The 115,343-nt window shown below is 64.1% G+C and carries 64 protein-coding genes (2 of these 64 running past the window's edge); 24 read left to right on the top strand and 40 right to left on the bottom strand.

Annotation, left to right across the window (positions count from 1 at the left end; all coding sequences use genetic code 11):
* Together gmd and NLM15_RS31915 are read left to right on the top strand one after the other, a co-directional pair.
* Window positions 1–309, top strand: the final stretch of a protein-coding gene (gene gmd, locus NLM15_RS31910) for a GDP-mannose 4,6-dehydratase (RefSeq protein WP_254121732.1). The gene continues 762 nt to the left of window position 1, outside the view; only the last 309 of its 1,071 coding nucleotides appear in the window; its start codon lies beyond the left edge, outside the window; the stop codon is at window positions 307–309.
* Window positions 290–1,276 (top strand): GDP-L-fucose synthase, encoded by a 987-nt coding sequence (locus NLM15_RS31915; protein WP_309144948.1) that lies wholly within the window; start codon window positions 290–292, stop codon window positions 1,274–1,276. Before gmd ends, NLM15_RS31915 begins: the two co-directional genes overlap by 20 nt.
* Window positions 1,277–1,311: 35 nt before the next feature.
* On the opposite strand, the gene NLM15_RS31920 is transcribed toward NLM15_RS31915, so the two are convergent.
* The 9 genes from NLM15_RS31920 to NLM15_RS31960 all read right to left on the bottom strand — a co-directional run bounded on the left by NLM15_RS31920 (window position 1,312) and on the right by NLM15_RS31960 (window position 11,923).
* A complete protein-coding gene (locus tag NLM15_RS31920; RefSeq protein WP_254121733.1) occupies window positions 1,312–1,674 on the bottom strand; it encodes a helix-turn-helix domain-containing protein in 363 nt (120 codons plus the stop codon).
* 262 nt (window positions 1,675–1,936) lie between these two features.
* The gene (locus tag NLM15_RS31925; protein ID WP_254121734.1) at window positions 1,937–3,397 is read right to left on the bottom strand and encodes an undecaprenyl-phosphate glucose phosphotransferase; all 1,461 of its coding nucleotides are present in this window, start codon (window positions 3,395–3,397) and stop codon (window positions 1,937–1,939) included.
* A 128-nt stretch (window positions 3,398–3,525) separates the two neighbouring features.
* Window positions 3,526–4,566 (bottom strand): peptidylprolyl isomerase, encoded by a 1,041-nt coding sequence (locus NLM15_RS31930; RefSeq protein WP_254121735.1) that lies wholly within the window; start codon window positions 4,564–4,566, stop codon window positions 3,526–3,528.
* On the bottom strand, window positions 4,563–5,156 hold the full coding sequence (locus NLM15_RS31935; RefSeq protein WP_254121736.1) for a hypothetical protein: 594 nt from the start codon (window positions 5,154–5,156) through the stop codon (window positions 4,563–4,565). The genes NLM15_RS31930 and NLM15_RS31935 overlap by 4 nt, the downstream gene beginning before the upstream one ends.
* A 2-nt stretch (window positions 5,157–5,158) precedes the next feature.
* The gene (locus tag NLM15_RS31940) at window positions 5,159–6,964 is read right to left on the bottom strand and encodes a putative porin (protein WP_254121737.1); all 1,806 of its coding nucleotides are present in this window, start codon (window positions 6,962–6,964) and stop codon (window positions 5,159–5,161) included.
* Between the two features lie 71 nt (window positions 6,965–7,035).
* Window positions 7,036–7,755, bottom strand: a complete 720-nt coding sequence (locus NLM15_RS31945; protein ID WP_254121738.1) for an energy transducer TonB — start codon at window positions 7,753–7,755, stop codon at window positions 7,036–7,038.
* Window positions 7,756–7,764: 9 nt separating this feature from the next.
* Complete coding sequence (locus tag NLM15_RS31950; RefSeq protein ID WP_027534659.1) at window positions 7,765–8,169, bottom strand: biopolymer transporter ExbD; 405 nt, start codon at window positions 8,167–8,169, stop codon at window positions 7,765–7,767.
* 4 nt (window positions 8,170–8,173) lie between these two features.
* Window positions 8,174–10,120: a DUF2341 domain-containing protein gene (locus NLM15_RS31955; RefSeq protein ID WP_254121739.1), complete on the bottom strand. Its 1,947-nt coding sequence runs from the start codon at window positions 10,118–10,120 to the stop codon at window positions 8,174–8,176.
* Window positions 10,121–11,923, bottom strand: coding sequence for a ShlB/FhaC/HecB family hemolysin secretion/activation protein (locus tag NLM15_RS31960; protein ID WP_254121740.1), 1,803 nt, complete (start codon window positions 11,921–11,923; stop codon window positions 10,121–10,123).
* Window positions 11,924–12,102: 179 nt separating this feature from the next.
* Between NLM15_RS31960 and NLM15_RS31965 the strand changes: the two genes are divergently transcribed.
* Window positions 12,103–12,891, top strand: coding sequence for an RNA polymerase sigma factor (locus NLM15_RS31965; protein ID WP_254121741.1), 789 nt, complete (start codon window positions 12,103–12,105; stop codon window positions 12,889–12,891).
* On the top strand, window positions 12,788–13,105 hold the full coding sequence (locus NLM15_RS44095) for a FecR/PupR family sigma factor regulator (protein ID WP_375166890.1): 318 nt from the start codon (window positions 12,788–12,790) through the stop codon (window positions 13,103–13,105). The genes NLM15_RS31965 and NLM15_RS44095 overlap by 104 nt, the downstream gene beginning before the upstream one ends.
* Window positions 13,106–13,150: 45 nt before the next feature.
* Here the strand turns inward: NLM15_RS44095 and NLM15_RS31970 are convergent, their stop codons facing one another.
* The 8 genes from NLM15_RS31970 to NLM15_RS32005 form a co-directional block, all read right to left on the bottom strand.
* A complete protein-coding gene (locus NLM15_RS31970; protein WP_254121742.1) occupies window positions 13,151–13,921 on the bottom strand; it encodes a transglycosylase SLT domain-containing protein in 771 nt (256 codons plus the stop codon).
* A gap of 77 nt (window positions 13,922–13,998) precedes the next feature.
* Window positions 13,999–14,412 carry a hypothetical protein gene (locus NLM15_RS31975; protein WP_254121743.1) on the bottom strand — a complete coding sequence of 138 codons (414 nt, stop codon included), beginning with the start codon at window positions 14,410–14,412 and terminating at the stop codon, window positions 13,999–14,001.
* 161 nt (window positions 14,413–14,573) lie between these two features.
* On the bottom strand, window positions 14,574–15,695 hold the full coding sequence (locus NLM15_RS31980) for a polysaccharide biosynthesis/export family protein (RefSeq protein WP_254121744.1): 1,122 nt from the start codon (window positions 15,693–15,695) through the stop codon (window positions 14,574–14,576).
* A 395-nt stretch (window positions 15,696–16,090) separates the two neighbouring features.
* On the bottom strand, window positions 16,091–16,303 hold the full coding sequence (locus NLM15_RS31985; protein WP_254121745.1) for a hypothetical protein: 213 nt from the start codon (window positions 16,301–16,303) through the stop codon (window positions 16,091–16,093).
* 365 nt (window positions 16,304–16,668) lie between these two features.
* Window positions 16,669–26,718 (bottom strand): filamentous haemagglutinin family protein, encoded by a 10,050-nt coding sequence (locus NLM15_RS31990; protein WP_254121746.1) that lies wholly within the window; start codon window positions 26,716–26,718, stop codon window positions 16,669–16,671.
* Window positions 26,685–30,320 (bottom strand): filamentous hemagglutinin N-terminal domain-containing protein, encoded by a 3,636-nt coding sequence (locus NLM15_RS31995; protein ID WP_254121747.1) that lies wholly within the window; start codon window positions 30,318–30,320, stop codon window positions 26,685–26,687. Before NLM15_RS31995 ends, NLM15_RS31990 begins: the two co-directional genes overlap by 34 nt.
* A gap of 272 nt (window positions 30,321–30,592) precedes the next feature.
* Window positions 30,593–31,534, bottom strand: coding sequence for a hypothetical protein (locus NLM15_RS32000; protein ID WP_254121748.1), 942 nt, complete (start codon window positions 31,532–31,534; stop codon window positions 30,593–30,595).
* 89 nt (window positions 31,535–31,623) lie between these two features.
* Window positions 31,624–33,126, bottom strand: a complete 1,503-nt coding sequence (locus tag NLM15_RS32005; RefSeq protein ID WP_254121749.1) for a substrate-binding domain-containing protein — start codon at window positions 33,124–33,126, stop codon at window positions 31,624–31,626.
* Between the two features lie 614 nt (window positions 33,127–33,740).
* Here NLM15_RS32005 and NLM15_RS32010 point away from each other — a divergent pair.
* The 4 genes from NLM15_RS32010 to NLM15_RS32025 all read left to right on the top strand — a co-directional run bounded on the left by NLM15_RS32010 (window position 33,741) and on the right by NLM15_RS32025 (window position 39,802).
* The gene (locus NLM15_RS32010) at window positions 33,741–34,670 is read left to right on the top strand and encodes a peptidylprolyl isomerase (RefSeq protein WP_254121750.1); all 930 of its coding nucleotides are present in this window, start codon (window positions 33,741–33,743) and stop codon (window positions 34,668–34,670) included.
* A 49-nt stretch (window positions 34,671–34,719) separates the two neighbouring features.
* Window positions 34,720–35,634, top strand: a complete 915-nt coding sequence (locus tag NLM15_RS32015) for a glycosyltransferase family 2 protein (protein ID WP_254121751.1) — start codon at window positions 34,720–34,722, stop codon at window positions 35,632–35,634.
* A 45-nt stretch (window positions 35,635–35,679) separates the two neighbouring features.
* Window positions 35,680–37,875 (top strand): glycoside hydrolase family 55 protein, encoded by a 2,196-nt coding sequence (locus tag NLM15_RS32020; RefSeq protein ID WP_254121752.1) that lies wholly within the window; start codon window positions 35,680–35,682, stop codon window positions 37,873–37,875.
* A gap of 157 nt (window positions 37,876–38,032) precedes the next feature.
* Entirely contained in the window at window positions 38,033–39,802 is a 1,770-nt protein-coding gene (locus NLM15_RS32025) for a carbamoyltransferase C-terminal domain-containing protein (protein WP_254121753.1), read from the top strand.
* Window positions 39,803–39,900: 98 nt separating this feature from the next.
* Here the strand turns inward: NLM15_RS32025 and NLM15_RS32030 are convergent, their stop codons facing one another.
* A complete protein-coding gene (locus NLM15_RS32030; RefSeq protein WP_254121754.1) occupies window positions 39,901–41,334 on the bottom strand; it encodes an MBOAT family protein in 1,434 nt (477 codons plus the stop codon).
* The gene (locus NLM15_RS32035; RefSeq protein ID WP_254121755.1) at window positions 41,334–42,311 is read right to left on the bottom strand and encodes a hypothetical protein; all 978 of its coding nucleotides are present in this window, start codon (window positions 42,309–42,311) and stop codon (window positions 41,334–41,336) included. Before NLM15_RS32035 ends, NLM15_RS32030 begins: the two co-directional genes overlap by 1 nt.
* 437 nt (window positions 42,312–42,748) lie before the next feature.
* On the opposite strand from NLM15_RS32035, the gene asnB reads away from it, so the two are divergent.
* The 4 genes from asnB (at window position 42,749) to NLM15_RS32055 (ending at window position 49,082) form a co-directional block, all read left to right on the top strand.
* The gene (gene asnB, locus NLM15_RS32040) at window positions 42,749–44,533 is read left to right on the top strand and encodes an asparagine synthase (glutamine-hydrolyzing) (protein ID WP_254121756.1); all 1,785 of its coding nucleotides are present in this window, start codon (window positions 42,749–42,751) and stop codon (window positions 44,531–44,533) included.
* A 10-nt stretch (window positions 44,534–44,543) separates the two neighbouring features.
* The gene (locus NLM15_RS32045) at window positions 44,544–45,710 is read left to right on the top strand and encodes a glycosyltransferase (protein WP_254121757.1); all 1,167 of its coding nucleotides are present in this window, start codon (window positions 44,544–44,546) and stop codon (window positions 45,708–45,710) included.
* Between the two features lie 517 nt (window positions 45,711–46,227).
* The gene (locus NLM15_RS32050) at window positions 46,228–47,616 is read left to right on the top strand and encodes a glycosyltransferase WbuB (RefSeq protein WP_254121758.1); all 1,389 of its coding nucleotides are present in this window, start codon (window positions 46,228–46,230) and stop codon (window positions 47,614–47,616) included.
* A 269-nt stretch (window positions 47,617–47,885) separates the two neighbouring features.
* Complete coding sequence (locus NLM15_RS32055) at window positions 47,886–49,082, top strand: acyltransferase (protein ID WP_254121759.1); 1,197 nt, start codon at window positions 47,886–47,888, stop codon at window positions 49,080–49,082.
* A gap of 129 nt (window positions 49,083–49,211) precedes the next feature.
* Here the strand turns inward: NLM15_RS32055 and NLM15_RS32060 are convergent, their stop codons facing one another.
* Window positions 49,212–50,558, bottom strand: a complete 1,347-nt coding sequence (locus tag NLM15_RS32060; RefSeq protein WP_254121760.1) for a hypothetical protein — start codon at window positions 50,556–50,558, stop codon at window positions 49,212–49,214.
* A gap of 251 nt (window positions 50,559–50,809) precedes the next feature.
* Here NLM15_RS32060 and NLM15_RS32065 point away from each other — a divergent pair, with 251 nt between their 5' ends.
* The gene (locus NLM15_RS32065; protein ID WP_254121761.1) at window positions 50,810–53,311 is read left to right on the top strand and encodes a tetratricopeptide repeat protein; all 2,502 of its coding nucleotides are present in this window, start codon (window positions 50,810–50,812) and stop codon (window positions 53,309–53,311) included.
* A 186-nt stretch (window positions 53,312–53,497) separates the two neighbouring features.
* Window positions 53,498–54,601, top strand: a complete 1,104-nt coding sequence (locus tag NLM15_RS32070; protein ID WP_254121762.1) for an O-antigen ligase — start codon at window positions 53,498–53,500, stop codon at window positions 54,599–54,601.
* Window positions 54,602–54,748: 147 nt separating this feature from the next.
* On the opposite strand, the gene gspM is transcribed toward NLM15_RS32070, so the two are convergent.
* From gspM to NLM15_RS32115, 9 genes are read right to left on the bottom strand one after another with little or no spacing between them, the layout of a single operon-like run.
* The gene (gspM, locus tag NLM15_RS32075) at window positions 54,749–55,213 is read right to left on the bottom strand and encodes a type II secretion system protein GspM (protein ID WP_254121763.1); all 465 of its coding nucleotides are present in this window, start codon (window positions 55,211–55,213) and stop codon (window positions 54,749–54,751) included.
* Window positions 55,210–56,283 (bottom strand): PilN domain-containing protein, encoded by a 1,074-nt coding sequence (locus tag NLM15_RS32080; RefSeq protein WP_254121764.1) that lies wholly within the window; start codon window positions 56,281–56,283, stop codon window positions 55,210–55,212. The genes gspM and NLM15_RS32080 overlap by 4 nt, the downstream gene beginning before the upstream one ends.
* A complete protein-coding gene (locus NLM15_RS32085) occupies window positions 56,280–57,227 on the bottom strand; it encodes a general secretion pathway protein GspK (protein ID WP_254121765.1) in 948 nt (315 codons plus the stop codon). Before NLM15_RS32085 ends, NLM15_RS32080 begins: the two co-directional genes overlap by 4 nt.
* Complete coding sequence (locus NLM15_RS32090; protein ID WP_254121766.1) at window positions 57,224–57,916, bottom strand: type II secretion system protein J; 693 nt, start codon at window positions 57,914–57,916, stop codon at window positions 57,224–57,226. Before NLM15_RS32090 ends, NLM15_RS32085 begins: the two co-directional genes overlap by 4 nt.
* Window positions 57,916–58,320 (bottom strand): prepilin-type N-terminal cleavage/methylation domain-containing protein, encoded by a 405-nt coding sequence (locus NLM15_RS32095; protein WP_256565521.1) that lies wholly within the window; start codon window positions 58,318–58,320, stop codon window positions 57,916–57,918. The genes NLM15_RS32090 and NLM15_RS32095 overlap by 1 nt, the downstream gene beginning before the upstream one ends.
* The gene (locus NLM15_RS32100; RefSeq protein WP_375166891.1) at window positions 58,298–58,825 is read right to left on the bottom strand and encodes a Tfp pilus assembly protein FimT/FimU; all 528 of its coding nucleotides are present in this window, start codon (window positions 58,823–58,825) and stop codon (window positions 58,298–58,300) included. The genes NLM15_RS32095 and NLM15_RS32100 overlap by 23 nt, the downstream gene beginning before the upstream one ends.
* Window positions 58,746–59,213, bottom strand: coding sequence for a type II secretion system major pseudopilin GspG (gspG, locus tag NLM15_RS32105; RefSeq protein ID WP_254121769.1), 468 nt, complete (start codon window positions 59,211–59,213; stop codon window positions 58,746–58,748). Before gspG ends, NLM15_RS32100 begins: the two co-directional genes overlap by 80 nt.
* Window positions 59,214–59,230: 17 nt before the next feature.
* The gene (locus NLM15_RS32110; RefSeq protein ID WP_254121770.1) at window positions 59,231–60,454 is read right to left on the bottom strand and encodes a type II secretion system F family protein; all 1,224 of its coding nucleotides are present in this window, start codon (window positions 60,452–60,454) and stop codon (window positions 59,231–59,233) included.
* A gap of 4 nt (window positions 60,455–60,458) precedes the next feature.
* The gene (locus NLM15_RS32115; protein WP_254121771.1) at window positions 60,459–62,132 is read right to left on the bottom strand and encodes a GspE/PulE family protein; all 1,674 of its coding nucleotides are present in this window, start codon (window positions 62,130–62,132) and stop codon (window positions 60,459–60,461) included.
* Between the two features lie 408 nt (window positions 62,133–62,540).
* On the opposite strand from NLM15_RS32115, the gene gspD reads away from it, so the two are divergent.
* Together gspD and NLM15_RS32125 are read left to right on the top strand one after the other, a co-directional pair.
* Window positions 62,541–64,820 carry a type II secretion system secretin GspD gene (gspD, locus tag NLM15_RS32120; protein ID WP_309144949.1) on the top strand — a complete coding sequence of 760 codons (2,280 nt, stop codon included), beginning with the start codon at window positions 62,541–62,543 and terminating at the stop codon, window positions 64,818–64,820.
* A 37-nt stretch (window positions 64,821–64,857) separates the two neighbouring features.
* Window positions 64,858–65,355 carry a tetratricopeptide repeat protein gene (locus tag NLM15_RS32125; protein WP_254121773.1) on the top strand — a complete coding sequence of 166 codons (498 nt, stop codon included), beginning with the start codon at window positions 64,858–64,860 and terminating at the stop codon, window positions 65,353–65,355.
* Between the two features lie 22 nt (window positions 65,356–65,377).
* Here NLM15_RS32125 and NLM15_RS32130 read toward each other — a convergent pair whose 3' ends face one another.
* Window positions 65,378–65,995, bottom strand: coding sequence for an A24 family peptidase (locus NLM15_RS32130; RefSeq protein WP_254124530.1), 618 nt, complete (start codon window positions 65,993–65,995; stop codon window positions 65,378–65,380).
* Between the two features lie 311 nt (window positions 65,996–66,306).
* On the opposite strand from NLM15_RS32130, the gene NLM15_RS32135 reads away from it, so the two are divergent.
* From NLM15_RS32135 to NLM15_RS32155, 5 genes are all read left to right on the top strand, one after another.
* Complete coding sequence (locus tag NLM15_RS32135; protein ID WP_254121774.1) at window positions 66,307–66,954, top strand: transglutaminase-like cysteine peptidase; 648 nt, start codon at window positions 66,307–66,309, stop codon at window positions 66,952–66,954.
* Between the two features lie 254 nt (window positions 66,955–67,208).
* Window positions 67,209–68,582, top strand: a complete 1,374-nt coding sequence (locus NLM15_RS32140) for a hypothetical protein (RefSeq protein WP_254121775.1) — start codon at window positions 67,209–67,211, stop codon at window positions 68,580–68,582.
* A gap of 438 nt (window positions 68,583–69,020) precedes the next feature.
* Complete coding sequence (locus tag NLM15_RS32145; protein WP_254121776.1) at window positions 69,021–72,182, top strand: AIDA repeat-containing protein; 3,162 nt, start codon at window positions 69,021–69,023, stop codon at window positions 72,180–72,182.
* 236 nt (window positions 72,183–72,418) lie between these two features.
* Window positions 72,419–74,605: a type I secretion system permease/ATPase gene (locus NLM15_RS32150; RefSeq protein ID WP_375166892.1), complete on the top strand. Its 2,187-nt coding sequence runs from the start codon at window positions 72,419–72,421 to the stop codon at window positions 74,603–74,605.
* Window positions 74,592–76,013: an HlyD family type I secretion periplasmic adaptor subunit gene (locus tag NLM15_RS32155; protein ID WP_254121778.1), complete on the top strand. Its 1,422-nt coding sequence runs from the start codon at window positions 74,592–74,594 to the stop codon at window positions 76,011–76,013. Before NLM15_RS32150 ends, NLM15_RS32155 begins: the two co-directional genes overlap by 14 nt.
* 71 nt (window positions 76,014–76,084) lie before the next feature.
* Here the strand turns inward: NLM15_RS32155 and NLM15_RS32160 are convergent, their stop codons facing one another.
* Window positions 76,085–76,462, bottom strand: a complete 378-nt coding sequence (locus NLM15_RS32160) for a hypothetical protein (protein ID WP_254121779.1) — start codon at window positions 76,460–76,462, stop codon at window positions 76,085–76,087.
* A 184-nt stretch (window positions 76,463–76,646) separates the two neighbouring features.
* Between NLM15_RS32160 and NLM15_RS32165 the strand changes: the two genes are divergently transcribed.
* Window positions 76,647–77,456, top strand: a complete 810-nt coding sequence (locus tag NLM15_RS32165; RefSeq protein WP_254121780.1) for a 4'-phosphopantetheinyl transferase superfamily protein — start codon at window positions 76,647–76,649, stop codon at window positions 77,454–77,456.
* Here NLM15_RS32165 and NLM15_RS32170 read toward each other — a convergent pair.
* The 3 genes from NLM15_RS32170 to NLM15_RS32180 all read right to left on the bottom strand — a co-directional run bounded on the left by NLM15_RS32170 (window position 77,453) and on the right by NLM15_RS32180 (window position 81,715).
* Window positions 77,453–78,751 (bottom strand): lysine N(6)-hydroxylase/L-ornithine N(5)-oxygenase family protein, encoded by a 1,299-nt coding sequence (locus NLM15_RS32170; protein WP_254121781.1) that lies wholly within the window; start codon window positions 78,749–78,751, stop codon window positions 77,453–77,455. The genes NLM15_RS32165 and NLM15_RS32170 overlap by 4 nt on opposite strands.
* A gap of 22 nt (window positions 78,752–78,773) precedes the next feature.
* Complete coding sequence (locus NLM15_RS32175; RefSeq protein ID WP_309144950.1) at window positions 78,774–79,538, bottom strand: GNAT family N-acetyltransferase; 765 nt, start codon at window positions 79,536–79,538, stop codon at window positions 78,774–78,776.
* A 476-nt stretch (window positions 79,539–80,014) separates the two neighbouring features.
* Window positions 80,015–81,715, bottom strand: a complete 1,701-nt coding sequence (locus tag NLM15_RS32180; protein ID WP_254124531.1) for a cyclic peptide export ABC transporter — start codon at window positions 81,713–81,715, stop codon at window positions 80,015–80,017.
* 363 nt (window positions 81,716–82,078) lie between these two features.
* On the opposite strand from NLM15_RS32180, the gene NLM15_RS32185 reads away from it, so the two are divergent.
* Together NLM15_RS32185 and NLM15_RS32190 are read left to right on the top strand one after the other, a co-directional pair.
* A complete protein-coding gene (locus NLM15_RS32185) occupies window positions 82,079–83,077 on the top strand; it encodes a siderophore-interacting protein (protein WP_254121783.1) in 999 nt (332 codons plus the stop codon).
* Window positions 83,074–83,928 carry an ATP-binding cassette domain-containing protein gene (locus NLM15_RS32190; protein WP_254121784.1) on the top strand — a complete coding sequence of 285 codons (855 nt, stop codon included), beginning with the start codon at window positions 83,074–83,076 and terminating at the stop codon, window positions 83,926–83,928. Before NLM15_RS32185 ends, NLM15_RS32190 begins: the two co-directional genes overlap by 4 nt.
* A 6-nt stretch (window positions 83,929–83,934) precedes the next feature.
* On the opposite strand, the gene fhuB is transcribed toward NLM15_RS32190, so the two are convergent.
* The 6 genes from fhuB to NLM15_RS32220 form a co-directional block, all read right to left on the bottom strand.
* Window positions 83,935–85,941: a Fe(3+)-hydroxamate ABC transporter permease FhuB gene (gene fhuB, locus NLM15_RS32195; protein WP_254121785.1), complete on the bottom strand. Its 2,007-nt coding sequence runs from the start codon at window positions 85,939–85,941 to the stop codon at window positions 83,935–83,937.
* Complete coding sequence (locus NLM15_RS32200; RefSeq protein WP_254121786.1) at window positions 85,928–86,764, bottom strand: ABC transporter substrate-binding protein; 837 nt, start codon at window positions 86,762–86,764, stop codon at window positions 85,928–85,930. Before NLM15_RS32200 ends, fhuB begins: the two co-directional genes overlap by 14 nt.
* A gap of 179 nt (window positions 86,765–86,943) precedes the next feature.
* Window positions 86,944–87,924 carry an alpha/beta hydrolase gene (locus NLM15_RS32205; protein ID WP_254121787.1) on the bottom strand — a complete coding sequence of 327 codons (981 nt, stop codon included), beginning with the start codon at window positions 87,922–87,924 and terminating at the stop codon, window positions 86,944–86,946.
* A gap of 4 nt (window positions 87,925–87,928) precedes the next feature.
* Entirely contained in the window at window positions 87,929–104,371 is a 16,443-nt protein-coding gene (locus NLM15_RS32210) for a non-ribosomal peptide synthase/polyketide synthase (protein WP_254121788.1), read from the bottom strand.
* Complete coding sequence (locus NLM15_RS32215) at window positions 104,364–110,939, bottom strand: amino acid adenylation domain-containing protein (protein ID WP_375166893.1); 6,576 nt, start codon at window positions 110,937–110,939, stop codon at window positions 104,364–104,366. The genes NLM15_RS32210 and NLM15_RS32215 overlap by 8 nt, the downstream gene beginning before the upstream one ends.
* Window positions 110,936–115,343 carry the final stretch of a non-ribosomal peptide synthetase gene (locus NLM15_RS32220; protein WP_254121790.1) on the bottom strand. It continues 5,330 nt past the right edge of the window, so only the last 4,408 of its 9,738 coding nucleotides appear in the window; the start codon falls outside the window, past its right edge; its stop codon occupies window positions 110,936–110,938. The genes NLM15_RS32215 and NLM15_RS32220 overlap by 4 nt, the downstream gene beginning before the upstream one ends.

The following is a 115,343-nucleotide window of genomic DNA, read 5'->3' on the forward strand; positions in this document are numbered from 1 at the left end:
GGCGAGACGCGCTCGGTGCGCGAGATGGTCGAGCTGTCCTTTGCGCATGTCGGCCGCCGCATCGAATGGCGCGGGACGGGCGTCGAGGAGACCGGCGTCGATGCGAAGAGCGGCAAGACGGTGGTGAGGATCGATCCGACCTATTTCCGTCCGACCGAGGTCGATCTCCTCGTCGGCGATGCCAGCAAGGCGCGGGACAAGCTCGGCTGGAAGCCGAAGCGCAGCTTTGCCGAGCTCGTCGCGGAGATGATGGCCAGCGATCTGGCGGAGGCAAAACGGGACGCCGGCCGTGGCAAGCGCACCGTTTGAGCTGAGGGGCAAGACCGTCTACGTCGCGGGCCATCGCGGCATGGTCGGCAGCGCGATTGCGCGCCGGCTGGCGCGGGAGGACGTGCAACTCGTCACGGTCGACCGGCGCGAGCTCGATCTGTGCAACCAGGCCGCCGTGTTCGACTGGTTCGCGAAGGTGCGGCCGCAGGTGATCTTCCTCGCCGCGGCGAAGGTCGGCGGTATCGTCGCCAACGACACGCTGCGCGCCGAGTTCATCTACGACAACATCGCGATCGCGGCGAACGTGATCCAGGCGGCGCATCAGACCGGCGCCGAGAAGCTGATGTTCCTGGGCTCGTCCTGCATCTATCCAAAACTGGCGGCGCAGCCGCTGCACGAGGATTCGGTGCTATCAGGCCCGCTGGAGCCGACCAACGAACCCTATGCCATTGCCAAGATCGCCGGCATCAAGATGGCGGAGGCCTATCGCAGCCAGTATGGCAGCGACTTCATCAGCGTGATGCCGACCAATCTCTATGGCCCCGGCGACAATTATCATCCGGAACTGAGCCACGTCGTTGCCGCGCTGATCCGCCGCTTCCACGAGGCGAAGGTCGCGGGCGCGCAGCGCGTCGCGGTGTGGGGCACCGGCACGCCGCGGCGCGAGTTCCTCTATGTCGACGACATGGCGGACGCCTGCGTGCACCTGATGAAGACCTATTCCGGCGCCGGCCTCGTCAACATCGGCACCGGCGAGGACATCACCATCGCCGAGTTCGCGCGTGTCGTGGCTGACATCGTCGGCTACCGCGGCGAGATCGGCTTCGACACCTCGCGCCCCGACGGCACGCCGCGCAAGCTGCTCGACGTCAGCCGTCTCACAAAGCTCGGCTGGCGCGCCACGACCTCGCTCGAGGATGGATTGCGGCGCGCCTACGAAGCGTACCTGTCGGACCATCCAGCCGCAGCACGTCCAACCGTCTCGAGTTTTACGCTAGACCCGTGAAAACGATAAGACAGGCCGGAAGGTCGGTTCTGGCACTAGCCGTTGTCGGGGCGCCGCAATCGCGTGCCCTGGCGCGCCCTAAGCTCCTCTTCGTATTTCAGCTTTTCCAGCAGCATGTCGGTCACGAGACGTCGCAATTGCGCATTCTCAAGCTCTAACCGCTTGATCGTGTCCACAGTGCTGGCGTCGCTCGGTCCGGATGGCCGGTCATCGATCTCGCCGCGCCGACCATCAAGCGGTGCTGAAGAACCAGGCATCTTCTTCCAGCGGTGGTAGGTCATTATGCTGACGCCTAGCGCCTTCGATATCTCTCGCTGGGTCTTCCCCTTGGCCGCAAGTTCGTTGGCCTGCGCCAGCTTGGCCGAAATCTCCTCCGAGGCATGCCTCTTGCCAACCATAGTAGTCCTCTCCGGCCAGAATCTCGCCAGTCCGGACTTAGTAAGCGCGAATCGTGAACGTTTTCAATAGGCCGGCGACAAATCCTGGACCGGCTATCGACCGGCTGCCCCATTAGCGCATGCGACCACCGATGCGACCAGGCATCATAAGGCGGCGGTCCCCTGCTCCAACCGGGCGCGCCAATGAACCATTCCCGGATCTACCAATGTTAGCTTTTCCGACGACACCTCTTCGAGGCCGATTGCAGCCGGACAGATTTCGTCAATACGCGTTGGGCGACCGGACCAGTTCGAGTGCCGTCTTCAGAATGATATGGATATCCAATATCAGACTCCAATTATCAATATACCATAAATCGAGTGCAACTCTCCGCTCCATGAGTTCGAGCCGCGGTGTGCCTCCGCGATAGCCTTGAACCTGCGCCCAGCCGGTAATTCCCGGCTTGACGTGATGGCGAAAGGCGTAGTTCGCGATCATGCTGCCGTATTCGTAGTCGTGCACCAGCGCGTGCGGGCGCGGCCCGACGATCGACATGTGGCCCTGGATCACGTTGAGCAGCTGCGGCAGCTCGTCGATGCTGGTCTGGCGGATCAGACGTCCCACGCGGGTCACGCGCGGATCCTGCTTGGTCGCCTGCACCACCGTGCCGCCGTCCTCCTGGACGCTCATACTGCGCAGCTTGTAGATCACAAAGGGCTTGCCGTTGAAGCCGTGGCGACGCTGCCGGAAGATCACCGGCCCCCTCGACTCCAGCTTGATTGCGACCGCGACGACGATCAGCGCAGGCGACAGCACGACCAGCGACGTCGCCGCCACGATGACGTCGAGCAGCCGCTTGGTCAGGCGGTCGAGCACCGACAGCGGCGCCGGCTGCACCTCCACCATGTAGTGCCGTTGAGGAATCGAGGCTTGGTGGCGCAGCACGGTCGACACCGCGCGATCGGGCAACAGACGCACCGGAAGCGGAATGACGCGCAACTGGTCGAGCAAGGCCTCGATGTGCTGCGGACCAGACCAGGACAGCGCCAGCACGATCTCCTCTGCCGCGGCGTCCCGTATTCGCTTCATCAGCGCATCATCGTGCCGGATCGCTCCAGGGACGGAGCGTCTTGGCGCTTCGTGGCTCGGCAAGATGATGCGCTCGACCTCGTGCAGGCCAAATCTGGCGAGCAGGTCGCCCCTTCCGAACTGGGCCAGCTCGCCTTGCGTTCCGATCACCACCGCACGTCGGCCGCGGATCGTGCCGGCGACAAGCGCCAAGCGAAGGCGTCGTTTTCCCAGCCAGCGCGCGACGAGAAGGCCGACGCCGCCAATCGCGAAGAAGCAGACGACCGCACCACGCGATGCGTCGCCGCCGGATTTGAACAGGAACAGCACGACCGCAAGGACGAGAGTAGCCAGACACCAGCCGGCCCAGACCCGCCCGCCACCGAGTTCGTCTTCCAGAAGCTGGTTCAACCGGTAAAGACCGAGGAAGTGGGCGACCAGGACGTAGGCGAGACTGGCCACCAGGCCAAGCCCGGCATAGAAGGAGGCATCCTCGGCGGTGCCACCAAGCGCGCGCTGATAGGCGATGCCGCCGATGGCGCCCGCTGCAACGATGATCGAGCAGTCCACGGCCGCGAACAAGGGCTCGATGAGGCTGAACGGGATGGCAAGACGGACCCGCGATCGGCCTTCGAACGCCGATGTCGTTTCACCCGTATTGGTCAGATCGGTCACAATTCGCCCCCGGGATCGGTTCGCGATCCCGATATCATGAGCATTGTACCATAATTATGATACTTTTGCTGACGATTAACCAATGTGTCGTCCGCCGATGACGGCGCCCGGGATCGCCATCCGATGCGCTAGCGCGACGGCGCAGCCTCCGGCTTCGCATCGGGTTTAGGCTCGAGCAGCCTGGACAGCGCGATCTCGTTGACGACGGGCGGGGTCTGCTTCAGGAGCTCCGCCACGTAGGCACGGCGATTGGCCTCGATGCGCTCGGCCCGCATGCGCTGCACGAGGGCATCTCGCACGTCCACGAGCGGCCGCGTATGCGACGCCTCGGTGTCGAGAAGTTTCAGGACGTGCCAGCCATCCTCGAGCCGGATCGGATCGGTGACGCCCGACTTCGGCAGGCCGGTGACCTGTCCGCGGATTTCGGTGCGCATATCGGGCTCGGCGACCCAGCCGATCTCCCCTTCCCGCCCCGCGGTCGCCGCATCGTCGGACGATGCCTTCGCGATCGAGCCGAACTCCGCACCGGGCTGCTTGATCTTCCGCACGATGTCGTCGAGCTTTTTCCGCGCGGCGTCCTCGGCCGCCTTGTCGGCGTCCTTGGCGAGGTTGACCACGATTTGGGCCAGTCGGAAGCGGCGGGGAACGAGGAACGCGCTGGCGTTCGCCTCGTAGACGCTTTTGATGTCGGCCTCGTTCGGATAGCTGTCGCCAAGCGCCGTGACCGATTGCAGGTAGCTCTCGACGATCAAGGCGTCGCGCGCGCGCGAAAGCTGCGTCACCACCGCCGGCTGCTGGTCCCACTTCTTGGTTGCGGCTTCCTTGAGCACCAGGCGGTTGGCGAGGATCGCACGCACCGTCTGGCTCAGCAGCGCGGGATCGCGCGCCATCGCCGCCTGCTGGCGAGTATCGAGAAGCTGGATGGTGGCGCGCACTTCCTCCGCCGTGACGTCGCTGTCGCCGACCCGGGCGATGATCTCGCCACCTCTCACGGCTGAATTGTCCTGCGCCGCGGGGGCCTGCTGCACTGCCGCCGGAGCGGCCGGCGCCGGCGTCGCGCGCGGGGCTACGGGCTGGGACGGATTGCGCGTCTGCGTCAGCGCCGGCGATGACGCCGCAATGCACAGCGCACCGGATAGCAGCGCGAGCTTGAAAACGGTCCCGGTCATGGCTTGGCCTTCTGTTCGATGATCTTGTCGCGAAAATCCTGGGCGGCGTTCTGATGTTCGACCCGCTTCAGCCCGAACACGGGATCATGGCTGATCACCTTCTCCATCGGATCCATCGCCTCATATTGCTTGACGACATCGTCGGCGATCTTGACCAGGCGGACGTTCTTGGACTCGCAGGCCTTGGCACTCGCCTTCCAGTTCGTTGCCTCGCCTTCGAATTTGGAGCGCTCCGCATCCTTGGTGCGCGCCACGCTCGCCGCCTCGCCGTAGGCGGCCTTCCACTTCTCCAGTGAATCGTCCCGCTCGGCGATGCGCTCGTTGAAGTCTTTCACCGCCTGGCGATAAGCCTGCTCGGCTTCCTTGACCTGGGCGCGATAACCCTCGTTCTGCTTGCGCAGGCGGTCGCGCTCCTGCTCGGCCGCAGTCAGCTTGGCCTGGACCGCGGCACGTTGATCCTCGGCAGCGCGCGCCTGCGCCGTGGCGCTGCGCAACGCCTCACGCAGGCGATCGCTTTCCTGATCCGCATGCGCGGCCGGCGAGACGAGCAGCGCCACTACGGCAATGGACGACAGACCCAACAGCCGCATGATCAGAACCTCGCGTTGAGATCGAGCTGGACGATGTCGACCTTATACGGCAGGCCGGCGATATTGTTCGCGCTCATCCAGCGCACCGCCCCCCAGATGTTCTCGCCGAGACCGACATTGCCGCCGATGAAGTAGCCCTTGAGGTTGGTGCCGCCGAGACCGAAGTCGGAATCGGCGAACGCATCCACCGTCGCGTCGGACTCCAGGTATTTGTAGCCGACATGCGCGTTCCAATCCCAGAGATGCTTGATCTCCTTGTTGCCGACGGTCATGCGCGCAAGCCAACCCTGGTTGCCGCCGTTGTACGGGCCCGGGCCGCCGTCCGGCGTCCCCGCAAAGTTTGTCGGGCGCACGGCGACAGCCGCAACGGCGGATCGATTGAACGCGGTATTCCAGATGTACTCGGCATCCAGAATGACGTGGATCGGATTGAACTGGGCGAGGTCGAGCTGCGCGCTCGCGACGACGGGCCGGAATTCGCTGGCCAGACCGTAGTACTGATAATCGAACGTCGGAGCCGGAACCAGCGTGTCCGGAATGTTACGCAGCCGCATGTAGGTGTTGCCCTTCTGGGCAAAGGACGGGCGAGACAGATCTGTATCGCACGTGTCGCTCGCCAGATAGACAAGACAGGAGCTCGACAGACGCCCTCTGACGTTGGTGAAATCGTAGTAGGCGACTGCCATCGTCAGATTGGTTTCGGCATCGAACCTCGCGGCGAACCCCGTCTGAGCACCGAACAGCCATTTGTCACGGCTTGGCAGCTTGACCGGTACGACGTTGTTCTGTTGCAGATCCGCGATGTTCAGGCCGGCGTTCAAATCTGTGTTGAACACCGGAAAGGCGCCGCCAACGAAGAACGGCGTGAAGCCCTCCTCCACCTCATGCCTGGCCTGCACGGCGAAGCCGTCGAAGCCGAGGTCCTTGTACCACACCAGATCGGTCGGCGACCAGAACGGGTTGTCGAACCGGCCGACCGAAGCCACGACATCCTGCACGGGCTGGTACTTGATGAACGCACGATCCAGCCACACCGCATATTTCGAGAAATTGCCGCCATTGCCGCCGAAGGTCTGATTGGTCGAGACCGGCGAGCTGTTCTCGCCCGTCGCGATCCTCAAACCCGCAGTGAATCCATCGAACAGATCGACGTCGGCGCCAAGCCTGGCGCGAAAGCGAAAGCGATTGCGATCCTGCGAGACATTGTAGGACGGCGGAAAATATGGGTTGGGGGGCGCCGAGTTGTTCTCTTCTTGGAATGGAGAGCCCGTGTTGATGGCGTTAAAATTCGTGAGCGGCGCGTTACCCGCCGGAAAATGGTCTCCTTCATATCGCGTGCGGATGTCGCCGTAGAACTTGATCCGCTGCGCCCATTCCGGATACATGCCGGGCGAGGCCCAGTTCTCCTTGTGGGCGCGGTCCATCACCTCGGCCCTGATCTCTTCGCGCAGCTGCTTCTTGACGATCTCGGGCACGTAGGTGACGCGCTTGGTGCCGGGCGGCGACGTCGCATCGGCGGCGCTGGTCGCCTTCTTCTCCGCGCCCTCCGCCTTGGCCGCCGCATCGCGCGTGGCCTGGCGGGCGACATAGGCTTCGTCGTCGGCCTGCTTGACCAACGTGGCCGCCTGCTCCTCGCTGAGCGTTCCCTGCTTCACGAGCAGATTGATCAGATTGACCGTCGCATTCGACGATGGCGGCGCGTCGCGCGAAACGGTCGGACGCTTGCCCTGCGGCATCCCGTCGTCCTGTGCCGCGGCGGGGGCTGCGAGCGAGACCAGCATCAAGGCCGTCGCTGCCAGCTCTCGCATCTTCATTTCACGCCACATGACGTCACCTCTTCCTGCTCTCAACTCACTCATAGTCACTCGTCTCACCACACTCAGGTCGGACTTCGACCGGTGAGCCGCGTTTCGATCGGCATCGGCATGTCTCTCGGCGGGGGTTCGCGCACGCGCATGCCGCTCACGACCTGGTCGCGAATGGCCGCATCAAGCGCGCTGTCTCCCGTCGACGGTGACAACGTCACGCGCGTGACCCGCCCAGAGTTGTCGAGCCACACTTTGATGACGGTCTGCGCCGTTGCGTCGCGAGTTTTTTCATTGGTCTGAAGCGCTGCCGCGATCTGCGTCTGAAGGATGCTCGCATACCAGCCGAAACGGCCGTTGCCCCCGCCCCCTCCGCCGCCACGACCTTTCCCCTGCGCAAAGCCGCCGCTGCCCGGCCCGGTGCCGAGACCAAGATCCGGCGGCCCCGGCGTCGCATCCGGTCCGGCATCGGGTGGCGCGTCCTTGGGGATGTCGACCGGCTTCTCCTCGACGACATCCGTGACCGGCGTCTGCTCTATCACCTTCTGCTCGGGCTGCTGTTCCGGTTGCTGCTCGGGCAGAGGCGGCGGTGGAGGTGGGGGCGGCGGCGGCGGAAGGACCATCGTGACCTGAAGCTCGTTCACCTTGCGCGGTGGATCCTTGTCGCCGCTCATCACCATGACGACGACGCCGACCACCAGAGCGACCACGACAAGTGCCGAGCCGCCGAGTAGCAGATAGCGCCGCCATGCCGGCGGGCCGTCGTCGTCGTTGCTGTCGTCGCCCCAAGCCATCGTCGCGTCTCATCGCGCCGACGGCTTGGTCGCCATGCCGACCTGGGTGAAGTTGAGGCGGCCGAGCAGATCGAGCACGTCGACGACGTTCTGGTACTGGGTCTGGCTGTCGCCGCGCACGACGATCGGAAACTCCGGCGTCAGCGCGCGCTGCTGCACGAGCCGCTGCTCGAGCTCGGGCAGCGTCACGGGGATGGTGTCGAGGAACAGCTTGCCGTCATTGGCAACCGTGATCGCTTTGGTGGTCTGCTGCGCGAGCGACGGCGCCGCACTCGCCTTCGGCAGGTTCACTTTCATGCCCTGCACGGTCGCCGTGGTCATGATGATAAAGATCACCAGCAGCACGTAGGCGAGATCGAGCATCGGCGTGATGTTGATGTCGTCGTACGGCTTGCTCTCGGACTGGACTTGCATGGGTTCACTCCGCCGCCTGCTTGACCGGCTCTTCCGGCAGTTCGTAGGACTCCGCGATTCTCGTGATGAACTCGTCGACGAAAACCTGCATCTCGCTGCTGACGTCCTTGATACGGATCGTCAGGTAGTTGTAGGCAAACAGCGAGGGGATCGCGACGCCGAGGCCCGCGACGGTGGCGACGAGCGCGGCAGCGATGCCGGGAGCGATCGCGTTGACGTTGACGTCACCGCTGGCCGCGATCGCCGCGAAGGTGATCATCACGCCGACGACGGTGCCGAGGAGGCCGAGGAACGGACCGCCGGAGATCGCAATGGTCAACATCACCATCAGACGATTGAGGCGCTGGTTCTCCCGCACGAAACCGCTGTCGAGCACGGCGCGGATCGACTGGATCGCCTGCGGCGAGAGCCGGCGGTAGCCGCCGCCCGCAAAGCGGCGCCGGATCTCCTGCGCGCCCGCGGCGAACAGGTGGTAGAGCGGCGCGGCATGGACGGTCTTGCGTTGCTTGGCGCCGAGCTCGCCGCCGAAGCTCGGATCGTTCTCCTGGCTGTCGAGCTGAAGCAGGCCGCCAATGTCGGTCGAGGTTTCGCGAAAATGCTTGAGGAAGATCGTGTTGCCGGTCGAAACCCGATTCAAATACGAGATCCGGTCGACCATGACGTACCAGCTGATCAACGCCATGATCCCCAGCAGGCCGATCACGACCCAGCCGTCGAGCGTCACCGATCGCAGGATCACGCCGAAATAGCCGCCGCTGAACCAGCCCGAATTCTCCTCGTCGACGCTGAAGGAGATCAGCTTGGCCTGGTCGGGGCCCTGCCCGATCGCCGACAGCTTGATGAAGCCGGCCGGACGCGCGACTTTCGCGATCTGGAATTCATCGACGTCGCCGGCAAAACCTGCGGCGGATCCAGCCGGCGCGGCCGCGGGTGACGTTGCCTGCGCAGCATCAGCGGCGGGCGCGGCCGCAGCCGCTGCATCTGCCGCTGACGCTGCGGACATTGCACGACCAAGCTGCGCCACGCCCGTCATGGTGGGTAGACCCGCGGCGAGCGTAGCGGCCTGGTTGCCGTCGACGTAAAGCGTGATCTGGCTGCCCTTGGCCGTGAACGCGATCTGGTGCCAGGTCCCGGCTGCGATCGCCGTCCCGCCGGCGCTACGCTGCGTGTTGCCGCCGTTTGCGACCTCCACGAACGCAACACCATTGTCCAAACCGACGGTGAGCCCGTTCGCACCTTCGGTGCGCGCGAACAGCACGGCGCCGGGCTGCAGCGCGGTCATCTTGACCCACAGCGACCAGCTGAGCTCGCCACCTTCGGCCACGACCAGCGAGGGCGAGCCGGGAAGCATGAGCGCGGTCTGTCCGTCGAAACGCGCGCCCTGACCGATGATCGCACCGTCCGCACCCGGCACCGCGTTCTGCGCGGTATTGGCCCAGGCCGTGATGTCTTGCGCCGGCGTCGCGCGGTCGTTGAAATGATAGACCAGCAGCGTGTCGGGATCGTAGGTCCCCTTCGCGTCCACCGCGGTCGGCGCCTTCTGGTTGCCATAGTAGAGCCAGATGTCGTTCTTGGTGCCCGGCTTCAGGTCGGCAACACCGACCCAGACCAGCGCCTCGCCGAGTAGCGAGTCGTATTTCTCGACATGGTGCTTGAGCGGCGTCTTGTCGTCGGCGGCGACGAAGCGAAGGTCACCGCCGTCCTCCTTCGCCGCACCGAAGCGGAAATTCCCGACGTGAAGACGGACCAGGATCGGCGTCATGCCGATCGCATCGCTGATGCCGGCGCCGGACGCTCCGGTGTCGATCGTGATCTTCTTGCGGAGCGTCCACTGATCGTTCCACCACGCCGATGCCTGGCTTGGCCACAGCGCGGCGAGCAGGACGAGCGCGAGCATCACCGGCGCGCTCAGGCGAAATCCGGGACGTGATCCAATGCGAAGGAGCGACATCTAGAATTCTCCCCAGACCCGGAAGCTGAACCGTGGATGATTGGCGACCGTGACCTGCTGGCTGGTCAGCGGCATGCCGACGAAAACGATGCTGTTGAGATAACGCAGGCTCTTCATGCGCATCCCGACGCCGTAGCTCGCGAGGTCGAAATGCGACTGCTGATCGACCAGCGGCTCATGGATCCTGACGTTGCCGCCGTCGACGAACGTGAAGAAGCGCACCTCGTCGAAGGCGTTGTACTTGATGGATTCGCCGATCGGATTGGGCAGCTTCTGCTCGAGATATTGCGCGAGATTCGGCGTGCGCAGCTCCAGCGTGCCGGCGATGCCATAGTCGCCGAGCACCTCGGATTCGAGATAGCCGCGCACCGTGTCCTGCCCACCGAGGCTGAATTGCTCGCTCGACACCAGCGGCTGGTCCGCCGCCTGCCCCTGGAGCTTTGCGTAGAGCTGGAAGCCGCCAGCGAAATCCTGCGTATGCGAGATGTCGGCGTGCAGCGTGATGAAGCTCGCGGTCGCGTCGAAGCGCTTGGCGTCGAACTCGTCGCGGCTGGAGCCGATGCCGCGCAGACCGGCGGTGACCGTGGCGTTGAGTTGCATGAGCCGCCCCTCACCCTGCCATGTCGCACCGTAAGTGCCGACGAGCGGCACATAGGTCACGGGCGAGTCGAAGGCATCGGAGCCGAGCTTAAGCGACTGCTTGAAATCCTTGTAGTCGACGCCGAGAGACAGCGTATGGAACAATTCGCCCTTGGACGGCAGCGTCAGCACCGCACGTCCACCGACCACCTGACCGGGGCCGACAACAGTCGAGCCGCCGACGGTTGCGACCGAGCTGTCCGAACTCAGGCCATAGACGAGGACGCTAAGCCAGTCGATTTCGGTCCGCGCCAGGTACGAACCCGACACCACCATGGCATCCTTCGGGTTCATCGGTGAGACCTGGTACGTCCACGTCATGGAGTGACCGAGCTGCCATAGATTGTCGTAGCGCATCGATATGCTTGTGCGCAGCGGCGTGGTGCTCGGGCTCTGCTTGTTGTTCAGCTCGATGCTGCCGTGGAGCGGAAACGTGTCCTCGATGTTGAGATCGACGTCGATGGTGCCGGGCGCGACGCCCGCTCGCAGCGCCGGTGTGACGCGCCGGTCGGGCCAGCGGTTCAGCGCGACGATATCCTTGGTCACGTCCTGAAAATTGGGCAGTGTTCCTTCCTTCAAGGAAGGCGCGCTGCTCTTGACGTTGTCGAGGTCGAAATAGCGCGAGCCCTTGACGCGCAGGCGCCCGACCCGGTTCTCGGTGACCTTGAGCACGACGAAGCCACGCTGCGCATCCTGCTGCGGCACGGCCACGCTGACGGTTTGAAGACCCTTGTCGTGATAGGCCTTCTCCACTGCGACGCGGGCCTTCTCGACATCCTGCGAACTCTTGTCCGGACCGAGGAAGGGATAGACCGCAGCCTCGACCTCGATCTGCGGCAGATTGTCCGCACCTTCGATACGATACTCGTCGATATCGAAGCGGGCTTCCGGCGCCGCCGGCTTGGCCGCGTCCGCCCCACCCTTGGCCGCCTCTTTGGCCGGCTTCGCATTTGCGGGCGCAGCAGCAGGCTTCGCCGCAACCGGCCTGGCCGCGTCGGCCTCGGATTTCGCTGCAGCCGGCTTCGTGCAGATCGCGCAGATGATCAGGCTGCAGACGGCGAGGCGCGAGGCACACGCCGCGCCGGACCGGCCACTCCGCACGGCGCACAGCAGCAACGGCCCACGACGGCGCGCGCCCTTATGATACAGACCACGCGATTTCACCTCAGCCTCGATATCATGCTCGCATTACGGACGCCCTCCGGCGGCCGCAGCATCCTTCGGACAGCCCGAACTGACCGAAACGCGCCGATCTGCGGCGCCTTATCCGGTAGACGTTGCGCGCGCAGCCGCAGCGAAAACTTTTTTCACGACGCGCGCGACGCGGCTAGATCGCTCGTGTGATGATTTCGCGCAACATAACTCCACTATCACGCAACGCCTGTTACTCACTAACAGTTCGTCACATTACCGTTGTGCGGCCTAACTACCGTCCGGCCACAAATTGGGGACTGAGTGAAGTGGGGCGTAGCATGACCATCGACAGCATCAGCAGCTTGCGGACTCTTCTGCTGGCGGAGTATGTCGACTTCGATCGCAGGTTGACGCGCCGACTGGGCTCCTCGGATCTCGCTTCCGAAGCGCTCAACGAAACTTACCTCCGTCTCGAAGGCATGCGCGAGCTCGGGCCCGTGCGCAGCCCGAAGGCTTATCTGTTCCGCATCGCACTTAACATCGCCGCCGACCGCCGCCGCGCCGAGAGGCGCCGCCTCACCGTCGACGAGGTCGATGCCCTGCTTGAAATTCCTGACGACCGGCCCGACGCCGCACGCGTGATCGAGGACCGCTCCGAGGTCAATCTGCTCAGGCACGCGATCGCCGAGCTTCCCGAACGCCGCCGGCGCGTGCTAACGCTATCGCGCATCGACGGCATGCCGAACCGGGAAATCGCAGCACTTCTCGGCGTCACCGTCCGCACGGTCGAGACCGACCTCAAACAGGCGGTCGAGCATTGCGCCGGTCGCCTCAAACGTCCTGCGCGCGCCAAATTCGGTTTTCAGCGTCCCGCTTCGTCTTACGTACATAGATATGCCGATCGCGAGCATCCGCTCACGGCCGGCGTGTGCGGGAAAGCGCTGGATCGTGACGAAGCGAAGCCATCAGGTCGATCACTTAGATCCCTTAATCCGTGAAGCCCTTTCATGGATCACGCGCCTCAAGTCGGGCGAGGCGACGCTTGCGGATGCCGAACAGCTGATCGACTGGCGCGGGCGAAGCGCCGCGCACGAAATTGCTTTCCGGGATGCCGTAAAATGCTGGCGCGCCATCGGCCAAGCGCTTGCAACCGGCCGCCCCGCTCCGGCGAGCCGGCGGCGGCGCGCACCCAAGAGCAAGGCGCGCGCATGATGCGTCAGGCCCGGCTTGCGGGCCGCACGGTCCTTCTGCTGCCTGTCAACGCAGATCAGACGGCATCTTGCGGTCGGCCACGCTGCGCAGGCGCATGTTGAGATCGGCGAAATTGATCGCGCTGCCCGCCGTCAGGACGCGACCACGTGCTGGTCCGGCGCCCGCCGAAGTCCATCCGAAGGTCGGTTGTGGAACGCTGCCTGCGACGGCAACGCCATTGGCTACCAGGTGTGCGCGAACGCGCGTGCAGTACTCGACCGACAGATAGGAAAATCGCGTCTCGCCATGGCCGGCGCGATATTTCATCGTCGCTGTACAGAGATCGCCGTTGGCCCGGCGCCAGGCACCGGCGAGATAGCGTACGCCGTAATGCACGTTGACCTCAGGCGAAGCCAGCTCCGCCGGCGTTCCGGCAAAACCCATCATCCGTGCGGTCGGCAGCATCACCTGCATCAATCCGACTTCGCCGTCCATGCCGACCACGGCGGGATTGTATCGACTCTCGACCGCCATCACCGCATCAACAAGCGCGGGCGGCAGGCCGAAAGCCGACGATTCACGCTCCACCAGTTGCCGGTACTCGGCACGGCCGGCGCGCCAGTCGCGACCGAACACGGCGCTCGTGCGGTACGTGAAATTGGCGAGCAGCGGATTTGCGGGGGGAAAATCGGCGGCCGTGAGCGGACGCGGTGCAAACGGTTCCAGCGCCAGAGGCTTCACCGCGCCATCATGCACATCGTCCACAGAGGCAGTGCTGCCGGTTTCGGCCTTGCTGCTGTCTTCATGCTCCTGGGCACGTCCCTCGCCGCCCGCCACGATGAGCAGGCACAGCGCTGCGACCCTCCACGACCGCTGCTTGTTGCGACTGCCCTGCATGTCTGAGGATTCAAGCATCAGCGGTGCGGCACGACAGTGGGGGCGGATGGCCGAAAGGGGACCGCCGAACGACCGTAATTGGAGCCATATTGCTGACGAACGGCCGCCTCGTTGGCATTGCCGACACGCACGTCGGACGAGCGCGCATCGACCGGCGGCAGGTTAAGTGAAGGATTGACCTTGTTGACCTCGCGTTTGAGCTGCTGATTGATGCAACCGAACGCGCTCTCGTTTCCGATCTGCACATCGACACAGCGTTCATACGTGGGCTTTGTCGGCGGCCCGCCGATGATTGTGCCCTGCCGCTCACCCGGCGGTTTGCCCGGACCGGCGGATTGGGCCGCCGCACCCCCCTCCGTCGCGAGCACGACGAGACCGGCCGCGAGAGCGTGGCCGCCGATGCGCGCCGACCAATGCAAAACCCGACTCATGGCCCTGCTCCTCCACCAGCAGGCAGGTTCTTTGATCAAGCCGTGGGCGAACATTAACATAATTCGATGCCGACCGATCTGATCCCGTAAGATGAGTAACATTTGCGGACCCGCCGTCAAGACGCCTCCTCTGCCACGTCATCAAAACGCCCGGCGCGGCCTCACTGCACGACGGTGGTCGTCGAGGACGTCGGCCCCGGGAAGCGAATATTGTTGACGAGGCTCACTCCACTCTCCGCGGTCACGAGCGCCGTGTTGATGAAGGTCAGAACCTTCGTGACATCCACCTGCGCCGCGTTCGCGGCGTAGAGCACGTCGAATGGACGCATCGATAGCTTGGTTGCGATGAAGTACCCGGCCGGATCCTGGAAGTTGACGTTGAAGACGATCGGCACGGAATCGCCGTCGAACTTCGAGCAGTCGACGCCGAGCCGCTGCACCACCTCACGCGGCTCACGACGATAAAGGAAGACGGACGCCGGATCGGCCTGGAGGTCGAGCAGGCCGCGCGCCTTCGCGACCGCTTGCGTCAGATTGATCCGCCAGGCATCGAAATTGAACTCGCCCTGCTGGCCGGTGGCGCCGAAAGCGATGAATTTCATCGGCTCGCGGTAGAGATAGAGACGGTCTCCGGGCTGCACGAAGACGTTGCTCGCCGGGAAATAGACGAGATTGCCGAACGGCACCGTGGCACGCTTGCCGCTGCGCTCCAGGACGACCCACGTCTCCCAGCCGGCGCCGCTGATGCCGCCCGCGCGCGTGATTGCGTCGGTGATGCGATCCTGCGCGCCAGCCGACGGCATGGGGAATCGCACCGGCGTCCGGACCTCGCCGAACACACTGACGAGCGAGGAGCGCTGCTGGCTGGATGTCACCACGACCTGCGGATCAATCGCTCGTTTCTTGATTTGCGCAAGGATGTCCTCTTGGACCTGCACGTTGGTGCGGCCCGCGGCGCGGATCCGGCCGGCATAGGGCACCGTGATGTTGCCGTCGTTGTCGACGGCCTGATCGGGCAGGTTCACGAAATTACCCGGGCGTACGCCGGCTTCCAGCGGCACATAGAGCCCGCCTGCCGCGGCCTCGAAGATCGTGACGCTGATGACGTCGCCGATGCCGAACTTGATGCTCGAGGGCGGCCGCGTATCCGCAAGATTTCCGGACAGTCCGTTGGGCTCGAATTTCTCGAGCACCTGCAGCACCTCGGGATTGAGTTTGACGACAGCGAACGGCAGCGTCGCCGTGTTCTCGTTCCTGACGTCGAGACTTGCCGGCCCGGACATCGGAATGAACCCACAGCCGCCGAGGACAGCCGACGCGATCAGACAACATGCGATCGACAAGAACTTCCCAAATCGCATGACCGTTCGCTTCACACCAAGCTGACGCACATCTGGACCCGCTTGCGAGACGCCTCGCGGCGTAGCATGCCTCCCGCGCCACCGGCGCAGGTGATGTGCCGTTCCTGCTGAGTAGACGCTCGGCGCAGCGCGTCTGCGAAAACGAGAATTCCGGGTCGGAAATCTTGAGAACGCCGGGCGTGGCGCGCGGCCGATGAACCCGGCGGAATCGGTTAACCAGGCGCTGCAACGCCCCCGCAGCTTTCGCTCGGGTCCATCGATTGCTTACTCAGCGAAGAGGAAGCGCCCGGCCGCCGAAAGAAGGCCGCCGGATCACATCAGTTCGAGGACAACAGCTCGCGCAGGCGCGCGATCTCGATCTGGGTTTCGGTGACCATGCGCATCAACAATGCATTCTCGTGCTCGAGATCTCTGATACGGCGAAGCCGGCCGCCTTCGTCCTGCTTCAGCCCGAGATCGTAGACGTTGGCCTTCGATCTGGGCAGCGCGGACTCGGAGCAGACCGGTTCGGTCGGATTTGTCGCGCGCATTTCAACCCCCAAAACAAAAATACAAACAGACCGTCTTCAAATGGGACGAGCAGCAGCCCACTGCGCGTCTTCCAAAAGCCTGTTGCGGACCTTGTAGGTATGTTTCTTATCGTTGCTGTGACCGATCCTAAACAAAAAGTCAGATTTCTGGACGGAAAGCGTTCATTCGGTGACGAGTGTGCATTGCCCGTCCAAAATATGCATTGATTACAAACAACCCGCCGCGCCGTCCGCTTGTCGTGTACGGCATGCTCCGCGCATGGCCTGAGTGCAATGTCTCGACCACGGCACGAGCCGCACCAATATCACACGCGTAAATAGACACCGCTGCGAGCCGATCGTCCCGGGTCGCGACGGGTACGGCGTCATTGCTTACAGTCGCTGGATGACGGCGTGTCGCACTGCTTCTTGTCGTCCGACTGGTCGCCCTGGGTCTGACCATCGCCGCCGCCATAACCGATCACCTCGACGATCCAGATCGAGGCCGGTCTGCGGGCACCGGATGCGGTCGGCGTTTCCGCCGTCTTGGCGGCTGCGCCGGCCGTGTTCGAGCCTGAAGTGAGCGCGCCGATATTGGGAACGGATACGGTCGGGATTCCGGTCGTGCTTCCCTGCACCTGGAAATTGCTGGCATTGGCGATGACAGGTGCGACGAAGACCGCACTGCCCGACGCGCGTACGCCGGCGGTACCGAAATCGATCGTGCCGCGCGGTGCGAGAAGATAGAGCTGGGACGCGGCTGCTGCGGACGACGCCTGCAGCGTGCCGATGCCCGCGCCGGTCACGAAGCCACCAAGATCGATCGACTGATAATCGTCCTGATCATACAGCACTTGCAGCGCTGGTGCCGACAAGGTCGTCTTGGAGCCGCGGCCGGCGTCGAGATTGCCGTTGGAGCTCCACATCAGGATGTCGCCGCCCTGGGTCGTGAGCACGCGGCTCGAATTCACCAGCACACTCTCATCCGTGAAGGTGTTGATCGCTCCGCCACCCATCGTGAGGATGCCGATATCCCGCAGCTTCAGGGCCGAGTTGGGCTCGGCCCCGAGCGAACCGACGATGATGTTGCCACCCGGACCGAAGGCCGAGATATCGCCGCCGAGCTGTGTCTGGACCGTGGCATGCAGCAGGTTCATGTCGCCGGTCTTGACCAGCTGGCTGGCGCCGTTGTTCCCGCTTCCGAGCACGTTTGCCGTGTAGCCCAGGCGCGCCGGGAACATCGTCTCGATCATGCGGTAGCCACGCTGGGTGTCTGACGACGTGCCGCCCTGCTGACCGATGCCGACGGCCTTGAGCTCGGCGAAGAAGACCTGATCAACGAAGACATGCTGGAGGTCGGCGGGCAAGGCCTGGAAGGCCGCGAACACGCTGGCATCGGTGTCACCGTCGCTTGCCGGCTTGCCGATCCGGCTCAAGAACGAGCGCAGGTCGGACATATAGTTGTGATTGACGCCGCCGGCGTGTGCCGGATCGATATAGGAATTCACCACTGCCGCATAATCGACACCGAACTTGGTGCCGAACATCGTGATGATGTCGGCACCCTGCTTCGTGCCGGCAGCGTCCGTCAGCGTCGCATTGCGCCGCGGATTATTCGCCGGGCCGAGCAGCGACTGGTTGTAGAGGCCGACCGAACCGCCGCCTCCCGTGGTGCTCACGACATAGACGTTTCCGGCCGGCGTCGGGGTGGAATTGCCGACCGACACGATGCCTTCCTGCACGGGGGCCTCGGTCGCATTGTCATGCGCAGCGGGAAGGAACGGGCCGATGTCGCCGCCGGCCTGCACCAGAAGGAAGCCTGGTCCTGCCACCTGCAGACCGCCGCCATTGTTGAAACCAGTGTAGGCGATGTTCCGGCCAGCCTCGATCGAACTCACATCGCTGGTATGGATATTCTGGACGACGATGTTGAGATCGATGAGGTCGCGCCCCGCGTAAACCTTGGTCGGGCGATTGATTTCAATGTGTTGATAAACGCTCAGATTGTCTCCGGGCGTGCGGTTACCAAAGGCTCCCGTTCCCGTGATGTCGCCGGTGGCGGCGTAAATTCGGGCCGTCGTATCGAGACCGTCAGCCGCGTCGCTCTCGTGCGCGAGGATCGCGCGGCTGAAGCGCTCATCATTGCCGCTGTTGGGCCGGAATGGATCGAATGCCGCATCGATCAACGATGGTCCGGCCGAGATGAAAGGACGCGGCGAGTTCGTGAACACCGTTCCGTCCGTGGGGTAGCCGAAGGTCAGGTCGATGCTGCCCTGAGCCAACAGCCCGAACCTGCCGTGCAAGGACGGACTCAACACGATGCCCGGCATTTGCAGCGTCGATCCTGCGACCTTCATGATCTGGGCGATTCCGGTCGTGATCAGATCGCCCTGCAGCGCGATCACCTCGAAGCTCGCCGGATACGTCGCAGGCGACGCTTGCACGTAAGTCGTGCCGACCGTGGGGGCCGCGATGGTGATGGTGAGATCACCCGACTGCGCAACCGCGCGCACCAGGCTGTCCGGGCCGTAGGTGTCCATGTACAACGGCAAGGTCGGAGTGGTGGCCGTCTCCAAGGGGTTTGCCCTGCTAGGCTGCTGGGCATGGAGCGCAGACGGATTGACGACTCCGGCCATCGTGATCGATCCAGCCGCGGTCATCACGATCTGCCCGGTATCGACGGCGAGCAAGGGGACGTCCGGAAGCGTGAGTGCGCTCGACTTGTATCTGGAGACCGTGCCGTTCTGGCCAATGTCGCCGCCTGCCACGATGCTGGCGTAGCCGGATCCCTCGTAGAAGGAGCCGCCCAGGATGTCACCGCCGGCGCGCACGACCATGTTGCCGCTGCCATAGAGGTGCGTAACAGGCAGGTTGTCCGCCGACAGGCCACCGCTGACACGGCCAGTCGTCGGCACGGACACCGACACGTCGACAAGATCACGCCCGGCGAGAACGCTCACATTGCCGCCGGCGCTGAGGAAGCCTTGCTGGAAGCTGCCGTACTGGATCCACCACGCGGTTTGCGACGCAATCTGCGTAGACGACGGCGCGAAAACGCCAGCGCCCAGGGCCGAGAAGCTGGAGCCCGGCGTCACGCCCGTAACTGACAGCAGCCAGGGTTGATAATATTGCGGCACCTTGTTGCCGACCGTGGTGTTGCCCACGACATCCCGCTGCGCATCGATGACGACGTCGCCACCTTTTTCCGGAAATGCCGCCGCGGTCGGCGGTCCGTAGTAGAGTTCCGGTGCGTGATCGACTTCATTGTTGCCATACGCCAGGATTCTGGGCTCGAAGAAGCCCGCGGCATTCCCGGCGACAAGGCTCGGCACGCCATTGATGGTCTGCACGCTGTACGAAGGATCGGGAAGTTGCTCAGTATTGACGCCAGCCGCATAGATTACGCCCGGCGCTATCTTGTCCTGGAGGATCACGTCCCGCGCCGCGGCGATGTTGATGCTGCCGGTGCCGGTCCGCACCATGGTCGGAATGTTGACCGTGACGAAATCTCCTGAGAAACGGTCTTTCAGGAGCGTCTGCTTATAGCTGCCGTGCTTGTCGATGATGATGTCGCCGGTGCCCTGCCCAAGCGGGACCCGGGCGGTCGGATTTGCGCTCGAGACGTCGGCGCCGGCTGTCAGGGTATAAGACCACGAGGCGGGCGCCGTTATCGTCTTGATATTCGCAGCACTGCAATCGATCGTGCAGACGCGCAGCGCGTGCGGAAACAGGTCAGCCGAGATGAGATCTTCATTGGTCGGACTGATGCCGTTGGCCGCGGCCTTATATGGAGCGATCGGAGCAGCGGTGTTGTTGTTGAGGTAGTAGGCGTATAGACCGTCCCTGCTTATGTTACCCTTATCGATCCAGCGCGTGCCGGCGCCGTTCGGGTCGATGTACCCGCTGACGAGACCAACGTAGGTCGGATCGAGATAATTTCCGAACTGGAAGAAGCCGTCGGAAATCGAGGCGTTGACATTGATGTTTCCGGCGGCGCGCAGCGTCAGTGCGCCGGCATCGAGCCCGCCCCACGGCGTTGCCAGGCGGTAGGTGAAGCTCACATAGTCCGAAGCCGCGTTGAAGGTCGTGGGTGCGGCTTTGCCCGCATCGACCGTACCTGCGGCCAGATTCCAGTTGCTTGCAACGGTGATGTTGCCGGCGTTCTTCGTGCTGCTGGAATTGACCAGATCGATGCCAGGCTGAACATGCACGACATCGGCACCAAGCTGCTTCACCAGGCCATTCTGGAGCCTGTCGAACAGGCCGCTGAAGCCGTAGCTTCCGGTCAGGCCAACGCCCTGAATGCCGTTGCCCTGAACGAAATTGGCGAGCACGTCGGAATAGAGCAACTGATGCGGCTGATAGGCCCCGACGGCCGCGAGTGCAGCCGCATCGCCGGTCCCGCTGAAGACCTTGCTGTCAGCCAACGGAATGAAGAGTGAGCCAACGTTCGGAGCAAAGTTGCGCGCTTCATCTGTTGCTCCGACGAAGCCAGTCGTTTGCGCTCCAAAGGACACGCTAGCGCCGCCGCTCCCCCCAAAAGTGATCTTCGGAAGATCAGCGACGGTTTGATAGCCTTTGCTCACGCTCGTGACCGTCAATGCCGCGCCCATGGTCGCGGTCGCGATCGCGGAGGTCCCGGTCACCGGGTCGCTGGAGAAGGCAACGTTGACGCCGCCAGCGTAGCCGAGGCCGCCAGCGGTCACGGTTACTCCGGTCACCTTCAACGTGGTTGAAATGTGCCCGGGCTCGTACGTTGTTCCGCCAAAAAGCGAGGTGAAGACAAACACCGAGTTCGGTATCTTGCTGCTGTTGGTGGTAGCCGTCACTTGAACGACCGGCTGGCCGTTCACCAGCGCCAGAGTTCCGCTTCCAACGACCGTCGATGCTTTGGTGACAGGATCGATGAACAGCAGGTTGACTCTGTTTCCAACAAAATTGCTGATGTTCGGATATGCCTGCTGATCGGCGAGGTTCGTCAGAGCGCTGACATCGACATTGTTGAAAGCCAGCGTGGGCTTTGCGGTGGCCGCAACTCCCCAGCTTGGCAGCTTGGAGCCATCGGCGGCGGTCAGGGTTATGGTCGGCGCACTGGTGTAGCTGCCGCCGTCTGTCACCGTGATTGACGTGACCTGCAGGCTGGAACGGAACGTCGTGCCGGTGACCGGATCTGTCACCTGGTAGAATGTGGCACCGGTCTGCGGATCGACAAAGGTCGTTCCTGCTATGGTTTGCCCCGCGCTGCTGATCACCGATATGTTCGGGGGAGCGGTGTAGGTTCCGGGAGTCACCTGGAACGGCTCGCCGGTCACGTTGGTCCACGTCCCGAAGTCCGGGGCTACGCCATTCGACGTCACCGAGCCGGCCGGATCGACATAGCCATCCCAGACCGCCTTGGTGCCGTTCTTCGTCGTGAGCTGACTGCCGTCGATGCCGTTGACGTTGTTTGGGCTCTTGTCGGTGTTGATGGTCAGGAACGCCTGAACGTTCACCGCCCGCGCGCCGATGATAGTGGCGTCGAGGCCCTTGATCTTGACATCGTTGTTGCCGTCGAGCGGCGCGCGCAGCGTCACGGTGCCGCCCGACAGGCCGCCCTTGGTGCCACCGGAGACGTCGATCAACGAACCGGATTGCAGATCGATCTTGCCGGCCGCGGACCACGCCGTACCGATCATGACGTCGCCGCCGCGCTCGTCGGCATGCGCCGTTCGGGCGAGAAGCTGCGCAGTACTCTTCAGCACCACCGCGTTGCGGCCGAACAAACCGATCTGCCCGCCGGCCTGCCCGGTGCCGTCCGCGGTTTTTCCGGAATAGCCATCGGCGTCCAGCGTGCCTGCGATGATGACCTGGCCCAGCTGGGTCTGGGCGAAGATGGGAACCCAGGTTGGATCGTCGGCCGTCAGGCTGATGGCATTGGCCTTCAGCGTGTGCCCTGCCGCCAATTCGAGATTGCCGGTGCGGGTGTGGATGTCGATCGCGCCGGTTACGCCGCCCGCGAGCAGAATGTCCGCAAGCGCCGTCAGGTCGGCCGCCCCCTTGGTATCGAGCTTGAACCGGCCGCCGAGGCCGGGACCGCCGGCGCCGAGCAGCCGGCCGGCGAGCGCAACGTCACCGCGGAGCGCGTCCACTTCGATCGTTCCACCATAGCCATGGCCACCGCTCGTCGTCGCGACGTCAATGGTGCTGCTGGCATCGGTGATGACCTTGCCACCGCCGGTGGCGTTCGACCCGATGTCGGCATAAAGCACGACCTTGCCGCCTGACAGATAAGTATCGACGTCGACCAGCGTCTTCTTGTAGCCGCGCGCCGAGATATACGCGCCGGGGTCGAGGGTGACGTTCCCCGCGATCGCACCAAGCGTAATGGTGCCGGCTTGCGCTTGAATGGTGCTGCCGACGGTAATGTTTGACGCCGTGACCGTGAGAATGCCGCCGGTCTCGCTGCTGTCAACCGGAGCAGTCGCGACCGAATCGCGCGTCACTGGATCGACGATGGAGATATCGCCGGACGCCGTCAGGACAAACCCCTTGGGAGTCGCCGCGGATGCGCCGGCGACCAGAATGCGCGGCGTGCTGACGGCGAGGTCGGTCTTGTCGCCGTTCGCACCTAGCGTCATCGTGCCCGGGCCTTTGACGACCACGCTGTCGTCGGCCGACCATTTGACCTTGGAGAAGCCGCCGATGGTGAAGTTGCCGTTGACGACATTCCCATTCACCCGGCCGCTGCCCAGGTCGATTTCCTTTGCGGCCAGCTCGAGGCTGTTGCCGTTCGCTGCCGGAGCGCTGAAGGACGCGCTGGACCCGGTATTCTTGAGCGTGATGTTGTTGCTCGCCGAGATCAGACCGTCGCGTGTCAGGGTGACGCCGCTCGAACCCGCCACGGTCATCGTGCCGGCGGATGCGACGCTGACCTTGCTGTTGGGATCGAGCGTGATCTGGGTGTTGGCGGCGTAGGCCGTGACGACGCCCGCGGCGGACGTCACGGTGACGCCGACGCTGAACTGGACCGTCGCGGAAGTGGTAAGCGCCAGCACCGTACCCGCGCGCAGATTGAGGCTCGTGCCGGAATTGAGCACCTCGCTGCCGAGCGCGATGCCGCTGGCGTCCAACGACAGACTGCCCGCACCGGAATTGAAATCGCCGTAGACCGTAACCGGACCGGACAGCGCGCGCAGGGCCAACGTCTGCACGTCGGCGAACTGCGTGCTGTTGGTTGGCAGCACCAGGCTCTTGCCGGCAACCGCCGTGGCAGCTCCGACGCCGATGGTCGGCGCAATCAGGTTGACCAGGTTGGCGTGAAGGTCCGTTGTATTGAGAGCGATCGCGTTGTTGGACGCAGTGGCTTGCAGCGTCAGCGTATTCGTCGTGATCTTGGCGCCGTCCGCGATCACCACTTTCCCGCTGTCACTGGTATTGCCGCCCGCCAATGTCAGGCTTCCGGTCACCTGCCCTGCCGGCAGCGCGGCGGATGCGGTCCCGACATCCTTGAATTTGATCGTGAGCGCCGGCGCCGAAACTCCGGTGGCGGCCGGTCCCGTCAGTTGCAGCGTCGGGTCGTTGCTCGCCACGAACAAGGCGCCGCGCCCCGGCTGTTGCGCGCCCCCGTTGGCGTAATAACCGAGAGCCACCTGAGCGGCGTTCTTGGGACCGACGAGTTTTGAAAGATCCGCATCCACGATCTCCGTTCCGGAGAGCGTCCCGCCGAGGGCCGCGGCGAGGCTCTGGGCCGTGACGGGCGCCTGCCCGTCCGACGCAACGATGTAATGGCGCCCGAGCCCCGCATGAACGGTACCCGTGGTCTTGATGATGCTGCCGGAATTAACGGTAACCGCGCCGCTACCGGCCTCCGGGACATAGACCGGAAGATCGATCAGGACGGACTGCGAACCGACCGTCACCGTTTGCCTGACTTCCTGCCATTGTCCCGTCTGCTGGGAGACGAGCAGGATCTCCGGCGCGCTGAACGTTTCGCCGCGCGTATCCACGACGACATTGCTGGAAGTCGGCGTGATCAGCGTCCCCGTCGCGATATCGCTGCGGCTGCCGCCGATCAGAATGCTCTCGAAGCCGTTGAGCTGGGTGAGGTCGAGGCCGACATAGCCGGCCGGGATGTCGTTGTTGACGTATCCGGCATGACCGACCACGGCCAGCTTGGGAGCGCTGATGTCGAGCTCACCGCCGCGGCCGGTGTTGCCGCTGGCGTCCTGGCCCGGCTGCGTCAGCGCCATGCCGTTCAGCACGATCGACTGCAGCGCTGAGACCGAAAGCCGTCCCGCATCCATTGGCAGTCGCGGCGCCGTGACATTGTTCTTGGCCGCCAGCTGGGCGTAATAGGTGTTGGCGCCGTTGATGCTGTACTCACTGTATTGCTTCCAGACCGAGCTTGTCTGCACCGCGAACACCGTCTGGCCGGACGACTGCTTCCCGGGCACGGTCGACTGCGTGTAATGACCGGTCACCAGAACGGTGCCGTCAGGCAGTTTGGTGCCTGTGGCGACGTTCTTGCCGGTGTTGTCGCTGGAATAGACCACGACACGCATTGCGCCCGGCAGCGTCGCATAGTGCGCCGGATAGAGCGTGTAGGTCCCCGCCGGAATGCCGTTGCCGCCGTCGATCGTGATCTGCGTGCCGGCCAGCGGCACGGTGTCGCCCGCGGTGATGGTCTTGCCGACATCGGCACTGCGCGAGGTCGCAAAATGGATGTCGTATGCAGCGATCGGATCGATCTGCGACGGCAACAGCGCGTAGACGGTCTGGCCGGAAGGTGTCGTGGTCAGGGTATCGCGCGATCCGCCCTTGCCCGCAATCCACTCCATGGCCTGGATATCGCCACCGCCGCGCAGGTCGATCGTCGAACCGTCGGCGCGCGTCACGCTCGATCCGGCGAGGATCAACCCCTTCGACGGCGGCTGCGACAGCGGGCTGAGGCTGGCGTTGTAGTACCAGTTGGTGCCGTCGGACGTCGCGCCGTACGGAACGGTCGTGTCGGCCAGCGACACCGAGGTGAGGCTCCCCGGTGCCAGCACCACAGACTGCGTGATGATCGTGGACACCGCGCTGTCGGTATTGCCGAGCGAAATCTTGCCGAGCGGCGCGAACAGATTGCCCGCCTGATCGATGGTGTTTGCGATCACGGTGATGCCGCCGCCGGCCGACAGCGGAATCGCGGTGTAGCTGTTCGCGGGCGCGGCGAACTTGACGTTCCCCGGCGTCTGGATCGTGAAGTTGACGGAGGATACCGGATAGATCCGCTGGGCGGAGAGCAGGAGATCGCCGGACGAGACCAGCTTGGCGCTGAAACTGGATTGGTCAGCCGTCGGCGTGGTGTCCGTGCTGTTTTTCTTGAGACCGTCCACCACCTTGAGCGTGCCGAGGCGAAGGTCGCCGCTCGCGATCAGGTTGACCTGGCTGAAGCCGGAGAAGTCGAGACCCGGCAGGGCGTCGCCCGGTTTGAAATTGGACGGTCTTCCGCCCTCCAGGTCGATCGTCTGTGCATTCACCGTAAACGTGCTGGTGCCGGCAGCCGAACTGATGCCGGAGCCGGTGAGCGCGACATAGGGCGCCGCAACGTGTACATCAACCGAGCCGGAACCCGGCGCGCTGATGACACCTGCCGCAATGTGCAGACGGTTGGTCACGGTCCAGTTCAGCGAGCTGGAGATCGTGAGCACCCCCCATGACGGATCCTCGTAGCCATAGGTATTGCCGGACAGGTCGGTGAAGATGCGCGTGGCACCGCCCTGTGCCCCGGCTGCGTAAAGATAGACGTTGTCGAACGGGGCGAGCTGGTCGGCCGAGACGGTGAGCGTCGACGGCGCGCTGATGACGCTGGCGGCGCCCTGTTGAAGGAAGATGTTGCCACCGCCGAGCAGGATGGTCCCGCCATTGGCGCGCGAGTCGGCATGCACAGTGCCGTCGCCGGCAACATATCGGCCGCCGGCCGCGGCGAAACTACCGCCCCAGGAAAATCCGCTAACGTTTGCGCTCACCGTGCCGGCGTCGCTCCAGGACCATTGCGACGTTGTCGCGCCGCGCGGGCCTGCCACCTGGATATTGCCGGCCGCGCCGGAGACGTCGACCAGCGCTCCGGCATCGGCAACGAGGTAGTTGGCGCCGGCAGGCCTGGAATAGGCGTAGTATGTCTGGGGCTGGTTCGGGACTTGATTGATCGCCCCGGCTTCGACCGCGAACGTGCCGCCGGCGATGTAGGTGCCGCTGGTCGCGGGGCCCTTCGTCGTGCCGAATAGCGAGTTGGCGATGAACGTTCCGGACAGATCGACCTTCGCCTGCGACGAAAGATGGGTCTTCAGCGCATTGATGAAGACGCTGCCGCCGTGATCCACGATGGTGCCGAGCAGCTCGACGGACTGCGCCGGAACGTTCCAGGTCGGATCGCTTGGCTTCAATCCGGCACGCTGATCGATGACCGCGGCCATCGTGATGTTGGCCTTCGGTCGGTGACGATCGTCGAACCCGTGTCGAGCTTGATGTTGTCGGCCTTGAGCGTGAGGTTGACCGGCTTGCGCTGGTCGTCCGGAAGCATCGCAAGTTGCGGTGCAGCCTGCTGGCCGAGCTTTGTGCCGGTCGGCGTCGCCGTGTAGTCGGCCAGGCTTGCCAGGTTCTGTTGTTGAAGGGTCAGGCTGGTCCCGGCCGAAACGACGATTTGGGCGGACGCGCCGGACCAGTCGTCCCTCACCGCTTCGATGGTGTAGGAGCCGAAGCCGCCGTCCGTCAGCAGCGAGGTGGGCAGCGTGCTCGCCACACCGCCAATGCGGATGGAAGATGTCTCACCATGCTGAAGCGTGCCGCCGATCCGAATGGTATCGGCGCCAGCGAGCCTGAGGCTGCCGTTGCTCTCGAAGCCGTATCCGCGAAGGGTGCCGTCGAGTTGAAGGACGGCCGGCGTGGCCAGATTTGGTGTTGGACGATGCGGACCAGTGAGATCATCCCATAGTACACCTGCGTACAGGGACAGCGAGATTCTGCCTGCCTTGCCAGCCATGACGCCCGTGGCTGCGGTCTTGACCTTGCCCTGCGGCGATATGTAGCCGCCACTGGAAACATCAAGAAGGCTCCCGCTTGCCAACAATATGCTGCCGGTCGTGTCCAGATAGCCGCCGGTGACGGCCGCGCTATCCTTGTTCGTGACGAGAGAAATAGTGCCGCCATTGGCAAAAGCAGGACCAGCCGCGTCAACTCCAGCCCCCCGTCCGATATCGTTTACGAATCGACCGCTGACGTCGATCGTGCCCTCGACGAAAATGTTCGCGGCGATCACGCCACCCGATTTGTCCGTCGGGGCCTTGAACAGCGGGTTGAATTTGCTGCTGATCGAAACGCGGTCCGTCTCAAGCGTAACGCTTCCGCCCGCCGCCGAGACCGTTCCAGCGATATCGATAGCGCCGCCGGCGGTTACGCTGAGGTTGCCGCCGGCCGCCAGATTGAGCGTACTGCCGCCCGACAGCACGAAATCGTTGGCCGTCACCTTCAGCGAGCTCAGACCGTACTTCGACAGGATGTCGGCCGACAAATTGGTCGTATAGGTGCTTTGCGTCGTGAAATTGGCCGATGCCGTGGCGCCGATCTGCACGCTCGACGGCGTCGTCAGTTCGAGCGAGCCTTGCAACGGCAACTGTCCGCCGCTGATCTGGCGCTCGCCCGCGGTCGAACCAAAATAGATGGTGCCGAGCAACGATGGAATGACCGTCGCAACCGCAACGCCACCGGCATCATGCCCCTCGGTAAAGCCGGGCGAATAGATCTGCGTCGGTGTGGACCAGGTTTCCGTGACGCCCCAGCGCGCATGGTTGACGGTGAACTGACCGGCGATCCCGAGATAGGTCATGTTCGGATCGGCGTTGGTCATGCTGTAGATGCGCCCATCGCTGCCGACCAGGCGCGTGGTGTCGACCATGCCGGGCAGGAACTTCACGCTGCCGCCTGCGACATTCATGATCGAGCCGTCAGTCTTGACGGCACCAGCTCCGTTGCTGCCGGCGAGGTCCGTCGTCAGGGAGACGTGACCGCCGACAGTCATCAACTGATAGATGCTGCGCGGAACCTTGGCGACATAGCCGCTGGCGTCTGCGAGTGGCGTCCCTACCCATGTGGTACCATCGCTGCGGGTGCCGGTGTTGCGGATGTCGATGTAAATCGTCTGGCCGTACAGCGCACCGTTGCGCTGCAAGGGCATGTCGGCAAACTCGGCGCGCGGCTGGAACCGGATGATGTTGTAACTCGCCGGCAACTCGACGTTCTGGAGCCCGGCGACGTCGATCGTTGCACCCGGCGAAAGCAGGACGCTCTGCGCATCACTGGAATTGGAGCGGGCCTCGTTAACATTCCCCCCGGAATTGCCCACCGAACCTTGATTGAACAAGTGTTGGCCGTAGAGCTTCGTGGAGCCATCCAAGCCCGTTGGCAGATATAGCGTCGAGGCGTTTTGAGTGCTCGCAAAGTCGATTGCGCGGAGAACGATCTGTGCCGCGGGCGCCGAGATCAGACCGCTCGATCCGACCGTGACGTTGGTCTGGGCGCTCATCTCGATGTAGGCCGGCGCAAAGCTCTGCGTGCTCGTCAGTCCCGCAGCACCATCATCGACCGGCAGGCTGGAGATGACGCCATTCATGGTGACGCTGGTGGCCGCGCGGAGCAGCACGAAGCTGTTGCGATCGATGCTGGTATCGACCGAGATCACGCCCTGGATCAGCTTTCCAGCGCTGTCGGTCAGATCGTGACCGGACGCATCCTTGGGATTGCCGATCGCGACCGTATCGCCGTTCATCACCACGATGCCGCGTGAGGCGTCGATCAGGCCGTCGTGTTTGACCGCACCGGTGCCGGCCAAATAAGTGCTGGCAGAAGTAGTCGGGTAGCCAAAGGGTTTCGCCGCATCATCGGTTGCGGTATTGTACGACGACGCAAACTGCGACAGCCTGAATTCGGTGCCGCGGAACTTGATGGTGTTTCCCTTGTCGTCCTTGCCCAGCACGCTGTCCGGCAGCGCCGAATAGCCGTTCGGAATGACATCGATCGTTCGCGCCGCCACCATCGCGACCTCACCGGCCGACGCTGTGATCGAGCCGGAATTTTGGACGTTCGCGCCGAACAGATAGACCGATCCCGGCGAGCCCAGCGCGACCAGATCGGACGTGATGTTCGCGGTGATCGATGCCCCGCGCTCGACCTTGACGTCGCCGGCGATCAAATTGGTCGCCGCGCCGCCGTCCTTGTCGTAGATCGAGAACGAGTTGAGATCGGCGATGCCGGTATTGAGAAAGAACTGGTCGCGTGTCGCGAGGTCGCTGCCGAGCTTGCCGACATCGAGGCTGGACGCGATCAGCGTGTGAACGTTGACCTGCGAGCCGGCGCCAAAGACGATGCCGTTGCGGTTGATCAGGTAGACGCCGCCGATGGCATTGATCTGGCCAAGGATGCGGCTCGGCGAGGCGCCGGAATCCTGAATACGGTTCAGCGCGATCCAGTCGGACGCGGACTGCCTGAAATTGACGGTGGTGTTGGCGCCGACGTTGAACGTATCCCAGTAAAGAATGCTCTTCTTCTGGGTCTGCTGGATGTCGACCGAGACCTTCGAGCCGTTCGTCGTCTGCTTCGGCGAATTCGCGCCAAGCCATTTGGAGGCATCGGCCTTGATGCCCGCCAATGGATCGCCCGCGGTGCCGCCGTACGGCATCAATCCGCCCGGGGTCAATCCATTCGGGACGGACGCCCCTGCTGCGGCCTGGGCCGCTGCGGCGGCATCCGACTGGAGCTTGCGTGCGGCGGCAACGGCTGCTGCGGCGCGGGCAAGCGAGGTCTGGGCCTGGGTCGCTGCGCCGGCCGCCTGCTGCGCGGCCAGAATCGCGGCCTGCTGTGCGGCCATTGTCGGCACCACTGCGTTGGCGCCGGGCGTGAGGCTGCGCGCATGGCCGGGGCCACCCGCAACCGACAGTGCCAGCAGGCTGACACCACAGAGCAGACTCCGCTCAAACGCACGCCGCATCCCGAGGGGAGAAACAAGGATATCGTGATGGGGCACGCTGCGGCACTTTCCGATTGCAAATTCCAGTCGAGCACACCGCTGATACAGGCATACTCGCGCGCCGCATTTACTTATCGTTTACTAACATTCATATGTCAGATTTGTAGCATTGGCGCCTGCCCCACATGTGCGACACCCGGTTCCAGCCGCCGAAATCCGGCAGAACGGCGGCAATTGCCGGCAAGAGCACGCGTTAACGATGGTGTTAGCATTTGATATCAACGAGATATCGCATCGAAGCGCACTGTGGCGATCCGGACAAAATGCCGCTAGCGCGACCCCTGGTTCGCAAACGGGCTCATGAGCCCCGGCGGCAGCTTGAAATTCGCTGGCTGCGCAGGGTTCTTGTTGATCGTCAGGCTCTTGCTGGCGCCGGGATGAACTGAGGAAGGCGAGGCTGGCATGCCTTGCGGAGGCGGGACTGGCATGGCAACCGGGACCGGCGGCGGCCCTGCAAGCATCGGCCCGCCCGGCACCGCTCCTGCCTTCATGCCGGGCGACGGGATATCCAGCACGGTGATATCGAGCCCTCGTGCGAGCTCGACCTGACGCCGCTCGACCGCACGAAGGGTCCATCCCTTGTGGTTTTCACCCGCTTTCAGTCGGACCACTGACTTGCTGGCTGAATCGATGAACAGGCCGATCTTTTCGCGGCCGACGATGGTGCCGAGCAGAGAGAGTGTCGGCTTCTCGGGTTCGGCGGGCGGCGGCGCCGCGGCCTGTATCGGCGCCGGCATGGCAATGGGCGCGGGCGCAGGCGGCCGTCGCGTCGGCGCAAACAGCGGCCGCTCGCGGCTGGCCGTCAGACGCCCGAGCGGGATAGTCCAGAGCGGATTGTCGCTGAGCGCGCGTTGCGCCGGCGGAGACGCCGGCGGCCGTTCGACAGTCGCAGGCGCCGGCAGGACGGCGGGAGTCGGATCCGAACTGGCCGGCTTCGTCGCAAACAGATCGTCGCGCGACTCGGCAGGCGGGGAATCCATCGACCCCCGCGCCCCGACGGCGAGCGCCCGGTCGCTCCCCAAGGCAAGCACGCCAGCGAGCAAAGCAACGAATAGGCGCATCGACATGGTACCGGCCGTTCCTGATCGAACCGAGCGATAACGTTGATGGTTATCAATGATGTGACATTTGCGACCAGGGAGCCGGTGCGTCAAGCCGGTCCGTGAGATCTGCTGCCCCGCGTTGACGACGGCGGCACGCGGCTGGATCAAGCTGGGCGCTATTCAAAAAAATGCACCCGGCAAAATGCCGGGTGCACAGATCTTGTCGATCATTCGATCAGGCCGAGACCCGACAGCGATCAGTAAGCGCCGACCTTGCCGGAGCAGGTGCTGCCGTTCAGACCGTTGGTCGGGTCGTTGAGGAGCGTGTAGATTTCGCCCTGCCACACCGCCGGAACCTGAGCGAAGCCGTTGTCGTTCATGATGGCGTTCGATCCGCTGCCATAGACGTAGTCGAGGAAGGTCTTGAACCAGATGAACGCGTTGTTGCTGTTCGCGTGCGTCTGGTAGCACTGGTACATTTCGAACCAGGAGAAGCCGGAGATCGGATACGAACCGGCAACCACCGGGTTCGGATTGACACCCTGCAAGCTCCAGGTCAGCGGGTTCGCGCGGCTGACGCTGTCGAACTGCGGAATAGCGGTTGCCATCGCCTTCTGAGCACCCTGGAAGGTCGGCGGCTGGAACTTGCCGGTCGCGCCGGTGATGTCCCACTGCGACTGCAGGTTGGCAGTCTTCAGGCCACCGGCCTTGACGGGAAGCCAGAAGTCCTGCGAGGCGTAGCCGATCGCACCGTTCGTCGAGGTGACGAGGGTGACGAGGGCGCCGCTGCCCGAGGCGTTGGCGAAGGTGCCGGGGCTGGTCACGGCGTTGCCGCACTGGTCGGTCGAGAACTGATCCGGCCAGTTCAGCTGGTTCGCACCGCGCGCGACGAGCGGAGTGGTGCAAGCCTGCGAGTGATCGGTCCAGGGGAAGGCGTACGACACGACAGTCGCATCGCTCTCGCTGTTCGGTCCGAACTCGTAGCGGCACTGTTCGACCAGCGCGTTCGAGAGCAGGAAGGTGGTGCCGCTGCCGTCCTGACGGTGCACGAAGGTGATGTTGCCGGTGCCGAGCGTGCCACCGTTGAGCGTGGTCAGGATCGCGTTGTTCCACTTGGTGATGTGGCCCGACGCGATGCCGCAGAAAGCGTTACGCGACAGGTTGAGGCCGCTGCTGCCGCCGGCCGGGGTCGCCGGCAAAATGTTCAGGGCGGCGCCGGTGCCATCCTTGCCGTTCAGTCCAAACGCAACCGCGCCGATGACCGCGGGAATCTGGATGAGGTTGCCGAACTTCGACTGCGGGCTGGAGGCGCCGCCGGTGTTCCAGGCGGTCATGTCGGCGGCGTTGACGACGTCGTCGCTGCCGATGAACTGCACGCCGTCATAGTCGCTGATGTTGTTGATGCCGAAGTTGCTGCTGGTGTAGGCGGGAGCGGAAGACGAAGGCGTTCCGATCTGGGTCTTGTCGTTGGTGCGCAGCACGGTCTTGCCGTTGCCCGAACCGGTCGCGGCATAGAGGATCGCGCCGCCGATGCCGCTGGTGTTGAAGCCACCGCAGCTCGCAGCCTTGGCCATCGGACCCGGCTTGCCGGTGCTGCCCTGGGCCTGGGTGTAAATGCAGTCCATCAACTGGCGATAGACGACCTGGGGGAACGTCGCGCCGGCACCAAACGCAACCGACTGCGCCTGAGCAGACTCGGAAGCGACGCCCATCGCCGCGAACGCAACAGATCCCAAAAGTAAAGTCTTCAAGTTTCGCATAGTCTCAGTCTCCCTGTTTGGATACCCCAAGCCTGCTACGATCGGCAGCCGGGTCCCGGAGCGAGGCGGACGCTATCGGCGGTATGTGAGACTTTGATTGTTGTTTTGTGAATTATGATATTCACCTCACCTGCAATGTTATCAATCGTCACAGGGGCAAGGCGACAAGCTCAGGAATTCGCAAGCAGAAGTACGGAATTCTCGCCTGCACCGAATGTTGTCCACAGCGAGCAGCCATAAAACTGCTTCGTAAAATGAGCGGCCGCCAAGTGACGCGCCTCGCATGTATCCTGATGCCTGGAAGCGCGAACCTCCACAGCACGAACGACTCGCCATGATCGACGATCATCTCTTTCACGACGTGTCGTGAACGAACGTCGCGGTGATGCCAGCCACACTGCCGCGCCTCAGCTCGGTTCTTCTTGCGCGGGATGCAGCCGGCACGCGCTTTCACGGACCTGTCTTATCGACATCACATCACCGTCAATGTCGCATCGTTAAAAAGCACCCCGGCAAACCGACCGCGCCGCACATGATATCTCGCACTATATTCTTATCGTTCATCGACATGTGAGTACTGCGCGGATCGGAACAGCGAAAGAAGGATCCACGAAATGAACGCCCTGCCCGGTTTCCGCATGCCTTATCGCGTAACGACGGCGCGCGCCGGCGTAGCTATCGTCTGGCTGGCCGTCATGCTCGGCGCCGGAGCACCGGCATTTGGCCAATCGCCCTCGACCGATCCCGTCGTCGCCGTCGTCAACGGAAGTCCGATCCATGAGAGCGAGCTGGAGCTGGCAGACGAAGTCATCGGCCGAAACCTGCTGGTCCAGGATCCCGTCGAGAGGCGCGAAACCCTCCTGAAGATGGTGACCGACGCCGTGCTGCTCGCGAAGGTGGCGACGGATCGACGCATAGAAGACCAAGCCGATCTTCAGCGCCGCGCCGCTTTCGCGCGCAATCAGGGCCTCACCAACCATCTTCTGACCGTCGTAGGTCAGCAGGCGGTGACCGAGGACGCAATGCGCAAGGCGTATCAGGAGGTCGTTCTCAATGGGGTGACAACCGAGCCCGAACTGCATCTGCGCCACCTCATCTTCATGATCGCCCCGCCCGCGGACGATGCCGCGGTCAAGGCGGCCGAACAAAAAGCCAAGGCGGCGATGGACAGGATCAACAAGGGCGAAGACTTCACCGCAGTCGTCGCCGAACTGTCCGAGGACCCCGTCACCAAAGCGAGGGGCGGCGACTACGATTGGCGGCAGCGCGGCGAAATGGGCAAGGAATACGCCGACGTGGCGACCAAGCTGAAAAAGGGCGAGGTATCGCAGCCGTTCAAGACTGCGGTTGGCTGGCATATCCTCAAACTCGAGGATACGCGTCCTCGCAAACCGGCCGACTACGACAAGATCCGTGACCGCCTTGCCGCGATGGTCGCCTCCGCGGCGCAGATCGAGCTCGTGGATAAAGTGCGCGCCGAGGCGAAGATCGAGCGTCCGGACCAGGGTCACAAGGCAGACAAGGAGAGCGCCAACGTCAGGTAGCGCCTGCCCCGTCTGCCAAATCCCGCGACATCCGGGCAGCGAGTAGGTCATGGGCCTTGCCGTCATCATCCTGACGCACAACGAAGAGCGCCACATCTTGCGGGCTCTCGCCTCGGTTGCCACGATTGCAACCGAGGTCTTTGTTGTCGACAGCTTCTCGAGCGATCGAACGGTCGAGTTGGCGCGCGCCAAGGGTGCGACCGTGTTGCAGAACCGGTTCGTCAACTACGCGAAGCAGTTCCAGTGGGCGCTCGAGAATGCCCCCATCACCGCCTCCTGGATCATGCGTCTCGATGCCGACGAGGTTATCGAAGCCGATCTCGGCGCCAGAATTCGCGATGAACTGCCACGCCTCGGCAATGAGATCGTCGGGATAAACCTCAAGCGCAAGCACATCTTCCTTGGCCGCTGGATCCGCCACGGTGGTCGCTACCCGCTCCTGCTCTTGCGGATCTGGCGCCGCGGCCACGGCCGCATCGAAGACCGCTGGATGGATGAACACATGATCCTGTGGGGCGGCCAGACCGTTACATTCGACGGCGGGTTCGCCGATCACAATCTCAACGATCTGACGTTCTTCACCGACAAGCACAACAAATATGCCACGCGCGAGGCGATCGACGTGATCAACGAGCGCCATCGTCTGTTCGGGCGCGACGTCGATCTGATAACGGAAGAAGGCTCGCGCCAGGCAGCCATCAAGCGCTGGATCAAGGAACGGCTGTACAACCGTATGCCTTATCAAATCAGCGCACCGGCCTATTTCCTGTTTCGTCTGATTTTCCAGCTCGGATTTCTCGACGGCAAGGAAGGCCTTGTTTATCACGGCCTACAGGGTCTTTGGTATCGCTTCCTTGTCGGCGCAAAAGTGCAAGAGCTGGAAGCCGCCATCGCTCATCTTAAAGATCCGGCTGAAATGCGCGCGGAACTCCGACGCCTGACCGGTCTCGTCATCGACCTCTGATCGACATGCACCCGAACGCCGAAATGGTCTTGATGGGCAAGGGACATGACGCGTAATCGCGCGGTGATCGTTGCCCTGTTTCAGCTCCTTTGGATGGCGGAGGCAACCGCACAGTCCGCCATGTTCTGGTTCAACGATCCCGTCGGCCCGGACGAAACGGTACTCGTCACCGGCGCCGAGCTCGACAAGATTACCTCCGTGACCGTTGCACGGATTGGCGAAGGACCGGCCCGCGAGACCGGACAGGAAACATCCGTTCCGATCCTGCAGGCCAATCCCCTCTCCCTCAAATTCACGATCCCGGAGCAGTTCACGCCCGGCATCTACCGCTTCAAGCTGACCCATGCTCACGGCACCCTCAGCGGCCGCATCAACCTGCCGACAATCTACTGGACGCAGGGAAACCTCGGCGACGAGGTCTCGCCCGCGGGCTGGCTCCAGGTGTTCGGTCGCAACATCGTTCGTCAGGCAAGCCGTGCGCAATTGTTGCTGCTGCCCGAGGTCGGGAGTGCGCCGACAAAGGCCATTCTGACCAAAGGCGACCTGTGGCGCGGTTCGTTTCGCATCCCTGATCAGGTTTCGCCCGGCCGCTACAAGCTTCGGCTCCACAATGGAGACGGTGGCGACAGCGAATGGGTCGACCTGGGCAGCATCGTCGTGCGCTCCCCCGCACCGAACGCCGTGCAATCCTTCGACGTGCGGGCATATGGCGCAAACGGCGACGGCAGGTTTGATTGCACGCGCGCTGTCAAGGCGGCCATCGAAGCGGCGAGCCAGGCCGGTGGCGGAACCGTGTACTTCCCGCGCGGGCGCTATCTGATCTCGGACATGATCGTCATTCCGCCTCGCGTCAAATTGCAGGGGGAGCGCATCGATCTGGTCAATCTGGTCTGGCCGGATCTGGCAACACTTCCAATTGCACTGATACAGGGAAGGTCGCAGTTTTCGGTCGAAGACCTGACAATCTACGCATCGAACCACCCGCACATCATATCCGGCGGCTTTCAGTTCGGCGACGCTGCGGTTCCTGACGCTGCCGATATCGCCATCCGACACGTCCGCATCCGTGGTTCGGCCTTTCGAGGCCTCATGGAGGCCGAAGCCACCGTTCAGCGAGTGAATGACTTCCATCGGATCTATCCCGATGGATCCCCCGACACCATTCGATTGAGCGGAAACAGAATCGAGGTGTCCGATTGCGACATTCTCGGATCCGGGCATTCGCTTCGCCTCTTCAAGGCAACCAACGTGATCGTGGCCCGCAATATCCTGACCAACGGCCGCTATGGCTCCTATTCGATCGTGGGATCGCGTCAGGTCGTCTTCGAAGGCAATACCGTAACCGCGGCCGACCTCCAGGGGACCGGAGGAGGAATATCGACGCTGTCGAAATGGGTCAGCGCATCCGAGAACATCTTCGTCGGCGGCAACACGTTCAAGGCCATTTATGGCTGGGATCGGGAAGCCATGACGTCGGACGGACCGGGCGGATATTATTTCGGTCACGCCGAGAACTCAGGTCCGGATCGGTTGTCGTTGCCGGATGCCGCCAATCCGTATCCGTCCGGCACGGACTGGACCGGCGCGGCCGTCATGGTGGTCAACGGGCGCGGGGCCGGTCAATACGCCAGGGTCAAAGCATTCGAGAAAAAACCGTCCGCCTCGTCCGTGGTGCTCGATCGACCGCTCGAGGTGGCGCTGGACCGGGAGTCGGAGATCACGATTACCCAGGCGCAACAAAACTACCTGATTATCGATAACGACTTCGAAGACACGGGCGTCGCCGCGCAGACGTACGGAACGGCGTTAGGCCATGTTATCGCCGGCAATCGATCCAACAGGACCAGCGGCTTTGCCGTGTTCGGACTGTCCTACGCTAGTTTCCAGCCCGGCTGGCGGCTTCAGATTCTCGGCAATCACATACTCGAGGGCAACGTCTACCGGGCAGGACCGGAGCGGAGCATCTTCTCCAATGAGGCTTCAATTCTCGTCCAGGCGAACCAGACCGAAAAGGCTCCTGGGCGGCCGCCAATGGTGCAGGCGGTGATCGTTCGCGGCAATCGCCTCGATCAAGACGCTCACATCGCAATAAAAGGTTTTGCAGCCACCTCCCCCGGCGTCCGCGACGTGATCGTCGAGGGAAACACCATGGGGCCGTCACGCGTCGGTCTGACGATCGATCGCGGCGTCGCGTGGTGGCTCGGTCGAAAGAACGTCGAAGAACGGCGCATCCAGAAATAGCGCAGCGAACCGCTCGTCCCCGCTTCACGCTCCATCTCGATCAGTCACGGTAATGATAAGTTCCGTTGTTAGTTAACTTCCGCGCCAGCTGCCATCCCTCTGTGGCCGAACGGAATCCGTCTCCGGCAGCCGCTTCACAAACTGAAAGACCGTACCGATGACCGCAATTCTCGGCCTCAACCTCAACCACCCCGATGCCTCCGCCGCGCTCATCATCGATGGCAAAGTGGTCGCAGCTTCGGCTGAGGAGCGCTTCGGCAAACGCATCAAGCATGACCCGTCCTTCCCGCAGCAGGCGATCCAGTCGGTTCTTGCGATGGGCGGCATATCGTCGAAGGATCTGGACTTCATCTCGGTCGCGCGCGATCCGTCTCAGAACCGCGCGGCCCAGGTCTCCTATGTATTGCGTCATCCCCTTACGGGCGGCAAAGCGGCGCTTGAGCATATCCGGCGCGCGCAAGGCGAGCTGAGCATCAGTGAGCAGGTCGCCGAGGCCTCTGGGCAGGCTCCGGACACGGTCAAAGCCAAAGTCGTCAACGTGGAACATCATCTGTCCCACATCGCGAGCTCCTATTACTGCTCGCCGTTCGACGGCCTGACCGCCGGCTTCTCCTACGACGGCAGCGGAGATTTCACCAGTGCGATGGCGGCGCGTTGCGAGGGCACACGGATAGACGTGGTCGACCGCGTCAATCTGCCGAACAGCCTGGGCTTCTTCTACACGGCATGCTGTCAATTCATCGGCTTCGCCGAATATGGAGAAGAATACAAGGTCATGGGGCTCGCGCCATACGGCGTCGATAGCTTTGCGGACGTGATGCGGGAGCTCGTCCAAACGCGGCCCGATAGCTGGTTCAGGCTGGCCGAGGGCTTCTTTGGTATGCACCGCGGCGGCGAAAGCGGAAAGATGGACGAGCGAAACCACGTGGAAATGCTGCGCTTGTTCACCGACAAATGGATCGAGAAATTCGGCTCACCGCGCCAGCGCGGTCAGGAGCTGACGCAACGGGACAAGGACATCGCCCGCTCCTGTCAGGTTCGCTTCGAGGAAGTGGCGGTGCATTGCTTCAACAAGCTCCACGATCAGGTCCCGAGCAAGCAGGTCGTCTATGCCGGCGGCTGCGCGCTCAACGGGGTCATGAACGCGCGCCTACTGCGCGACACGCCTTTCCAGCAGGCATATATGCAGCCGGCTTCATCGGACGACGGCCTGTGTATCGGTGCCGGCATGTGGACATGGCACAATGTCGCCGGCGGACGAGAACGATTCCATATGACCCATGCCTATTGGGGCCCGGCCCACTCGGATGAGGCGATGCGGCGCGCCGCAGAATCGGCCCAGAACCCCATGCGGGAACTGGCGCCAGGCAACGTCGCGAAGGCGGTGGCTTCCCTGTTGCACGCCGGACTGGTGGTTGGCTGGTATCAGGGGCGATCCGAATGGGGCCCGCGCGCCCTCGGCAACCGTTCCATTCTTGCTGATCCGACCCGCGCGAACATGAAGGACGTGATCAACGCCAAGATCAAGCGAAGGGAGGGCTTCCGCCCCTTTGCTCCGACCATCCTGCAGCCGGCAGTATCGACCTATTTTGAACAGGATGTATTCAGTCCGTTCATGATGCATGTCGTCAAGCTTCGTCCGGAATGGCGGGAAAAACTTCCAGCCATCACCCATGTCGATGGCACCGGGCGGCTGCAAAGCATCGCACGGGACACCAATCGGCTCTACTACGAATTGATCGACTGCTTCGGCCAGCTGTCCGGAATACCGATCGTGCTCAATACCAGCTTCAATGAGAACGAACCGATCGTCGACACGCCCGAACAGGCCATGAGCTGCTTCCTTCGCACTGGACTCGACGCCATTTGCCTTGGCAGATACTTGGTGGTGAAAGGCGAGCACGCAAAGCTGTTGTCGGACGCGTAGGCCACTTGGGCCGTGAATTTGGGGCGATTGCGACCGCCCCTTTTCGCTTCAGGTCAGGATACTTGTGCCCAACGCTCGCGGCCGTGCGTCGGCCGCGGTCAGAACTGGAAGTAGATGAATTCGGCATGTCCAAAAATGCCGAACAACACGATGTAGTAAGCCAGCGCGACGCCGGCAGCCGTTGGCAGCCAGCGCACCTCCCACAGTTCACGAAATCGCCGCGGCCGAAACGACAGATGGAAGTCGATCACAAGCAGCAGCGCGAGCGAGACGGTGAGCATCACCAGTTCCCCGCTCGCCAGATCGAGCATCTTCAGGGTGAAATAGGAGATGGGACCGAAGTCGCTCAGGCTCCGTAAGCTGACGATTGCGTTGGCGACGCTCGTTGAGCGGAAGAAGACCCATCCGACGAGTACGACGGCTATCATCCATACCCAACCGAGCAGCCGATGAGCCGTCTCACCGAGCCACGCTTCCGGTTTCGCGTGTCTGACAAAGGCCCGCTCGACGACCAGGCAGACCCCATGCAGCGCGCCCCAGGCGACGAAGTTCCACGCTGCACCGTGCCAAATACCACTGACGGCGAACACGATGATGAGATTGCGCGCGGTCGAGCCTTCGCCGCCACGGCTTCCTCCAAGCGGAATGAACAGATAATCGCGGAACCAGGTAGACAAGGAGATATGCCAGCGGCGCCAGAACTCGTTCAGGCTGGTGGCGAAATATGGTTGCCCGAAATTGATCATGAGGTCGAAACCCATGATGCGCGCCACGCCACGCGCAATGTCCGAGTACCCCGAAAAATCGCAATAGATCTGGAGCGCGAAAAGCACCGCCGCCAGCAGTTGATAACTGCCGGAATACTGCGCCGGATTGGCATAGACGCCGTTCACCACCGGCGCCACCACGTCGGCGATGCACATCTTCTTGAAGAGGCCGTAGCCGACGAGCAACAGGCCGGCCGTGACGTTCTGGTAGGAAAGCCGATGCGTGATCCGAAACTGCGGCAACATATGTGCCGCACGCTCGATCGGACCGGCGATCAGTTGCGGAAAGAAGCTCACATACTGAGCGTAGGTGATGAAGTCGCGCTCCGCGGCGACCCGGCGATTGTACACGTCGAGCGTATAGCCGACCGACTGAAACGTGTAGAACGAAATGCCCAATGGAAGCACCAAGCCAAGGGCATAATCCGGCACCACATAGCCAAACAGCCCGACCACGCCGAGCACGTTCGAAATCAGGAAGTCCAGGTATTTGACCGTTCCGAGTACGCCCAGATTGATCGACAGCGCGATGATCAGCCCGGCCTTGCGTCCACCCTCGGTCCGGGCCCGCGCCATCATGAGTGCAGTCGTGTAATCCACGACCGTCGTCAATCCGAGCAAGAGCCCGAAAGAAGGGCGCCAGCTCATGTAGAATACATAGCTGGCGATGAGCAGCACCAGCGGCTGGGTTCGCCCCGGCAACGAGAAGAACACCACCAGGAACGTTATGAAGAAGGCGAGAAACTCGAACGAGTTGAAGAGCATCAGTCGAACGCCCCACTGGCCTTCAACAATTTGGCGAGATCGGCCGAGTAGGCGCGCGCCCCGGCTGGATTCATGTGCTGCGGATCGGCAAAAAGCGCCGGGGGATAGATGAAATAGTCCGGCCCCAGCATCCGAATGAGGGGCCGATCCGAGATCGTCGCCGACCTGGCATTGTCAGCGGCCGGCGGCGGAGCAGCCTCGCCGGCGCGGAAGAAGCCCGGAACAATGAGGACCTGGAAGCCGTGCTGTCTCGCCAGCCGTTCGAGGCGGTCACGGGACTGAGACTTTTCGGCTATCATCCGTGGCTCGATACGCGTGGGATGATCGGTCGGCAGGGCGTAGTTGTCGGGAAGACGATCGCCCTGGTAATGGCTCTGCGACTTGATGAAATACCAGCCGCGGTCGTGGAGCATCGCTGCGCGCTGGGTCTCCACATCGCGGCGCGCATCCGACAGTCGATTCAGATTTTGAAAAGCGAACAGCGCTGCTTCGCGGGGCAGATTGCGAAAAGGAAACATCGTGCTAGCCAACGCGCTATCGTTGCGCAGGATGTCAGCAAGCGCGTCGGATTCGCTTCTGCCGTCCCAAGGGATCGTCAACAGCACGTGCGTCGGGATGTTGCCGGCTTCCAACGCAGCTTCCAGAATAGGCAGAAAGTGAACCTCGCCGGGCAGGCCCAGATTGTACGATCGGAAACCGGATCCGACCGCGGCATCGAGATCAGGTGGCCGCAACGCGGAGAGAAGCTTGCTGTTGCCGAAGATCATCACGCGATTTCGGTCTTGCGGACCGAACATCTGGCCCTTCACGAGCGTATCAAATTTAGCGTAGGCAATGACGACCGAGCCCGGCCTGATGAAGGGCAGCATGACGTAGGCGGTGTACAGCGCTAGCCAGACCGCGCCAAACAACAGCCCGAAGACGACGACAGATCTGAGCCAGAGGGCGGCGACCGTGGCCGGCTCGTCTGCATTCACGGCCGATGCGCCCTCCGGAGACGGCAAGGGCGAGCCGACAGTGGCTGCAGTTCGGTCCGATATCTCGAGTGAAATCCGGTCAGAGAGTTGGCGCCGGCGAGACTTGTACATATCCGACGGAACTCACGGGACAGAGCATTGGGACGATCGGTTGCCAGCGATGGCGACACTCCAGCCGCTCTTCCCGAGATGCAAGCGCGCATGCGCTGGCGTGGCGCGATCCGGAGCGGAGAACATGCAGCCCTGTTAGCGTTTTGCTATAATTCGGGCGACATCTATCAAGCAAACATTACAGTTTGACGATATCAGTGACGCAGCAATCAATACCCTGCGATACATTGCAGAAGATAATAACATTGAGTAGATAACCCGGCCGCTGGTTTCACGGTCTGGACATTGGTGGCGCGTCATGTCCCTCGACGACTGAAAGCTGAGCCATGTGTGGAATTGCCGGTGCCTTCGCATACCGTGCCGAGGCGCCCCCCATCGACAAGGTCGAGCTGCTGCGCGTGCGTGACGCGATGGTCGCGCGTGGTCCGGATGCCGCCGGCCTGTGGCTGGCCGATGACGGGCGTGTCGGTTTCGGACATCGTCGCCTGGCCATCATCGACCTGAGCGAAGGCGGCGCGCAGCCCATGCTGGACCCCGAGACCGGCAACTGGATCTGCTTCAACGGAGAGATCTACAATCACCAGCAGTTGCGCGCCCGGTTGAACCGCGACGGCGTTGCGACGCGCACGCAATCGGACACCGAAGTGTTGCTCAAGCTCTACGCCCAGCGCGGCGAAGAGATGTTCTACGACCTTCGCGGCATGTATGCTTTCGCACTCTGGGACGCGCGGCGGTGCGAGTTGCTGCTGGCCCGGGACCCGTTCGGCATCAAGCCCTTGTACGTCGCGGACGATGGCGCCACCGTTCGCTTCGCGTCCCAGGTCAAGCCATTACTGCACGCCCCGGTGGACCGGAGGCCAGAACCGGCGGGCCACGCCGGCTTCCTGCTGTGGGGGTCGGTACCCGAGCCATACACCCTGTATCGCGGCATCCGCGCGCTGCCGGCCGGACATTGGCAGCGGTTCAGTGCCGGGCGCGCCGGGAGCCCGGTTCGCTTCGCAAGCATCGTCGATGCGTTGGGTCGCCTGCCCACGGCCGCCGGCGCCCGAACCGACGACGCGCTCGATCAAATCGCCGCAGCAGTCAAGGACAGCGTCACCGCGCACATGGTCGCCGACGTGCCTGTCGGCGTCTTCCTCTCCGCGGGGTTGGATTCAACCATGCTCGCGGCCTGTGCGGCGAGCGCCGGCGAGTTGCGCACGCTGACCCTCGGCTTCAACGAATATGCCGACGGCCCCAATGACGAGGCCGGACTGGCCGACGACGTCGCGACCCTGCTCCATGCAAAACATGCGCTGCATCGGATTTCGGCCGGCGACTTCGAGCGCGACCGGCAGCACCTGATCGACGCGATGGATCAGCCCTCGATTGACGGCATCAACGTCTGGTTCGTCTCCAAGGCTGCCGCCGCGCAAGGCTTGAAGGTCGCGATCTCGGGTCTCGGCGGCGACGAGCTGTTCGGTTCCTACCCGAGCTTCCGGCAAGTCCCGCGCCTGGTCAGGCTGATGCGGCGCGCACCGGTCGGCGAACGAGCCGGGCTGTTGCTGCGGCATCTGGCCCAGCCTTTCGCCTCCGCACTACCGTCGCCCAAATATGCGGGACTTGCCGAATACGGCCACAGCCTGTCGGGGGCGTATCTGTTGCGGCGAGCGCTCCACATGCCGTGGGAGCTCGCGCAGCTGATGGACCCGGCGATGGCCAGAGACGGCCTGGACGAGCTCGCGACCATGAACCGCCTCGATGCCAGCACTGACGGCCTGGAGAGCGACCGGCTGGCGATATCCGCTCTCGAGATGCAGTGGTACATGCGCAACCAATTGCTGCGCGATGCCGACTGGGCGGGCATGGCGCATTCGCTCGAGATCCGCGTGCCCCTGGTCGATCTGCAGCTGCTGCAAGACTTCGTGGAGCTTCCGGATTTCGACGCCAACAGCGAAAAGCGCACCATCGTCAGGCGCGTCGCGCCCGAACTGCCGGACGGCGTGCTGAACCGGCCCAAGACCGGCTTTGCGGTGCCGATCCATCAATGGCTCAATCCAGGTGCGAGCAGCGGCGTCACGCGGCATCGCGATTGGGCGATGACGCTGTATCGACATTTTGCCGCAGCATGAGGACACGCCGGTGAAGCTGCTGCATGTGATTTCCTCCGCCAATCCCAGCAATGGCGGCCCCATCGAGGGCGTGCGCCAGCGTGGATTGCGACTGCTGGAGATGGGACACCAGGTCGAAGTCGCCTGTCTGGACGATCCCAAGGCACCTCATCTGGAATCCTTTCCGTTGCCTGTGCATGCACTCGGACCGCCGCGCGGCAATTACCATTTCTCGACGTCGCTCCAGCCGTGGCTGCGTGCCCACGCCGGTGACTATGACGCAGTCATTGTGAATGGTATCTGGCAGTACCACAGCTTTGCCGTCTGGCAGGTGATGCGCGAATTGCGACAGCCCTACGTCGTGTTCACGCACGGCATGCTCGATCCGTGGTTCAGGTGGAACTATCCGCTCAAGCACCTGAAGAAGTGTCTCTACTGGCCCTGGGCCGAATACCGGGTTCTGCGCGACGCTGCGGCTGTGCTGTTCACGAGCGAGGATGAGCGGTTGCTCGCGCGCCGCTCGTTTTGGCCATACCGGGCGCGCGAGGTCGTGGTGTCCTACGGCACGCGATTGCCGCCGCAGGACGCGCCCTCGCTGCGAGAAGCCTTCCTAGCCGCCCATCCCGAATTGCGCGGCAAGCGCGTGCTGCTGTTTCTCGGGCGGCTGCACGCCAAGAAGGGGTGCGATCTGCTGGTCGAAGCATTCGCGCGCGTGGCGGCCGAGGAGCCTCGTCTGCATCTGCTGATGGCGGGCCCGGACCAGACCGGCTGGGTCGGCGAGCTCAAGGCGCGGGCTCAGGCCTTGGGCATGGCCGATCGCATCACATGGCCGGGCATGTTGCAGGGCGACGCCAAATGGGGCGCGTTCTACAACAGCGAGGCCTTCGTGCTGCCCTCCCATCAAGAGAATTTCGGCATCTCGGTCGCCGAGGCCCTGGGCTGTCGCCTGCCCGTTCTGATTTCCGACAAGGTCAATATATGGCGCGAGGTTCAAGCTGCCGGCGCCGGCCTCGTGGCCGAAGATTCGCTGGCCGGGACACTCGATAACCTGCGCGCATGGCTGTCCATGTCTCCGGAAGGCCGGGCGGCCATGGGCCAACGAACACACGATCTGTTCGCAGATCGGTTCAGCGTCGACCGGATGGCAACGGCGTTGATCGATGTCGTGCGCAGGGTGCAAGCCTCTCCCCGTTCGTGACCCCAGAACCTCGCGCCTGGCGCAGTCGAGGCGACCGGATCGACGCCTGAAGTCGCCGGTGGCCAGCCGCAGCATGCTTGGAAACACGTGATCCAGATCGCCGGCGCGCCGTAACCAACGGTGATCGTCCTGCCTCTCAACAACCTGCCACTCGCGGCTTTGCCGTCGCGATCCGCATCCTGGCCTGACCTCGGAATGCCGCACGCGCGGAGCCCGGCTTCCGATCTCCGTATGTTGCACCGATCGACCTAATTCCCGGGATCGCTCCGCCGCCCGCCCCTGTTACTTGTCGTACCGTTATTACGATAACGTCACACAAGAAATGATATCAGACATAACAATACGCAGGAGGGCGCGCGCTGAGGTCGATCCTACCCGGATCGTCCCGGACTCGGCTTCACCCCAAGACACGCTCCGGCCTGCAGGCGCCACGACCGATCCCATAACCGGCTCGGCGGGCCGGGATTTGTCGCGGCCGGTCGAAGCTTTTCGCTTCGACCGAAAAATGAGGACGGTCATGCGGGTGTTGGTGATAGGGATAAATTATGCTCCCGATCTGATTGGCGTGGCAAAATACAACACCGAATTCTGCGAGAGTCTCGCCAGCTGGGGCCATGAGGTTCGCGTGGTCACCGCCCCACCCTATTACCCCGACTGGAGCATCCCATCGGGGTATCGTACGGGATGGTATCGTCATCAACGTTTGAACGATGTGGACGTCATCCGGGCGCCGATCTACGTGCCGAGCCGGCCTTCGGGTCTCAAGCGGCTGCTTCACCACGCCTCCTTCCTGCTTTCGGCAGCCGTCCCGCTTCTGTCGAGCGCGTTCTGGTGGCGCCCCGATATCGTCTTCGTGGTGGCGCCATCCCTGCTTTCCGCGCCTATGGCGGCACTGGCCGCGAGGATGACCGGCGCATCCTCCTGGGTCCATGTTCAGGACCTCGAAGTGGACGCAGCCTTCGAAGTCGGCCTGCTCCGCAGCGGCGTCACGCGCAAGCTGATGCGTACGGTCGAACGGTGGATCCTGCGTTCATTCGACCGCGTTTCGACCATCTCGACACAAATGGTACGCCGCCTCGAGCACAAGGGCATCGTGCCCGCCAGGTTACGCGAGTTCCGGAACTGGATCGACACGAGCGTCGTCGTGCCGGGAAGCAATCAAACACAGCTCCGCTCGGAACTGCGGCTGGCGCCGACCGATATCGTGGCGCTCTACTCGGGAGCCATGTCGAACAAGCAGGGGCTGGAGCTGATCATTGAAGCCGCCACTGCCTTGAAGGACAGTCAGCCCTCGGTGAAATTCGTTCTGTGCGGAAACGGTCCAGTCAAACCGACATTGGTTCAAATGGCTGCCGGCTTGCACAACGTGCACTTCCTCGATCTCCAGCCGCTTGATCGAGTCTCGGAACTGCTCAGCACCGCCGACATTCAGCTCTTGCCGCAAAAGGCCGAGATATCCGACCTGGTTCTGCCGTCCAAGCTCGCCGGCATGCTCGCATCCGGCCGACCGCTCATCGCGATGACCGAGGCCGGTACCGGAATTGCCGCCGAGGTGGAAGGTGCAGGCCTGGTCATCGCTCCGGGCGACGCCGGCGCCCTTGCGGTGGCGATCACGACGCTGGCCGAAGACGAAGCGCTGCGCGGCCGCCTCGGCGCCGTCGCGCGCGCACGCGCCGAACAGAAATGGGATCGCATCTCGATCATCCGTTCGCTCGAACGCGAATTCGCGTCCCTTCCGCAACGGGCTGCCAAACCTGCGCCGCGCACGGCGTCATCGGCGACGCCGGTTCGCTCGATCGAGCATGTCACGACGGGCAGCCGCCGCCGGCCAGAGACGTCAGCGTGGCGGCCCTCAAGAGAACCCCTGCGCCCTCAGGTCAGGGGCGTTGGCTCTGATCAAAAGTAAACTGGACGGGCATTCGCAGGATGAACGGATCTGTGCAGCCGCGGGAGATGGGCAGCTGAACGAATATCAACCGCGCATCGCGGCCACTCGCCTCGGATTGAAGCTTGAACCCGAGGTGTCACATGACTTTAAACTCACATATCTAACATAACGTCGCGTGTGAGCCGGCAGGGAGCAAAGTGGGTGATACTCGATGTCATGAAGGCGCGCCGAAAGGGCCTGTACTGATGGCTTCCGCGCTACCAAGAGGGGAAAGCATCTCCGCCCGGATGGAGTTCGTCGAGGGTCATTCAACGGGCTTCAACTACCTCAGGATACTTCTCTCCACGGCCGTCCTCTTCATTCATAGCAAAACGTTTACGCTGGGCGCCGACGTCCAGACCTTCAAGTCGCTGGTTGACTCGACGGTCCGTGTCGGCGCGTTTTACGTGGCGCAACCGCCGATCTACCAACCGCTTATCTGGGCAGTGGTGCCGGCTTTCTTCGCTCTGAGTGGATTTCTCGTCGCGGGAAGTCTGCATCGCTCAAAGACGACGGTCGGCTTTCTGTTGCTGAGAGCGCTGCGTATTTTTCCGGCGCTTTGCGTCGAGTCGCTCCTCGCAATGCTCGTCCTCGGTCCGCTCGTGACCAGCTTTTCCCTGGCCGCGTATTTCAGCGACCCTCTGTTTCACGCATATCCTCTCAATATCATCGGCGATATCCAGTATTATCTGCCTGGTGTCTTTCTTAACAATCCCGTGCCGCGGGTCGTGAATCTGCAGCTCTGGACCATTCCGGCGGAGATGTACTGCTACGCGATCCTCGCGACCGTGCTCGTCGTGCAGCTGGCGCACCTGCACCTGACAGTTCCCCTCGTCACCGCGGCGACGTTTGTCGGCCTGCTGGGAATGCAGGCCTTGGGAATTCATGCGCCAGCAGACTGGTCCGCAGGTGATGGGAGGGTGCAGATCGAGACGCTCGTCCTCGCGTTCATGACCGGCGTGTCCATGTTCGAGCTCAAGGACAAGGTCCCGCTGCGAGCCGACCTGTTCGCTGTTTCGGTGGTGCTTTCCTATGTCTTGCTCTGGGGAGGAGCGTTTCAATATCTGGCGATGATCCCGATCGCCTACGCCACGATCTTCGTCGGACTGTCCAACTTCCGGGAGACGTTCGTCAACCGGACCGGCGACTACTCCTACGGAGTGTATCTGTATGGGCTGCCAGTGCAGCAGCTGCTCGTCTATCTCTTTCCGGGGAACAAGAACTGGTTGCTTAGCTTTGTCATGGCCTATGCCGTCAGCTTGCTGTTCGCGGCATTATCCTGGCATCTTATCGAATCGAAGGTGCTGGCGAAGAAGAGGCGCATCGTGGATGCGGCCGAAAATTTCTTGAGACCCATCTCGTTCCGATTGCCATGGGGGCCCGCAGCCAAGCCCGTCCCCACCGCGCCTATCGCAATGGTGCCGAAACCGGCGGACCTGGGCTAACAAACTGGTGCTCGAATTCCCAATACGCCGGGCTGGGCGATACGGTCGGCGTAGGTGGACTTTCCCCATGTCGCGAAACGCGTGATCTCCGGACGACAGGGTGAGTGCCCGCTCGTTCCGGTCTATCCTTTAGCGGTTCAGATGGCGATATCCGACATAAAGCCCAACCAGGTTCAGCACGACCTCTCCCGCCACGAAAGCATAGACACCAAGTAAAGTAACCAGCATATAGCTGGCCAGCATTCCCGCCGCCGAGCCGATCGCCAGGGCCCACGCGGCGAGGCCATAGGCTCCAGTCGCAGCCAGGGCTTGCATCATCATCAGCAGCAACGACATCGTGAATATCGTCGGCGCGAAGCCCGCGATGACCATCGCAGCCCGATGTAGAGCGAGATCCGGCATCTCCGCAGCGATGCCGGCGACAACGGTGGCGCCGACCGCAAACATCGCCGCGCAATAGAGCGCCATTCTCTGGGCGCCGAGCATGGTGCCGAGGTTCTGCTTTCCCGCCGCCGCCAGTTTCTCGACGAGGCTTGGGAACTCCACCCGTAGAACGAATCCTACGATCTGGGTAGATGCCGTGACGATCTGCTTGGCATATACGAACAGCGCGGTCGTCTCGGCCCCAAGATAGACCGTGCTCAACACCAACTGAACGCGCATGTTGACCTGTCCCGGCAGGATCTGGAACGACAGGGCGCAGCCGTCCGTCAGCGCCCGCATCAAACCGGCACGCGTCAGCTTGTGGAGCTGCGGGTACCAGCCCTTGCCTGCCAGCGTCGTCCATTGCGCGATCAACGTGACGAGATAGCCGATGGAAAAGGCGCCGCCGAGGATCGCGCCGGCTGCCGCGGACGACTTATGGGCTGCCAGCGCAAGGCCGACCGCGGTGACGACGTAGGCCGCCGATCCCGTGATCCCGCTGATGCCACTAAGTCTCAGACCGTCGAGCAGACCGACGCCGTTGACGGCCCACAGCAACAATCCGGGCAGCGCAAGGGCGACGTACCATCGCGAAAACCCTTCAGACGTGGCGTGCCAGACGTAGACGGCTGCGATGGCACCGATGATCGCGGCTACCGCGATCCTTATCGCGCTCGTCTCGCAGAATATCCGCCAGACCTCACCGCGTTCCTTCCGACCGCCCGGTAAGCCAGCGACAGCCCGGGCGAGTGTCGTGCTCGCGCCGGCATCAACCAGGATGATACCCAGAATGGCGAAAGAATAATGCGTGCCGAATGCGGCGAGAAGCTCGTACTGCCCTGCGGCCACGAGGACTGTCTGGACAACGAATATCGCCCCTTGACCGAGGCCCAGCCCGGCGACCAGCAATCCGACGTTTGCGATCTGCCTCCATTGGCCACGGACGGCCTTCAGCCAACCGACGACACGCGCTCGTGCAATCCCGTATCGAGACGTCGCACGGCCCCGCGTCCGATCCGGGGCGTTCGAGCTCGCGGCAGTCGTTTCAAGCATGGTGTTTTCCGGGAACGGGCGTCGTGACCTGACAGCCTCGATGCAGACCAATAGTACATGGATTGATACCGCATCATCGAGCGGCATGGTTCACTGGTCGAAACAAGCGTCCGCAGATTGTCATGCAACCTGTCATCATCGCCCGCAGTGTCACAGTCTTGTGCAATTCGGAACGTAAGGAGTGAGGTCGGGTCGAGCAGAGCGGGAGTAGGTCCCGACCGCCGGCCCCTGCGAAACAGCGTGCGGCGTGAATGATGCGTGACGAGCGACGGATATTGGATCAGGCGCTGTCCCTGCATAACAAAGGGGATATCACCGCTGCCGCCAAACTGTATCAACGCATCATCGACGCCAATCCCAATAATCTTCACGCCATGCATTTCCTGGGGGTCGCCGAGGCGGCGACGGGAAATATCGACCGCGCAAAATCGCTGATGACGCGGTCGTTGCAGACGAAGCCGGTCAACGTTGAGTTCATCGAGAACTACGCGGCCGTGCTGCATCGAGCAGGCGAGCATGACGAGTTGATCCGGCTGTGCCGGCACGGAATGCAATTCGCGCCGGCGAGCCTCGGACTTCTGCATGGAAGCGCGGCCGGCCTTCTGGCATTGGGCCGGTATTCCGAGGCCGTCGAACAACTGACACGCCTTTTGAAACACCACCCGCGGCACTTCCCGGCCCACGTCATGCTCGGTTCGGCGCTGGCGAAGTCGCGGCAATACGCGCCGGCACTCGCGTCGTATGACCAGGCATTGCAGCTGAATCCGCGGCTCGCCGAGGCTCATCTCGACAAGGGTACGATCCACTTCGCGACCTGCCGCTACGGCGACGCGCTCTCGGCCTACGACAATGCCCTCGCGTTGCGGCCCGATTTGGCGGCAGCGGCGCTCGGCCGCTGCTACGCTCTGATCCAGTTGAGCCGGCGCGACGAGGCTTTGGCCGCCGCCGACCATGCATTGACGCTGCAACCCAGTTTTCCCGAAGCATGGGTTGGACGAGGCAACGCGCTCCTCGATCTCGGCCGCCTTGAGGACGCTGCGGCAGCCTACGACCGTGCGCTCGCCATCGGGCCGCAGCTCGCATCGGCCTGGTCAGGGCATGGCAATATTCACGTTCGATCAGGACGTCAGCAGGATGCGGCGGTCGCGTTCGACCGCGCCATCGCCGCGGATGCCGCTTTCGCCGATGCGTGGCTCGGCCGCGGGAGCTTATTGCTGTCCCTCGGCCGTCATCAGGAAGCGTCGGCGGCTCTCGACCGCGCCATCGCCCTGAATCCCGGTCTGGCGAACGCCTGGCTGGCGAAGGGCCAGGTCGCCTATCTCGAAAAAAAATATGACGACGCGTTGGGCGCCTGGAACAGGGCTCTTGACCTCAATCCTGATCAATCTGCCGTGGTCGCCGCCTGTTTGCGCGTCAAGCTGCATCATTGCGATTGGACCGACTTCGAGACTGGTTGTGCGTTCGTAAGGTCATCGGTCCGAAGCGGGAAGCTGGTCGCACCGTTCATGTTCGTCGCGATTCCATCCACGGCGGCCGAGCAGCTTCAATGCGCGCGGTCATGGGTTACGAACAACTTTCGTCTCCAGAGCGCACCGGTCTGGCGCGGCGAGCGCTACGACCACGACCGTATCCGCATCGGCTATCTCTCGGCGGATTTTCACCAGCACGCGACCTCGCAGCTGATGGCGGGCGTCTTCGAGCATCACGACAGGGCGCGCTTCGAAGTCACCGCGATCTCGATCGGTCCAAACGACGGCTCGGACATGCGCCGGCGGATCGAAGCCGCGTTCGAGCGCTTTGTCGACGTCAAACCGCAAGGTGATGCCCAGATCGCAGCGCTTGTCAGGGCCCTGGAAATCGACATCCTCGTCGACTTGAAAGGATATACCCAGGACTCGCGCACCGGCATCTTCGCCATGCGTCCCGCCCCGATCCAGGTCAACTATCTCGGCTTTCCCGGCACCATCGGCGCCGGCTTCATCGACTACGTCATCGCGGACCGAAACGTCATTCCCGAGCACGATTTCGATTGCTTCGCGGAGAAAATCGTCTGGCTCCCCGAAAGCTATCAGGCAAACGATCGCAACCGTGCAATTGCGGATACGACGTCCCCTCGCGTCGAGCACGGGCTTCCGGACGACGCTTTCGTTTTCTGCTGCTTCAACGACAACTACAAGATCACGCCGGACGTTTTCTCATCCTGGATGCGGATCCTCGCTGCGGTGAAGAACAGCGTGTTGTGGCTGTTCGAGGACAATCAAGTGGCAGCGGACAATCTGCGCCGGGAGGCGCAGGCAAGAGGCGTCGCGTCGCATCGTCTGGTTTTCGCCCGTCGGCTCCCCAACCCCGAGCATCTCGCGCGGCATCGTTGCGCGAACCTTTTCCTCGATACACTTCCGTACGGCGCTCATACGACCGCGAGCGACGCGCTCTGGAGCGGACTTCCGGTCGTGACATGCCTCGGCGAAACATTCGCGGCTCGTGTCGGTGCGAGCTTGCTGAACACGATCCGCCTGCCCGAACTGATCACCACGACGCCGGCGGCCTACGAGCAATTGGCGATCGAACTGGCGAACGATCCTGCCAGACTGGCGACGCTGAGAGCGAAGTTCGCTCGCAATCGGCTGACGACCGCTTTGTACGACACGGAGCAATACACGCGTCATCTGGAAGAGGCATTTGCCGCCATGATGGAGCGGCATCTGGCGGGATTGCCACCGGACCATGTCCGGCTGCCGGGACCGACAGTCTGACGAAAGCACCCCGCGAGAAGGACCATTTCCTTGAACCTGCCAGGATCTTTCATTGGCCAATCGACGACCAGCGCGGGCAAGCGTCGATCGACCGCCAGCGCTGCCGCAATATTCCGCGCTCGCAGCGCTCCGACGACCGCCGTACTCGTTGCCTTCTGGGCGTGGTGCGGCCTTCTCAGCTTCCCCATGATCGACCTGAACGCGGACTTCGCGGACGCTCCGACGTCGTTTGCCCTGGGCGGCTTGGTACTGATCGGTCAGATTGCCGGAATCGGGCTGTTCATGACGACGGTGTCCTTGACGCACACGTCCCGGGCGCTCTCCAGCCTGGGTCGACTGAGCCTCGCCCAAGTGGCGATCATTGGCATCATCTATCTGTCTGTTGCCCTGCAATTGCACGATGACGAAGCGGCGACATTTGTTGGGATTTTTTACACCTTCCTGCTGATGCTGGCGGCTTTGTCGCTGTCGGTCCTGTGGACGGTGCCGCCGGACGACATCGAAACCTGCATGAACGTGGCATCCATCATATTTTGTCTGTTCGGCATCTCCGCGCTGGCCGTCCTGGGTTTGCCGGAAGGCCGCAACGTCGGGGGAATTCAGCCAAATCTTTTTGCCGCGCCGTTGCTCGCAGGCTTCATCCTGTCGCAGTTTCACGCGGGGAAAATCGGCATCTTCGTCAGGATCATGTGCTTCTCTATGGCCGCTCTGGTCAGTTCGCGCTACGCCCTGATCGGCTGCATTTCCGCGTTTGTCGTGCACGACTTGACCTTCAACTCCCTGCGCCCGTGGAAGGTGGCGGCGGCGATCGTCGGGCTGCTCTCGTGCGTATTTCTTTGGCCGCAGATCACCAGCATTCTCGCGCTCGACGATCCCAGTCGGGATCTGTCTTCAGGATTCACGGGAAGGGACGAATACTGGTCGGCCGCCCTGGCGACGATCACGGAACATCCGTTCGGCATCGGGTTCAAGCGCGCGACAGCCTTCGAATCCGGCCACAATGGCTATCTGAAGACCCTGGTGGAATTCGGAATCGTCGGGGGCGGATTGATCATCCTCTTCGTCGGTTGCGTCATTGCCGCTGCGGGCGCGGCGGCGGCAGGATCAACTGGGAACGACCGGCAGCAGCGCCGGTTTGCCAGTGCACGCTTGGGCGGATTGGTTGCCCTGGCTTTCGGGGCCTTCTTCCAACCGCAATTGTTCAGCCTCGGCGACGCATTCGGCGTCTCGTTCCTGTTGCTGCTGTTCAAACCCGAAACGAAGCCGGCATCCGGTCGCGCAGCCGCTTGAGTGCGCCCCGCGCGACGATCGCGAGCCGATTGCGCCGCCGCTCAAGCTCGCTTCGTTCACTTCGCATTCTGTCGCTGCGCCGAGATGCCGAGGACGAGGCGCAACTTGCTGTTGTCGGCGCTGCCCGAGACCGTCTGGACGACCAGATCATCGATGAACAAAGGGCATGCCAGCCTCCAGGTCATAGAGCAGCGGCTGAAGGGATGCGGCAGCGATTTCAATACTGAAAGTTGCCGAGACAAAGCCGGACTTGGCGAGCGGTCCCTGCAACTCAACCTGCGACGACAGCGTGTTTCCATTCACGCGCTTGGTCGCCGCGAGCACACGCTGCAGCAGCATCGCGCTCGCGACCGAGACGGTCGGACCTTCGAGGAACGGCGACCCCACGGGGGCGCTGACGTCCGCACGGGTGGCGGAGGGCGGCGTGAGACGGCGAGCCTCCAGCGTTTGCAGGATCTCGGCCGCCGATACTGCCGCGTCGCGGCTGCTCAGCACCTCGAACACGGTCTGGACCGTCATGAATGCAAACAGCAACACCAGCCCGAGATAAATCGCCACCGCTGCGAGCGGAAGACGGGCGAGAACGGTTTCGACCTTCTGCATGATCGTCATGTGCCGGATCCGAATTGTTTCTTGATCCTAGTCTCGATGTGGAAGCGCTCCCCTGGTTCATTCGCGGCGCGCGTCGTCGGCGCGAAGAAGCCGGCGCTCGCAAAATGCGGCGACCGCTCCAAAATCTCGATCAATGACGGCGCGTCGCTGGTCAGTCCATTGATCTGCAGCTTGTCCCCCTCGATCCGCAGCTCTGTCGCATGGGTGTGGTCGGGCAATAGAGCAGCCAGCTCTTCGAGCGCAATGACGGCCGACGGCATCGTCTGTTTGCGGCGTACCAGCAATTCGAACTGAGAGCCGCCCGCTCCACCCTGACTGCCCCTCGCGATCGCACGCCGCTGTGCGATCCGTTGCTGGGCTTGCTGTGTCTGGGTGTCATAGAAGTCCGTGATCAACCCGCCGATGCCAATCGACAGCATGGCGAGCACGCCGGTCGTGGCCAATACCGCGATCAGCATCGGCCGCAGCCGACCAGAGCCTGCCTGTCCGCCCATGCGCCGGCTATAAATCGTGATCCGGTCCATCCCGGGCGCGGCGGTCGAGACTTCAACTCCGGCGGCGCCGAGATCGAGAAAAGGTTGCGCGACGGAGGTGACCGCAGCGCGTGAGGTCGCAACGACGTTCAACGCGATCTGGTCGTCGGCGATGCCGTTTGGTGTAGTCCAGTGAAACACGGCATCGGCTGCATTCCAGGGGGTCAACCGGTCGATCTGCGAGCGAATGATCCCGTCGAGGAATTCGATCGCTTTGCCCGGCAGCTCCAGCGGGCGGAAAACAAAACGCGACGGCTGAAGCGACAAGTCGATCATCGCGCCTCTTATCGCCGCCGCCCATTCCGGCGCCATCGGCCCGCCGATGCCGCCTTCCACGAGTTGGATACGACAGGAAGGCAGTTCATCATCCTTGCTCCCGGCCCTTGAGGCGAGGCTCAGCGTGAGAAGACCCTCGCCGTCTTCGACGGCAGCAATCTGCCGAGTTCCGCGCCTCCGCTCGAGGCGTGCGCCAATCGTGTGCGCGACGGCATCGATCCATAAAGAGAGTGCGGTTGCGATCTGACCAGGAATACTCATTGGCTCTCCATCGGCCTGGGCCGTCCTCCCCGGTCCGGGTCGATCTCGTCCTTCCAGGCGAGCACCCGAAATGCCTCTTTTTCGTCGGGCCCTCGGATAAGGATCACGGCCTCCGGCGTTCGTTGCCGGCCGTCGGGGAGCGTGATCCGCATGCGAACACGGTACGCCTCGCTTCCCGATATCGTCGCGCCCGGTTGCTTCCCGCCCAGGGCGCCCAGGACGAATTCCGGATTATCCGGGGGCAGCTCCTCGCGCCGGTTCAGGAAGGCATCGAGCTTGGCCGGGCTCATGCCGGGCAGCGCGGCGATGACTTCTGGCGCCGCGTCGAGCACGTTGATCTCCGCCATTCCGCTATACACGGTGACGAAAGGGGTTGCCCGCACGACCAGCGCCGGCGGCAGACCAAGCACGAGCCACAGCTCATCGACACTGTTGAAGGGTCCCCGTCGAGGCAGGTAGTCCAACCCGGCCGCGCGATAGAGCCCTTGCTCCCCGTCCTGATTATCCGACCTTGGTGCGCTGCGCCAAGCGATCACCCGATCGGTATACTGAGTGGCCGCCTCGGCTGGCACGCCGAGCGCCGTAAACAAGCCTGCGATCATGGCGCGCGGCGCCATGTTGAGATTGACCCGTGCAGCTTCCGACATGTACTCGACCCGCACAGATGAGTTCGCCAGCCTGAAGCCAAATGCACCATGTGTCGGGCGACGGACCGTGGCTGGAGCCGACAGTTGATAGGCTGTGAGCTCAACTCCCGCCGTGCTCAACATCTCCCATTGCGTAGCGGCATCCAATGCGGAGAGCGCGACGGCCGATTGCGCGATATAGAGCGAAGCGACCGAGGCAAGCGCCGCCAGCCCCACGAGCAGCCACAGCGCAGCGACCACGATGAAACCATCGTTCGAAGTATCCAGGGCCTTGGACGCGGAAGCCGGATTGCTCATTGCGTCGGTCCATTGCCGGCTTGCACACCGGCGGCCTCTGGCTGGCTCGAAGGATCGGGCCGCGGCGCGCGCATCTCGACATGGATCCTCGTCGCGCTCGATAGCACGGTTCCGCGTTCGACATCTCTGACGTCGAAGCGAACCGCTGCCGGCAATTCACCGGAGCCGCGCCATTGATTGATCCACTTGCCGTCCACATCGGCGTAGGCAAAGGCGATACGGAACGGAGCGCGCAGCAGCACGACCGGATCGACAAATCGGACGAGATCGGCGTGGGGATCGCCGTCCGGAAGCAACACGAAAGGTGCTCGGGTGCGCACCAAGACCGGACCGCGGTCGCTATTCGTCTCGGCGATCCGGACAATCTCCAGTCCCGGATTGCCGTTCGGGCCGAGCACCGAGCGTACAAAGATGATGCCCTGCTCTGTGCCTGAAAACAGCGGCACGCTGTCGCGGCCTCGCGCCACATAGTCGGCCGCCGAAAGGTCGGCCGCCAGGCGATCGAGCGCGATCGCGACTTGCTCGTTGCGCTGGGCGCGAACGATGCCGCGGTTCCAGCTGGGCAGCCATTGCGATGTGACCGAGGCAAGCGTACCCAGGATCAGTCCCATGAGCGCTACGGCGACCAAGGCTTCGAATAGTGTGAAGCCCTGCTCAGCGCGACACAGCTGGGCATATCGCCGGAACATCAGCTCCCGTCCCTGCTCTGCAAGCGTATCGTTTCGAGCGACAGAATGGCGCCGCTCGGCGATTGCACCCGCAGTTCGACACGTTGCGGAATAAAGCGTGACTCCGGAACCACCGGGACGTCGCCAAGGAACTGAGACACCCGCATCTGCCAGCGGTGGCCGGCGACTCGCCCGCGAAGATCGTCCGGCATCGGCGCACCGGCGCGCGGCAGCGTTGACGCGACCAGCCGCGCGGCGTCGACCAATGCGGCATGCTGTTCGAGTTTCAAGGCGCCGCGCGAATTGCTGGCGACCAGCGTTCCGATCGCAGCAAGCACGATCGCCACAAGCGCGAGCGCGACGACGGCTTCGATCATGGTGAAGCCAGCTTCCCCGTGACGGCTACAGGATCTGTTGCGCGACAATCTCCACTCCTCCCGTCAACCAGTTCACGCGCACTTCCAGCGCGCTCCCGAGCCGGGTCAGGCGGATCGTGCCGCCGCATGACATCCCGCTCGCGAAGAAGCTGATGGTCGACAATGCCGGCCTGCCGTTGCAGCGCTGGGGCAGCAGTGCGTCGAACACCACATCCTGCGGAACCTGGACGATCCGGTCGCTCGATCCCGATCTGACGATGCGAGCACGCGCGTCGACCATGGCGCTGACCGCGCCGTAGCGCAAAAGCGCCGCGTTGCGATTGGCCTTGAGCAGAGCCGCGACCTCAATTGCATACGCCTCGAGCCGCGGCCGCGACGTTTCCGTCGGAAACCGGGGAAGCAGGATGGCCGCGAGCATCGCCACGATCGCGAGCACGCAGACCATTTCGAGCAGCGTGAACCCCGCTTCCGCGTCAGCTCTGCCCGGAGGAGAGATCGGCTGACGTCCCGGTTCCGCCTTCCTGTCCGTCCGAGCCGAGTGAACGGATTTCATAGGGCGCACGGTCTGCGGGCTGCTTGTAGACATAAGGGTTACCCCAGGGATCGTTGGGAACGGTACTGCCCTTCAGATAGGGCCCATTCCAGGACCCCGCGCCGCTCACCGGGCGCACGAGCGCGGAAAGCCCCTCCGAACTCGTCGGGAATCGGCCGGCATCCAGATAGAACAGGTCGAGCGCGCTGCTGAAACTCTGGATCTGGATCCTGGCCGCCTTCACGCGCGACTCGCTGAGATAGTTCAGCACCCGCGGACCGACGAGTGCCATGATCATGCCAATGATGGTGATGACGACCAGCATCTCCACGAGGGTGAAACCCTCCTGTCCGCAGCGCCGCCGACGCCGCCTGAGCGCAGAGCGCGGGGCTTTGCGTGAACCAAACATTCCGAAATTATCCCTTTTCATCCTACGACCTGCGTCACCGACAGCAGCGCGGTCATCACCGAAACGATCAGGCCGCCGACCACGATGCTGATGGTCACGATCGCAGCCGGACCGACGATACCGACGATGCGATCGAGCTGGCGCTGCAGCTTCTCCTCATAGAACTCCGCGATCCGGCCCGACAGCGTCGGCAGCTGACCGGTCTCCTCGCCAAGCCGCAGCATGCGCACCGCGACCGGCGGCAGAACTGCCGAAGCCGCGAGCGCGTCGGACAGCTTGCCGCCGTGACGCACGCGATCGGCCATCGCCGACCACACCGGAGCGTTGCCCGTCACGGTCATGATGTCGGTCAGAATGCGCAGCGTGGCCGTGAGAGTCACGCCGCTGCCAAGGAGGATTCCGAGATTGCGCGAGAACAGCGCTGCTCGATGAAATTCCACGATCGTGGAGATCACCGGAAGCCGGGCGAGCTGCGTCACGACGCTGGCTCGAACGGCCGGCCTCCGCCAGGCGAGCCAGCCGCCGATGACCGCTGCGGCAACGGCCGCACCGACCTCGAACCCGTGACCGCGCAACACATCGGAAAGCGTGAGGAACACCTCGATGACCGGATCCGTCTTCGCATTGAAGTCGCGCAGAACGGCGGAAAATTGCGGCAGGACGAACGACACGAAGAATATCAGCACACCGCCGGCGGCCAGAAGCACGAAGGCCGGATATTGCAGGGCGCCGGTTACCTTCCGACGCAACCCTTCGGCTCTCGCTCGTTCCGCACCAATCGTCTCCAGGATGTGGTCCAACGTCCCGGACATCTCGCCGACCCGGACCAGAGCGACGTACATGGCCGGAAACAAATCGGGCTCGCGCCCAAGCGCTTCGGCGAAGCTTTCGCCGGACAGGATCGCCGTCTTGATGGTGTGGATCACGGGGCGGAGGCGGCCGACATCCATATCGTTGGCGAGCAGCTCAAGCGCATCGTTGAGCCGGGCGCCTGCCTTCAGAAGCAAGGCGAGGTCCTTGGTGAAAATCGTGACGTCTGCCGGACCCGGCCGCGAGAGTGACAGTGACAGCGAAGCCAGCGAGAGCGACCATCCCGCGCCTTCGCTCTCGAGCGTGGTATCGATCGCGACCAAGCCGAGATATTCGATGCGCTGGGCGACCTCGGCGTCGTTCGACGCAGCGATCGACCCCGAGACGACCTCTCCCTTCTGAGTCAACGCGCGATAACGGAAGTTCGGCATGTCGTCACCGCACCGTGGTTACGCGAAGGATCTCGGCTGCCGAGGTCATGCCGGACAGGCATTTGGCCAGTCCGTCCTCGATCATGGTCGTCATCCCCTGGCGAATGGCGACCTTGTCGATCGACTCCCAATCCGACTTCTCCTCGACAAGCGCGCGAACTTCTTCGTTCATCTCGAGGACTTCGAATACGCCGATGCGGCCGCGGTAGCCGACGCCGCCGCAACGCTCGCAGCCCGCCGGCTCGAAGATGACGTTACCGACTGCGAGCCCGACTGCCGCATAACGCGGGTCGGCCTCGATGTCCGCGTGAGTCAGCGGGCGGCTTGTCTTGCAGCGGTCGCAGAGCTGACGAACCAGGCGCTGGGCAACGACGGCGCGCAAGGTCGAGCGCAGCAGGAATGCTTCGACCCCGAGATCGAGGAGGCGCGGCACCGCGGCGGCAGCCGTCTCGGTATGCAGCGTGGTCAGAACGAGATGTCCCGTCAGCGCGGCGTGCACCGCGACATGGGCCGTCTCGGAATCGCGCACTTCGCCGACCATGATCACGTCGGGATCCTGACGAACGAAGGCACGCAGCGCCGTCGCGAATGTCAAGCCGATCGATGGCTTGGCCTGGGATTGGCAAATCCCGGCGATCTCGTACTCGACCGGATCCTCGATCGTCAGGATTTTCCGGGTCGGCTGATTGAGAAGCGACAACACGGTCGCAAGTGTCGTCGTCTTGCCGCTGCCGGTCGGGCCTGTGACGATGACCATGCCGTGCGGCAGCGCCAGCATGCGGCGCAGTTTCTCTTGATCGCCGGCCAGGAAGCCGAGCTTCTCGATCGACAGCAACGCCCGGTCTCTTGGCAGCAGGCGGATGACCGCGGATTCGCCGTGCTGCGTCGGCATGATCGCGACGCGCACGTCAATTTCCGATCGCGATGCGCGCACGCGCGCCGCACCGTCCTGGGGCAGGCGGCGCTCGGCAATGTTGAGTCCGGCCAATATCTTGATGCGGGAAATGACAGCCTGTGGCGGAATGCCGCTCGGCGTCGGAACGGTACGCAGGAGGCCGTCAACGCGCATCCGCACGACCAGCATCGAGCGTCCCGGTTCAATATGGATATCACTGGCGCGCAATTCCACCGCGGTTTCGAACATGTCGTTGACGGCCCTGACGACGGGGGCACCGCTCGCAAGGTCGCGCAAATTGTCGATGTCGTCGTCCTGTACGCTGGCGTTGGCGGCGGCCTCGGCGCCGGCGCTGTCCTCGTCGTCGAGGCGCTGATCGAGTACGGTTACGATATCCTCGAATGAAGCCACCTTGATTGCAGGCGGCGCGCCCAGAACGATCGCAGCCGCCTGGATGGACGCTCGGTCGCACGGATCGGCCAGCACGAGGACCGGCCCGCTATCCGCCGGCTGACAGGGGAAAACCGCCATCTCGCGCAGGAACCGGCGTGAGAACTGCTGCGCTTTCGATTCCGCCGTCATCATTTCCTGCAACATGATGCGCGGCAGTTCGAAGAAGCGGGCAACCTCGTCGGCAAACTCGCTGGCCGACAAATCGCTCAATTCCCAAAGTTTGCGCAAGCCGCCTTCGCCGCCCGGCCCGTTCAGCTTGTCTGGCTCCGCCTTCAGGCCGACCTTCTGGCAAAAACGAGCCGCAAACTCGTGCGCGTTGGGAGGAGTCATGGACTTGTACCGGACTGACTTGATTGCCGTAGAGCAGCGAGCGCGCCGTTTACCTTACTTTTGCGATTAGAAATGTGACGTTATGATTTGCCGCAACGTTGAACGCGACAAGCAACGATATGCGCCTCGGAAACGGCGCTGATACTTCTGGATTATCAAGCCTGCGGCAAAGGCAACTTTACAGACTCAGTCAAACTCACATTCGACGCCGAATGGGATATCGAACACACAACACACGAGTGTCACATGAGATCGTTAAGCAACTGGCGTTCGGCCCGACCCGCCTTTGACGGGGTTGAGGCCGCTGGGCGGCGTGCGTGAGGACAGACAGTGGACCGAACGGCATTCGGGATCGGCTTGGTTGTCCGATGCGCAATGATCTGCGTGTTGCTCGGATCATGTAACACCGTGAGCGGCATTGCCGACGCCGACAACAAGGATCCGGACGTCTTCGAGAAGGTTCGCTCGGTCGATTTGCTGCCGCGTTATCCGAACCAGTTGCCACAACGCCAGCTCAGCACCGGACCTCGCGCCAAGACCGCAATCTACGCAGCAGATCCCGGCGACGAAGCTCCGGCGGCGAGCTCGGCGCAGCAGGCAACGGTCAGCGGCGACCGGTTCGAGCTGAATTTCGACAACTCGCCGGTGGCATCCGTCGCCAAGATCGTGCTCGGCGACATTCTCGGGGTCGGCTACGTCATCGATCCCCGCGTCCAGGGCAACATCAGCCTCTCTTCGGGACGGCCGATCCCCAAGTCGGACGTTGCCTACGCACTGGAAAATGCCCTTCGGATCGGCGGCGTCGCGATGGTGCGGGATGACACCGGGTACCGCCTGATGCCTCAGGCCGATGCGGTTGGCGCCGGCGGCGCCGACGCCTCCGATCGCATGACCCCGGGCTACGGCATCACGGTCGTCCCCCTGCAATATGTCTCGGCGCAGACGGTCCTGAAGCTGGTCGACAGCTTTGCGACCAAGCCGGGCATGTTGCGCGCGGACACCAGCCGCAATCTCATCCTGATCCAGGGTTCCGGCAGTGAGCGACGAAACGCGGTCGATCTCGTGCTCAGCTTTGACGCGGACTTCATGAAGGGACAGGCGGTCGGCGTCTTTCCGGTGCAGAACAGCAATCCCGGCCCAATCATCGCCGAGCTCGAAAAGATCGTGGACTCCGGCGAGGGCGGCATGACGCAAAACCTCATCAAGTTTCAGTCGATTGCCAGAATGAATGCGGTGCTCGCGGTGACGCGCAAGCCGGAACTCCTGCGCCGCGTCGAGACCTGGATCCACCGCCTCGACACAACCAACACCGGTCGCTCCGCTGTCCACGTCTACCGCGTCAAGTTTGGCGATGCCAAACAGATCGCGCGTGTTCTCAATGACGTCTTCGGCGGCGGTGGCGCATCAGGATCGTCGGCGTCATCCGCGCTCGACAGCTCGGCCGGGCAGATCGCACCAGGCTCGGGCCTGGCCGCGAACTCGAGCGGCGGCTCCGCGCTCAGTCGACTGTCGGCTTCGCCCACCGGCCAATCCGGAGGCTTCGGATCGAACAGCCGGGGCGCCGCCAGCGCCGCGACGGCGGACGCTTCGGCCGCCAGTCAGCCCGGCTACGGTTCGGCCTCCGGCGCGCAGGGCAGCAACAGCCTGTTCGACAATTCCGCCACCGGCCAGAACGGCGGACGGGGCACGGGCGGCCCCGGGAACGTTCTCGATGGCGTGCGTATCACGGCCGACAGCGTCAACAATACGCTTCTGATCTATGCGAGCCAGGAGCAGTACCGCATCATCGAGCAGACGATCAGAGAGGTCGACCAGCCGCAGCTTCAGGTCGCCATCGACGCCACCATCGCCGAAGTCACGCTGACCGACGATCTGCAGTACGGCGTCCAGTCCTACATCATGAGCCGCGATCTCGGTCTGAAGCCCGATACCGGATCGTTCGGCTATGCAGGCGCAAGCGCGGCGGTTGGCAATGCCGCAAACGTCGTGCTCAATCGTGCGATCCCGGGCTTCAACTTCCTGGTCGGCGCCGCATCCACCCCAAGGGCGATCCTCAACGCATTGCACTCGGTTACCGACGTGAAGGTGCTGTCGAACCCGTCCGTCGTCGTGATCGACAACCAGATCGCAACCCTGCAGGTCGGCGACGAGATCCCGATCCAGACCGGAAGTGCGACCGTGTTGACCGGCAACAACACGATCGCCAATACCACGGACTATCGCAGCACCGGCATCATCCTGCGCGTCGTTCCGCGCATCAATGCGAACGGGAATGTCCGCCTCGACGTCGAGCAGGAGATCAGCAATCCCGTCGGCACTTCGTCCACCGCATCCTCGTCCTCGACATCGACGAACTCGCTCACGCCAACGGTGTCGACCCGCAAGGTTCGTAGTTCAGTCTCTGTCGCCAGCGGGCAAACGGTGCTGCTGGCCGGCCTGATCAGCGACAGCCAGAACAAGGGCCGCTCCGCCATTCCGGGTCTCGACCAGATCCCCGGGGTCGGCGAAGTCCTGTTCGGTCAGACCGAGAAGACGATCAAGCGGACCGAGCTGATCATCTTCATCCGTCCTCAGATCATCCGGGACGGCGCCGACGCACATTTTGTTGCCGAGGAGTTGCGGACCAAGCTGCGCGGCTCGATCAACGCGACGGGGCCGAGCCAGACGACACCGGCCCAGTTGCGCTGAGGCGGGAGCAACGGAGCGGAGACGCGGAGCAGTGAACATGGTGAAGTCGGTGAGGTACTTGGTTGTCGCCGTCGTCGTTGCGGTCACCGCAACCAGCGCCGTCCGCGCGGATACTCTCGTGACCGGAAACGCAGCCTTTGTCCGCAGCGACTTTGTCAACGCTGCGCGGCTGCTCCTGCCTCTGGCGGAGCGGGGCAATGCCCGCGCCCAGGCCATGGTCGGTTTCATGTACGCAACAGGGCAAGGTCTTCCCCAGGCCTACGATGCGGCGGGATACTGGTATCGGCTATCGGCCGAACAGGGCGATCCCACGGCGCAGTATCTGCTCGGCCTTGCCTACGACAAGGGTCAGGGCGTCCCCCAGAATGAGGTCGCCGCCTATAAATGGCTCAACCTCGCCGCGGCCCACGCGCCAAAACGCTCACGCGAGAATTTCGCGCGCCTGCGCAACGCCGTGGCCTCGAAGATGAGCCGTGGCCAGCTCGCCGCCGGACAGTGGTATGCCCTGCGATGGCCAGAGGACTCTCCGTTCTGACGTCGTCCGCAAAAGCTCGCGCTCACCAGCCGCGCAGCACGGTGGTTTGCAACAGCCAGCCGATCCAGATCGCGGGTGCAAAGAACAATCCGAAGGGCAAGCGGACGTTCGGCCGCAATCTATGACCGAGCAGATAACGGCGAAGGCCGTAAATCATGAGCGCCGACAACGCGGCAATCTCGATCGCGATCGGCAGGACCGGCCAGTCGAGCCAAGCTCCGGCGACTGCGGCAAGCTTGACGTCACCGAGGCCCATGCCCTGCCGCCGACGCAGCCGGGCATAGGCCAGACGCAAGCCGAGGAACGCCGCGGCAACGAGGACCGCGCGCAGCACGGCTTCAGTCAACACGGCGAGATCGCCCTGCCCCAGCACCGCCGCGTTGGCGATGCCAAGCATCACGCCGGCAATGTTGAGAGAATCCGGAATCAGAAAAGACCTGGCGTCGATGGTGGCGATCGCCAGCATGAGGAGCGCCAGCCCGGCACCAAGCAAGCCCGCGGCGCCCGGACCAAAGGCGACACTGATCGCAACGGCAAGTATGCCGATCGCACCGGCTACAGCGTTTGGGTGAACACCACGATCGGAACGAACGTAGGCCGGCGCGTTTGCGATCCGACGAGATCCCCCTTGCTCGAACATCACATCGGCCGCCGCTGTCTACTTTCCGTCCGGATCTCGATCCATAGCCTGGCCGCGCCAGCTGGCCAACCGCCGTAACAGAGATATCAAGCGCGGTCACGTCACTGTCAGAGCCGCGGACTCAACGGACGAACCGTCATGTTATGCCGGTCCGGATCGCCTCCCCGCATACCGCCCCTGACGGAAATTAAACCATGACCGCCGCCCGCGAGGCCACCATCGGGGGAATCGATTCAATTTGAAGCAATCGCTTAGCCGGATCGCGAACTGTCTCTGCCAACCTCCCCTGCATGGGAGCGTCGGGGGACGACATGACGGGAATTCGCAACGCAAGGCGGAAACTGGAGACGCTGGTGGCAGCCGGCCTGGCTGCAGCTTGCCTGTCGATAGCCCTGCCGGCCCAGGCTTTCCTGGCCCGCCCTACCCTGTTTGCCGCGGTCGGCGCCGCGACCAAGGCACCTTCCGGCTGGCAACAGTTCTGCATTGAGAATGCCGATGAGTGTCGGCCCGGCGCCGATCAGGCCCGGGATGTCGTGCTCACGCCGGAATTGCTTCAGCAGCTCTACGAGGTCAACAAATACGTCAACGATCGCGTCACCTGGACCAGCGATGACGCGCTCTACGGCAACGCCGAACGCTGGACGCTTCCGCTCGATCGCGGCGATTGCGAGGACATCGTCCTGCTCAAGCGCAAGCTGCTCGCCAAGGCGGGCTGGCCGCAGGGTTCGCTCCTGATCACCACGGTCGAGGAGTTCGGTCCGGCCAAGGGGCGTCACGCCGTGCTAACCGTCCGCTCCGATCGCGGCGAGATGATCCTCGACAATCAGACGCCGGAAATCCTGTTCTGGTACGAGACCAAATACCGCTATCTCTCGCGGCAAAGCGCCGCTGATCCGAACGTCTGGGTGGCCTTCGGCACCGAGCAGCCCAAGCCGCCGACCCTTCTCGCGGATCGCTAATTCGTCTGTAGAACAACCTCTTAGATCAACCTCGCTCCCGCGGCGCGCGTTGTCGCGCGCCCATCGGCCATGCGTGATCGTCCGCATGATCCTGCGGGCCGTCCGGCGTTTCGTCGCGGCTTCTCGTCCTGAATAGCCTCATAGCATTAGACAAGCATTATGATACAAAATATATCATTACCGATGAAATGATTTGCATTCCGAATTGTATCACCATCGCGACCCAACCTCTTTAGCTCTCATTTGAGGCATCAATGACCACTGAAGTTGTATTTGGCGGACCGACTACGGTCTCCGCCCCCACCACCACGACCTACATCGTCGTCTCGGGCACGCTCGATGTCGCCAGCGGCGGCGTTGTGTCCGGCGCGACCGCAGTCGGCCCCGGCAGCGTCATCATGATCGAAGCCGGCGGTACCGCCAACAACTCGACCGTCACCGACGGCACGCAATACAATTACGGCACAGCCAACGGCGTCGTGATCGCCAACGGCGGCACCCAGCACGTCTATGGCGGCACCGCCAGCAACGTTGTGGTCAGCACCGGCAGCTACCAGGACGTCATGAACGCCACTGTCACCGGAACGACCCTGGCCGGCTACCAGCAGGTGCATGTCGGCGGGGTGACCTATGCAACGGTCATCGTCAACGGCGGCAACGAGTTCATCGCCGCCGGCGGCACCACCAACGGGACCATCGTCTCGTCGGGCGGCCTGCAATATGTCGGCATAGACGGCACCGCAATCGACAATGGCGGTTACCAGTTCGTGCTCGGCACCGGCAACGACAGCGTCGTCTTCGGCGGCGGCATCCAGGAAGTCGCCGGGACCACCAACAACACCACCATCAACAGCGGCGGCATTCAGCACGTCATGCTGGACGGCACCGCGATCACGACAACGGTCCAGGCCGGCGGCTTCCAGCAGGTCAACAGCGGCAGCGTGCAGGGCAGCCAGGTCAGCGGCAATCTTCAGGTCCTGGGCACCGGCACGTCGACCGACACGGTGGTTCTGGCGGGCGGCAGCGAATTTGTCGGCTCCGGCGCCTCGGCGACGGGAACGACAGTCGGCGCCGGCGGCCTGCAATATGTCGACGTCGGCGGCTCGGCAGCTTCCACGACGGTCAATGGCGGCTTCGTGTTCGTGGCCGGCTCGGCCTCGGGCGCGACCGTCAATAGCGGCGAGCTCGATGTGGCGGGCACGGCCAGCAACACGCATCTCGCCGGCGGCGTCGAGCATGTCTATGCCGGCGGCGTCCAGAACGGCGTCGATTTCGCAGGCTCGGCTTCGGCGCTCTACCTCGAGAGCGCGTCGAGCCTGACGGGCACGATCTCGAATTTCGAGGTCGGCGACCTCATCGACTTCCGCAACCTCGCGGTCACCTCCTACGACTTCGATGGCACGACGCTGACGCTGACGACCAGCAACGGCTCCCTCGCCTACCAGTTCGCAGGCGTCGAGGCCGGCACCGCGTTGAATGTGACCTCCGACGGCCATGGCGGCACCTCGGTGTCGCTGTCGCTGCTGTCGCAGTTCTCGGCGAGCCTGGCGCCGGACGCCGGCGAAGGCGCGATCACGCCGCAGGGCTCCGATCCCGAGAGCGCCTCGCTGGTTCACGCCCAGAGCTGAGCCCGCACGACATCGCCGTACCGGCGCTCGCGCTCCGGTACGGCTTCCCCCGCCGTCAGAGCCACGCTCCGGTCGGGGCCATCGGGCAGAAGCCCCGCCGCTGTTCTCCCATTGACGTGCAAACGCCGCACAACGTCCGACACGCACACCGTGAAACAGCGGCATCGCACGCGCGTGCCTGCACAAAATGCAGATCGATCGCGGGATTGCACATCATCCAGAGCACCCGCTTCGGCTGCACCAACGGAAGCACTTCATATCACTAATGTAACGTAATTCCGGACAAAATGCCGCACGATGCGCAAAAATGTATCATAAAATATCATAAATAGATCGTTTAGAGCCCGGTGCGGGCTCGGCACAGGGCAACCGCGGGCCGCGGCATCCCTGCAAAATCCGGCCCTTCAGCTCTTCTCCAGCATCACTTGAGGTTATGTTATGACCACCGTCGTAAAAATAGGTACCGAATTTCAGGTCAATAGCCAGACGGCTGGCAGCCAGTGGTATCCCTCAGTCACCGGCCTTTCCAATGGCGGCTTCGTCGTCACCTGGCAGGACGGCCTCGCCGGCTCCACCAGCGGCAGCAGCACGCTCGGCGACGCCAGCGGCTCCGCCGTCAAGGCGCAGGTCTATGCGGCCGACGGCAGCAAGCTCGGCGGCGAATTCCTGGTCAACACCCAGGTCACCGGCTCGCAGGCCGGCCCGGTCGTGACCGGCCTGTCCAACGGCGGCTTCGTCGTCTCCTGGCAGGACCAGAACTCCACCAGCGGCGATATCAAGGCGCAGATCTACGGCGCTGACGGCGCTCCGGTCGGCGGCGAGTTCCTGATCAACTCCGTCACCGCCAACAACCAGAACACCCCGGCCATCACCGGCCTGCCCAATGGCGGCTTCGTTGTCGCCTGGACCAACCAGGGCTCGTCGGCGGCTGACGTCAAGGCGCAGGTGTATGACGCGAGCGGTGCCAAGGTCGGCTCCGAATTCCTCGTCAACTCGACCAACCCGAGTTTCGACCAGGAACGCGCCTCGATCGCCACACTCAGCAACGGCGACTTCGTCGTCACCTGGAACGACTTCCGCACGGGCAATTGGGAAGTCCGCGGCCAGGTGTTCCATCCGGGTGCGACCGGCGCCAGCAAGGTCGGCTCCGAATTCACCGTCGACACCGCCTATTACAACAGCCGCATGGTTGCCGGCGTGACGGACCTTGCGGGCGGCAATTTCGTCATCAGCTTCGAAGACACCAGCGGCGAGATCCGCGCGCAGGTCTTCACCGCCGGCGGCGTCAAGGTCGGCTCAGAATTCCAGGTCAACACCCAGACCAGCGGCAACCAGGGCTTCTCCAGCATCACCGCGCTGAAGGGCGGCGGCTTCGTCGTGACCTGGTCGGACGAAGGCACCGGCGACGGCAGCGGTCCCGCCATCAAGGCGCAGGTCTATGATGCGGCCGGCACCAAGATCGGCGGCGAGTATATCGTCAACTCGCAGATCAACAGCAACCAACTGTATCCGAACGTCGCGGCGCTCGCCAACGGCGGCTTCGTGATCAGCTGGACCGACTTCAGCCAGGCCGTCGGCGACAACTCCTCATACGGCATCACCGCGCAGATCTTCAATCTGTCGAACGCCCCGACCGCGCCGACCATCGTCTCGGTCACCGACGACGTCTCGCCGAACACCGGCGTGCTCGCCAATGGTGCCAGCACCAACGACACCAATCTGACCGTCCGCATCGCCACCGGCAGCAACTTCGCCGGCGACGTCGTGCAGCTGTTCGACGGCCAGACCGCGCTCGGCACCGCCGTGACGCTGACGCTCGCTGATATCGCGCGCGGCTATATCGACCTCCAGACCGGCCAGCTCGGCAACGCGACCCACGCCATCACGGCGAAGGTCACCGACACAACCGGAGTGCAGAGCGGCGCTGCGACGGCCGTCAACGTGACCGTCGACACGGTCGCGCCCACCGTTGCCGTGACCGGCGTGGTGCTCGACAACGGCAATCTGCCGACCATGACGGTAAACGGCGTGAGCGAAGCCGGCCAGCTGGTGTCGATCTATGACGGCGCCACCCTGGTGGGCACGGCGACGGCAGGCAGCGACGGCTCCTGGAGCCTGTCGGGCGTGACACTGACGGAAGGCGCGAACAATCTGAGCGCGAAGGCGACCGATGCAGCCGGCAACAGCGGCACCTCGACCACTTTCGCGGCGCCGACCCTCGTCTCGACCGGCACCACCTCGGTCAATGCGTCGACGACCACCGCGATGGGCTACGTCGTCCACGGCGCGGGCATCCTCGATGTCGTCTCCGGCGGCAACGTCGCCGGGCGGATCACGATCGGCAACGGCGGCATCGTCGGCGTCGAGACCGGCGCCACCGCGCAGCACACGACCATCCTCGCCGGCGGCATTGAGTACACCTACGGAACGGCGAACGACACGACCGTGTTGGCTGGTGGCGCGCAGCACGTCTACTTCGGCGGCAACGCGACCGGTGCCACGGTTGCAGCCGGCGGCTATCAGGACGTGTACGCGAATTCGACCGTGAGCAACGTCAGCCTCAGCGGCAACCAGCAGGTGCTGGCGGGCGGAACGGCCATCGACACCACGGTCGAGAGCGGCGGCTACCAGTATGTCGGCAATGGCGGCACCAGCGACGGCACGTTGGTCAAGACCGGCGGCTTCCAGTACATCGATGCCGGCGGGTCGGCCAGCGACACCGTCATCGACGGTGGCTTCCAGTATGTCGACGGCTCCGCGACCGGCGGCTCGGTCGGCGGCGGCAGCTCGCAGGGCGGCGGCGTCGCGACCGGTGTGACGGTCAAGAACGGCGGCGCGCAGCACGTCTACCACGGCGGCAGTGCGACCGGCACGATCGTTGCGGCGGGCGGCTTCCAGGACGTCTACCATGCCACCGTCTCCGGCACGAACCTCAGCGGCAATCAGCAGGTGCTGGACGGCGGCGTCGCTGAGAACACCGTGATCGGGAACGGCGGCAATGCCTACATTGGCGCCGGCGGATCGGTGACGGCGACGACGGTCAACGGCGGCGGCCTGCTCTATGTCGACGCCGGCGGTTCGGCTGCATCCACGACAATCAACGGCGGTGTCGGGTTCGTGATCGGAACGGCGTCCGGCACGACGCTCAACAGCGGCGAACTCGACGTCGCGGGTACGGCCGACAACACCCACCTCGCGGGCGGGGTCGAGCACGTCTTCGCCGGAGGCGTCCAGCACGACGTCGATTTCGCCGGCTCGGCTGCAACGCTGTCGCTCGAGGCCGCCTCGGGCCTGACCGGCACGGTGTCGAACTTCGAACTCGGCGACACGATCGACCTGCTCAACACATCGGTCTCGTCGTTCACCTTCGACGGTTCGACGCTGACGCTCGCCACGAACTCGGGCACCTACGCCTATCAGTTCGCGGGCGTGCAGTCCGGCACTGAGCTCAACGTCACCGACAATGGCCACGGCGGCTCGGCGATCTCGCTATCGCTGCTGGTGCAGCAATCGGCGAGCATCGTTCCGGATGCCGGCGAGAGCAGCCTCGTGTCCCCCGACACAACGCAGCAGCAGACCATGCTGGCAAGCCACGGCTGATCCAGCCGATACGATCGGCGCACCGGGGGTCGCCCCGGTGCGCCATGCGATCGCGGCGGAAGGCAACCTGCCTCCCGCCGCCCGCCGCAGACGGCCAAATTCGATCGGTATGTGAGCGGACGGGGATAGTTATCAAACCGTAACATAGCCGCGTTAGCTATCGGCCGCGCTGCCGGCCGGCGCGATACCCGTCCGTGAGATCGTCCGGACCCGATGACCGCGGATGTTTGCTGCCGATGAGCCTGAACGAGACAATTATACGGGACCCGGCCGCCAAGGAGCCACCGGTCCAAGCCGCCCCGAAGCCGCCGGCCGACCCGGGGCTGACGGCGCTTGTCATGATGCTTCAGTTTTTGGGCGTGCCGGCCGATCCGGAGCAGCTCCGCCATCAATTCGGCGGCGTCACGATCGGCACCACCGAGATGCTGCGGTGTACCAGGCAGTTCAACATCAAGGCGCGGCTGGTCAGGACGAGTTGGGAGCGGCTGGACAAGACGCCCCTGCCCGCCATCGTCGCGCTGCGCGACGGCGGCTTCCTGATCCTGGGCAAGGCCGGCGACGGCAAGGCCATCGTGCAATACCCCGGGTCGCCGCGTCCGCAGATGCTGACCAAGGCGCAGTTCGAGGTGATGTGGGACGGCCGCATCGTGCTGATGACCAAGCGCGCGGGTCTGGCCGACCTGTCGCGACGTTTCGACATCACTTGGTTCATGGGCGCGGTCAACCGCTATCGCGGCCTGCTCGGCGAAGTGCTGCTCGCCTCGTTCTTCCTTCAAATCTTCGCACTGGTCTCGCCGCTGTTCTTCCAGGTGGTCATCGACAAGGTGCTGGTGCATCGCAGCCTCGGCACGCTCGACGTGCTGGTCGCCGGTATCATTGCCATCTCGATCTTCGAGGTCGTGCTCGGCGCGCTCCGCACCTATCTGTTCTCCCACACCACGAACCGCATTGACGTCGAGCTCGGCGCACGGCTGTTCCACCATTTGCTGGCGCTGCCGCTGTCCTACTTCCAGGCACGGCGGGTCGGCGACACCGTCGCGCGGGTGCGCGAGCTCGAGAACCTGCGCAATTTCATCACCGGCTCGGCGCTGACGCTGGTGATCGACCTGTTCTTCACCTTCGTCTTCCTCGGCCTGATGGCGTTCTACTCGCCGCTGTTGACCGCGATCGTGCTGGCCTCCTTCCCGCTCTATGTCGTGATCTCTGCCGGCGCCACGCCGCTGTTCCGCTACCGCCTCGACGAAAAATTCAAGCGCGGGGCGGAGAACCAGTCTTTCCTGGTCGAAAGCGTCACCGGCGTCGAGGCCCTGAAGGCGATGGCGGTCGAGCCGCAGATGCAGAAGCGCTGGGAAGAGCAGCTCGCAGGCTACGTCGCCTCGAGCTTCCGCGTCGTCAATCTCGGCAATGTCGCAAGCCAGGCCGTGCAGTTCGTCAGCAAGATCAACATGGCGCTGCTGCTCTACTTCGGCGCCAAGCTCGTGATCGACGGCAACCTGACGGTCGGCGAGCTCGTCGCCTTCAACATGCTGTCGGGCCGCGTCACCGCGCCGGTGCTGCGGCTTGCGCAGCTCTGGCAGGATTTTCACCAAGCTCGGCTGTCGGTCGAGCGGCTCGGCGACATCCTCAACACCATGCCGGAGCCGACCCACCGCACGGGACGGTCCGCACTGCCTGCCATTCGCGGCGACATCGCCTTCGAGCATGTCGGCTTCCGCTACCGCGTCGATGGGCCGCAGATCCTGAGCGACATCACCTTGAGGATTCCCGCCGGCCAGATCGTTGGCATCGTCGGTACCTCCGGCTCCGGCAAGAGCACGTTGGGCAAGCTGATCCAGCGGCTCTATCTGCCCGAGAGCGGCCGCGTGCTGGTCGACGGCAACGATCTTGCCGCGGTCGACCCGACCTGGCTGCGCCGGCAGGTCGGCGTGGTGCTCCAGGAGAACATGCTGTTCAATCGCTCGGTGCGCGACAATATCGCGCTGGCCGACCCTGCGCTACCGATGGAGCGGGTCGTGGCCGCGGCAAAACTTGCCGGCGCGCACGACTTCATCCTCGAGCTCCAGGACGGCTACGACACCGTCATCGGCGAGCGCGGCAGCACGCTCTCCGGCGGCCAGCGCCAACGCATCGCGATCGCGCGTGCGCTGACGACCAATCCGCGCGTCCTGATCTTCGACGAAGCCACAAGCGCACTCGACTACGAGAGCGAGCGTGTGATCCAGCAGAACATGCGGGAGATCACGGCGGGGCGCACGGTGCTGATCATCGCGCACCGCCTGTCGACCGTGCGTACTGCCGACCGCATCATCACCATCGAGCGCGGCCGCGTCGTCGAGGACGGCTCACACGACCAGTTGATCCGCAGCGGCGGCCGCTACGCCACGCTGCACCGCGTCCAGGCGGGCATCCATGAAGTCGGTTAGGGCCCTGCTGGCTTCGCTGCGCAGTCCGACGCGCACGCGCGACGAGCTGGCGTTCTTGCCCGCGGCACTCGAGATCGTGGAGACCCCGCCCTCCCCGATCGGCCGCGCGATCTCCGCGTCGATCTCGGCGGTGTTCCTGATCGCGTTGGTGTGGGCCAGCATCGGCACCGTCGACATCATCGCGATCGCAACCGGCAAGATCGTGCCCGACGGCCGCACCAAGGTGATCCAGCCGTTCGAGACTGCGGTCGTCCGCGCCATCCATGTGCAGGACGGCCAGCGCGTGAAGGCAGGCGACCTCCTGATCGAGCTCGATCCCACCATGAGCCAGGCCGAGCTCGGCCACCTCCAGAGCGATCTGCTCGCGAGCGAACTCGACATCGCGCGCCTGCACGCGGCCCTGGCCGGCGGCGATCCCGCCAGGTTCACCCCGCCCGTGCGGGCGTCCTCCGATCAGATCCGCACCGCAAAACGCTTCCTGGCGTCGCAGACCGCCGAACAGGCGGCCAAGATCACCTCGCTCGAATGGCAGGGCACGCAGAAGAAGGCGGAACGTTCGACCACCGAGGCCACGATCGGCAAGATCAGCGCCCTGATCCCGATCATGCAGCAGCGCGTCGACGTGCGAAAATATCTCGTCGACCGCGAGTTCGGTTCGAAACTGCAATATCTGACGGAAACGCAGGACCTTGTCGCGCAACAGCAGGAATTGCTGGTGCAGAAGAGTCATTTTGCCGAGGCCGACGCCGCCGTCGGAGGCATCGAGGAGACGCTGCGGCGCACCGAGGCGGAATACAATCGCGGCCTGTTCGACGAGCTCGCCAAAGCCGAGCAGAAGGCGGCGGGCCTACGCCAGGACATCGTCAAGGCCGAGCAGCGCACCAGCCTGCTCCGCCTCGCCGCGCAGGAAGACGGCATCGTCCAGCAGCTCGCGGTGCATTCGGTCGGCGGCGTCGTGACGCCGGCGCAGACGCTGATGGTGGTGGTGCCGACCTCAGGCGGTCTCGAGATCGAGGCGATGATCTCCAACCGCGACATCGGCTTCGTCACCCCCGGCGAGGAAGCCGCGATCAAGGTCGACACCTTCAGCTTCACCCGCTACGGCCTGCGCCAGGGCAAAGTGCTCAGCGTCTCCCAGGACGCCATCGTCCGCCAGAAGCCGCCGGAAAAGCCCGGCGACACGCCCGCCGGCACCGACACCGCCTCCAGTGAGCCCAAGGGCCAGGAGCTCGTCTACTCCGCCCGCGTCTCGCTCGACCGCGCCCAGATGGGCATCGACGGACGGACGGTCAACCTCACGCCCGGCATGGCGGTGACGGTAGAGATCAAGACCGGCTCCCGCCGCATCATCTCGTACGTGCTCTCACCGCTGCTCCGCTACAGCCAGGAGAGCCTGCGCGAGCGATGAGAAGGCCAACGATGTGCGAATGCCGCGTTGAGTGTGTCGATAAGCCGAGAAGTTGCGTGCTACCAACGATTTTACCGAGCTGTTTCGCGCGAGCGCTCTTGCACCGAGGCGATTGCCGATAACGAGGAGCAACGACGATTACTCTTCCGAACGGAAGAGCGTCGCAACGCAAAATGGCAGATGACGCAGTCGAGACTCTCGTTGACGTCGCGCATGCGATGCCCGTGAAAGGCCATCCAATTCTCGATCCGGCGCACGCCCGTGCGTCCCAGTCCCGGCTGCGCAAGGAGTTCCGCCCTGGTATGGAGCGACGCAATCTCGAGGAGATAGTTCATGCGCGTCAACGGCTCTCGGCCGATCAACGCCGCAAGCGGGCTGTGGACCAATATGACTGCAATCCGCTCCGGCAAATGACTGTGGCTTTGCTTGAGAGCGAAGGTTTTCGTCACGTAAGTTCCACCCGAACCTGCAACCATTCCAAAGATCGTTCTAAGAACATCTCTATCAGAGCCGTTCGACGTTGTCCCCGGTGCACACGCCCTGGTTGATCTCGATTAGACAAGTTCTAGATCGAGGCCGCTCCAAATCGAGATCGGAACGCGCCAAATTGCGTTCGGCGGACATCGCGGATGGATGGAGACGGTGCAGCTGAAGGCGGAATACGGACCATTTGCGAGTACGTCATCGACTCTGCTTGCAGGCGAGACGTTCGTCTGGTCGGTCGCCGTCAGATCCGCGGCTCCGCTCAGTCAACCGCGCCTGCGATTCCTGCCAGGTCCGTGCATTCGGGGACAAGTCGCGTTCCAGAATCCGCAGGAGATCCTCTTATGGGTCGGCGAGACGCATGGCTGGCGCGGCGCGACGCGCGACACCTACGCGGTACTCGGCGTCGACGAAGCCAAGATGCTGCTCGATACCGAAGAATCCAGGCGTCTGGCACGATTTCACGACGCGGAAGATCGACTGAGCTTTCTTGCCGCACACGCCGGCGCGCGTCTCCTGCTGGGAGCCCTGGCCGGGCAACCGGCCGACCGGGTGCGATTTGAGACATCCCCGCTGGGCAAACCCCGGCTCGTTGATGCCCCCACAGGCCTCGACTTCAGCTTAAGCCATGCCAGAGGCGCGGTCGCCGTTGCCGCGGCATACATGCCGATCGGGGTGGATATCGAGCCGATCAGACAAATATCAGATCTGGATCAGATGGTCGAAATCGCGTTGTCGCCAGAGGAACGCAGGACCCTCGCAAGAACGCCCGGCTCGCTGCGATCCCGTCTCTTTCTTCGCTACTGGACGTTGAAGGAAGCAATCCTCAAGGCCGCAGGCGTCGGTTTTGCGGTCTCACCGCACACATTGATCCTCGATGCGCGGGTCCCGCCGGCAGTGCTTGCCGTGCCGGATGCGCTTGGTCCGGCAGAGCAATGGCGGGTCACCACCGCGGGTTAAGCGATGAGCTCCCGGCGCGATATGGTCGAGAGCAGTGACTCCGCAATCTCCTGCGACCGCACGGCGAGAACCGAGAGCAGCGTGTCGCTCAAGCCGTGGGAGGACTCCGAATAGCCCTGGAGATGGATCTGCGGCCGGAACGCCGGGCCGGTGACGAGCCTGTAATTGCGATCGAGTGTCGCACCACGAATGTAGCGACGGACCGGCTCGAGAAACCCGTGCGGGGTTTCCCTGTCGTATCCCGTTGCCAGGACGACGGCGTCATAGGTCGAACGACGATTTTCGCTACGGAATTTGTCGACCAGGCCGATTTCGATACCGTCCGGTCCCACATCCACGTTCGTAATCTCGCTGCGGGGGCGCAACAGGATCGTTTCGTCGCCACCGACGCGCTGCTGATAGAGCAGCCGATAGAGCTGATCCAGCAGGTCGGAATCGACCACGGCATAGTTCGTATTCCGGAAATTGCGAACGATTGCGTCTCGCCGCTCGGCAGGCTGGGTGTAGACGAAGTCCGTATAGTCGGGGTTGAAAATCTCGTTGACGAAGGGGCTGCTGTCCGACGGCTTGAGGGCATGACCGCGAAAGATCAGATCGATGTGCGCCTGGGGGCGTCTGCTATGGAGATCGACCGTCACCTCGGTTGCGCTCTGTCCGCCCCCGACGACCGCCACGCGGACGGCCTGCCCGTGCGGGACGATCTGCTCGATCAGGTCGAGATAGCGGCTGGAATGCATCAGCCTGCGGTCGTCAGCGAGCCTGGCAAACACCTGCGGGACATACGGCTGGCCTCCCACCGCGACCACGAGGTTTCGCGCGAGCCGCACGGTCTCTCCGCCAGTGAGCGAGCGCGAATGCACCCGCAACGACGTCACCGTCTGCCCGGCCGTCACCGGCTCGACGGCGACGATGGATTCGCCGTAAGCGGCCTGCGATTTGAAATGGCCCGCCACCCACTGGAGGTAATCATTGAATTCGACACGGCTCGGATGGAACGTCCGGCAGTTGATGAACTCCAGCAAGCGTCCGCGCTTGTGCAGATAATTCACGAAGGTGAAGGGACTGGTCGGGTCGCGCAAGGAGACCAGATCCTTGAGAAACGATATCTGCATGTCGCTGCCTGGAAGCAACATGCCGCCATGCCAGGTGAAGTGCGGCTGCTTCTCCACAAACAGCGGCGCGCATTTTAGCCGCAATCGCTTCATGCATTCGTCCAACGCGATGGCGAGCGCGAGGTTGGATGGCCCGAATCCGACGCCGATGACGTCGTGCTCGATCGCAAGTTGATGAGACATGAAGCTGCGCTCCGCTCGCGCTTTAGGACAGGACCACCGGGCCGGCGGCTGCCGGAAGCCAGAGCCGATCGCCGAAGAAGCGCTCGCGCAACAGCATCACCAGGGTCGCGCGCTTGTGGGGAAAGTCGAAATTTTTGATCTTCGCAAATCCCGAGAGCTCGAGATTGCGAAGCTGCTGGGAATGCGCCGCCGCCGGCTCCCCCACGATCCGTTGCGTCCGGCAATCGTCGAGGAACATATAGTGCATCAGCGAGGGCAGCCACGCGCTGATGTAACGACGGCCACGAAAAGCATCCTCGCCTACGACCACATGCCATCCCCGGTCATAGTCGCCAGCGTCATAAAACGGCGCGATGCGGTTTTCCTTGGCCCAATAGAGCTCGAAATAACCGAATGGCTCATCACCGAAGCAGCCGATCAGCGGCAGCATATGCGGGTCGGCCAGGATGCCGGCCAGATATCGACGATGCTTGTCGAGATCGCCCGCCTCGTTCCAGAATGCATCGACGCGAGGGTCATTCATCCAGCGATGCAGCAAGTGGAGGTCATTCTCGAGATCGGCCACGCGGAACGAGATGACCTCGGACAGCCAGGGAATGAACCGGCCATACACTTTTCCCGTCGGCTTTGCGGCGCGACGCGGATGCCTCCGTCCGTCCGTCATGACGTGGAGCTGCGGGAATGGCGGTCGCCCGGGGTTCACCAGCCAATTGTCCCGTCGCTGCATGACCAGTTCGGAAAGCAGCACCAATTGTCCCTCGGACATGATGGCCAGACCGCCGTCCATCAGCGCTCGTGCAAGCGATGCTCTATCGGCGAAATCCAGAACGAGCCGATCAGCACCCGGCCGCCAAGCGAGCAGCGCTTCGGCGGACGCCGACACAGCCCGTGCCGCAAGCTGAAGGTCCTCCGACGCATTCAGGATCTCGAGGTGATCGCCCCGATCCCGAAGCCGAAGTTCCAGTGCCGTGACTCCGTCGGCAACGACGCGAAGGCGATCGCCCTCCTGAAAAACGGTCAGAGCAGAATATGGGCCGACCGGAAACGCACGAGGTCCGGTCCCGGAATCCGAAGCCTTGTTCATCCGGCCCTCGCATCTCGATCATCGCTGACGCGTGGTGTAGATCACTCGCCTACAGGCTGACAAGAAATGCGCGCACACGTAGATTAGATTCTCTACAAATCTGACAGCCTGTCGCAAAACGGATCGCGTGTTGTCATTTGCATGCGACAAAAAGGCGCCCGCACATCACCACAATAGGTCTAGAGCGGCGCGTCGGTCGGAACTGCGGAAGCCCCGGCGACGTTATCGGCCTTCACCTCGCTTGCGACGATCTTGCCGTCGCGCAACCGCACCAGATGATCCGCGATCCCGAAATAGCGATCATCGTGCGAAATCACGATGATGGTTTTTCCGAGACGCTTCAGATCGGGCAGCAGCTCCGTGTAGAAGATGTGCCGGAAGGCCGGATCCTGATCCGCGGCCCACTCGTCGAACACGAGGACGGGTCTTTCCTCGACCCATGCATTCATCAGGGCCAATCGCTTGCGCTGCCCGGTCGACAGGTCCGTCGTCGTGAATACGCCGTTCTCGACGGAGACCTTGTGCGCGACTTCCAATCGCTGAAGGTAGCGTTCCGCGACATCCGGAACTACGCCGCCTTCTCCACGTATGAGATCTTCGAACAGATAGTAGTCGGAAAAAATGGTCGTGAAGAGCTGGCGGTAATCGTCCCGCGTCTCCGCCAGGACGGGCGAACCGTCGCGAAGCATCGTGCCGCCGTGCGGAGCATACAGGCCCAGCAACAGCTTGATCAGGGTCGTCTTTCCGCTTCCATTCTGCCCCACGATGAAGACGATGTCTCCCTGCCGGACAAAAAGATCGACGGGCCCAAGGACAAAAGGGTCACTTCCCGGCACGGCGCGGAAGGCATAGGTCACGCCGCGAAGCTCGATGGATTCGATCGCGGTCTTGCCCGGCGCGGCAGGAGCAGTGGCCAGCAGATCATGCTCGGGAGTCGAGAACTGCTCGGAAAGCTCCACAATGCGGCGCATCGCGACCTGAGCGCGGCCAAGCGCCGGCAGGATACCGATGACCTGATCAATCGGTCCGCGCATATAGAGCAGGACCAGCACGAAGCCACTGGACACCGCGGCGGGGCTGTCCGGCCACAGGAACGGACGCAAGGTCAGCGCCACGCCGATCACCACGAAAAACAGCATCGTGCCGAACGCCCGCGCCGTCACGAACAGATTGATCGACCTGATCTGCACCGAGCTGATCCGGTCGACCGTGCGCTGAAGTTGCTCGACATAGACGCGCCGACGGCGTACGCGATTGAGACGCAGCTCCTTGGCGCCTTCAGCGATCGCACGATACTGCTTGTGCAGCTGATCTTCCGAATCGCGCGCCGCGCTGAAGCCGTGAACGCCTCGCGTTCTTGCATATCCATGCGCCAGCGACCCCAGGATGATGACGGCTCCCGTGATCAGGAAAAGCGGCCACGACAGCACTGCCAGGTAAACCATGCAGCCGAGCGCAATCACGAGCGACACGAAAAAGGACGAAAAGAAGAACGCGAAATCACTGATCGTATCGACGTCCTGGGTGAGGACCGGGATCAGGCGATGCGTCCGGTAGATTTCGAGCTGATCGATCGGCGCGGCCAGGATCCTGGCGGCCAGCGACTTGCGAAGCTCGGCGATGATCCGCTGTCCGACATAATTGGCGCTGATGTCGGCGCCGATGGAGCCGATCAGGATCAGGAGGCACAGGCCGGCGAATGCGAGAAGCAGCGTGACGACGTCGGCCTGCGTCGCATAGAGCCCGCGATTGACGACCGCGAGCAACGCCGCGACGCTGGCGCCACCCACCAGACCCAGAGCGATGCCGCCGACCACGAGCGGCCAATAGGGCCGCAGGAGATGCAGGATCTGCGCCGTCAGGCCGCTTCGTGAGTTCATGGTGAGAGCCGCGCTGGAGGGGACCTGAAGCGAACCTATACGGCCCGTCACGATCAGAACAAGCCGTGCTGATGTGATGCGAATACATGATGGCAGCACCGCACTTCCAGCGCTTATTTTCCCCGCTCTTTCGATGGATTCTAATTTGGGATCGGCAATGCCTTTAATATGATGCGGGTAGTACCGCTTTTGCGTCGCAGCCGGCGAGCGAGTGGGATTTTGATCCAGTGCCGGGCTGCAACATCCGGACATCGAAGCGCTTGCAGGCCAGCATCGGGCAGGCCCGATGGAGAAATGACTTTGGACTTGCTTATCTCCGAAACCTGCATCGCGCTTCCCGATGCCGCCGGCCTCGCCGCGCGGATGATCGATCATCTGGCCGAGCATGACATCGCCTTCGAGAAGCGGGACGGTCTCATGGTGGCGAAATTGCCGTTCGGCACCAGTTCCCTCGCCGTAGAGGCGGAAGCCCTCAAGATCCGCGTCGAGGCCAACGACAAGGGCAATCTGGAGATGCTGCGCTCGGTCGTCGCCTCGCATGTGATCGAGTTCGCGGGCGACGACGCACCGACCATCGTTTGGTCCGGTCATGAATCCAGCGGCGGCATGCTGGCCAACTTCCGCGAGGTGCGGCTGAAGGCCGCGATCACCCTGACGCCGCACATGCGGCGGCTGACCTTTACAGGCGACGACATCGCCCGTTTCGCGAACGACGACGAGCTGCACGTGCGGCTGTACTTCCCGCCCGAAGGCCTCGCCAAGCCCGAATGGCCGTGGCCCGCTCCCGACGGGCGTATCCTGTGGCCGGAGCCCGACCGCAGGCCTATCACCCGTTATTACACGATCCGTCGCATCGACCTGCCGAGCCGCGAGATCGATATCGACTTCGTGGTCCATGATCACGCCGGACCGGGCTCGGCGTTTGCCGTCAACGCGAAGGCCGGTGCCATCTGCGGCATGGCCGGTCCGCTCGGCCGCGGCATTCGTCCGGCGCGCTGGTTGCTGCTGGCGGGCGACGAAACCGCCCTGCCCGCCATCGCGCGAATTCTCGAGACGCAGCCGGCGACGGCGACGGGTGAGGCCTTCATCGAGGTTGCGGATCGGCGCGAAGAAGTTCCGCTGATCGCCCCGCGCGGCGTAGCGATCCGCTGGCTGCATCGCGCCGGCCGTCCGGCCGGGACGACGCAGCTCCTGGTCGACGCCGTCAAGGCAGTGCAATGGCCCGACCATCGGGAGGTCTTCGCCTGGGTCGCGTGTGAGGCGCAGGCGCTGAAGGCCCTGCGAAACCATTTGCGCGACGAGCGAAAGCTCTCCCGCGATCAGCATCTGGCCGTCGCCTATTGGAGCCTGCGCCAACCATGACGTTCCAACATGCGCAGACGGGCGAAAGGACGCTCGCCTTGCCAACCGGAATCACGAAGGCCTCGCCCGATGTACCCGCGCCCCTGTTCGAGCTCGACCGGGTCGGCTTCGCGGTAGGCGGGCGCGCGCTGCTCGAACCGCTCACCTTGTCCCTCCCCGCGCGCAGCGTCGTCGGGCTGATCGGACATAACGGCTCCGGCAAATCGACCCTGCTGAAATTGTTGTCGCGCCAGCAGCCAAGCTCGTCGGGAACGATTCGTTTCGAAGGCCGCGCGCTGCGCGCATGGAGCGATCGGGACTATGCCCGCAAGGTCGCCTATCTGCCGCAGCAGACGCCACCTGCCGCCGGCATGCTCGTCAAGGAGCTGGTTGCACTCGGCCGCTATCCCTGGCACGGCGCGCTCGGCCGGTTCGGCGACATCGATCGCGAGAAGGTCGCGAACGCCATGGCGCTAACCCATATCGAGCCGTTCGCGGATCGGCTGGTCGATACGCTGTCGGGCGGCGAGCGACAGCGGGTCTGGATCGCCATGCTGGTCGCGCAGGATGCCGAATGCCTGCTGCTCGACGAGCCGACCTCGGCGCTGGACATCGCCCATCAGATCGAGGTGCTGTCGCTCGTCAAACAGCTCGCCCGCGAACGCAATCTCGGCGTGGTCGTCGTGCTCCACGACGTCAACATGGCCGCCCGCTTCTGCGACGAGATCATCGCGCTCCATTCCGGGAAGCTGATCGCTCGTGGCACGCCGGACAAGATCATGACGCCGGCCGAACTCGAGACCATCTATGGCATCCCGATGGGCGTGATGCCGTCACCGGATCACGGCCATCTCATCAGCTTCGCGCGGTAAGGGCAGTCATCCCCGCTGCGGCCGCAGCAGCCAGATGAGATAGGGGCCGGCCAGCATCATGGCGAAAATGCCGGCGGGCATCTGGAACGGAAATATCACCATGCGGCCGGCCCAATCCGCCGTGACCATCAGGATCGCCCCGATCAATGCGGCCAGCGCCGCCTGATGCAGGGCGCGCTGCGCGCCCATCATCCGCGCCATGTGCGGCGCGATAAATCCGACCAGGCTCAGAAGCCCCACCATCAGCGTCGCCGTCGCCGTCAGCAACGCCGTCAGCAGCATGATGATGATGCGGCTTCTCGCCAGCGAGATGCCGATCGAACGCGAGGTCGCCGGTCCCAGCGGCAGGATGTCGAGCCAGCGCGACAGCATCGGCACCATGGTCAGCAGAACGAGCGCCGCGGCGGCCAGGATTGCGGCCTCGGCCGGACCGATCTGGTAGAGCGACCCGGTGAGCAGCGCCAGCAGCGTGCCGATGCGCGGATCACCGGTGGCCAGCGCCATGGCGATGATCGCGCCGAACGCTGCACTCATGGCGACGCCGGCCAGCAGCACGCGCTCTGGACTGAACTCGGACCGCCGGCTGAACAACAGCACCAGCGCCAGCACGATGAAGGCGCCGATCCCGGCCGCCCCTATCTGCGCCAGCCTCGTGTGGGCGGGAAAGAGATAGAGCAGGACGATCACGCCCATCGCGGCACCATAGCTGATGCCCATGACCTCCGGCGCGGCCATCGGGTTTCCGGTCATCCGTTGCAGCAGCGTACCAGCGACCGCCAGCGTCGCGCCTGCGGCCAGCGCCGACACCACGCGCGGCCAGCGCCACGGCCAGAATTCCTGCAGGCCGGACAGACCGCTCCAGCGCCAGCCGTCGGCGCTGACCCCGAGGGCGAGCGCGATCCAGACGGCGAGCAGCAGCACGGCGAGCGCGAACAGGATCACGCGCCAGGGGTGATCGAGACGCCGCGGAGCGGATGGCGTGAGGTTTCCCATCGGCATGGCGGCCCGCAGCCGTGGCAGCAACACGAGCAACATCGGCGCACCGATCAGGGCCGTCACCGCACCGGCCGGCATTTCGCGATAGCCGGGCGGGATCAACAGCACGAGCTGATCCGTCAGCCACAGCAGCAGGGCGCCGCAAAGAGGCGCCCAGATCAGCCGATCGCGAAAGCGGCGCGCGCCTGACAGCATGACGATCGCCGGCGCGGACAAGCCGACAAATCCCATGACGCCGACCACGCTGACGACAGAAGCGCTGAGCGCGATCGCAATGACGAGCGCGAAGACCCGGGCTCTCGTCAATCCGAGGCCCAGATTGCGCGCGGTCTCGTCGTCGAAGCCGAGCAATGTCAGCGGACGAACCATCGCCGCAATCAGGACAATCGAAATCAGCAGCCGCGGCGCCAGGAACGTGACGTTGCTCCAGTCCTGCTGATTGAGGAAGCCGGCGCCCCAGATGAACAGACCAATCAGATATTCGTGGTTGAGCAGTACCAGAGCCTGGGTCGTCACGGCGCAGTAGTAACTGACGATCAATCCGGCGAGCACGAGGACGACGGGCGACAGCGCACGTTTCCAGGTCAGCCCGAACACGCACAGGAACGCAGCGAACCCGCCGAACAGCGCAATCCACTCCCGGCCCAGGAACAGCAGCGACGGCGCCCACAAGGTGGTCACGGCCAGTGCAAGATAGGCGCCGTTCAACACACCGATGGTGCTCGGTTCGGCGAGCGGATTGCGCAGCACCTGCTGAGAGACAGTGCCGGCGAGACCGAGGGCTGCGCCGGCCAGCAGCGCCACCGCGATGCGCGGAAACACGGTGTAGTGCACGAGCATCTGCTGGGGATCGGTGATCTCGGGCTGCCACAACACCTGCAACCAGGCGCTGACGGGCAGATATCCGGACAGGTTCCGCCAGGTGAGTGCGGCCGCAGCCGCCACCAATAGCCCGATCAGCATCGCCGGATGCATGTCGAAGCCGGACCGCGCCGGCAGCGCATCAACCTTGCTCATGGCTTTCCCGCGGCAGACGTTCGGCGAGAAGGCGAGCGAAACGTTCGGCCGCCGGTACGCCGCCATAGAAGAACTGATTGTCCAGGACCGTCAGCCGATGCGACCGAAGAGACGGCAGGGTCCGGAGCACCGGGCTTGCCTTCAGCAGGGCCTCGACGTCGGCAACCCGCGAGGTCATCAGGGCGAGCCGCGCGTCTGGAACCGCGGCAAGCACTTCGAGCCCCACACTGGTATAGCCCCATGGGCCGCTCTGTCCGGTCCAGGCATTCTTCAATCCGAACTGATCGAGCACTTCCTGATAGAGGCTGTTCGGACCGAACACGAGCGCGCGGTTGCGCGCGATCTCGCTGACGAGATAGAGCGGCTTGCCGCCGCGGTCGCGGAGCCGCTCACGATAGCCGGCCATGGCGACATCGAAGCGGGCGAAATAGGCTTCGCACGCCGGCTGCACCCCGAGGCGCTTCGCAAGCTCCATCGTCGAACGGCGTGCCGTGTCGAGAGGATGACCGCCGGGTCTGAAGATCGTGAACATCTCGACCGGCGCAATCAGCTTGAGCCGGGGGACGGCGGCCGCGATGCTGGGATCGATGATGATGATGTCGGGCGCGAAGCTCTGGAGAAGCTCGAGATTTGGCTCCGAGCGCAGGCCGATCTCTTGCACGCCGGGCGGGACAACCGGCTCGACGACGAGCCGGCCATAGCGCTCGATCTCCGGTATCACCAGCGGCACGACGCCGAGCGCCAGGATCGTCTGGGCACAGGCCCAGCCGAGCGCGGCGATCCGGGGCCCGGATGGCGATCCGGCGGCTTGGGCAAATGCCATTGGCCATGCCCCCGCAAGTGCCGTGCCTCCGATCGCAGCACCCGCGCCGAGGAGCGCGCGGCGGGACAGCCTGTGGTCTGGGATAGATGAGCTCATGGGATTCGGTTCAGGAGCCCCTTGCAGAGAGGCCGCGGGAGATGACAGTCATGACATATCCCCCTTCATGCTGCATTACCATATCAAGCCGCTCCTTCGCCGGCGGCACGAAAGGCGCTCGCCAGCGCCTGCCCGATCGCTGCCCTCGCCTGCAAGGCATCGGCCACGACATTCCCCATGCGCAGGAATTCATGGATCATGCCCGGATAGACGCGCAGGTCGACCGGAACGCCAGCCGCGCTGAGGCGTGCCGCATAGTCGCGCCCCTCATCCACCAGGGGATCGAACTCGGCGAGCACGATGAACGCGGGAGCCAGGCCCGATAGATCGTTTGCCGCAAGCGGTGCGAAGCGCCAATCGTCGCGATCGGAATCGTCGCGCAGATATTGCCGGAAGAACCAATCGACGGTGCTGCGCTCCAGGAGATGACCGGAGCCATACCGTTCGTAGGACGCGGAGGTCTGCCTGGAGCTGAGGCCGGGATAGGCGAGAACCTGAAGCACCGGCTGCGGAAGGTTGCCATTTGCCCTCGCCTCGATCGCGAGCGCGGCGGCAAGCGTCCCGCCGGCGCTGTCGCCGCCGACGGCAACGCGGCGCGTGTCGAGCCCGATCGCGCGGCCCTCGCGGCCGATCCAGGCCAGCGCATCGACCGCATCCTCGAAGGCGGTCGGAAACTTGTGCTCCGGCGCAAGCCTGTAGCCGACCGACAGCACGGCCGCGCCGCTGTCCTCGACAAGGCCGCGGCACAATGATTGATGCGAATCGAGGCTGCCGACGACGAAGCCGCCGCCATGCATGTAGAGAAGGACCGGGACCGGATTGCGTTCGCTCGGTGCCTCGCTTGCATAGAGCCGCGCCTCGATCATCGCGCCATCCCGCGTCGGCAGCGAGAGGCGGCGCTCGTCGCCAAGCGCCGGCGGATCGACATCGAGCAGCGGCGAGGACGCATCGAAATCGGCCCGCGCCTGCGCGGCGGTCAACTGCGGAAACGGGATGCGCGCGCCGCTCTCGGTGCCCGCCTGCACCATCTCAAGCAATGCGGCGATGTCTGGATCAAGACTCAAAAGCTCACTCCGCCGGTTCAGTAACCGTATCCTGCGCGATCGTCGACGCCGTCGCTGGCACGAGCAGACCGCAGATCTCATCGAGCAGGCCGATATCCTTCAGGATGGTGAAATGGTTGTCGCCTGCGACACCGCGATCGATGGCCGTCGGCAGTTGCAGTTCCAGCCGATCGCGCTGCGCCAGGCGGACCGACGTCCACCAGCAGAGCGGCGTGGCTTCGAGGCCGCGCGGCAGCGTGGCGTTCTGCGCCAGCCTGTTGAGATGCCGTCCGACCGCGAAGGCGGCGGACAGGTCGTCTGCGCCGAGCAACACGTCGTCGGCCTGCACTCTCCGGCCCTGCTCCAGAACGGTCGCCACCAGATCGCTGATGTTCTCCGGCGTCTCCCGCAGGTCAGCGCGTTTCGCTGCCTCGACCTGCGCATCGATGCGAAAGGCCGCCGCGTTCGGAAGAACCGCCGACAGCAATCCGGCGAGATCATCGACCCAGTGGGACATCGTCTCTTGCCGGCTCGATCCATCCCGCTGCCGCGGCACGAAGCTGTCGACCATCGCAAGACGATCGACGCGCTCACCGCCGCGTTCGAGATCGGCTGCAACGAGACTGGCCAGAAGCCCTCCCAGCGACCAGCCGACCAGGCTGTAGGGGCCGCGCGGCTGCATCCGCCGGATCTCGGTCGCATAGTCCACCGCCATCGCTTCGAGCGAGCTGTCGGTCCACGAACCGTCGACCAGCATTCTCGACTGCAGCCCGATCACCTGGCGGTGTCCTTCGAGGCGGCGCGCCAGCGGCCCATAATCGAAGACCGTGCCGAAGCCGCCATGCACGCAGAACACGCGATTGACGCCGCGGACCACGGCATTCAGCGGCAGCAGCGCCGATGGCGCCGCCGCAACGGCGGACGCCGCGGTGGCGTTGCCGGCGAGCAGCGCACGGATCGTCGGCTTCTGAAGCAGATCGCGCAGCTTGATCTCGATCCCAAACGCCTTGTCCTGACGGAGCCGCGCTACAACCTTGAGGCAGAGAATCGAATTGCCGCCGAGCTCGAAGAAATTGTCGGTGACCCCGACCTCCGGCACTCTCAGAATTTCAGACCACAGGCGGGCCATCGCGATCTCTGCCGGGCCTCGCGGCGCGACGAAGCTCCGCATCGACGCGTCGGGAGCCGGCAACGCACGCCGGTCGATCTTGCCGCTCGACAATGTCGGCAGCCGCTCCAGAACCATGATCCGCGCCGGCACCATATAGGCCGGCAGGATCTGCTTCAGGAAGGCGGTCAAACGCTCGACGAGGCTCGCGGCCGCATCGGGCGTGGCGCCGCCTGCCGCCTTCGGCGCGACATAGGCGATGAGCTGATTTCCGGACGCGCCCGGCACTGCCACCACCGCCGCCTGCGCGATCGCCTCGTGACGAAGCAGCGACGTCTGGATCTCTCCGAGCTCGATCCGGAAGCCGTTGACCTTGACCTGGTCGTCGCTGCGGCCGAGATATTCGACGACGCCGTCCTCGCGCCATCGCGCCAAATCGCCGGTGCGGTACAGCCGGGCGCCCGGCACCGCCGAGAACGGGTCAGGCACGAAGCGCTCCGCGGTCATGCCGGCCTTGCCGTGATAACCGCGCGCCAGCCCGAAGCCTCCGAGATAGAGCTCGCCTGCGACACCGGCGGGAATGATGTCGAGCGCGCCATCGAGAATGTAGGCGCGGCGGTCACCGACCGGAACGCCGATCGGCGCATATGGCGTGTCGCATTCGGACGCGCCGTCAACCTTCCAGACCAGGGGTGTGACGACGGTTTCGGTCGGGCCATAACCATTAATCAGGATGCGCGGCTTGAGAACGCGCCTGACCTTGTCGAAGCCCGCCTTCGGCATCGCCTCGCCGCCGAACGAATAGAGCTTGACCGGCGGCGGGTTGCCGCTCTGCTCGACGTGCTCCGCGACCTGCTGGAGATAGGCCGGCGGCAATCCGATATGGCTGACGCGATGGGCGTGCAGGTTTTCGACGGTCTGCTCCGGCGTCCACAATTCGGCGTCACGCATCAACAGCCGCGCGCCATGAGACAGGACCGTCAGCCAGCGCTCATGGGCGCCGTCGAAGGCCAGCGACAGGAAGTGCAGCTCGCAGGAGCTTTCGTCGATCTCGTAGAGGCTCCCGGTGACGTGACAGTGCATCGCCAGCGGCCCATGGGCGACGGCGACGCCCTTCGGCGTCCCCGTCGAACCCGAGGTGTAGATCAGATAGGCCAGGTTTTCAGGATGCAGCTCGGGTTGCGGCGGATGGCCGGGCCCCGCGTCGAAATCGAACGTGGACAGCGCGATCCTTTCCACACCATCCGGGCTGGCCCCGATCTCGAGCCGTCCCGTCAGCAGGAACGCGATTGCGGCATCCCGCATGACGAATGCATGCCGCTCGGATGGCAGCTCAGGATCAAGCGGAACGTAAGCCCCGCCTGCCTTGAGCACAGCCAGCAGCGCGATCATCGTGATCTCAGATCGCTCGACCACGACGCCGACGCGCTGCTCGGGTTTGAGCCCGCGGGCAATCAGGTGATGCGCCAGACGATTGGCCCGGCGCTCAAGCTCTCCGAACGAGAGCACTGCGCCGCCGATGGTCAGGGCCGTTCGCCCCGGATGACGCTGCGCGTGGCCGCTGATCGCCTCGTGCACCAGCGGCAGCGGAGCACTTGACGTGGCGCTACGATTGCAGCGTTCGGCAAGCGCAGCGTCGGCGTTCGTGACCGGATCGATGCTGCCAAGCAGAGCCGTGGCGTCCCGCGTCAGCGCCGCCAGCAAATGCTCGAACTGTGCCTTGATCTGCGTGGCCTGCGCCGCGGTGAAATGGCTCGGCATATAGGTGTATTCGACTTGAAGCGTGTCTTCGACCAGCACCGACAGGTCCATCGGGTAGTTCGTCACGTCAACATTCCGCAGGCCGCTGAACTGCAATGCACCCGCGCCGCGATGCATGCTGCGTTCGATCGGATAGTTCTCGAAGACGATGATGCTGTCGAACATCGTCTGACCGGCGCGGCCGGCCCAGCCCTGGATGTCATAGAGGGGTGTATGCTCGTAATCCCGGATCGCCGAATTGCGGTCCTGCAGCGCGCGCAGCCATTCTCCAATAGAGCTGGCGGACGGAAGCATTTCGATCACGGGCAGCGTATTGATGAAGAGTCCGAGCATCTGCTGCGATCCGTCGAGACTGGCCGGACGACCGGCCACCGTCACGCCGAAGGTCACGGTGTTCTGGCCCGTATAGCGCTGTAGCAGCAGCGCCCACACGCCCTGGACGATGGTGTTCAACGTGATCCGCTCGCGGCGCGCGAACGCCTTCAGCTCCGCGGTCGCCGTCTCTCCGAGACGCGTGTAACAGCGTTCGTGGCCGGATACCTGATGGCGGCGCGCGCCGAAGGCGTCGGCCAGCTGCGTCGGCTGGTCGAAGCTCTTGAGCTGCTCACGCCAGAAAGCTTCGGCAGCCTTGGCATCCTGCGCCAGCAGCCAGGCGATGTAGTCGCGGTAGCGCGTCGCGTTCGCCGTAGGCGTGCCGCCGTAATAGCACTCCAGGACTTCTCCGACGAACCTGGCTGAACTCCAGCCGTCCATCAAGATGTGATGATAGGTCCAGATCAGCCGATATAGGTCGTCCTGCAGCCGCAGCAGCCGCACCCGCTGTAGCGGCGGTGCCTGAAGATCGAACTCGGCGGCGCGCTCCTCGGCAAGGGCAGCGGCAATCCTTTCGTCGCCGATCTCCTGCCCGCGCCAGTCGTCCTGCTCGAACGGCACGACGATGTCGCGATAGACGGCTTGCAGTGGAGAGCCGGAGAGCTCGCGCCACAAGAAGCCGGTTCGAAGCATCTGATGACGCGCGCTCACCTCACGCCATGCCGTGTCGAGACGTCCCGGATCGAGGCCCCGGATCTCGACGCTGACCTGGTTGACATAGACGCCGCTGCCGGCATCGCGCAGGCTATGAAACAGCATGCCCTGCTGCATCGGCGACAACGGATAGACGTCCTCGATGCGGCTCAAGTCCAGACCGAGCCGCTCGAGCTGCTCGCCGGACAGCCCCGAGAGCGAGCCACGTTGTGAGGCCGCGTCGTCCTTGCCAGGGCCGACATCGCGGGACGCCGCCGCCAGCGTTTCGATGGTCTGATGCCGGAAGACATCGCGCGGCTCGATGAGCACGCCTTCGCGCCGCGCGCGGCTCACCATTTGCAGCGAGATGATCGAATCGCCGCCGAGCTCGAAGAAATTGTCGGTGACGCCGACTTTGGGCTGGCGCAGCAGATCGGCCCAGATCGCGGCCAGCGCCGCCTCGGCCGGCGTGCGCGGCGCGACATGCTCGACGGACGCCGCGAGCTGATCCGGCGCCGGCAGCGCCTTGCGGTCGATCTTGCCATTCGGCGTCAGCGGCAGGCGATCCAGCACCGCGATCCGCGCCGGGACCATGTAGTCCGGCAGCACCACGGACAAGGCCGTCTTGAGCGCGGCCCCAACCAACGCTTCGCCGCTGACATAGCCGACCAGCTGGCGGCCAGCGCCGGCCTCGCGCGCCACCACCACGGCCGCGCGCACACCCTGCTGCGCCTGCAGCCGCGCCTCGATCTCGCCGAGCTCGATGCGGAAGCCGCGAATCTTCACCTGATGGTCGGCGCGGCCGACATAGTCGAGCACGCCGTCGGGTCGCCACCGCGCCACGTCGCCCGTGCGGTACAGCCGCGCGCCCGCTGGACCGAACGGATCGGGGATGAAGCGCTCCGCCGTCAGCCCGCCGCGCCGCCAATAGCCGCGCGCCAGCCCCGCGCCGCCGATATAGAGCTCGCCGGCAACGCCGACCGGCGCCAGGTTGAGATCGCCGTCGAGAATGTGCAGCGTGGTGTTGCCGATCGGGCCGCCCAGCAGCGGACGATCGTCCGCCTTATCGAGCCGGTGACGGGCCGACCACACCGTGGTCTCGGTCGGACCGTACAGGTTCCAGACCTCGCCGGCCTGCCGCACCAGCCGCCGCGCCAGATCCGGCGGCAGCGCCTCGCCGCCGCACAGCACCCGGCAGCTTGCCGGCAGCGAACGACCTTCCTGATCGAGCAGCATCCGCCAGGTCGATGGCGTTGCCTGGATCAGGGATACGCCGTGCCGCTCCACGATCGCCTTGAGCTTGATAGGATCCTGCGCCGCCGCACGATCCGCCAGCACCACGCAGGCGCCGATCGTCAGCGGCAGCCACAGCTCCAGGACCGCGATGTCGAAGGACAGCGAGGTCAAGCCGAGCACGCGGTCGGCGGCCGTCATGCCGGGCTGCTCCGCCATGGTCGCCAGGAAATTGGTCACCGCGTCGTGGCGGACCATCACGCCCTTCGGCAGGCCGGTCGAACCGGAGGTGTAGATCACATAGGCGAGGCTCTCGGCGTGAACGGCGACATCGAGATTGCCGGCATCGCCACCCTCGCCGCCCTGCCCGTCGAGCAGCCAGGCCTCGGCGCCGGTCTCCTCCAGCACGGCGGCGAACTGATCGCGCAATTGCTTCTGCGTCAGCACGAGCGCTGCGCCGCTGTCGCGCAGCATGTGCGCCAGCCGTTCCGGCGGGTAATCCGGATCGAGCGGCAGATAGGCCCCGCCGGCCTTCAACACGGCCACCAGCGCAACCAGCATCTCGACGCCCCGGTCGAGCGCCAGCCCGACCACGACGTCGGTCGCGACGCCGTGATCCCGCAATCGCCGCGCCAGCCGGTTGGCACGCGCGTTCAGCGCGGCGTAACTCAGCTCCGTCTCGCCGACCACCAGCGCTATCGCTTCGGGTGACTTCCGGACCTGCGCCTCAAATTGCGCGACAATTCCCTTGCGCAGCTGGTCTCGTCGCGTGTCGTTCGCCCGTGCGAGGAGGACGTCATCCGCGGGATCACTGGCCGCAATCGCGCCGACCGGTCGATCGGCATCGATGCTCAGTGCTTCGATCAGCCGCACAAAGGCGCGCTGTAGCCGCGCGATCTGCGCCTCATCAAAACGCGCGCGCTGATAGTTGAAGACGAGACGCAGACGCTCATCGACGCCGACACTTGCGAACAGCGGATAATTGCTGGTCTCGACGATCCGGGTCTCGCCGACCTGGATCTGCCGGTTCTTTCCGATCAGTGCGTGGTCGACCGGGTAATTCTCGAACACCAGGATGCTGTCGAACAGCGGCCGTCCGGGGCGCCCTGCCAGGCGCTGGATTTCGTAGAGCGGCGTCGAGCCGAATTCGCGCAGGGCCAGATTGCAATCCTGCAACTCGCGCAGCCATGCCCCGACGGTCTGCTGCGGGCTGACGTCGTCGACGACCGGCAACGTGTTGATGAACAAGCCGACCATCTCTTCAGCGCCGGCGAGCTCCGGCGGCCTGCCCGACACGGTGACACCGAAGCAGACCTTGCCCTGCCCGGTATGCTGCCGCAGCAACTGCGCCCATGCCGCCTGCACCAACGTATTCATCGTGATGCGCTCGCGCACCGCAAATTGCTGCAACCATGCGGTCAGGGCAGGATCCAGCTCCAGCGCAAGCATGCCGTGGCCGGACGATTCTGCGCCCGCCCGTTCGGCCAGGCCGTCTGCCAGGAAACTCGGCTCGTCCAACCCTGCCATCGCATTGCGCCAGAACGCCGCCGAAGCGGCGCCATCACGGTCCTTCAGCCATGCGATGTAGTCGCGATAGCGGTGCTGCAACGCCGGCAGACGTCCCTCGCCGTTGTGCTGCATCACCTCGGCGATCAACCGCGCCGAGCTCCACCCGTCGAGCAGGATGTGATGGTGCGTCCAGATCAGCCAATGCCGGTCTTCGCCGAGCCGGATCAGCCGAACCCGCTGCAAGGGCGGCCGTGACAGGTCGAATCCTGCGGCCTGCTCCTGCCGCGAGACGTCCGCTAGCGCCGCATCTAGTTGGGCCTGGTCCCACTCCACAATCCGCGTCCGCCAATCGTCCTCGGCAAAAGGCACCTCGGCCCGCCGATAGACGATCTGTTGCGACGCGCCGGACAGGTCACGCCAGACAAATCCCGTCCGCAGCACCGCATGGCGATCGCTGGCCGCCTGCCAGGCGCGGCGCAGCTTTCCGGCATCAAGGCCGTGGATCTCCGCGGCGACCTGATTGACGTAGACCCCGCTCTCGCCGTCGTGCATAGCGTGGAACAACATGCCCTGCTGCATCGGCGACAATGGATAGATGTCCTCGATCTCGCGCCAGTCGAGCGCAAGCCTGTCGAGCTCGGCCTGATCGAGTCCCGACAACGCCACGTCTGATGGCGTCAGACCGCAGGCGCCGCCGGTGCAATGATCGACCAGCTCGCGCAATGCGGCCTCGTACAACGCGGCCAGTCGCTCGACCGTCTCGCGCCGATAGCGCTTGCGACCGAAGCCGAACGACAGCCGCAACCGGCCATCGCGCACCGTGCCGTTCACGCTCAGCCAGCGTCGTAGCACGCTCGATGCATCGCGCGACGGACCGGCGCTTTCCGCTGCCATCGTAAACAGCGCGGCCTCATCGTCACCGCCGTCGATCTGGCCGAGATAGTTGAAGGCAATCTTCGGCTCACTGAGGTTCGACAGCGCCATGCGTTGCTCTTCGGAGCCGAGATGGCGCAAGACACCATAGCCCAGCCCGCGGTCGGGAATCCCGCGAAGCTCCTCCTTCACGGTCTTGATCAAGAGCGAGGACTCTTGCGAGCCGCCAGCCAGCCGCACGGGAAAGGTCGTCGTGAACCAGCCAACCGTGCGCGAGAGATCAAGATCGCCGGACAGGTGCTCGCGGCCATGACCTTCCAGCTCGACGAGAACGTCATCCTGCCCGCTCCACCGCCAGACGGCGCGTGCAAGGCCAGCAAGAAGAAGATCATTGATCTGCGTGCGATAGGCTAACGGCGCATCCCTCAGCAGGCGCTGCGTCCATTCGCTTTCGAACGACAGCAGGACCTCATCGGCATCCGCAATGCGATCGATGCCCACATGATCGTCATCGCATGGAATATCCGCATTCGCACCGCGGCCGATCCAATAGGACAGTTCCGTCGCCAGTTCGGGCAACGTTGCGTAGGCTCGCAAGCGCTGTCCCCACAGCGCGTAGGCGTGGCTCTTCGGCGGAAGTGCAACTATGGTGTCGCCTCTGGCAAGCTGCGTGTACGCAGAAGCGACGTCGTCCAGCAGAATTCGCCATGACACACCGTCGACCACCAGATGGTGGATCACGATCAAGAATCGCTGGCTGCCGTCGGAGACATCGATGCCGACCGCCCGCAACAGCAATCCGCTGGAAATCGACAGGCTTTCCTGCGCCGACGACGCCAGTGCCGTCACGGCCTCGCGGTCAACCGCCCGCCGGACCCAGAGCAGCGCGTCCGCGGGCGGAGCAGCACCGTGCTCGGCACGCCAGCCCCCCTGGCTCTCCTCGAAGCGAAGGCGCAGCGCGTCATGATGATCGATCACGGCGGCGAGCGCGCGCCGCATCACGTCCCAGTCGAGGCGATCCTTCGGCTGCAACAGTACCGCCTGGTTCCAGTGATCGCGATGTCCTGTGTCTTCCTCAAAGAAGCGGGACTGAATCGGCAACAGCGGATGCGGGCCGCTGACCTGCCCCTGATCGGCGAGCGTCCCGGTGCGCTGCTCGGTTCGGGCCGTGAGCGCCAGCGCTTCCAGCGTCTGATGCTGAAAGACGTCGCGGGGCTCGATCAGATATCCGGCGCGCCGAGCGCGGCTCACCATCTGGAGCGAGATGATCGAATCGCCGCCGAGCTCGAAAAAATTGTCGGTGAGGCTAACGGCCGACCGGCCGAGCAGCTCGGCCCAGATCGCCGCAAAGGCCATCTCGGCCGGCGTGCGTGGCGCCTGATGCTCCGCATCCCCATGGGCCACGTCGGGAGCCGGCAGCGCATGGCGATCCACCTTGCCGCTCGGCATCAGGGGCAGCCGCTCCAGCACCGCGATTCTCGGCGGCACCATGTAATCGGGCAAGACGGCCGAGAGCGCCGTCCGCAGCGTCGCCTCTTCCAATTCACGCGTGCCGCTGACGTAGCCAACGAGCTGGCGGCCGGCGCCGACCTCGCGCGCCACCACGACTGCCGAGCGAACGCCGGGCTGCTCGAGCAGCCGCGCCTCGATCTCGCCGAGCTCGATGCGGAAGCCGCGAATCTTGATCTGGTGATCCCCGCGCCCGACATAGTCGATCGCGCCATCGGCGCGCCAGCGCGCCAGATCTCCCGACCGATAGAGCCGCTCGCCGGTCTCGCCGAAGGGATCGGGAATGAAGCGCTCCGCCGACAGCTTTTCGCGCCGCCAATAGCCCCGCGCCAATCCAGCCCCACCTATGAACAACTCGCCGGTGACGCCCGCCGGAACCATGTTCAGATCGGTGTCGAGAATACGAATCGTCACGCCGGGAATGGGCCGTCCGATCGGCACGCGCGCGGCACCCTCGTCACGACAGTTCCAGTAGGTGGCGTTGATCAGCGCTTCGGTCGGACCGTAGCGATTGTCGAACCGTACATTGGGGAACGCCGCAAGCACGCGCGTCATCAGTTCGAGCGACAGCGCCTCGCCTCCGGCAAACAGGCGCTTGAGCGAGGTGCAGCGTGTCGCGCCGGGCTCGGTCACAAAATGCTCGAGCATCTGCGGCACGAAATGCAGTGTCGTCACGTCATGCGCGATGACGGCGTCCATCAGAAGCCGCGGCTCGCGATGCGCCCCCGGAGCCGCGATCGCAAGCCGCGCGCCGATCGCCAGCGGCCACAGAATCTCCCAGACCGAGACGTCGAAGCTGAACGGAGTCTTGTGCAACAAGGTCTCATCGACATCGAGGCGATATTCCGCTTGCATCCAGCCGAGCCGCGCTGCGAGCGCGCGATGCGAGCAGGCCACGCCCTTGGGCACACCGGTCGACCCCGACGTGTACATGACATAGGCCAGGCTGTCCGGATGAAGTGACGCATCTAGATTACCGGCGGGCCCCTCGATGCCAGATACGCTCTGTCCATCGATGGACCAGGCCTCAGTGCCCGCATCCGCGATCACCGCCGCCAGACGCGGGAGCAGCCGTTCCTGGGTCAGCAACAGGGCTGTTCCACTGTCGCCCAGCATGTGAAGGAGGCGATCGGACGGATAGTCAGGATCGAGCGGCAAATAGGCGCCGCCGGCCTTCAGCACGGCGAGGACGCCGACGATCAGCCCGACACTGCGCTCGATCGCTATTCCGACCAGCCGGTCACGACCGATCCCGTGGTCTCGCAGCCGCCACGCCAGTCGATTGGCGCGTGCGTTCAGTTCGCCATAGCTGATCTGTTGGTCGCCGAAAACCAATGCGATCGATGATGGCGAGGCCGCAGCACGGGCCTCGATCTGCGCGACGATGCTGTCGCCAGGCTTCGGCGCCCTCTCGACGCTGCCAGTCCAGCCGAGCACCTTCCGCATCTCGTCGGCATCGAGGCCGTCGAGGGCGCCAAGCGGCCGCGACGCGTCAGCCACGATCCTGGCCAGCAGCTGCGACAGCGAGGCTTGCAGATACCTGATCTGGTCGTCATCGAAGCGACCGCGGTCGTAGCGAAAACCCAGATTGATGCCGTCGGACTTGGCGAACACCGCGACTGTCAGCGCATAATTGGTGATCGAGATCTGCTCGACCCGGCCGAACCGGCGTCCGCTTTCGCTCTCGCCTCGCAGCGTCTGATCGATCGGGTAGTTCTCGAACACGAGGATATTGTCGAACAGCGCGCGCCCGGAGCTGCCGGCAAGACGCTGAATATCATAGAGCGGCATCCAGCCGTGATCGCGCAAATCCGTGTTACGCGCCTGGAGGTCACGCAGCCATGCTCCGACTTCGGCTTGCGGGCTTGTCTGTTCGACGACGGGCAGCGTGTTGATGAACAGGCCGACCATGTCCTCGGCTCCGCTGATCTCGGCCGGCCGGCCCGATACCGTCGCGCCGAAACAGACCGCGCGCTGGCCGGTGTGACGACGCAGCAGCCGCGCCCACGCGCCTTGCACCAGCGTGTTCAGCGTGACGCGCTCCCGCCTGGCAAATGCTTGCAGGCTGGCCGTCAGGTCGGCCGCGAGGAGCAGGTCCAGCGAGCCGTGGCCGGACGCTCCCCTGCTGGCCGGTCCTCCCAGCGTGTCTGCGAGAAAACTGGGCTCCTCCAATTCTGCCAACGCGGAGCGCCAGAACGCCGTCGACGCATCGCGGTCTTGCTTTTGCAGCCACTCGATGTAGTCGCGATAGCGGCCCGTTACGGACGGCAAGCGCTCGCCGCGCTCGTGCTGCAAGATCTCGGCCATCAGACGTGCCGCGCTCCAACCGTCGAGCAGGATATGGTGATGCGTCCAGATCAGCCAGTGGCGTGCGTCGTCGAGCCGGATCAGCCGCACCCGCTGCAGCGGCGCGCGCGCCAAGTCGAATGCTTGGTCGCGATCAGCTCGCGAGACGCGTGCCAGCGCGGCCCGGAGCTCTTCGTCGTCCATGGCGGCGGCCTGCGCGTGCCAGTCTTCTTCCTCAAATGGCAGATTCGCAGAGCGATAGACCACCTGCTGCGCCGCCCCCGACAGTTCGCGCCAAGCAAATCCGGTTCGCAACACGGCGTGCCGCGCGCTGACCTCGTGCCAGGCTGCGCGCAGCCTGCCAGCATCGAGGCCGCGGACCTCCAGGCCGATCTGATTGACGTAGTTGCCGCTCTCGCCATCACGCAGAGCGTGGAACAGCATGCCCTGCTGCATCGGCGACAACGGATAGATATCCTCGATCTCACGGCAGTCGATCGTCGCGACCAGCGCGTCGAGATCACCCTGGTTCAGGTCCGACAACGCGAAGTCCGAAGGCGTCACGCCGCGCGCGCCACCCGTGCAGTGGTCGACCAGCTCGCGCAAGGCCGCAGCGTAATGCTCCGCGAGACGTTCGATCGTTGCCCGCCGGTAACGCCGGCGGCCATAGCTGAACGACAGGCGCAATTGCCCTTCGCCGACCTGGCCGTTGATGCTCACCCAGCGACCAAGCGGCGCGCTGTCGCTGCGCGACGGTCCGGAGTTCTCTGGCGCGAGCCGGAACGGCGCGCCCTCACCCATGCTGGAATCGAACTGGCCGAGATAGTTGAAGACGATGCGCGGCTCGGGAAGCGCCTCCAGCGCGCTACGCTGCGCCTCGGTGCCGAGATGGCGCAGCACGCCGTAACCCAGCCCGCGGTTGGGAACGGCCCGAAGCTCCTCCTTGACGGATTTGATCAGCGCGGCGGCGTCACCGGAGCCGCCCGGCAGGCGCACCGGAAAAGCCGTGGTGAACCAGCCAATGGTGCGGGACACGTCCACGCCCGCGAAGATGTCCTCGCGACCGTGCCCTTCGAGCTCGACGACGACATCCTCAATCCCGCTCCAGCGCGAGACCGCTCGCGCAAGCGCGGCCAGCAGGAGATCATTGACCTGAGTGCGATAAGCGGATGGCGCTTCCTTCAGCAGCCGCGCGGTCAATCCCGCGTCGAATGCCAGCAGAATTTCCTCACCGTCGGCAACCCTGTCAACGCTGCCATGATCATCGTCGCAGGGAAACTCGGCACGTGATTGACGTTCCAGCCAATAGCCGAGCTCGGCCGCCAGCTCATCGGCACCGCCATATGCGTGCAACCGCGCGCCCCAGGATGCATAGGGCTCGCTCCTCGCCAGTGCGACCGCGGCCGCACCTTGGCGGAGCTGATTGTACGCCGTCGCAAAATCTTCGAGCAGCACACGCCATGACACGCCATCAATGACGAGATGATGCACCACCACCAGAAGCCGCTGGCTGCCGTCCGCAAGGTCCATACCGACCACACGCAGCAGCGGTCCGGCCAGCGAGAGGCTGGCCTGAGCTTCAGACGCAACTTTCGTGACCGCGGCAGCGTCGCTGACGTCGCTGCGAATCCACAGCAGCTCCGATGTCGCCGGCGGCGAGCCATAGGTCGCACGCCAGACGCCATCCATCTTCTCGAAGCATAGGCGCAAAGCCGCGTGATGGGCCACAAGGGCATCGACCGTGCGTTCGACAAGTCTCCAATCGAGCCGCGACTTCGGCATCAACAGAACCGCCTGGTTCCAATGATGGCGGTCCCCCGCATCCTCGCCAAAGAACCGCAACTGGATCGGCAGCAGCGGATGCTCGCGGCCCTCGATATCGAGCTCTGGGGCGACATCTTCCGCCTTGCCTTCGCTGCGCGCCACGCGCGCCAGATCCTGCAAGGTCTGATGTCGAAAGACGTCACGCGGCTCGATCAGCAGGCCCGCCTGGCGGGCGCGGCCAACCAGTTGCAATGAGATGATGGAATCGCCACCGAGCTCGAAGAAATTGTCCTCGACACCGATGACGGGCTGGCCGAGCAGCTCGGCCCAGATGGCGGCGAGCACCGTCTCGGCCGCCGAGCGCGGCGCGACATGTGCGGCGATTGCGGTGGGTGTCTCGGACGCCGGCAGGGCGTCGCGATCCACCTTGCCGTGCGCCGTAAGCGGCAGCCGCTCGAGCCTGACGATCCGGGCCGGCACCATGTAGTCGGGCAGTTCGTCCGAGAGTGCCGCACGCATCGCCGTTTCGTCGAACAGACCATCGCCGGCAACATAGCCGACCAATTGCCGGCTGACGCCGGCTTCGCGGGCGATGACGACGGCCGACTGCACGCCGGACTGCCGCATCAGCCATGCCTCGATTTCGCCGAGCTCGATCCGGAAGCCGCGGATCTTCACCTGGTGATCGGAGCGGCCGACATATTCGATCACGCCGTCGGCGCGCCATCGCGCCAGATCGCCGGTGCGATAGAGCCGAGCGCCCGGCGCACCAAAGGGATCTGGAACGAAGCGCGCGGCCGTGAGCTCGGCGCGCCGCCAATAACCGCGCGCCAGTCCCTCGCCGCCGATGAACAGCTCGCCGGTCACGCCGACCGGAACGATGTTGAGATCACTGTCCAGAATGTAGGCCGAGCGACGGCCGACCGGACAACCGATCGGTGCGTAATTGCCATCGATCTCCTCGCTGGCATCGACTTTCCAGACCAGCGGCGTCACCACGGTTTCGGTCGGGCCGTACCCGTTGATCAATGTCCGCGGCTCGAGCGCACGCTTGACCTTGTCGAAGCCTGCCTTGGGCATCGCCTCGCCGCCGAACGAGTAGAGCTCCACCGGTGGCGGATCGCCGCGCCACATCGCGAAGTCGGCGAGCTGTTGCAGGTAGGCGGGCGGAAATCCGGCGTTGGTGACGCGCTGCCGGCGCAGAACATCGATGGTCTGCTCCGCCGACCACAAATCGGCATCGCGCATCACGAGCGTTGCGCCGCAGGTCAGCGCGGTCCAGAGCCGCTCATGGGCACCATCGAAGGTGAAGGACAGGAAGTGCAGCTCGCGCGACTGCCGGTCCATGTCGTAGAGCCTGGCCGTCACCTCGCAATGCATCGCGAACGGACCGTGCTCGACCGCGACACCCTTGGGGATGCCGGTGGAGCCGGACGTGTAGATCACATAGGCAAGGCTGGTCGCGGCCACCGCGATCTCCGGATCGCTTTCGCTCTCCCGGGCGAGGTCGATCGCATCGAGCGGGACGACCTCGATGCCGGGTGGCGGCGGCGCCAGTGCCGAGCCATCCGCGTCAACCAGCACGACACGCGCACCCGCATCGCGCATGGTGCCGACCTGCCGCCTCACGGGATGCTCGGGATCGAGCGGCAGATAGGCGGCACCCGTCTTCAAAATAGCGAGCAGGGCCACAACGAGATGCGGCGAGCGTCGTGCCGAGACGCCGACGAGATCGGAATGCCTGACGCCCAGCCGCAGCAAGTGGTGCGCGAGCCGATTGGCGCGACGGTTGAGCTCGGCATAGGTGATTTCATCGTCGCCGAAGACCAGCGCCGGCGCGTCGGGCGTTTCGGCCGCCAGCCGCGCGACCGTCCGGTGTACTGGCGTGAACGGTGTGCTTGTCGTTCCACCATCCGCATCGTTCCATTGGCGCAGCCTCTCCAGCTCCTGTTCGGAGAGCAGCGCCACATCGGCGACGGATTGCGTGTCGTCAGTGACCATCGCCTTCAGGATCGTAGTCCAGTGCGTGGCAAGACGCTCGATCGTCGCCGCCTCGAACAGCGCCGTCGCGTAAGTGAAGATCGCGCGAATTTCGCCCGACGGCCCCTCGTCGGTGTCGAGCGCGAGGTCGAACTTGACCGTATCGACGTCGGCGTCGATCGTCTCGATCTGGAGGCTGGTGCGATCCGGCGGACGGCCCGACGCCCGACGGCGCTGGTGATTGTAGAGGACCTGGAAGAGCGGATTCTGGCTCAGGCTGCGCGCGGGCTGAAGAATCTCGAGCAGTCGCTCGAACGGAAGATCCTGGTTTTCCTGTGCCTCGATCGTGGCCGCATGGACCGCCGCGATGAAGTCCGCGATCCCTATGCGGCCGTCGATCTGCGTGCGAAGCACCTGGGTGTTGACGAACAAGCCGATCAACCCGCGCGTTTCATCGCGGTGCCGATTGGCCACGGGCACGCCGATGTTGATATCGGATTGGCCGGTGTAGCGATAGAGCAGCAGTTTGAAGCTCGCCAGCAAGACGACGAACAGCGTCGTGCGGTGTCGCCGCGCCAGAGCGCGCAAGCCATCGGCCAGCACCGGATCGAGCGGGATGCGGCGTGCCGACCCGGCAAGATCCGGGACCGCCGGCCGCGCCCGGTCGATCGGTAGCTGGAGCACGGCCGGATCGGCAAGGCGCTTGGTCCAGTAGTCGACCTGGCGCGTGCCATCGACCGCGCTCATCCAGAGCCGCTGCCACTCGGCGTAGTCGGCATAGTCGATCTCCGGCTCCGGCAGGACCGGTGTTTCACCGCATGCAAATGCCGCGTACAGCTTCCAGAATTCGTCGACCAGAACGCCCATCGACCAGCCGTCGGTGACGATATGGTGCAGGCTCACGACGAGGATGTGGTCGCCCTCGTCCAGCGTCAGCAACGCCACGCGCATGAGCGGGCCGGCTCCGAGATCGAACGGCAGCGAGGCTTCCTGCCGCGCCAGCGAACGCGCCTGCGCTTCGCGGTCATCGCCGTCGAAGGTCACATAGCGCACGGCGACCGGTTGCGGCTCCCCTATGAATTGTTCGGCTATCTCGCCTTCCTGCCGAAACACGGTGCGAAGCGCACTATGACGGGCGACCAGTGCATCGAACGCCTGTTGCAAGGCGCGCGGATGCAGCGTGCCGCGCACGCGCACCGTCGCCGAGATGTTGTAGGCGGCGCTGCCCGGATCCATCCGCCAAAGAAACCAGAGGCGCGATTGCGCAAAGGACAGCGGCGCCCGCTTCCGCTCCTGGTGCACGATCGGCAGCATGGCGAGATTGACGCCCATCGCCGCGAGCTGCGACAGGAATGCGTGCTGCTTTCCGGCATCGAGGCGCATGAGCCGCCGTGAGATGTCGCGCAGCTGCTGCTTTTGCGTGGTTGCCGTGTCACTCATCGGACAGTTCGACTTCCTTCAACATATCGAGCATCGCGGCAATGTCGCCGCTCCGCTTATCGGTTTCGCTCTCCAGGCGCAGCCCAGCCGCCATGGTTTCAACAGTCGTCATTTCGAACAGACGGTTGAGCGGCAGATCGTGGCCGAGATCGCGCTTGATGCGGCTGACGAGCTGGACGGCGATCAGGGAATCGCCGCCGAGCTCGAAGAAATTGTCGGTGGCGCCGACTTTGGGCTGGCGCAGCAGATCGGCCCAGATCGCGGCCAGCGCCGCCTCGGCCGGCGTGCGCGGCGCGACATGCTCGACGGACGCCGCGAGCTGATCCGGCGCCGGCAGCGCCTTGCGGTCGATCTTGCCATTCGGCGTCAGCGGCAGGCGATCCAGCACCGCGATCCGCGCCGGGACCATGTAGTCCGGCAGCACCGCGGACAAGGCCGTCTTGAGCGCGGCCCCATCCAACGCTTCGCCGCTGACATAGCCGACCAGCTGGCGGCCAGCGCCGGCCTCGCGCGCCACCACCACCGCCGCGCGCACACCCTGCTGCGCCAGAAGCCGCGCCTCGATCTCGCCGAGCTCGATGCGGAAGCCGCGGATCTTCACCTGGTGGTCGGCGCGGCCGACATAGTCGAGCACGCCGTCGGGTCGCCACCGCGCCACGTCGCCGGTGCGGTACAGCCGCGTGCCCGCTGGACCGAACGGATCGGGGATGAAGCGCTCCGCCGTCAGCCCGCCGCGCCGCCAATAGCCGCGCGCCAGCCCCGCGCCGCCGATATAGAGCTCGCCGGCAACGCCGACCGGCGCCAGGTTGAGATCGCCGTCGAGAATGTGCAGCGTGGTGTTGCCGATCGGGCCGCCCAGCAGCGGACGATCGTCCGCCTTATCGAGCCGGTGACGGGCCGACCACACCGTGGTCTCGGTCGGACCGTACAGGTTCCAGACCTCGCCGGCCTGCCGCACCAGCCGCCGCGCCAGATCCGGCGGCAGCGCCTCGCCGCCGCACAGCACCCGGCAGCTTGCCGGCAGCGAACGACCTTCCTGATCGAGCAGCATCCGCCAGGTCGATGGCGTTGCCTGGATCAGGGATACGCCGTGCCGCTCCACGATCGCCTTGAGCTTGATAGGATCCTGCGCCGCCGCACGATCCGCCAGCACCACGCAGGCGCCGATCGTCAGCGGCAGCCACAGCTCCAGGACCGCGATGTCGAAGGACAGCGAGGTCAAGCCGAGCACGCGGTCGGCGGCCGTCATGCCGGGCTGCTCCGCCATGGTCGCCAGGAAATTGGTCACCGCGTCGTGGCGGACCATCACGCCCTTCGGCAGGCCGGTCGAACCGGAGGTGTAGATCACATAGGCGAGGCTCTCGGCGTGAACGGCGACATCGAGATTGCCGGCATCGCCACCCTCGCCGCCCTGCCCGTCGAGCAGCCAGGCCTCGGCGCCGGTCTCCTCCAGCACGGCGGCGAACTGATCGCGCAATTGCTTCTGCGTCAGCACGAGCGCTGCGCCGCTGTCGCGCAGCATGTGCGCCAGCCGTTCCGGCGGGTAATCCGGATCGAGCGGCAGATAGGCCCCGCCGGCCTTCAACACGGCCACCAGCGCAACCAGCATCTCGACGCCCCGGTCGAGCGCCAGCCCGACCACGACGTCGGTCGCGACGCCGTGATCCCGCAATCGCCGCGCCAGCCGGTTGGCACGCGCGTTCAGCGCGGTGTAACTCAGCTCCGTCTCGCCGACCACCAGCGCTATCGCTTCGGGTGACTTCCGGACCTGCGCCTCAAATTGCGCGACGAACGACCCCAATTCCAGATATTGCGCCTGCGTCCGATTCCACGTCTCCAGCAAAAGCTGGCGCTCCTCGGGAGGCAGAATGTCGAGTTGTCGGACCGGCGTGCGCGGCGCATGTTCCAGCACCTCCGCCAATTGATCGAGTGCCTGCTGCATCAACGCGCAGATACGATCAGCCGAGAGCGGACGGACGACCTGAGCGGTCAGACCAAGCGCCTGGCCATAATCCTCGACGGCCAGCATCAGGGGGTAATTGGTGCGCTCTTCGCCTCCGAGCCATTCGATGCCGGAGCCGCCACTGTCGGCGGTCAAATCAACCGGCATTGCATTATGCCGATAGTTCAGGATCGAGCTGAACAGAGGCGCCGGCGCCGCGACGCCGCTGCATCGTTGCGCAAGCGCCAAAGAGGCGTGCTCGTGCGCCATCAGCTCGGTCAGCCTATTATGCGCATCACGAACACTGTCTTCGACCGCCGTATCATCGAGATCGAGCCGCAGCGGCAAGGTGTTGATGAACAAGCCCATGGTGCGATCGCCGCCGGCGCCGGCCTGCATGCGACCGAACAGGACGGTCCCGAACACGACGTGCTCGCGCCCGCTGGTTCGCGCCACCACCTGTCCCCAGGCAAGATGGCAAAGGCTGGCGAGGCTGACGCCCAACCGCCGCGCCTGGGCACGAAGCCTTGCGCTCAGTTGTTCAGGTAGCATCCGCCGGGCTTCGGTCACGCCGCCACCGTCGCCGTGCACCCCGTCCAGCCCAAACGGCGTGGTCGGCTCGTCGATGTCGGCGAGCATGCCATGGAAGAAGCGCTCATGCTCCGCGGTCGCCGCCGATCCGCGTGCCTGCGCCACCAGATTCCGGAACGGATATGGCGGCGGCAACGCGAGGCTCCGCCCGGACAAGATCTTCCCGACCTCGTCGTGCATCACCTCCAGCGTGGAGTGGTCGCCGATCAGGTGATGCAGCAGGACCAGGAGCAGCCAGCGCCCTTGGTCAGGATCGGCAGCGACTGCAAATCGCAGCAGCGGCGGCTGGCCGAGATCGATCCGATGGAAACGCGGATCGAATCGTCGCGCGAGCTGCTCATCGGCGGGGCCTTCGCCATCCAGCACGACCTCGCTGACAACCAAGGGAGCCTGCCGCCAGACCACCTGCGCCGGCGTGGACAGTCCATTCCACACAATGGAGGTTCGCAGAATGTCGTGGCGGCTCACCACCTGCCGAACCGCGTCGAGATAGCGATCGAGCAGATCGTGGCTGGCAAATGCCATCCTGCCGACCAGCAGATATGGATCTCCCTCCTTCGACAGCAGATGGTGAAAGAGGATACCATCCTGGAGCGGCGACAGGCCGTAGATGTCCTGGATGTTGGCGACACCGCCGGGAACTCCGGCCACGATGGTGTCGATGTCGGATTGCGTTAGCGCGATCAGCGGCAACAATTCGGGCGTGATTGCCGTCGTCCGCCGCGTGATCTCGTTAGCTGGAACGTCGGCTTCTCTGCCGCCATCGAGGCCAGCAGCAAAATCGGCCAGCACCGGCTTTGCGAACAGCGTGCGCGCGTCCGCACTGAGTGCATGCCGCTGCAACCGCTCCAGCATCCGGACCGCAAGCAACGAGTGGCCACCGAGCTCAAAGAAGTGGTCGGTGCGTCCGATCCGATCGACGCCCAACAGCTCGGCCCAGACGTTCGCGACGATCTGCTCAACATCGCCTCGCGGTGGCTCGAAGCGGCGCCGCCCGTACGCATCGTCCTCCGGCGCCGGCAGCGCCTTGCGGTCGATCTTGCCGTTCGGCGTGAGCGGCAATGCATCGAGGCACACGTAGGCTGACGGCACCATGTAGTCCGGCAGGCGCGCACGCAGGTGATCGCGCATCGCGCAGGCAAATTCACCGGCGTTGAGCCCCGCGCCGTCCCCGCGACGCGCGGCCACATAAGCGACCAGTCGCGAGTCGCCGCCGGGATCCCGGTGCACCAGCGCGACGGAATCGGCCACGTCGGCGTGCTCGTTGAGACGAAACTCGATCTCACCGAGCTCGATGCGGAAGCCGCGGATCTTGACCTGATGGTCGTTGCGGCCGAGAAACACGATATTGCCATCGGGCAAGTAGCGCCCGAGATCGCCGGTGCGATACATGCGCGCATCGGTATCGCGGTGGAAGGGATCGCGCACGAAGCGCTCCGCCGTCAGGTCGGCGCGGTTGAGATAGCCGCGCGCAACTCCGGCTCCACCGATCCAGATTTCACCCACCGCGCCGAGAGGAACGGGCACGCCGAACCGATCCAGAAGATAGATCCGCGCATTTGGCAGCGGCCGACCGATCGGAGCAGCGTCGCCATCGAAGTCCGGCGGCCGCAGCCAGCTCGTGGCGCAGACCGTTGCTTCCGTCGGCCCGTAACCGTTGAAGACGGCGACGCCAGCAGGCAATCCCTTGATCAGCTCGGCCCTGGGCAATTCACCGGCAAGGACGAGAACCCGCAGAGAGGCCAGCCGGTCGAGATCGGTCCGCCCGTGCAGCATCGCCGGCGGCAAGGTCGCATGCGTAATTTCGTTGTCCGCAAGGAAGCCGAGCAATTCCGAAGTGTTCTGATGCTCTCGCGAGCCCGCCAGAAACAGCGCGGCGCCCGAGCACAGCGCCATGACGATTTCCCAGATGCTGGCATCGAAGCTGAACGAGGCAAACTGCACGACGCGGCTGTGCGAATTGACGTCAAATAGCGCCCGTTGCGCCAGCGCCAGATTCACCAGGCCACGGTGCTCGACCATCACCCCCTTCGGCCGGCCGGTCGAGCCAGACGTATAGATGATGTAAGCGAGGTTTCGCGAGGTCAGTCCCTGGACGAGGTCGCTTGGATCCGATGTCGCCTGCGCCGTGACGGCGGATGCATTCACCTCCGGATCGACGATCTCACAGGTCCCCTCCAGGAAAATCGCTCTTCTCGCTTCGTCAGCGATCAGCACCTTCGGCTTGGCATCATCGACAATCTGACGCAGCCGCTCCGCTGGATAGGCGGGATCGAGCGGCAGATAGGCACCGCCCGCCTTCAGCACGGCCAGCAGGCTCACCACCATGGCGATCCCCCGCGGCAGACAGATTGCGACGGGCTGATCCGGCACCACACCCAAGGCCATCATGCGCCGCGCAAGCCGGCTCGCCCTGGCATCGAGGTCGCCATAGTTCAGGCAAACGCCCTCGTGCACCAGGGCGACGGCCTCCGGCGTTCTTCTCATCTGCTCCGCAAACAATTCATGAATGTAGCGCTCGGAGGGAAACGGTGCAGCGGTCTCGTTCCATGTATCGAGAACGCGCTTGCGCTCTTCCGCACCAACAATATCGATCCGCTCGACCGCCTGGTCCGCATCAGCAACCATGGCCCGCAGCAGGACCAACAGGTAGTCCCGGTGGCGCCTGATCGTCGTCTCGTCAAACAGCGCCGTCGCATAGTTCAAGGACCCGACGATACGTCCGTCCAGCTCGCCCAGACCAAGCTCGAGATCGAACTTGACCTGCTGGAGCGGGATATCGGCGACCTCGGCCTTGAGGCCGGGCAGCTCGAGGGCCCCCGTTTCGTTGCTCTGCCAGGCGAACACGACTTGAAAGACTGGCGTCTGCTCCAGCCCTCGCAGCGGCTGGGCGATCTCGACGACCTGCTCGAACGGCAGATCCTGATGATCCTGCGCGGCCAGCGCCGCGGCGCGCACGCGACGGAGCAGTTCGGCGACGCTGGGCCCGGCCGAGAGATCGATGCGGACGGCCAGCATGTTGACGAAGAACCCGATCAGGTCCTCGATATCGGGTCTGTTTCGATTTGCGGTCGGCGTACCGATCACGATGTCCGTCTGCCCGGAGAGCCTTGATAGCACCGCCGCCCAGGCCGCCAGCACCGTCATGAATGAGCTGGCGCCGAGCGATTGGCCCAGCCGCCGGATGCTGGATACCAACTCCGCATCGATATCGATCGGCAGAGACGCGCCGACGAGCGACCTGACCGGCGGACGCGGCCGATCCGTCGGCAATTCGAGCATGGCCGGGGCATCCGCGAGCGCCTGCCGCCAATAGTCAGCCTGCCGCTGCAATCGCTCGCCGCGGAGCCATTGCCGCTGCCAGGCGGCATAGTCGGGATACTGGATGACCAATGGCGGCAGGGAATCGTCCTTGCCGGCGACGAAGGCCCGGTAGAGAGCACCCAGCTCGCGTATGATCACGCCGATCGACCAGCCGTCGGAGACGATGTGATGCTGGGTGAGCAGGAAGAGATGTTCCCGCTCCTCCGTCCGGATCAGCCGGCCGCGGATCAACGGTCCCGCGGCGAGATCGAACGGCGTCGCAGCCTCCTCGCGGCAGAGGCGTGCGAGCTCCAGCTCGCGATCGTCCCGGCCGCGCAGATCGTGTTCCAGCAGCGGCACGCGTTCATGCGCGGGCAGCAGCATCACGTGCGGCTGTTCGTCGATCACGCGAAAGACGCTGCGCAGCGCTTCGTGGCGCGCGAACAAACGGTCGATGCTCCGACGCAACGCCCCGACATCGAGCACACCCGAGAGCCGCAATGCTCCGCGAATGTGATAGCTCGAATTGGCACCATCGAGTTGCGCCAACAGCCAAAGCCGCTGCTGCGCAAAGGACATCTCGAGTGATCCGTCGCGCGCCACCACAGGAATCGCGGTGGCACCGCTCCTGTCGGCGTTCCGGCCGCGGTCTCTGGCGAGCGAGACGAGCTTTCTCATCTGCGCGGGATCCAGATCTCGCAAGCTCGGTTTTGCCGTGTCGGCCATGCTCACTGCTCCGCCCCAACCAGTTCCTGGAGCTCTTCGGCGTCGAACTCCTGTTCGATCAGCCTGATCGACACGACGCGCGCAAACGACACGAGATCCGGATGAGCGAACAGATCCGAGACCGCGATCGGTACGCCGATCTCCTGCGACACCCGGCTGAGCACCCGCACGGCAAGCAAGGAATGTCCGCCAAGCTCGAAGAAGTGATCGTTGCGTCCGACCTGGTCGACATCGAGCAGCTCCGCCCAGATCCCGGCCAGCGCAAGCTCGATCTCGTCCTCGGGCGGTTCATAGGAACGGCGCATCAGCGCATCCTCGCCCGGCGCCGGCAGTGCCCGCCGATCGATCTTCCCATTCGGGGTGAGCGGCAGCTGCTCCAGCACCGTGACCGTTGAGGGCACCATGTAATCGGGCAGAATGGCGGACAATGCATCGCGCAACGCGCGGCCGTCGAGTAAGGGGTCACCGCTGGCATAGGCGAACAACTGGCGTCCGGTCCTGCCCTCGCCGGCCACCACGGCCGCCGCACGCACGCCGCGCTGATCGAGCAGGCGCGCCTCGATCTCACCGAGCTCGATGCGGAAGCCGCGGATCTTCACCTGCTGGTCGGCACGGCCGACATATTCGATCACGCCATCGTCGCGCCAGCGCGCGAGATCCCCGGTGCGATAGAGGCGCATGCCGCTGTCGCCGAACGGATCCGGGACGAACCGTTCGGCGGTCAGTGCCCCCCGGTTCAGATAGCCGCGGGCCAGGCCAACCCCACCGATGAACAGCTCGCCGGTCACGCCGGCGGGAACGATGTTGAGGTCGGAATCGAGGATGTGCACGGATCTCACGCCGACGGGCCGTCCGATCGGCGCGGACTGGCCAGGCGTCAACGTGGCGTCGTCGACGATCCATGCTGTCGGCGCGATCACCGTCTCAGTCGGACCATAGGCGTTGACCAGAAGGTCGACATCGACGGCACCGCGCAATGCCTTGATCCCGGTATCCGACCAGGCCTCGCCGCCGACGATACAGGCCCTGATCGCCAGCCTGCGCCCGCTCTGCCGCAACGCCGCGCTCAATTGATCCGCATAGGCCGGCGGAAGAAAGATCGAGGTCACCGAATTGCGCGCGATCTCGCTAACGAGATCGTCGATCAAGAGGCCGGGTTTCGACGGCAGGACGAGCGACCCGCCCGTCATCAGCGGCACCAGCCATCGCTCGTGGGCAATATCGAAACTGATCGACGCCGTCTGGAACTCGCGGTCGCGGGAGGTCATGCGGTACAGCCTGCCGATCGCTTCGCAATGCATGGCCAGCGGCCCACGCGCAACAGCCACGCCCTTCGGCATGCCGGTCGACCCCGACGTGTAGATCACATAGGCCAGGCTGTCCGGATGGATTTCGGCGTCCAGATTACCGCTGTCTTCGCCGGCGGGCGGCGATAGCTCGTCGATGCAGAGCGCCTCGACTCCGGCGTCGCGTAGCACCGGCAGGAGCTGCTCCAGCAGCCAGCCTTGCGTCAAGACCAACGCCGCGCCGCTGTCACGCAGCATGTAGGCAAGGCGCTCGGCCGGATAGTCCGAATCGAGCGGCAAATAGGCGCCGCCGGCCTTTAGGACCGCGAGCAGCGCAATGATCATGTCCGGGCTTCGCGTCAGGGCAATGCCGACCAGCCGATCTGGACCGAGATTCCAGAGGCGCAGCCGCCGTGCGAGCGCATTAGCACGCGCGTTCAACTCGCCATAGCAGATGTGCTGGTCGCCCCAGACAAGGGCAACGGCAGACGGCGCCTGCGCGGCCTGCGCTTCGATATGCGTCACAACGTCGGCAGAGGAAGCCGGCGGCGCCTCCGCTGCGCCGCTCCATCCGAAGATTCGTCGCGCATCTTGATCGGTGACCGATCGGAGATCACCGAGCACGCGCTCCGCATTCGCTACGATCCGTTCCAGCAGATCATGCAGAATATCGCGAAGACGCAGGATGGCCGCCTCATCGAACCGGCACCGATCGTAATTAAATTCGATATTCAGCCTGTCGCTTGCGGCGAACACGGCAACCGCCAGCGCATAGTTCGTCGGCGTCACATGCGCCACACGCCCGAGCCGAGGGCCGCCCTCCCCGCCCCGGAGCAATCCCTCGTCGATCGGATAGTTCTCAAACACCAGGATGCTGTCGAATAGCGGCTGCCCGGCATGGCCTGCGAGTCGCTGAATTTCGTAGAGCGGCGTCCAGCCGTGCTCGCGCAGAGCCAGATTCCGCTCCTGCAACTGGCGCAGCCAGTCGCCAGCGATTGTCTGCGGGTTCGGCGCATCGACGATGGGGAGCGTGTTGATGAAGAGGCCCACCATCTCCTCTGAGCCGGGCAATTCGGCCGGACGGCCCGATATGGTCACGCCGAAGCAGACCGCGGACTGACCTGAATGTCTGCGCAACAACTGTGCCCACGCTCCCTGTATGAGCGTGTTGAGCGTCACCCGCTCGCGCTTGGCGAACGACTTCAGACGCTCGGTCAACCTCGCGTCCACCGCAAGCCCGACACTGGCGTGCCCCTCGGCCCCGGAGGTCTTGCTGATCGCGTTCGCGAGCAATGTCGGCGTTTCGAGCCCCGCCAGCGCTTCGCGCCAGAACCTGTCAGCGCTTTCGCGATCGCGACCTTGCAGCCATGCAATGTAGTCACGATAGCAACCCTGTACGGCCGGCAGTGTGTCACCGCTCGCGTGCTGCAACACCTCCGCGATCAGCCGGGCCGAGCTCCAACCATCGACGAAGATGTGATGATGCGTCCAGATCAGCCAATGCCTGTTGTCGTCGAGACGTATCAGGCGAATGCGCTGGAGAGGCGGCTGTGAAATGTCGAAGCCACTCTCGCGGTCATGCCGGGATATCTCGGCCAGCGCGGCTTCCAGATCCATGGGCGTGTCGTCGCGCCAGTCCTCCTCAACGAACGGCACCGTCACATGGCGATACACCACCTGCTGCGCTGCGCCCGACAGGTTCTGCCAGACAAACCCGGTCCGCAAGGCGGCGTGCCGGTCGCTGACCGCCTGCCACGCGGCTCGCAACTTGCCCGCATCGACGCCGAACAGCTCGAGCCCGATCTGGTTCACATAGGCATCGTTGGGGCCGTCACGCAGCGCATGGAACAGCATGCCCTGCTGCATCGGCGAGAGCGGATAGATGTCCTCGATGCCGCGAGGATCCAGGGTCGTCGCGAGCCGATCGAGATCGACCTGGCCGAGCCCGGCCAATGCGACGTCCGATGGCGTAAGGCCGAACGCTCCGTCGCAGCAATGCGCGACCAGCTCGCGCAGCGCGTCCTCGTAATGCGCCGCCAGTCGCTCGACCGTGGCGGGCCGATAGCGCCTGCGTCCATATCCGAAAGTCAATTCCAGCCGGCTCTCACGCACCAACCCGGTGATGTTCAGCCATCCGCGCATGGGCGCCGTGGCGCTGCGCGAGGGACCTGCGCTCTCCGGTGCGAAGGTGAAGAGCTGGGTCGTGCCCATGCTGCCGTCAAACCGCCCCAGATAGTTGAAGACGATCTGCGGCTCCGCCAATTGCGCCAGGGCATGGCGCTGTTGCTCGGAGCCGAGGTGACGCAGCACGCCATAGCCGAGCCCGCGGTTCGGAATCGCACGAAGCCGTTCCTTGACCGCCTTGATCAGTGAAGCCTCGTCGGCGGTGCCATCGTTCAGTCGGACCGGGAATGCTGTCGTGAACCAGCCGACGGTCCGGGAGATATCCGCGTCCGGGAAAATGTCCTCGCGGCCGTGGCCTTCGAGCTCCACCGTGACCTCATCGTGCTGGCTCCAGCGCGACACCGCCCGTACGAGGGCGGCCAGCAACAGGTCGTTGACTTGCGTCCGATAGGCGGCCGGCGCCTGTTCGAGCAGCCGCGACGTCAGGTCGGTATCGAACACCAATGACACCTCGCCGCCATCGCCGACGCGATCGACGCCGTCATGGTCATCGTCACATGGCAGGGGCGCGCCGGCACCACAATCGCGCCAGTGGGGCAATTCGGCTGCAATCTCCGCGGTCGCCGCATAGGCATGCAGCCGCTCGCTCCACGAGGCATAGGAATCACTCTTCGGAGGCAGCGAGATCGCATTGCCGCGTTGCAGCTGGTCATAAGCCGCCGCCAGATCTTCCAGCAGGATGCGCCAGGACACGCCGTCGACGACGAGATGATGGATCGCGAGCAGCAGCCGCTGGCCGCCGTCTGCCAGGTCCATGCCGACCGCGCGCAGCAGCGGTCCCGAAGATAGCGAGAGGCTTTCCTGCGCGGCCTGGGCGAACCCGGTGATCTCCGTCGCCCCACCAACGTCCGCATGAAGCCATAGCAATTCCGAGGGTGCCGGCGGGCGTCCTTGCTCGGCCTGCCAAGCGCCATCGACCTGCTTGAACCTCAGGCGCAAT

Source organism: Bradyrhizobium sp. CCGB20 (assembly GCF_024199855.1).
In the GTDB taxonomy this organism is placed as follows: domain Bacteria; phylum Pseudomonadota; class Alphaproteobacteria; order Rhizobiales; family Xanthobacteraceae; genus Bradyrhizobium.

Excerpts from the sequence above, each read along its gene's own strand:
- NLM15_RS31920 (WP_254121733.1), bottom strand. The coding sequence starts at position 1,674 with ATGGTTGGCAAGAGGCATGCCTCGGAGGAGATTTCGGCCAAGCTGGCG.
- NLM15_RS31930 (WP_254121735.1), bottom strand. The coding sequence starts at position 4,566 with ATGACCGGGACCGTTTTCAAGCTCGCGCTGCTATCCGGTGCGCTGTGC.
- NLM15_RS31935 (WP_254121736.1), bottom strand. The coding sequence starts at position 5,156 with ATGCGGCTGTTGGGTCTGTCGTCCATTGCCGTAGTGGCGCTGCTCGTC.
- NLM15_RS31940 (WP_254121737.1), bottom strand. The coding sequence starts at position 6,964 with ATGCGAGAGCTGGCAGCGACGGCCTTGATGCTGGTCTCGCTCGCAGCC.
- NLM15_RS31945 (WP_254121738.1), bottom strand. The coding sequence starts at position 7,755 with ATGGCTTGGGGCGACGACAGCAACGACGACGACGGCCCGCCGGCATGG.
- NLM15_RS31950 (WP_027534659.1), bottom strand. The coding sequence starts at position 8,169 with ATGCAAGTCCAGTCCGAGAGCAAGCCGTACGACGACATCAACATCACG.
- NLM15_RS31955 (WP_254121739.1), bottom strand. The coding sequence starts at position 10,120 with ATGTCGCTCCTTCGCATTGGATCACGTCCCGGATTTCGCCTGAGCGCG.
- NLM15_RS31965 (WP_254121741.1), top strand. The coding sequence starts at position 12,103 with ATGATTTCGCGCAACATAACTCCACTATCACGCAACGCCTGTTACTCA.
- NLM15_RS44095 (WP_375166890.1), top strand. The coding sequence starts at position 12,788 with ATGCCGATCGCGAGCATCCGCTCACGGCCGGCGTGTGCGGGAAAGCGC.
- NLM15_RS31975 (WP_254121743.1), bottom strand. The coding sequence starts at position 14,412 with ATGAGTCGGGTTTTGCATTGGTCGGCGCGCATCGGCGGCCACGCTCTC.
- NLM15_RS31980 (WP_254121744.1), bottom strand. The coding sequence starts at position 15,695 with ATGTCCGGGCCGGCAAGTCTCGACGTCAGGAACGAGAACACGGCGACG.
- NLM15_RS31985 (WP_254121745.1), bottom strand. The coding sequence starts at position 16,303 with ATGCGCGCGACAAATCCGACCGAACCGGTCTGCTCCGAGTCCGCGCTG.
- NLM15_RS31990 (WP_254121746.1), bottom strand. The coding sequence starts at position 26,718 with ATGGCCGCGGTCATCGATCAGCGTGCCGGATTGAAGCCAAGCGATCCG.
- NLM15_RS32005 (WP_254121749.1), bottom strand. The coding sequence starts at position 33,126 with ATGCGAAACTTGAAGACTTTACTTTTGGGATCTGTTGCGTTCGCGGCG.
- NLM15_RS32010 (WP_254121750.1), top strand. The coding sequence starts at position 33,741 with ATGAACGCCCTGCCCGGTTTCCGCATGCCTTATCGCGTAACGACGGCG.
- NLM15_RS32015 (WP_254121751.1), top strand. The coding sequence starts at position 34,720 with ATGGGCCTTGCCGTCATCATCCTGACGCACAACGAAGAGCGCCACATC.
- NLM15_RS32020 (WP_254121752.1), top strand. The coding sequence starts at position 35,680 with ATGACGCGTAATCGCGCGGTGATCGTTGCCCTGTTTCAGCTCCTTTGG.
- NLM15_RS32025 (WP_254121753.1), top strand. The coding sequence starts at position 38,033 with ATGACCGCAATTCTCGGCCTCAACCTCAACCACCCCGATGCCTCCGCC.
- NLM15_RS32030 (WP_254121754.1), bottom strand. The coding sequence starts at position 41,334 with ATGCTCTTCAACTCGTTCGAGTTTCTCGCCTTCTTCATAACGTTCCTG.
- asnB (WP_254121756.1), top strand. The coding sequence starts at position 42,749 with ATGTGTGGAATTGCCGGTGCCTTCGCATACCGTGCCGAGGCGCCCCCC.
- NLM15_RS32050 (WP_254121758.1), top strand. The coding sequence starts at position 46,228 with ATGCGGGTGTTGGTGATAGGGATAAATTATGCTCCCGATCTGATTGGC.
- NLM15_RS32055 (WP_254121759.1), top strand. The coding sequence starts at position 47,886 with ATGGAGTTCGTCGAGGGTCATTCAACGGGCTTCAACTACCTCAGGATA.
- NLM15_RS32060 (WP_254121760.1), bottom strand. The coding sequence starts at position 50,558 with ATGCTTGAAACGACTGCCGCGAGCTCGAACGCCCCGGATCGGACGCGG.
- NLM15_RS32065 (WP_254121761.1), top strand. The coding sequence starts at position 50,810 with ATGATGCGTGACGAGCGACGGATATTGGATCAGGCGCTGTCCCTGCAT.
- NLM15_RS32070 (WP_254121762.1), top strand. The coding sequence starts at position 53,498 with ATGATCGACCTGAACGCGGACTTCGCGGACGCTCCGACGTCGTTTGCC.
- gspM (WP_254121763.1), bottom strand. The coding sequence starts at position 55,213 with ATGACGATCATGCAGAAGGTCGAAACCGTTCTCGCCCGTCTTCCGCTC.
- NLM15_RS32080 (WP_254121764.1), bottom strand. The coding sequence starts at position 56,283 with ATGAGTATTCCTGGTCAGATCGCAACCGCACTCTCTTTATGGATCGAT.
- NLM15_RS32085 (WP_254121765.1), bottom strand. The coding sequence starts at position 57,227 with ATGAGCAATCCGGCTTCCGCGTCCAAGGCCCTGGATACTTCGAACGAT.
- NLM15_RS32090 (WP_254121766.1), bottom strand. The coding sequence starts at position 57,916 with ATGTTCCGGCGATATGCCCAGCTGTGTCGCGCTGAGCAGGGCTTCACA.
- NLM15_RS32100 (WP_375166891.1), bottom strand. The coding sequence starts at position 58,825 with ATGAAATCCGTTCACTCGGCTCGGACGGACAGGAAGGCGGAACCGGGA.
- gspG (WP_254121769.1), bottom strand. The coding sequence starts at position 59,213 with ATGTTTGGTTCACGCAAAGCCCCGCGCTCTGCGCTCAGGCGGCGTCGG.
- NLM15_RS32110 (WP_254121770.1), bottom strand. The coding sequence starts at position 60,454 with ATGCCGAACTTCCGTTATCGCGCGTTGACTCAGAAGGGAGAGGTCGTC.
- NLM15_RS32115 (WP_254121771.1), bottom strand. The coding sequence starts at position 62,132 with ATGACTCCTCCCAACGCGCACGAGTTTGCGGCTCGTTTTTGCCAGAAG.
- NLM15_RS32125 (WP_254121773.1), top strand. The coding sequence starts at position 64,858 with ATGGTGAAGTCGGTGAGGTACTTGGTTGTCGCCGTCGTCGTTGCGGTC.
- NLM15_RS32130 (WP_254124530.1), bottom strand. The coding sequence starts at position 65,995 with ATGTTCGAGCAAGGGGGATCTCGTCGGATCGCAAACGCGCCGGCCTAC.
- NLM15_RS32135 (WP_254121774.1), top strand. The coding sequence starts at position 66,307 with ATGACGGGAATTCGCAACGCAAGGCGGAAACTGGAGACGCTGGTGGCA.
- NLM15_RS32140 (WP_254121775.1), top strand. The coding sequence starts at position 67,209 with ATGACCACTGAAGTTGTATTTGGCGGACCGACTACGGTCTCCGCCCCC.
- NLM15_RS32145 (WP_254121776.1), top strand. The coding sequence starts at position 69,021 with ATGACCACCGTCGTAAAAATAGGTACCGAATTTCAGGTCAATAGCCAG.
- NLM15_RS32150 (WP_375166892.1), top strand. The coding sequence starts at position 72,419 with ATGAGCCTGAACGAGACAATTATACGGGACCCGGCCGCCAAGGAGCCA.
- NLM15_RS32155 (WP_254121778.1), top strand. The coding sequence starts at position 74,592 with ATGAAGTCGGTTAGGGCCCTGCTGGCTTCGCTGCGCAGTCCGACGCGC.
- NLM15_RS32165 (WP_254121780.1), top strand. The coding sequence starts at position 76,647 with ATGGAGACGGTGCAGCTGAAGGCGGAATACGGACCATTTGCGAGTACG.
- NLM15_RS32170 (WP_254121781.1), bottom strand. The coding sequence starts at position 78,751 with ATGTCTCATCAACTTGCGATCGAGCACGACGTCATCGGCGTCGGATTC.
- NLM15_RS32175 (WP_309144950.1), bottom strand. The coding sequence starts at position 79,538 with ATGGACGGCGGTCTGGCCATCATGTCCGAGGGACAATTGGTGCTGCTT.
- NLM15_RS32180 (WP_254124531.1), bottom strand. The coding sequence starts at position 81,715 with ATGAACTCACGAAGCGGCCTGACGGCGCAGATCCTGCATCTCCTGCGG.
- NLM15_RS32185 (WP_254121783.1), top strand. The coding sequence starts at position 82,079 with ATGATCGATCATCTGGCCGAGCATGACATCGCCTTCGAGAAGCGGGAC.
- NLM15_RS32190 (WP_254121784.1), top strand. The coding sequence starts at position 83,074 with ATGACGTTCCAACATGCGCAGACGGGCGAAAGGACGCTCGCCTTGCCA.
- fhuB (WP_254121785.1), bottom strand. The coding sequence starts at position 85,941 with ATGAGCAAGGTTGATGCGCTGCCGGCGCGGTCCGGCTTCGACATGCAT.
- NLM15_RS32200 (WP_254121786.1), bottom strand. The coding sequence starts at position 86,764 with ATGGCATTTGCCCAAGCCGCCGGATCGCCATCCGGGCCCCGGATCGCC.
- NLM15_RS32210 (WP_254121788.1), bottom strand. The coding sequence starts at position 104,371 with ATGAGTGACACGGCAACCACGCAAAAGCAGCAGCTGCGCGACATCTCA.